The following is an 88,506-nucleotide window of genomic DNA, read 5'->3' on the forward strand; positions in this document are numbered from 1 at the left end:
ACTCTACCAGAAGGCGTAGAAATGGTAATGCCAGGTGACAACGTTCAAATGACTGTTGAGCTAATCGCTCCAATCGCAATGGACGAAGGTCTACGTTTCGCAATCCGCGAAGGTGGCCGTACAGTTGGTGCTGGTGTTGTAGCTAAAATCTTCGCTTAATAGCATTTAGATTTTTGCACACTCTTCATTAGAAGAGCACGCATCTGAAAAAGGGGAGCTTCGGCTCCCTTTTGTTTTCTCTAAAGAAATATTACCTTCCATCTATCTTTTTCCCTCTTGATACAAAACCAACTTCCAATAAATTCCGATTATTTTTCCAACACTACTTGCATACTAAAGTGTGATCTGTATAATGCATCGCACTGGCTAACGCTGGTTGTGAACCAATGAGCACTGAGGAGTAGGTCTTACCTAGTAATGTATACTCAGCTTATGTTCGCGGTTAATAAAAATAGTAAACTTTTTGTTTGCTTCAAAAGTTAACTGACAATGCGTCCTAATTTTGGATGCTACGGTTTCACATAAATCAATCGGCATTCTCTCGTTTTATCGGGTTTGAGTGGCGATATTGTTTGTGTAATTTTTAATAATTGGAGCTCTGTCTCATGCAGAACCAACGTATTCGTATCCGCCTTAAAGCGTTTGATTACAAGCTAATCGATGCTTCAACTGCGGAAATCGTTGAAACAGCAAAACGTACTGGCGCACAGGTTCGTGGTCCTATTCCACTTCCTACTCGTAAAGAGCGTTTCACTGTTCTTACCTCTCCACACGTCAACAAAGATGCACGTGATCAGTACGAAATCCGTACTCACAAGCGTTTGATCGACATCGTTGAGCCAACAGATAAAACTGTTGATGCTCTAATGCGTCTTGATCTTGCAGCTGGCGTTGATGTTCAAATCAGCCTAGGTTAAGGGAGATAAGAATAATGATTGGTCTAGTCGGACGTAAAGTGGGTATGACCCGCGTATTTACTGAAGAAGGCGTTTCTATCCCAGTAACTGTTGTTGAGGTTGAAGCGAACCGTATTTCTCAAGTTAAAACTCTTGAGACAGACGGCTACGCAGCAATCCAAGTAACTACTGGTGCTAAGAAAGCTAACCGTGTAACTAAACCTGAAGCTGGTCACTTCGCGAAAGCGGGTGTAGAAGCAGGTCGCGGTCTTTGGGAATTCCGTTTAGAAAACGGCGAAGAGTTTGAAGTTGGCGCTGAGCTAAACGTAGAACTTTTCAACGAAATTAAAAAAGTAGACGTTACTGGTACATCTAAAGGTAAAGGCTTCCAAGGCGCTATCAAGCGTTGGAACTTCTCTACTCAAGATATGACTCACGGTAACTCTTTGTCTCACCGCGCACCGGGTTCAATTGGCCAATGTCAAACTCCAGGCCGCGTGTTTAAAGGCAAGAAAATGGCAGGTCACATGGGTGCTGAGCGTGTAACGACTCAAAACCTAGAGATCGTACGTGTTGACGCTGAGCGCAATCTACTCCTTATTAAAGGTGCAGTACCGGGCTCAACAGGCGGAAACGTGATCGTAAAACCTGCTGTTAAAGCATAACGTCTAGGAGTAAGTAATGGAATTGATGGTTAAAGGTGCTGATGCACTAACTGTTTCCGAGACTACTTTCGGACGTGACTTCAACGAAGCTCTTGTACACCAAGTAGTTGTTGCATATGCAGCAGGTGCTCGTCAAGGTACTCGTGCTCAAAAGACTCGTTCTGAAGTATCTGGCGGTGGCGCTAAGCCATGGCGTCAAAAAGGTACTGGCCGCGCACGTGCTGGTACAATTCGTAGCCCAATCTGGCGTACAGGTGGTGTTACTTTTGCTGCGAAACCACAAGATCACAGCCAAAAAGTAAACAAAAAAATGTACCGCGGTGCTATGAAGAGCATTCTTTCTGAGCTAGTTCGTCAAGAGCGTTTAATCGTTGTTGATAACTTCTCTGTAGAAGCACCAAAAACAAAAGAACTTGTAGCTAAGCTTAAAGAGCTTGAGCTAAGCGACGTTCTGATTGTGACTGGCGAAGTAGATGAAAATCTATTCTTAGCTGCTCGTAACCTATACAAAGTAGATGCACGTGATGTTGCTGGTGTTGATCCAGTATCACTAATCGCTTTCGACAAGGTTCTAATGACTGCTGACGCAGTTAAGCAAGTTGAGGAGATGCTAGCATGATCACTGAAGAGCGTATCTTAAAAGTTCTACGTGCTCCGCACATCTCTGAAAAAGCAACTATGGCAGCTGAGAAAGCGAACACTATCGTTTTCAAAGTAGCTAAAGATGCAACTAAGAAAGAGATCAAAGCAGCTGTAGAAAAGCTATTTGAAGTTGAAGTTAAGTCTGTAAATACTCTTGTATTAAAGGGTAAGACCAAACGTCAAGGTATGCGTGAAGGCCGTCGTTCAGACGTGAAAAAAGCCTACGTTACTTTGAAAGAAGGTCAAGATCTTGACTTCGTTGGCGGCGCGGAATAACAGGAGTAGTAAAAATGGCTATTGTTAAATGTAAGCCGACTTCCCCTGGTCGTCGTCACGTCGTTAAAGTTGTTAACGCTGACCTACACAAGGGTAAGCCATACGCACCACTTCTAGAGAAAAACTCTAAGAACGGTGGTCGTAACAACAACGGTCGTATTACAGTACGTCACATCGGTGGTGGTCATAAGCACCATTACCGTGTAATTGACTTCAAACGTACTAAAGATGGCATCCCAGCGAAAGTTGAGCGTCTAGAATACGATCCAAACCGTAGTGCTAACATCGCTCTAGTTCTGTACGCAGACGGTGAGCGTCGTTACATCATTGCACCTAAAGGTGTTAACGCAGGCGACCAGATTCAATCTGGCGTAGATGCTGCAATCAAAGCAGGTAACACTCTGCCGATGCGCAACATCCCAGTAGGTTCTACTGTACACTGTGTTGAACTTAAGCCTGGTAAAGGTGCTCAACTAGCTCGTTCGGCTGGTGCTTATGCTCAAATCATCGCTCGCGATGGTGCATACGTAACTATCCGTCTACGTTCTGGTGAGATGCGCAAAGTACTTTCTGAAGGTCGTGCAACGATCGGTGAAGTTGGTAACTCTGAGCATATGCTACGTGAACTTGGTAAAGCTGGTGCTTCACGCTGGCGCGGCGTACGTCCAACCGTACGTGGTGTAGTAATGAACCCGGTGGATCACCCACATGGTGGTGGTGAAGGCCGCACATCTGGTGGTCGTCACCCAGTTTCTCCTTGGGGCGTTCCTACTAAGGGCTTCAAGACTCGTAAGAACAAGCGCACTGACAAGTACATCGTACGTCGTCGCACTAAATAATTTATAAAGAGGAATCGCCATGCCACGTTCTCTCAAGAAAGGTCCTTTTATTGACCTACACTTGCTGAAGAAGGTAGAGAAAGCGGTGGAAAGCGGAGACAAAAAGCCTATTAAGACTTGGTCCCGTCGCTCAATGATCATCCCAACAATGATTGGTTTGACCATCGCTGTCCATAATGGTCGTCAGCACGTTCCAGTTTTCGTTACCGAAGAAATGATCGGTCACAAACTGGGCGAATTTGCACCAACTCGTACTTATCGCGGTCATGCTGCAGATAAGAAAGCTAAGAAGAAATAAGGAGTAGATGATGGAAGCTTTAGCTAAACATAACTTTGCTCGTATTTCTCCACAGAAAGCTCGCTTAGTTGCAGACCAAATTCGCGGTAAGTCGGTAGACCAAGCTCTAGAAATTCTAACTTTCAGCAACAAAAAAGCTGCTGTATTAGTTAAGAAGGTTCTTGAGTCAGCTATCGCTAACGCGGAACATAACGAAGGTGCAGATATCGACGATCTAAATGTCGCTAAAATCTTCGTAGATGAGGGCCCTATCATGAAGCGTATTATGCCTCGTGCTAAAGGTCGTGCGGATCGTATCTTGAAGCGTTCAAGCCACATCACTATTGTTGTAGCAGATCGCTAAAGACTAGGAGAGTAAGCAATGGGTCAGAAAGTACATCCTAATGGTATTCGTCTTGGCATCGTTAAGCCTTGGAATGCTACATGGTTTGCTAATACCAACGAATTCGCTGACAACCTAGACGGCGACTTCAAGGTACGTCAGTTCCTTACAAAGGAACTACAAAAAGCATCATTATCTCGTATCGTTATCGAGCGTCCAGCTAAGAGCATCCGTGTGACTATTCACACTGCTCGTCCTGGCGTTGTTATCGGTAAGAAAGGTGAAGACGTAGAGAAGCTACGCGCAGCTGTAGCTAAAATCGCAGGTGTACCAGCGCAAATTAACATCGCTGAAGTACGTAAGCCTGAGCTAGATGGTCAGCTTGTAGCTGATAGCATCGCGTCTCAACTAGAGCGTCGTGTTATGTTCCGTCGTGCAATGAAGCGTGCGGTACAAAATGCTATGCGTCTAGGCGCTAAAGGCATCAAAGTACAAGTAGGCGGCCGTCTTGGCGGTGCTGAAATCGCACGTTCTGAGTGGTACCGTGAAGGCCGTGTGCCTCTACACACTCTACGTGCAGACATTGATTACGCAACTTCTTCGGCTCACACTCAATACGGTGTGATCGGCATTAAAGTTTGGATCTTCAAAGGTGAGATTCTAGGCGGTATGCCAGCTGCTAACGCAGTAGAGCCAAAAGGCGATAAGCCTAAGAAGCAGCGTAAAGGCCGTAAGTAAGGAGTCGAACGATGCTACAACCAAAACGTACTAAGTTCCGCAAGGTTATGACTGGTCGTAACCGTGGTCTAGCTAAAGGTACTGAAGTAAGCTTCGGCGAATTCGGTCTTAAAGCTGTTGGCCGTGGTCGTCTGACTGCACGTCAAATCGAAGCGGCACGTCGTGCTATGACACGTCACATTAAGCGTCAAGGTCAAATCTGGATCCGTGTATTCCCAGACAAGCCGATTACTGAAAAGCCTCTTGAAGTTCGTCAAGGTAAAGGTAAAGGTTCAGTTGCGTACTGGGTTGCTCAAATCCAACCAGGCAAAGTTATGTACGAGATGAATGGCGTACCTGAAGAGTTGGCACGTGAAGCGTTCCGCCTAGCGGCACGTAAACTGCCTGTTAAAACTACTTTTGTAACTAAGCAGGTGATGTGATGAAAGCACAAGATCTACGCGAAAAGAACGTTGAAGAGCTTAACGCTGAGCTATTGAATTTGCTACGTGAACAGTTCAACTTGCGCATGCAAGCTGCAACTGGTCAACTACAGCAAACTCATACTCTAAAAGCTGTACGCCGTGACATCGCACGTGTGAAAACTGTTTTGACTGAAAAGGCAGGCGCATAATGAGCGAAACTAACCGCATCCAGCAAGGCCGTGTAGTAAGCGACAAGATGGACAAGTCTATCGTTGTTGCTATTGAACGCACTGTAAAACACCCAATTTACGGTAAGTTCATCAAACGCACGACTAAAGTACACGCACACGACGAAGACAACACTTGTGGCCTAGGCGACAAAGTTGAAATCGCTGAGTGTCGTCCTCTGTCTAAGACTAAGTCTTGGACATTGGTTAAAGTTCTAGAAAAAGCGAAGATTTAATCTTTGTAATTCTATAACTTATAAGCGGCTCCAAATAATTTTTTGGAGCCGCTTGTTTTTTGTCTACCCAATTTAAAAAAAGGGTGGTACAATTCGCGTCCCTTTTAAAGAGGCAGCCCGACCCGAGAGGGTCTAGTTTTAATATTTAGCGGAGCACTAACAATGATCCAGATGCAAAGTACACTTGACGCAGCAGATAACTCTGGCGCGCGCAAGGTAATGTGTATTAAGGTTCTGGGTGGCTCTCACCGCCGTTATGCACATATCGGTGACGTCATCAAGGTTACAGTGAAGGAAGCGATTCCTCGCGGTAAAGTAAAAAAAGGTGATGTTCTGAAGGCGGTAGTAGTGCGCACCCGTAAAGGCGTTCGTCGCCCAGACGGTTCTGTCATTCGCTTCGACAGTAATGCTTGTGTATTGTTAAATGACACTACTGAGCAACCAGTCGGCACACGTATCTTTGGTCCTGTGACTCGTGAACTTCGTAACGCGAAATTCATGAAGATTGTATCACTAGCACCTGAAGTTCTGTAAGGAGCGGCAATATGGCAGCTAAAATCCGTCGTAATGACGAAGTAATCATTCTTGCTGGTAAAGATAAAGGCAAGAAAGGTAAAGTAACTAAGGTTCTGACAACTGGTAAAGTTATCGTTGAAGGCATCAACCTTGTTAAGAAACACCAAAAGCCGGTTCCGGCTCTAGGTCAACAAGGTGGCATCGTTGAACAAGAAGCAGCTATTGATGCTTCTAACGTTGCTGTTTTTAACGCGGCTACTGGTAAAGCAGACCGTATCGGTTTCCGTATCGAAGATGGCAAGAAAGTTCGTTTCTTCAAATCTAACGGCGAAACTGTTTCTAACTAATTAGAAGTAATTTGGAGTTCTACTATGGCGAAACTGCATGATTACTACAAGTCGTCTGTAGTCGCTGAGCTTACCAAAGAGTTCAGCTACACAAGCGTCATGCAAGTCCCTAGGATTGAGAAAATCACCCTAAACATGGGCGTTGGTGAAGCAATCAACGATAAGAAACTGCTAGAAAACGCAGCAGCTGATATGGCAACGATCTCTGGTCAAAAGCCACTTATCACTAAAGCGCGTAAATCTGTAGCTGGTTTCAAAATTCGTGAAGGCTACCCAATTGGTTGTAAAGTAACCTTGCGTGGTGAGCGCATGTGGGAATTTTTAGAGCGTTTAATCTCTATCGCACTTCCACGTGTACGTGATTTCCGTGGTGTTAGCGCTAAGTCTTTTGACGGTCGCGGTAACTACAGCATGGGCGTTCGCGAGCAAATCATCTTTCCGGAAATCGACTACGATAAAGTCGATCGTGTCCGCGGTCTTGATATTACTATCACGACTTCTGCGGGTTCCGATGAGGAAGGCCGAGCTCTGCTGGCTGCCTTTAACTTCCCATTCCGTAAGTAAGGGTAGGGTTACTGTTATGGCTAAACAATCAATGAAAGCACGTGAAGCTAAACGTGCAAAACTAGTAGCTAAGTTCGCTGAAAAGCGTTCTGCGCTAAAAGTTATCATTAGCGATGTAAACGCATCTGAAGAAGATCGTTGGAATGCGGTTCTTAAACTGCAATCTCTTCCACGTGATTCAAGTGCATCACGTCAGCGCAACCGTTGCAACCAAACTGGTCGTCCACACGGTTACCTACGTAAATTCGGTCTAAGCCGCATTAAGGTTCGTGAAGCTTGCATGAAAGGCGAGATTCCGGGTCTTCGTAAGGCTAGCTGGTAATTGCCACTTAATCATTTGGAGTAAATCTTATGAGCATGCAAGATCCGATTTCGGATATGCTGACCCGAGTTCGTAACGGTCAGGCAGCAAACAAAGTTGCTGTAAAAATGCCTTCTTCAAAGCTTAAAGTTGCAATTGCTGCATTACTTAAAGCTGAAGGTTACATCGTAGACTTCGCTGTTAACAGCGAAGCAAAACCTGAGCTAGAAGTTACTCTTAAGTACTTCCAAGCTAAACCTGTAATCGAGCAAATCAAGCGTGTATCACGTCCTGGTCTAAGAGTTTATAAAAATAAAGACTCTTTACCTACAGTGATGGGTGGTCTTGGTATTGCAGTTGTTTCTACTTCCAAGGGTCTGATGTCTGACCGTGCTGCTCGTAAAGCAGGTCTTGGCGGTGAAATCATCTGTTACGTAGCTTAAGGAGTAGATTATGTCTCGTGTTGCTAAAGCACCTGTCGCTATTCCAGCTGGCGTAGAGGTGAAACTAAACGGCCAAGAAGTTACTGTAAAAGGTAGCAAAGGTGAGCTTACTCGCGTTCTTAACAGCGCCGTAGTTATTGCACAGGAAGAAACCAACCTAACTTTCGGTCCGAAAGAAGGTGTTACTAACGCATGGGCACAAGCTGGTACAGCTCGCGCTCTAGTTAATAACATGGTTGTGGGTGTTACTGAGGGCTTCACTAAGAAGCTAACTCTTAAGGGTGTTGGTTACCGTGCTGCTATGAAAGGCAACTCTGTAGCTCTAACTCTTGGTTTTTCTCACCCAGTAGAGCACGCTCTACCTGAAGGTATTAAAGCTGAGTGCCCTAGCCAAACTGAGATCATCATTACTGGTTGCGATAAGCAAGTAGTAGGTCAAGTTGCGGCTGACATTCGTTCTTACCGTGCTCCTGAGCCTTACAAAGGCAAAGGTGTTCGTTACGCAGATGAAAATGTGCGTACTAAAGAAGCTAAGAAGAAGTAAGGTATCACTATGGATAAGAAAGCATCTCGCATCCGTCGTGCTACACGTGCACGTCGTAAGATTGCAGAACTTGGTGCAACTCGCCTGGTAGTACACCGTACTCCTCGCCATGTTTACGCACAAGTTATCGCGGCAAACGGCTCTGAGGTTATCGCAGCTGCTTCTACTGTAGAAAAAGCGATCCGTGAGCAAGTTAAGAACACTGGTAACGTTGATGCAGCTAAAGCAGTTGGTAAAGCTGTTGCTGAGCGCGCTCTTGAAAAAGGCGTAGCTTCAGTTGCATTTGATCGTTCTGGTTTCCAATACCACGGTCGAGTAGCGGCGCTAGCAGAATCTGCTCGCGAAGCTGGTCTGAAATTCTAAGGTAGGGTTGGAAGATGGCTAAAGAACAACAACAAGCTAATGATTTGCAAGAAAAGCTGATCGCAGTTAACCGTGTATCTAAGACGGTTAAAGGTGGTCGAATCATGAGCTTTACTGCACTAACAGTAGTTGGTGACGGTAACGGTCGCGTAGGTTTCGGTTACGGCAAAGCTCGTGAAGTACCTGCTGCGATTCAAAAAGCAATGGAAAAAGCGCGCCGTAACATGGTTACAGTATCGCTTAACGAAGGCACTCTTCACCACCCGGTGAAAGGTCGTCATTCGGGCTCTAAAGTTTACATGCAGCCAGCTGCAGAAGGTACAGGTGTTATTGCCGGTGGTGCAATGCGTGCTGTACTTGAAGTTGCGGGCGTACATAACGTACTTTCTAAAGCATACGGTTCAACGAACCCGATCAACATCGTTCGTGCAACGATTGGTGCTCTAGTAGACGTTAAGTCACCAGAAATGGTTGCTGCTAAACGTGGTCTAACTGTTGAATCTATTTCGGAGTAAGCACACGATGGCAACTATTAAAGTAACTCAAACTAAAAGCTCAATTGGTCGCCTACCTAAGCACAAAGCGTGTCTTAAAGGTCTAGGTCTTCGTCGCATCAACCATACAGTAGAACTTGAAGATACTCCGTGCGTACGCGGTATGATCAACAAGGTTTACTACATGGTTAAGATTGAGGAGTAATCAGAATGCGTTTGAATACTCTATCACCGGCTGCTGGCTCTAAACCTTCTAAGAAGCGTGTAGGTCGTGGTATCGGTTCTGGCCTTGGTAAAACAGGTGGCCGCGGTCACAAAGGTCAAAAGTCACGTTCTGGCGGCTCTGTTCGTCCAGGTTTTGAAGGCGGTCAAATGCCTCTAAAACAACGTCTACCTAAATTCGGTTTCACTTCTCGTAAGAGCCTAGTGTCTGCTGAAGTTCGTCTAGCTGAGCTAGCGAAAGTAACAGGTGACGTAGTTGATCTTAACAGCCTTAAAGCTGCTAACGTTATCACTAAGAACATCGAATTTGTTAAGATCGTTCTTTCTGGTGACCTAAGCAAAGCTGTGACTGTTAAAGGTCTACGCGTGACTAAAGGCGCTAAAGCTGCAATCGAAGCTGCAGGCGGTAAAATCGAGGAATAATCTCGAGGAACGAGGTACAGATGGCTAAGAAACCAGGACAAGATTTTCGTAGTGCTCAGAGCGGCTTAAGTGAACTAAAGTCGCGCTTATTATTCGTAATTGGTGCACTTTTAGTATTCCGAGCCGGCTCTTTTGTGCCGATCCCTGGTATTGACGCAGCTGTACTTGCCGATTTGTTCGATCAGCAAAAAGGTACCATCGTTGAAATGTTTAACATGTTCTCCGGTGGTGCTCTTGAGCGTGCATCTATATTAGCATTGGGTATCATGCCGTACATTTCGGCATCGATCGTAGTCCAATTGCTAACTGTAGTTCATCCAGCGTTAGCGGAACTCAAGAAAGAGGGTGAAGCAGGCCGTCGTAAGATAAGCCAATATACACGCTACGGCACGCTTGTACTTGCAACATTCCAAGCTATTGGTATCGCAACAGGCTTACCAAACATGGTCGACAATCTGGTTGTTATCAACCAAACCATGTTTACGCTTATTGCTACCGTGAGTTTAGTAACTGGTACCATGTTCTTAATGTGGTTAGGTGAACAAATCACTGAGCGAGGAATCGGTAATGGTATTTCCATTCTGATTTTTGCAGGTATTGTTGCTGGATTGCCTTCTGCAATCGGTCAAACAATCGAGCAAGCGCGTCAAGGTGAATTGCATGTGCTTCTTCTGCTGTTGATTGCTGTATTGTCTTTTGCTGTTATTTACTTCGTAGTTTTCATGGAGCGTGGTCAACGTCGTATCGTCGTTAACTATGCGAAACGTCAACAAGGTCGTAAAGTTTTTGCAGCACAAAGCTCTCACTTGCCTCTTAAGATTAATATGGCAGGTGTTATTCCAGCGATTTTTGCATCGAGTATTATTTTGTTCCCAGGAACATTAGCACAGTGGTTTGGTCAAAATGGTGAAAGCAGCGCGTTCGGTTGGTTAACTGACGTGTCATTAGCTCTTAGCCCAGGTCAACCTTTGTATGTAATGCTTTATGCAGCAGCTATAATCTTCTTCTGTTTCTTCTATACAGCGTTGGTGTTTAACCCACGTGAAACAGCTGATAACTTGAAGAAGTCTGGTGCATTCGTACCCGGTATCCGCCCAGGTGAGCAGACAGCGAAATATATCGATAAAGTGATGACTAGACTAACCCTTGCGGGCGCTCTATACATTACTTTTATATGTCTGATTCCTGAGTTCATGATGGTCGCGTGGAACGTTCGTTTCTACTTCGGCGGCACATCACTACTAATCGTAGTGGTAGTTATCATGGATTTCATGGCACAGGTACAGACTCATCTGATGTCACAACAGTATGATTCTGTGTTAAAGAAAGCGAATCTGAAAGGTTACGGCCGTTAATTCGGTGGTAATTATTTCGATTCCATTTACGGAGTTTAGCAATGAAAGTTCGTGCTTCCGTTAAAAAAATCTGCCGTAACTGTAAAGTTATCAAGCGTAACGGTGTCGTTCGCGTGATTTGCAGTGAGCCAAAGCATAAGCAACGCCAAGGCTAATTAGCAGAAATTTTTACTTGAAATACAAGGTAGAGTCGAGTATATTCCTCGGCCTACCTTTTGCGTGCAAAAGAAGTAGTATGCCGCAGCGTATCCATAACGGGCTTTGCTGCGGATAATTCTTTTATGAACCCCTTAGGAGTGAATAATGGCCCGTATAGCCGGCATTAACATTCCTGATCATAAGCATTCTGTAATTGCACTTACTGCAATCTACGGTATCGGTAAAACTCGCTCTCAAGCTATTCTAGCTGAAGTGGGTATTGCTGAAGATGCTAAGATCAGTGAACTAACTGAAGAGCAGATCGATCAACTGCGTGATGGTGTAGCTAAGTACACTGTAGAAGGTGATCTACGTCGTGAAGTATCGATGAACATCAAGCGTCTTATGGACCTTGGCTGTTACCGCGGTCTTCGTCATCGTCGCAGTCTACCACTACGTGGACAGCGTACTAAAACCAACGCTCGCACCCGTAAGGGTCCGCGCAAGCCGATCAAGAAATAGTCGGATAAGGTAGAGTACAATGGCAAAACAACCAACTCGCGCGCGTAAGCGCGTACGCAAGCAAGTAGCTGATGGCGTAGCGCACATTCATGCTTCTTTCAACAACACAATCGTAACTATCACTGACCGTCAAGGCAACGCTCTTGCATGGGCTACAGCAGGTGGTTCAGGTTTCCGTGGTTCTCGTAAATCTACTCCGTTCGCAGCACAAGTTGCAGCTGAGCGTTGTGGTGAAATGGCTAAAGAATATGGCCTAAAGAACTTGGAAGTTATGGTTAAGGGTCCAGGTCCAGGTCGCGAATCTACTGTTCGTGCACTGAACGCTGCTGGTTTCCGTATCACTAACATTGTTGATGCGACACCAATCCCTCATAACGGTTGTCGTCCACCTAAGAAACGTCGCGTTTAAGTTTCGTTTCTAGGAATATTGGAGAAAGATCATGGCAAGATATTTGGGTCCTAAGCTGAAGCTTAGCCGTCGCGAAGGTACTGACTTATTCCTTAAGTCTGGTGTCCGTGCGATCGATACCAAGTGTAAAATTGATAACGCACCAGGTGTACACGGCGCTCGTCGCGGTCGTCTATCTGAGTATGGCGTTCAGCTTCGTGAGAAGCAAAAAGTTCGTCGTATCTACGGCGTTCTAGAAAAACAATTCCGCAACTACTACAAAGAAGCTGCACGTCTTAAAGGCAACACAGGTGCAAACCTGCTTCAGCTTCTTGAAGGTCGTCTTGATAACGTAGTTTACCGTATGGGCTTTGGCGCTACTCGTGCTGAATCTCGTCAACTAGTTAGCCACAAGTCTATCCTAGTTAACGGTAAAGTTGTAAACGTTCCTTCTTTCAAAGTAGCGGCAAACGACGTTGTTTCTATCCGCGAGAAAGCTAAACAGCAATCTCGTATTAAAGCGGCTCTAGAAGTTGCTGAACAACGTGAAAAGCCAACTTGGATTGAAGTAGATGCTGGCAAAATGGAAGGTACATTCAAGCGTATGCCTGAGCGTTCTGACCTATCAGCTGACATCAATGAACACTTGATCGTCGAACTTTACTCTAAGTAAGGTTAAAAAAAGAGAGGACACAATGCAGGGTTCTGTAACAGAATTTCTTAAGCCGCGTCTTGTTGACATTGAACAGATCAATACGACACACGCGAAAGTAACTCTTGAGCCATTAGAGCGCGGTTTCGGCCACACTCTAGGTAATGCTCTTCGCCGCATTCTTCTATCTTCTATGCCGGGTTGTGCCGTAACAGAAGTTGAAATTGAAGGTGTGCTACACGAATACAGCACTAAAGAAGGCGTTCAGGAAGATATCCTGGAAATCCTTCTAAACCTTAAAGGTTTGGCTGTACGCGTTGCTGAAGGCAAAGATGAAGTGTTTATTACACTGAACAAATCAGGCTCAGGCCCTGTTGTTGCAGGTGACATCACCCACGATGGTGATGTAGAGATCGCTAACCCTGAGCACGTAATTTGTCACCTAACGGATGACAATGCTGAGATCGCTATGCGTATCAAAGTAGAACGTGGTCGTGGTTACGTTCCAGCTTCAGCTCGTATCCATACTGAAGAAGATGAGCGTCCTATCGGTCGTCTACTAGTTGACGCTACTTACAGCCCGGTTGATAAAATCGCTTACGCTGTAGAAGCGGCACGTGTAGAGCAACGTACTGATCTAGACAAGCTTGTTATCGATATGGAAACGAACGGTACTCTAGAACCTGAGGAAGCAATCCGTCGTGCAGCTACTATTTTAGCTGAACAACTGGATGCGTTCGTAGATCTTCGTGATGTACGTGTACCTGAGGAGAAGGAAGAGAAGCCAGAATTCGATCCTATCCTACTACGTCCTGTAGACGATCTTGAACTAACAGTTCGCTCTGCTAACTGTTTGAAAGCAGAAGCGATTCACTACATCGGTGATCTTGTACAGCGCACTGAGGTTGAGCTACTTAAAACGCCAAACCTTGGTAAGAAATCTCTTACAGAGATTAAAGATGTGCTTGCTTCACGTGGTCTTTCTCTAGGCATGCGTCTAGAAAACTGGCCACCAGCGTCAATCGCTGAAGATTAATCGAAAAGTTAGAAGGATTAGGTCATGCGCCATCGTAAAAGTGGTCGTCAACTCAACCGCAACAGCAGTCATCGCAAAGCGATGTTCAGCAACATGGCTAGCTCTCTTGTTCGTCACGAAGTTATTAAAACTACCGTGCCTAAAGCAAAAGAACTACGTCGCGTAATTGAGCCATTGATTACCCTAGCTAAGACAGACAGTGTTGCTAACCGTCGTCTTGCATTTGCTCGCACTCGTGATAACGAAGTTGTAGCAAAACTATTTAATGAACTAGGCCCGCGTTTCGCGGCTCGCCAAGGTGGTTACACTCGCATTCTTAAATGTGGTTTCCGTACTGGTGATAAAGCTCCAATGGCTTACATTGAGCTTGTAGACCGCCCAGCTGCTGAAGAAGCTGCTGAGTAATCTATACTAGATTCTTAATACAAAAGCCGAGCATTAGCTCGGCTTTTTTGTATCTGTCGAATAAGGAATAGATAATAGAAATTGCACCATGATGTTTGGCATTTTTGCTTGTCTTATCTGCTCCATTTTTCAACAATATCTCATCTCATCTCATCTCATCTCATCTCATCTCATCTCATCTCATCTCAAATATCTTTTCTTCCACGCATAAAAAAGAGCACCGAAGTGCCCTTATCAAATTCTTAAGCTAGTTATTAATAACTAACGGTTATTGCCATATAGCTGCAAGTGAATCCATCAAGCCGCTTGTTGCGCCTTGAGATTGCAGTGTTTGCAGAATGATTGGTGCAAACGTTGATACCATCGATGGATCCATACCTAAACTAGAAAAGGCACTTTCAACTCCGCCTTGTGAGTTTAGTAGTGTTGATAGCCCCGTAGACTCAAGAGTCGACATGCCAGGAATCAGCGTTGTAAGTTCTTTGTTGTCAGCAGTGCCAAGAGAGTTTTGAGCAAGAGCCAACATTGAACCGATACCGCCAATAGCTTGATCGCTGGTAACAGAAGCTTGGTCGGCAACGGTATCTGCAAGCGGCGTTGTTTCGTTTTGTTGAGACCACATATTCACTGCTGCCATTAGTGCAGTTTGGGATAGTTGGGAATAGTTAGTATCTGATGATGAACTGGTTTGTTCAGAGTCACTAGTGCTAGCGCAAGAGACAACAGCAAGGCTGCTTAAAACTGTGATGAGTACTTTCTTCATTATTCGTCCTTAAGTAATAAAGTAATTTACTCTTTCACTATAAACGAAAAACGGCGATGTAGTCACATCGCCGTTGGATTATTTCAATTTTATTTGCCTATAGTATTTTGTTTTACTATAGGTTTTTATAAAAATTAAAGAATTGCTAGAAGTTCTACTTCAAATACTAGAGCAGCAAATGGTGGGATTGCAGCACCTGCGCCACGCTCACCGTATGCTAGATCTTGAGGGATGTATAGCTTCCACTTAGAACCAACAGGCATCATTTGTAGAGCTTGTACCCAACCTTGAATTACGCCAGTTACTGGGAACTCAGCAGGTTGACCGCGAGATACAGAGCTGTCGAAAACAGTACCGTCAGTTAGTTCGCCGTGGTAGTGAACACGTACTTGCTTGTCTGCAGTTGGGATTTCGCCAGTACCTTCAGTTAGTACTTCGTACTGAAGACCAGACTCAAGAACCGTTACTTCTGAACGAAGAGCGTTGTCAGCTAGGAAAGCTTCGCCGTCAGCAGCAGCAGCTTTAGCTAGTTCTTGACGTGCAGCTTCACCACGAGTGTGTAGCTCTTGTAGTGCGTTGTTGATTTCGTCAACTTCGATAGCTGGCATGTCGCCAACTAGAGCTGTTGCGATACCAGCAGCGATTGCGTCAACGTTTAGGCCTTCAAGACCAGAACCAGCAAGTTGTTGGCCCATTTGTAGACCGATACCGTAGCTAGCTTTTTGCTCTACAGTTTCAAATTTTACTTCAGACATGAAAAGTCACTCTTTTTGTCAGTACGAAAAGGGTAAGAATACCAGTATTAGCAGCGTGAAGAAACGGCTAGCCTCTGATCACTTGCGCTTTACCGTGCCCAAATCACAGCCATGTCAATTTTCTCGCTTTGAGCCTTGTTGTGACGGAAAGATCTATACTGTTGGTACTTTGGTTTTTATACTGTAGTTATTCAATGTATAGGACGCAGTGGTATGAATCGTCGTCAAAAGAAAAAACAGAAAGTTGACCACTTAGCAGAATTCAAGGATCGACTGAATCAGGTCAAAGAGAAATTGAGTTCGATCGATGTGAAGAAAATGAAAACCTCGACAGCGCAAACTTGGGGCTCATTGCCGAAGTTACACCAAAGACTGTTGATGGTTATTTCTCCGATCGTACTGATATTACTTTTTGTGCCGCTACCAGAACCTAAAGTAGACGTTGCACCAACAACATCGCGCGTTGAGCTAGAGATAAACACCGTTGGCTTAAGCGAACAGCAAAATGCCAAGAGCAGTTCATCAGAAACGAGCAACAACAACTGGCAGGAGTACCTCGTAAAGCAAGGGGATACGTTAGCACAGGTTTTTCGAAACAACGACTTACCGTTGTCAGACTTGAATGCGCTAGTGCGTATTGAAGGCTCAGACAAACCACTAAGTCAGATTCGTAAAGGCCAGTTAGTTCGATTCAAACTGGCCGAGACCGGGCAGCTAGACATTCTTCAGTTAGAAAAAGGCAACACTTCGGTGATGTTCTTCCGCTTGTCTGATGGCGGCTTTGGCCGTAGTAAATAAGTGCCTGCTTGAGTTATGAACTCAACAGCATGATAGAAAAGAGCTAAGCATTGGCTCTTTTTTTTGGTCGCTTGAAAGGGGCGAGTGGCAAGATGATCAGCATAATACCGATAAAGGTTAATGTATCTGGAATCTCATCGAACCAAATGGCGCCAATTAGCGCGACAAACACCAAGCCTGAATATTCTGCCAAGGCGATTTGGCTTGAGTGTGCTTTTTGGTAGGCAGAAACCGCAAGGCCGTTATAGCTTAAGATTAACGTTGCACTTAGTGCTATGTACCCCAAGTGCTCGACAGACACAGGTTGCCAGTATAAGAAGCACAGTATAAATGATGCAGGAATAGAGAATAAGGTTGTCCACCACAGTGTCGTGACTACAGATTGCTCACTAGGGAGTTTTCGTACCAATACATTGAATAGTGCGAGTGTCAGCGCTGTACCCAAAGCAAACAGTGCTGCCCAATGAAATTGTGATGGCCTTAAGACAATAAGGGCACCGATGAAACCTATGGTCGTGGCGATGACCTTGCCGAGTGCTGGTTGCTCTTTCAATAACAACATAGAGAGCGGCAACATCAATAAAGGCGCGACATAAAATACAGCGTTGGCGGTTGCCAAAGACAAGTGAGTGATCGCGACCAGCATACACCCACTACCAATTAGAATTAATTGACCTCGAATGAAGGTTACTTTGGCTTGCTGTAAGCGTCGTTGTTCTTTTTTCTGCTGTAACCACAGTGGGGTGATGATCAGAAGAGATATCAACTGTCGGAAAAAAATATATTGAAGAGGCGGTACCTCGCCATTCAATAGCTTTACTGCTACATCGGAAAGCGAGGCAAACAAATTACCTGCAACCAACAATAGAATACCGGCAGTGATATTCGTCATTATTTTTCTAATCTCATATCTACATGAGGAATGTCATCTTCGAGGTACATATGCGAGATGGTCTTGAAGCCGTGGCTCGCATAGAACTTCTCTAGGTGCTGCTGCGCCCCAATATCAATAGTCGTACTCGGCCAAAGAGACTCACAGTGTGCTAACGCCTCTTTGATCAATTGATGCCCTAAACCATCGCCTCTTGCTGATTGCTTAGTTGCCACTCGGCCGATGCTGGTGTTGTCATAACTCGTGCCTGGCGGCAACAATCGCGCACACGCCACTAACTCCTCATCTGCGTAACCAAGAAGGTGGTGAACACCAGCGAGTGTGTCTTTACCGTCAAGTTCTGGATAAGGGCAGGTTTGCTCAACCACAAATACATCTACTCGCAGTTTAAGTAGTTGATAAAGCTGATGTGTTGAAAGTTCAGAGAAAGGAATTGAGTGCCAAGTGATCATGTTTACGTCCAGAGATTATCGATGCTCTGAATGTACTATGCGCGATGAATGTTGGCATTAACTATTGTTAATTCGACCTTTAATTCTGCTCAAGCTTATCGCGGTTATTCCTAAATAAGCGGCAATTTGATTGTCGTTGAGGCGCTGTTCAAGGTCTGGATAGTGTTCGCAGAAAAGCTGGTAACGTTGCTCAGGGGTATAAAGCAGCATGAAGCGTTCTTTGTTTTCCTTATGCATCAGTTGTGTTTCTAACAGCTTTAAATACAAAGGGTTATTCGATGCACGCCACTCGATTACCGCATTCATTGGCAGTTCTAACATTGTGATGGGTGTTAGTGTTTCAAGCAGATACGGGGAAGCTTGGTTTTTTATCAGACTCTCAAAACCGATGATCCAATCTTGTTCCCAGTAGAACTCTTTGCTGTATTGCTTACCATCATCAGTGAGGTAGCAAGCATGGCACAAGCCTTCAAGTACGAAGTAGATTGAGCCAGCCATCTCACCTTGGTTAATAAGGATGTGTCTGGTCGGTAGCTCAAGTGGCTTGGCGACAGCGACTAGAGATTCAATCTGACTTTCTGAGAAGTCGAAGCTTTGCAGTTGTTCGATAAAAGAGGTGTGCATGAAAATAACCTAACCCAAATAAGTGCCGAAATCATCGCACTTATTTGAGTGTAGGTACAGTTCGGGCTAAATCAGCGTCGAGCGTGTTGCTCTAGGTAGTTTTGAGCGAGTTCTCTACCCATGTATTTACCTAAGGTCTTCAAAGGTACCTTCTTAAGGTTCACGACAATCAAACCATCTAAGGCATCATTAAATGATGGGTCGACGTTAAAGCAAACCAGTTTCCCGTTCATCCCTAGGTATTGGCGCAATAATACCGGTAAGCCTTTTCCTTGTTCCATCCGTGCTAATACTTTTGAAAGTAGGGGCACACTCGCCAGTGACGACAATAGATGATTTTGCCAGAACACATGACTACTGGTATTGAGTGGTGAAGAAGGGGAAACCAGATTCGCTTTTTCTTCATCGTAGTGGTGAATTGATAAAGTGGTCGCGATCAACAGGCGTGCATTGTGGCTGTAATCATTACTGATACTGACCGGGCCAAATAGGTGGGTGTATTGAGGATGACGAGACACAAAGGTTGCGATACCTTTCCATAGCAATAACAGTGAGTTAAGGCTCTTTTGGTAAGGCTTGCTCACGACAGAACGGCCAAGTTCAATGCTGTTGTCTAACGTATCGATAAACTCTTGGTTATAGTTAAACAGACTGCGGGAATAGAGTTGGTCCAACCCGTGCTCTGCGATTAACTTGTCGACCATACCCAGTCGATAAGCGCCGACCAATTCTGCCTTAGTTTTGTTCCACACAAACAGTTGGTGGTAGTAAAGGTCGTACTCATCTAAATCACAAGCAAGCCCACTGCCTTCTCCAACTTCACGGAAGCTCTCTTCTCTGACTCGACCAATCTCACGCATTAAGTTTGGAATAGATTGGCTTGGCGTGCAGTAGACCTCGAAGTCGCCTTGTTCGAGCAGCTTCATCTCTTCAGGGAGTGAGCCTACCTCTATTGCCAATACTTCTGGTGATATTGGCGCTATCACTTGAGTATCGAAAGAGGGCGCGTGGATTGGTGTATTCGTACTATCTTGTTGACTCATTAGGTAGGTATTAAGTCGTAGGTAGTTGACGATATCCATCTCTTTTTCAAATGATTTTATCTCTGAATACGGAATCGATGAGCCAATCGAGATAGAGATAGTTGTCGCTTGTTTATTAAGAAGTTCACGCCCGAGTAGAGCGGTTCTCAACAGTGGATGTACACGACCCGCTTGGTAGAAAAGCTCACTGTTTTTTCCATTGATAAAGATAGGAACCGTAGTGGCTTGATGACGTTTAACGAACTTCGCGACTGATTTGCTCCATTCGATATCAGTTAGTGTTTTAGCCCCTTTGCGGTAACTTGAGACTTCCCCTGCAGGGAACACGATCAATAGCCCGCCGTCGGCTAGGTGACGATTGGCATCACGAATGGCTTTGGCATTGGTGCGCTTCGATTCTTTACTATTAAAGACATCAACACCTATGAAAAGGTCATCCAGTTCAGGCAGTCGCTTGAGTAACTCATTCGCTAATACTTTCACATCCTTTCTTACCGATCCTACGAGATCAGCAAGGATCACACCTTCAATGGCGCCAAGTGGGTGGTTCGCCACAATCACGACTGGTCCTTCTTCCGGGATGTATTCCGTGCTTCCCGATGCAACCGAGTAGTCGATATTGAGCGCCGATAGGGTGTAATTCATGAATTCAAAGCTAGATAACTCGTTTTTTCGATCTTGGTAGAGTCGATCTAGCTTAGATAGCCCAGTTGCCCACTCGACAACAGACTCACCTAAACCAAAAGGCGTGTAACGTGGTAAACGAAAAGGACTATCAATCATAATGAAGCTACCTTATTGACTAAAGTTGTTTAGGAAACCGTCTTGATTCTTGAAATCTTTCACACTTAAAAACGCACCGCATAACCAAACTAGGCATGCCATGCCAAACAATAACCCGCCGTCGTAACCGACAATTTCACCCGCTGCATTGAACTCAGGCATTTGAATACCTAATGGCGTAAATAGGTGGAAGAATATTGCGCCACTCATGATCCCCACACTCATAATGGCGCCAAGGCCATGCCAACGAGTGAATAGTAGAATGGCCGCTATTAATTCAGCGAATCCAATCAAGTAGCCGCCAAACGAACCGAACCAGCTTAAGCCTGACCATGTTGCTAGCGTGCCAAAGATATGCTCTGTCTCGTACGAGCCGGTGAACTTAAAGAACAGCGACTGAATAAACACAAAAGCGATAAATGCTGCTGGGAGATGTTTAGCAGGAGTGAATGTCATGGTTATTCCCTTACTTAATCAGCTGCGGCCAAGCTTTATCGGCTTGTTGAATATGCTGTGCACGGTCTTGCTCCCAAGTGGCTTGAATCTCTTGGTCGTAGTTAAGATAAAGTTTGTCATCAACTATGGTCCAGTACTGTGGATCGCCTGGTGCGAAGTCGTTTTTGGCAGAAACGGCCCATGCGCAATAACCACCATATTGAGGGGCATATTTTTCAGGATTATTAACAAATAAAGTCAGATTCTTTTCAGAAGAGAAATACCAGTCCGCGCCTTTGTACTCTGTGCTGAACTTCTTGCTCCCTTCAACAGGCTTTCCAGAAGTGAAGTATGCGACGGTATCGTAGCCATCGAGTGCCTTACTGCTAAAGAAGCCGGTATAGATTTCATCGGCAGCAAATACGTACGGGCTAACAAGTAGCATGACCATGGTGATTAGTTTTCTCATGATGGACTCCATCTATAGATTGATTGCGGGTGACAAATCGAAGGTAAAGCGCTGTTGATTTATCTGGCATGGGTTTATTGGTTCGCAAGGTGAGCCGGGTGCATAAAATATAGAGGCTTGACCGTGCAGATTACGTAAATGGGTAAAGCTGACTGTGTGTGCATCTTCACGATGCATACAGGTTGCTAAATGGGGCTGTTCACTGTGATGGTGAGAATGAAACTTGAGTAAGCTCTGTTGATTCTTACCTGTTGCCATAAGCTGATCGTATTTTGCTTGTCGGTAAGCTTGCACTCGCTCTAAATCAACCCCGGATGAGAACAGTGGTGAGTCGGTTTCCACTATTTTCTGTTGAATGCCATCCCACATGTAGGCAATCACCAAACCATTGTGTTGAGTTAGGTTCGGTGCGAAAGCCAGCAAGGTAAACGGGGCAAAAGAGTGGAGGTCGAGCTTATGAAACGCTTCAGAGAGCTGACTGATATTACGACTTGAGGATAGGTTCTTAAGTAACAAACCACGGCTGACCAAAGGACCAACTGGAACAAGGCCTTGATAGTTATTGAGTAGGCATAGCGAAAGCCCGAACTCATTAATGCTTATCCAGCTACCACCGCCAGTTGGGTCGAGTGGCATGATGATATCGACACCGTTAACTCGGTACTGCTTAGGTGGCATTGCTAATGCTCGGGTCTTTTGCTCATCACGATTAAAAAAGACCTGATAGCCATTTTCTTCAAGCAACCAAGATACTGAACACATAGTTATTGCTCCCTCAGATAGCTACTGGTGGTTGGGGCATAACCAAAGGTGTTGCAGGTTTCAATGTCTAGGAAGGTGGTGATCACCTTGATCATCGCGTAATGATGATTGGCATGCAGCGCCGCAAAAGTCACTTCTCTTTCTAGCGTAGAAGGTAGGCTTGCAAATACTTGAACATCCATCGAAACCTCGGTTTGGATCATGATAGGCGCTTCGAGATCGTTGCGGTCTAATCGTTCAAGCCAGTTGATCACATAGTGGATCTCTTTTACTGCGATTGAACGATCGTATTCGACCGGATGACCACGGCGACGAGTGTTGTAATCAACGGTCGCGTTCTCTTTTAAAATCAGCGCATGAAAAAGATCGAGCGTGTGGCGAGTGTGCTCACCAATAGAGCTTGTGACGTGCGGCTTCGCTCGTGTCAGATAGTCGCTGTCAGAAATCGCTAATAGAAACTCTAAACCCTGATTCAATATTTCTACCGCTCCCTTGATACTAGGAGAGAAAGAAGTGAGGGCGCTCGGTTGGGCTGTGGGGTTCATTCATGATCCTCGTACAAAGTTAATCGGTGGTCGGATATTGTTGAACAAGACGTCGCTCTTCTTGCCACGCGTTAAACAGGCTCTTAAAAGAAGGAGGTTGATGGCCTCTTTGTTTCTGTTGAGCGCCAATATCAAAAAGAATGCGGTATTGAAGAAGTAGTGTGGAAAATATCTCTCGCAGTGGTGTGTTGCGATCCCAGATGTGCCCAGCTTCACTGCTTGCACCATTGACCTCAAGGATCGTGAAATCCTCACCTCTCATTAGGCTGTGCATGTCCTTAAACTTGACGTCGAGTCGACCAAAATGAAAACCGTCGAAGTCGTCGAATATCTCATCTAAACGTTCGGTTAAAGCTTGAGTAATGTATTGATTGCCGTCTCGGAAGATACAGCCACGGCTATGGCTACCCGCGAACGCAAGTTGGAACTCTTCGCCCTCTGCGAGCACTTGAGCCAACTTATCTTCATGCCTCGGCAGGTATAGGTGACTGAGCTGTCCTGCACGCGGACTGTTCTCGATTAACTGTTTGAGTGTCGAGGTTCCATCTCCAATCACCATTGGCGAATATTTGAGAGTGATCGAGATGATCTCGCCTTGTTTTCTGTTCGGGTAACGAATATAGAAAACACCAGCCTCGGCTTGATAAGGCGCCTTTTCTTGCAGAAGAAAGCGAGCATGATTTGGGAAAGATTCAATATATTGCTCAAGTTGATCTTGGTTGTTGATCAGCTTTACGCCAACACCTCGACAGCCAAGATCCGGCTTTGCCACGATAGGGAAATCAAGATCTGATTGTATGAGTGCGCTGCGTGCATCTTCAGCTTGTTTCTTACTACTAAGATCGGTTTTGGTTAAAGTGATAAATGGAGAGATCCAACGCTTGCTCGACGATCCGGCAAGGCTCAGTATCTCGTGTTTCGATTCGCCGACCATACCACTGAGTTTAATGCTCGGGTTGGCGATGAGTGGTAGCGCCCAATCACAGTGCCGTAACCCTTGCATCAGGCTTTGAATCACTACTGGAGTGTAGAAGAACCACGTCGGAAGAAATTCATAAGGAGAGACACTGCGCACGGTATCTTTTTCAAGCAGGGGCATGCCGGCATTAATTTGATGTGCTGGAATGATGTGAATATCTTGCGGTGAACTCATGATAATCCTCTAGAGTAGGTTTTATTCATTAATCGATTGCCGATTAGCAGCAAAGCGATGGCACACGGGATGACGATCCATTGATATTCAGAGGCTTGCAGCCACGCTGATGTCCCTAAATAGTAGATGGTAGAGAAGACAGCGCCAGTCCAGATCGCTGTTGCGCTAATAACGGCAAACAAGAAAGTAGGCAGTGGTATGGCGAAAAAACCACTTAAGGTAAAACCAACGGTACGAAGCCCCGGTATAAAGCGGATGACAAAAAGACTGCTGAATGCGTTTTGACGTAATTTGGTGCGAAGCGCTAGAAAGTATCGGTTGGTGAGGGCTTTGTAACGAACGCCTCGGAAATAACGGCCTGATTTCCCAAGGTAATAGAGGCCAAGATCACCTGTGGCAATGCCGATAAAAATCGCAAGTAACGCATATTGAGGTGGGATGAGCCCTTGAGTCGCTAAACCTGCCGCAGTAACGATGGCCAGATCTTCAAGTAGGTAAGAAAGCGCGACAATGCCAAGCATCAGCCATAGCAGCGACTCCTCCCCTGAATTTAACCATGCTTGAATGCTCTCGACGGTGCCCATCAAATGTCCTTATCTATCCTATAGATGAATGGCTTATTGGCCATTCATTGAGTGTAGTAAATTAAATAGACAGGAGGAGCTCAGAAAAACTTACAGTGAATTGCTTCTTTTTTACGTTGATTTGATTTAATAGATGATTTGAGGTGTGCGATTTAGATGAAGAATGAGCAGGTGTTTAAGGTTCGAAAGTTAAGGCTTTAGACTGTGAATTTAGATAAGAAAAGAAAAAGGCTGAGTTGTTAAACTCAGCCTTTTAAAAGGTTACCTATTGATTACTAGAGTAATCTATTTAGTTAGGTCAATTTGGTAAACGCCGAAACCAACATCGTCAGTCGCTACACGTTTCATTGGGTATTGACCCTTCTCTTTGATGAACTGTGCCGCTTTCTCACTTGGCGACGTTTCAAAGCGGATATCTAGCTTTTTATCTGTTTTGATTGGTGCGAATGACCAGTTGTTGTCAGCCGTTGGGCTTACTTGGCCTTGCTCTTTACTTACGCGAGAGATGTAGTTTGCAAGCACAGTACGGTTCTCATCTGGTGCATCAAATGCGATGAAATCTTCACCTGTACCTGGGAACTTAGCACTGTATGCACGGTAGTTGTTGGTCGCGATCAAGAAGTCTTGCTTCATGTCGATTGGCTTACCTTGGTAAGTTAGGCCAACAATACGCTGTGAGTCAGGGTTAACGACTTTACAGTTTGCATCGTATTTCGCAGGTTGAGTTACGTCGATTTGGTAATCAACACCGTCGATAACATCGAAGTTGTAAGTACGGAAGTTATCCCACTCGATCAGTTGTTGTGGTGCTGTTGAGTTCACGTCGATCTGGTTGAATTGACCAGCAGAACACTCAAGCCACTCTTTTACTTCGTGACCGGTTACCTTCATCGCAACTAGCGTGTTCGGGTAAAGGTACAAGTCAGCTGCGTTACGGAATGTCAGTTGACCAGATTCAACTTCAGTGAAGTTTGCTGGGTCATTCTTACGGCCGCCCGCTTTGAACGGTGCAGCTGCTGAAAGTACTGGCGTGCCATCTAGGTCTGGGTCACCTTGGATGAATTGCTCAACGTAATTTTTCTGTGCAAGGTTAACAATCTGTACTGTTGGATCGTCTTGTACTAGAGACAGGAAGCTGTACATCACATCGTCTGCTTTACCAATTGGCTGGTTAACAAACTCACGAGTACCTGCGTGGTCTTTTTCTAGTGCTGTTACGATGCCTTCATCTGCAGCAGCAAGCGACTTCTTCTCGATCTTGTCGTAGATAGGGCGTGCTTCTGATTGGCCTTTAACCACTTCCCACTTACCGTCTTTTTGTGCCAGTGTTAGGTCCATAACACCTACGTGGCTACCCCAACGGCCTGGCATGACTGCCGCAACACCGTTCATGGTGCCGTTTTCGTTATCAACACCTTGGATGTTGTCGAAGCCTTTACCAGGGAATACCGCGTGAGAGTGACCGAATGCGATAGCATCAATGCCTTCTACTTCAGAAAGGTAAAGCGTAGAGTTTTCTTCGCCTGCTTTGTATGGGTCTTGAGATACGCCAGAGTGAGGGATCGCAACGATAACGTCTGCACCTTCAGCCTTCATTTGAGGCACTAACTCGTTAGCAGTTTCAATGATGTCGCGAGCAGTAACTTTACCTTCAAGGTTCTTCTTATCCCACGTCATGATTTGTGGTGGAACGAAACCGATGTAACCCACTTTGATCTCATGCACTACGCCAGCTGTATCTTCAAACGTGTGTGTCTTGATGATGTAAGGCGTGAAGTAGTGCTCTTTCGTTTCTGCGTCGTAAACGTTAGCACTGATGTATGGGAAATCAGCGTCGTTGATAGACTCTTCTAGGAACTCAAGACCGTAGTTGAATTCGTGATTACCGATGTTTGCTGCATCGTAGCTTAGTTGGTTCATTGCTTTGTATGCAGGGTGAACTTCACCTGCAACGATGCCTTTGTCTGCCATGTAATCACCCATTGGGCTACCTTGCAGCAAGTCACCGTTATCAACTAATACGCTGTTGGTTACTTCGTTTTGAGCTTCTTTTACTAAAGTTGCAGTACGTGCTAAGCCGATTTTTTTCGATGGCTTGTCTTTGTAGTAATCGTAATCCATTAGGTTGGTATGGATGTCCGTTGTCTCTACGACACGTAGTTTAATCACTTCATCGGTATCTGGTGTTGTTGTACAGCCTGCTAGAGTCAAACCAAGACCCGCAAGTACAGCCAATGACAAAGGTTTCATTGCAACTTTCATTTTGTAGCTCCAAAGTGGATAGTAGAAAATTCGTTGCGTAATGTAACAAAATGGAATGAAACAATGATTACAACGAATGTTAATTCGTGACTTAGATCGATTACTTTATGGTGTTCTGCAAGACGCCTCCCAAAGCTGTTCAATCGATGCGCAATTGGTATCAATTATATTAGTCCATTCATTTCACTTGCTTATCGATAAATTCAATCCCTTATCAGCTTTTCGAATAAAAAATGAAATTTTAGAATTTCCAGTAATATGAGAGGCTCGTCATAATGCCTATATCAAGGACGTATCAGGCAGATGAATAGCAAGGATAGCTCAACACGAAGCTTCTGTTTTCTTCTAGTGCCAATACTCCCATTCACTTAAGTGGATGAGTTAAATCCCTTGCTTGGCAAGACCAAGTAATGAATTGCTCGTAACGCGAGCCTTAAAGGAAGCACTGAAATGGACCAAGAACGTTTAACCCACCTAAAACAGCTAGAAGCGGAAAGTATTCATATTATCCGTGAAGTAGCGGCTGAGTTTGATAACCCAGTAATGATGTACTCCATCGGTAAAGATTCTTCTGTGATGCTTCATTTAGCTCGCAAAGCGTTTTACCCAGGCAAGATTCCATTCCCACTGCTACACGTTGATACGGATTGGAAATTCCGCGAGATGATTGAGTTTCGTGATCGTACGGCTAAAAAGTACGGCTTCGACCTTTTAGTACATAAGAACCCAGAAGGTATTGAGATGGGATGTAGCCCGTTCGTACATGGTTCTTCTAAGCACACTGACATCATGAAAACTCAAGGCCTTAAGCAGGCGTTAAACAAGTACGGGTTCGATGCCGCTTTTGGTGGTGCGCGTCGTGACGAAGAAAAATCTCGAGCGAAAGAGCGTGTTTATTCTTTCCGCGACAAGAACCATACATGGGATCCAAAAAACCAGCGTCCTGAGCTTTGGCACACCTATAACGGTCAGGTGAATAAGGGCGAAAGCATTCGTGTATTTCCATTATCAAACTGGACTGAACTGGATATTTGGCAATACATCTATCTAGAGAGCATCGATATTGTTCCACTTTACCTTTCAGACAAGCGCCCGGTTGTTGAGCGTGATGGCATGCTTATCATGGTTGATGATGACCGCATGGAGCTGCAAGAAGGTGAAGTGATTGAAGAGAAAAGCGTTCGTTTTCGTACTTTAGGCTGTTACCCACTAACCGGAGCGGTTGAATCTGAGGCGAATACGCTAACAGGCATTATTGAAGAGATGCTGGTGGCTACGTCTAGTGAGCGTCAAGGTCGAGCGATTGACCATGATCAGTCAGGCTCTATGGAGCTGAAAAAGCGCCAAGGTTATTTCTAAGAATCTAAGGAAAGAAAAATGAATAGTGCAGTAGAAGCCGAATTGGCTGAACTAGGGATTGAAGGTTATCTAAGTCAGCATCAGCATAAATCTATGCTTAGATTTTTAACTTGTGGCTCAGTAGATGACGGTAAAAGTACGCTAATTGGTCGCTTGCTCCATGATACAAAACAGATTTATGAAGATCAGTTAGCCGCAGTTCACTCGGATAGCCAACGAGTGGGTACTACAGGTGAGAAGCCTGACTTGGCACTGCTTGTTGATGGCTTGCAGGCTGAACGTGAGCAAGGCATCACGATCGATGTCGCTTACCGCTACTTCTCGACGCAAAAACGTAAATTCATTATTGCTGATACCCCTGGGCATGAGCAGTACACGCGCAACATGGCTACAGGCGCTTCAACGTGTGATCTGGCGGTGATCTTGATTGATGCTCGTAAGGGCGTACTGGATCAAACGCGTCGTCACTCGTTTATTTCTAACTTGCTTGGTTTGAAGCATTTCATCGTTGCAGTCAACAAGATGGATCTCGTGGAATATTCACAAGATCGTTTTGAAGAGATTCGCGATGAATACCTAGAGTTTGCTGAAAACCTAGAAGGCGAAACTAACATTCAGATCCTGCCAGTTTCGGCGCTTGAAGGCATCAACGTTGCTGCACCAAGTAAAGAGCTAGCATGGTTCGAAGGTCCATCTCTACTGGAAGTGTTAGAGAACGTCGATATTGATCAAAAGCGTTCTGCGGGAGAATTCCGTTTCCCTGTGCAGTATGTGAATCGTCCGAACTTAGATTTCCGTGGCTTTGCAGGCACAGTGGCCTCTGGCCGTGTAAGTGTTGGTGACGAAATCAAAGCACTGCCGTCAGGCAAAACGTCTAAGGTTGCACGTATCGTGACCTTTGATGGTGATTTGGAATCTGCACAAGCGGGCTTGGCGGTAACGCTGACCCTTGAAGATGAGATCGACATCAGCCGTGGTGATTTGATTGTGTTGGAAAACGCTCAGATTGAATCTACTAACCACGTATTGGCTGACATCGTGTGGATGACAGAGCAACCACTACAACCGGGCAAAGCTTATGACATCAAGATCGCAGGCAAGAAAACCGTCGGTCAGGTTGAAACCGTTCGTCACCAATACGACATCAACAACCTGTCGACTCACGCCGTTGATGAGTTGCCACTGAATGGCATTGGCTTGTGTGAATGGTCATTGAACGAGACAGTTGCGCTGGATAAATACCGTGAAAGTGCCGATACCGGTGGCTTCATCGTTATCGACCGTCTAACTAACGTGACGGTTGGCGCAGGTTTGATTCGAGACCGTTTGGACTCTGTTGAACAGCAAGTGGGTAACTTCTCTGCATTTGAACTTGAGTTCAACGCATTGGTTCGCAAGCATTTCCCTCATTGGGATGCCAAAGATTTAAGCCAACTACTGAAGTCATAAACGACTAAGTAACAGCTTATTGAATCAGGCGGAAACCGATCGTTTCCGCCATAAAGGACGGGTATATGTGGCAACAAGGATTTGTATTAGCGATTTTGCTCGGCATTATTACTTGCCTGCTCGTTACCCGTATTAAGCCAAGCTTTATTTTTGCTGGTGCGGCGTTTATTGCTTTTATGGCTGGTATGATCGACTTGTCGAGCTTAGCCAATAATTTCACTAACTCCTCATTACTGACTTTAATTCTTCTGATCCTCGCATCAAGTGCGTTGGAGAAAACTCGCTTAATCAGCTGGGTTAGCCGCAATATCTCTGAAGGTAGGCTAGGTACTGTGGTTGCGAAGTTAGGTATTTCCACAGCGTTACTTTCTTCTTTTACTAATAATACGGCAGTAGTTGTCTCTTTGATCGGAGCGATCAAACGTAATCAACAGCATGCGCCATCTAAGTTACTTATTCCTTTGTCATACGCTGCTATTCTTGGTGGAACACTGACATTGATCGGTACCTCAACCAACTTGATCATCAATAGCTTTGTTGAAGATGCCGGACTGCCAAGCTTAAACTTTTTTACACCCACTTTGATCGGTTTAGCGGTTTTAGTCGGCGGTGTGTTGATCCTTATCCCTCTGAGTTACTTCTTACCAAGCTACGATGATGGTTCCCAAGATGATCTGCCTTACTTTCTAGAAGCGAGAGTTGAGCCCGGCTCACCGTTAGTCGGCCGCAGCGTAAGTGAAAATAACCTCCGAGCATTGAGAAAACTGTTCTTAGCGGAAGTGATTCGCGACGGTAAAACCACGGCTTCGATTGACCCTGATTTTATTCTTCAAGCTCGTGACCGATTGCTGTTTTGTGGTGATGTCGAGAGCGTGGCGACACTGCAAGAAATCCAAGGACTGACTCTGTTTGGTCAGCACCATTTGAACGGTCAGAGCTTCGTTGAAGTTGTGGTGAGTTCATCGGCAAGCTTTTGTAACAAAACACTGAAAACCAGCCAGTTTAGAGACCGTTTCGATGCAGTTGTGGTTGCTATTCGTCGTGGTCATGAACGCCTTGAAGGTGGGTTAGGGAATATCACATTGACCGCTGGTGATACCTTGATTTTGGTTCCCGGTAAACGCTTTGAAGAACAGCGCCAACAACACAACAAAGAGTTTGTGTTGATGAATGACTTAGATTCGAGTGCCAAGCTTGATGCCGATAAATCGACGTTTGTGTTGCTCGGCTTTGCTAGCGTAATTGGCCTTGCTCTTGTTGATGTAGTACCTATTATCAAAGGCTTAGCTGGTTTCTTACTATTGCTGGTGGCATTTGGCGTGGTACAACTTGGTGAACTTCGTCGCCGTTTTCCGGTTGATATTGTGGTGATCGTGGGCTCTGCGCTGTCTATTGCTCAACTGATGATTTCATCAGGACTATCTGAGCGCATGGGGTTGATGTTCATGGAGGCCTTTAATGGTTGGGGAGTGTTCGGCGCGTTAGTTGCGACTTACTTTATGACTTTGGTTCTGACTGAGCTTGTTACCAATAATGCGGCTGCAGCACTCTCATTTCCTATTGGTTACAGCATGGCGGTAGGCTATGGCGTCGATCCCATGCCGTTTATCATGGCGGTACTATTTGGTGCCAGTGCTAGTTTCATTTCTCCATACGGCTACCAAACCAACTTACTAGTTTATAGCGTAGGTAATTACCATCTTACGGATTACCTACGTATTGGTATTCCAATCTCGATTGTTTACTCGGGCTTGGTACTGACCCTAATTCCTTACTTTTTCCCATTTTAATGCTGTTTATTTAAAGGACTATTTATGACCGCAGTACTCAAACACAAAGATGAGAATGTTGTGTGGCATCAACACTCGATTGATAAAGGATTCCGCGCGGATCTGAAATCACAAAAGCCAGCTGTGCTCTGGTTCACGGGGTTGTCTGGTTCTGGTAAATCGACAGTCGCTGGCGCATTAGAAAATCGCTTGGCACAGCTTGGTTACCATACTTACTTATTGGATGGCGACAATGTGCGTCATGGATTATGTAGTGACCTTGGCTTCTCTGAGCAGGATCGTAGAGAGAACATCCGTCGTATTGGTGAGCTCGCTAAATTGATGGCGGATGCAGGCTTGATCGTGTTGTCAGCCTTTATTTCTCCGCACCAAGCAGAAAGACAATTGGTACGTGACTTACTGCCGGAAGGTGAGTTTCTGGAGGTGTTCGTCAATACGCCATTAGAGGTTTGCGAACAGCGTGATCCTAAAGGTCTGTATAAGAAAGCACGTGCCGGAGAGATCCCGAACTTTACAGGTATTAGTTCAGTGTACGAAGCGCCTCAGAACCCTGAGATTGATCTACCTGCAGGTGAGAAGACGCTCGATGAATTGGTTGAACTGTGTATTGATGCGTTGGAGAAGCGAAATATTTTAGCCAATTGAGATCGTTGGTATGATTAAGGCTGTCCACTTGCTTATCGGTTTGTTCATAACTGACAAGTAATACAGTCTTGGTTTACCGAGACAAGAAACCTATCCTCTATATTCTCTTTATTCTTCTCAATCCACTTCACTTTTTACACCGTCTATTTCTTAAACTCTATTATCTAGACGGTGTAATTCACGCTGCTTTTCACTTCTGTCTGAACCGTGAATTTCTGGCTCAATAGTGCAATCAGCTGGTCGTAATACTGTGTGTTTGGCTTGTTGCCAAGCAAGGTACAAAGCTCATTACCTGTTGGGCTGAATCGGTAGTAAACCAGCTTCACCCCTTTTGATAACGGTGCCAGTGACATACTTTTACCTTGATAGGTTAGGTGCAGAGCTGGATCGAAATCAATTTCTCCAGACTCTAACTCAGTGCCGAGAATAATCCCGAGTTCAATCAAATGGAGCAGGCTAGAGTAGGGAAGGTTATGCCCACCAAGGTTGATGGTGTTGGTGGTGTCTCTTTTACCAAAGCTGAACAGCCCTGCATGAGATTTGAAGCCGAGTAAGAGCTTTCTGCTGTTATCGCTACCAAAGCTACAACCCAGTGATGCCGCTCTTTGTAGGGTCAGTGCTTCCTTTGGCGTCATGTCTTTTAAGATCTGAAGCGCCTTCATCGACGTCGAGCCTGGGTTAGTGACTTCTCGTTTCAGTACTTGAGCCCATAGCCTTTGCATCGATGTATTGTGGATCTCTTGTGCCATATCGAAAAAGCGGTACAGCCAGTCCTGATCCGGGTCGCCCGCCGCTTCATCCTTACATGAAGAGTGCGCCAACTTTAGAATCTGTTCTAGGTTCTTTTGGCGAAGCTCTCTACGTTTTTTCTCTCGCAATAGTGCCCGTTCGATAAGGGTACTCTCACCTTTATCGTTTGGCTTTGCATTGTGACTAATTAAGGAATCGAGGCCGAAGCTTTGTGCGATGTGCAGCATTCTGCTGGCACTGTCGGCAATATGAGGCTTTTTCTCATGCTTGTGCTGTGTATCGCTAGCATGCTCGATGATCACTGGCTGTTTGGTTTCTGACATAAGAGTATCCTAAGGAAACGACTTAACTGTCTAAAATGTAACTCTTTATCTGATTGGTGGCTAGATTTTGCGTGCAGAGTTGAAGGTTTCAACAAAATTTTACTTTTGCTAATGATAATAAAATGTTAAATTTGTTGTAATTCTCAAGGAGGAGTTATGAATCAAGTCAATGATAACAAGCTGAAGAAACAGCTCAGTATAGGGTTATTGCTCGCGACTTATGTTGCTGTTCTAGCTTACTTATCTAATTACATCGCGTAATTCAGAAGAAAATTATCGTTATTAAACTGTTATTGAATGATCTCACTCGTTCAGTGACGGCAGCTCATCCTTGAACCACCCTTCTAATGACTACATGTCGTCATATTCTTCAATCGCAGTACCTTCAATAAGATAACCTGTTTGCGCTAAGTCATGGCTGATCGACTCAGTTTTTAGCGTACCGACTAAATAAATCACATCCCATAACTGCTGTATTGGCGCACCTTTCGGGAACTTCACGTAGATGATTTGGTTCGGTGGCGGCGGTGGCACGTGGATACATGCGCCAAAGTACGGTACCAGCAGAAACTCAGTGATCATATTCTCATCACCTTCCAATGGAATCACAAAGCCTGGAATCTTCACTGTGCTGCCATTCAGCTCTGGGCGAACAGCACCAAGTGTCGATTGTTGAGGTTTGTCCATACTATTGTGGTCAACCATTGGCATACCAAATGAATCTAGTTGAGCGCGCTCTGATTCTGGAATCAAATCAATCCATTCAAGTGTTAATACCGATTCGTCATTCTGAGTGGTTTCAGCGTGAGCTGTACTGATAAATGGGAACAGAAGTAGCCCAAGTATCAGTAGGAATTTGCGTTGCATCGTAGGTTCCTATTTTAGATTCGAATCGTCATGCCATCAGACAATGACTGGCGGTAAGCCCTGAAAGCGGGAATAAAGCCGATAATGATTCCGGCAACTTGGACCAGCATAAGCAGTTTCCACTCATGAGGTGTGATTGCGGATATCGATATGTTGATACCATAACTTTGTTGCACAATAGGAGCAACCACTGCGATCAGCGCAAATAACACCGCAACACCTAATGTAATGCCAAGGAAGGTCAGCGCACTGGCTTCACTGATCAGTAAACCAAACACATGGCGAGGTCTTGCGCCCATTGCACGCAGGATGGCCATCTCGCGACGCCTTTCTTGCAAACTAGTGAGTAGGCTACTGAGCATGCCCAATAAACCGGCGACAACAACAAATCCTGAAACAATTAACAATGCTTGTTCTGCTACAGCCATCATTCCCCACAATTCGTGAAGGGCAATGCCCGGCATAATGGCGCTCAAAGGTTCTTGACGGTAGTTATTGATTTCTCTTTGCAGTGCGAAGGTTTGGATCTTCGAATTCAGCCCGAGCATCATTGCGGTAATCTGCTTCGGTTGGAAATCAAAAGTCTTTAAGGTTTCGGCATCCGGTGTGTGTCCTAGGTTAGCACCTGACTCCCAGCCAACATGAATCGCTTCAATAGCCTCTAACGAAACATGCACGGTCTTGTCTACCGGCGTTCCTGTTGGTGCAAGTATTCCTACAATCTTGAAGGGCAGATTATCGTGACGGCTGAACGCCACATCGCTGATACCGTGTGCAAGAATGATCTGGTCACCGATTTTGTAATCCAGTTTCTTAGCGACATCGGCACCAATCACTACATCGAATAGCTGTTCAAATTCTTTACCTTGTTGGAAAGTAAGTAACTGCTTACTTCCATAGCGATAGTTTTCAAAGTAACTATGATTTGTACCCATCACGCGGAAGCCTTTGTGTGAATCGCCCAATGAGATTGGGATCGCCCACTTTACTGCGTTGTGCTGGCTAAATTCTTGGTAGCTTTTCCAGTCGATGTTGTTGGTCGCATTACCGATTCTGAATACTGAGTAAAGCAGTAGGTTTACCTGACCAGAACGGCCACCGACGATAAGGTCTGTACCTGAAATGGTATTCGCAAAGCTGCTCTTGGCTTCGGTTCTTACGCGCTCTACACCGAGCAAGAGAATGACAGACACCGCCACGGTAAGAATAGTCAGAATAGCCGTGGCTTTACGATTGAGTACGCTTTTTAAGGCTAAGTGAGTAATTACTTTCATACGACAACCTTAGCTTGGTTAACGGTTTTTAAATCTATGGTTCGAGTGAACAACTTTTCGAGTGTTGGATCGTGACTCACAAAGATAAGCGTCGAGCCCGCTTGATTGGCCTGTTCTAGCAACAGTTCGATAAAAGCTTCTCGGTTGTCATGATCTAAAGCCGAGGTTGGTTCGTCGGCAATAATGATTTTGGGTTGGCCGATCAAAGCACGAGCGGCAGCAACACGTTGTTGTTGGCCAATACTCAGCTCAGTAACAGGTTTATCCATTAAGGCTTGAGGTAGCTTTAGTCGTAATAATAAATCTTGAGCGGTTGCTTGCAGGCTGTTCTTACTTTCCGTTACTTGTTGCTTGCGAATAGCTGAGAACTGGCAAGGAAGCGTCACGTTGTCGATTACTGATAAGTAAGGGAGCAGGTTAAATTGTTGGAAGATATAACCTATATGGTCGGCTCTGAATTTGTCTCTTTGACGAGGTGTAAGCTGAGTCAGGTCTTGGCCTAAGATAGAGACTTCACCTTGTTCGGCTTGGTTGATTCCAGTCAGCAGGCCTAACAATGTTGATTTCCCACAACCACTTGGCCCTTTTATGAAAAGGTGCTCTTGAGCTTGGATGTGCAGAGAAGGGATCTCCAGCGTTGGCGGTAATTCAGGCTTCCAACGAAAGCTAATATTTTCGAGTTTGACCACAAGTGATGAACTGTCAGAGGGCATGCGAGCTCCAATAATTAAAGCGGTGTATCTACTGGACAGCAATTAGAAGCATAAATTCCCTAGAGCACACCGATTTGAACAGCCAAGTAAGTAGGTACTTACTTGGCTGCTTATTTACGTTTAATCCGATCTGGGAGTGATTAGAATCGGAAACTAATACGCTCTGCGTTAAGTACTTCTTGTACTTGAGCTGTGTCTGTTAGTAGGTTCACCGTCATTTTTTCAGTGTTGCTGAACTTAGAGAACCACTGAGTGCTAACTGTGTCTAGCTTAGCAACATCTGAACATTCATAGTGGTACTCAACAGTGAACTCACCGTGGCCACCTTGTGAGTGATCATGGCCTTCATGGTCGTGGTGCTCGTGACCTTCATGGTCTTTGTGGTCATCATGATCATGTTCAGCATGGTCATGGTCATGGTCATGGTCTTTGTGGTCATCATGATCGTGTTCAGCATGGTCATGGTCTTTGTGGTCGTCATGATCGTGCTCAGCGTGGTCTTTGTGGTCGTCATGATCGTGCTCAGCGTGGTCTTTGTGGTCCTCATGACCGTGTTCAGCGTGATCATGGCCTTCATGCTCATCATGATCGCCTTCTAGCGTGTTAGTCACTGATTTAAACTTCAGAGTACAGCTCGCATTGTTAAAGCTAAACAGTTCGTCTGGCTTGTTCAGTTGTGCGATAGCTTGTTCAAACACTTTCTTTTGCTCAGCGCTTTCTGGTGCATGTTCAAAGCCAACCACATCGGCGCCTGGTGCTGTTACTTCAACAAGCAGTTCTTGCCCATCTTGCGCGATGTTTACTTCAACTTGACCATGTACGTGTGCATCATGAGAGCGGAATTCTTCGTTAGCTAGAACATTTGTAGAGACAGTCATGCCGATAACAACGGCTAAAATAGAAGGTTTCATGTTTTGTTTCCTGAATAAAGGTTAATTAAAAAGTAGTGGTAATTAAGCGATATTTACAGGAGGTGAGCGTGCCAAGTAAGCGAAGTATAGCCGCTGTAGTGAAGTTACTGATTCTGTGATAACGGCAGTAAACTCTGAATGAAACTCTGGAACTTGTGGCAGCGAGTGTGCCGTAGTGAACTGATTTATTGAAAACAGCTCACAGTGATGCGAAGTGTGGTGCTCTGGGTCAATGTCCACCATGTGTGTTGCTGCTAACACGCTTAGCATGAGCATCAGCCCAAGCAACAAGCCTGTTTTGCGTTTCACATTGTTGGGTGTGTCTTGCCACATCAGGATGATTAACCACAGAATAAAAAAAGGATACTGTTATAATATAACAATATCCTTTGATAAGATCTCGAAAAAGAGGTGAATATCTGATTAAAGACTCGCTTTAATCAATTCAATGACTTGCGTGACCTCTGATTCGTTAAGTGCGCCTTCTTTCACAAACAAGATTTTCCCTTGTTTATCTTGAACGATAATCGCTGAGCTCTCTTCTTTCAGAGCCCAAGATGAAGCGACGGTGCCATCTTCGTCTAACACCATAGAAGACCATGGAAACTCTTCTTTGCTGCTTTCTGCTGACGATTTAACAAAAGAACCCGTACCCCAGATAGCATCATCTTGGTTGATGATGGTGGTGGTTTGGTAGCTGTCTTCTGAGAACTTCGAGGCGGTAATGGCTGCCATCAATGGTGCGTTTAGCTCTTTAGAGCTGCTACGGCCAGCGATAGCTTGAACGACGCGAACTTTACCTAGGAGGTTGCTGGTTGCCCAAGTTTGATATCCGGTATTACCGTCGTTTAGAACGATTTCACCATAGTTGCTAACATCAACAGCAGGCAGAGTTGAACCTACAGATAGATTGTGAGCATTGGCGAAGAGTGGAGAGGCTGCGGCTAAAAAAGCCAGTAGAGTTTTGTTTTTCATTATATTTTTGTTCCGCTTATTGGTTTGCACTGGAAGTATAATATGAAATTTGAAAAATGCCTCTTTAACTTTTTTATCGTACGATGTAGAAATAAGTTGCAGGCTTGTTACCAAAAGGTATAATGCATCAATATCAAGATGAACAATAGATTATCTTGCTGTTTGCTAAAGGAATTAGCGATTAAATGTGCTTCGAATACGGTGGTGTTCAGGTGTGTGACTGTAGTACTCAAATGGAATTGAGGTTGTATTATGTTAAGAAAATTTTCTACTTACCGTCCACATCAGGTGGCGCGTTTCGTTAAAGTCCTGTTCAAGGGCCAATTTGCTATCGAAGGTGTCGGAGAGTTTCGCTTCGACCAAGGCAAGGTGCTTCTTCCTGAAGTTTCAGACAAACAAAAGCTCACTATTTTTAAAGAAGTTAACGGCACGATTGCTGCGTTGCCGGTGTAACTGCGCTTTATCGATTTGTTTGCACCGAATAGATTAACAATGAAGAGGGCTTCCTAATGGAAGCCCTTTTTTAATGCGTGTCGTTCTCGCTGGTATGTCGAACGGCACTTTATTGTGGAGGGAAGCAGACACCGGTTCCACCCAACCCGCAATAACCATTCGGGTTTTTAGCTAGGTATTGCTGGTGGTAGGTTTCTGCGAAAAAATATTTTCCAGCAGGCAGAACTTCCGTCGTGATCTCGTTGCCTAATGATTCAGTCATTGCTCGTTGATATTCACGTTTAGAGTGCTCAGCGATAGATTGTTGTTCTTCACTGAAGGTGTAAATCGCGGAACGGTATTGAGTCCCTAAATCGTTGCCTTGGCGCATCCCTTGAGTTGGGTCATGACGCTCCCAAAAGGTTTCAAGTATTCGAGCTAGAGAGGTTTGTTCGCTATCGAAAATGACACGAACGACTTCGGTATGGCCAGTTTGTCCAGTACATACTTGTTCATAAGTGGGGTTAACAGTGTATCCGCCAGCGTAACCAACGGATGTTGAAATAACGCCATCCAATTGCCAAAACAAGCGCTCAGCTCCCCAGAAGCATCCCATACCAAGTAGGACTTCTTGTTGAGAACTCGTAGGCGCATCGAGCAGGTCAGTTTGATTGACGAAATGGCGCTCAGTAATTCGAATTGGGTCAGCATTTCCCGGTAATGCGGTTGCTGCAGAAACCAGTTGTTGTTTGTTTAGCATGTTATATTCCTTTTCGCATACGTTTACCGCGCTGGCTTTTATTTAACATGGGTTCATATTAACTGTTGGTCAATATTGAATAAGTCTTTAAATTAGACCGTGTTATTCCAGGATTTATTACAGACTCAATGCCTATTTAGCGGTATTATTTCTTTTCACTTATTAACGTATTGATAACTTCTTCACCAATTAAACATGATAAGAAAAACTTTACCAGTTCTGATTGGCACTCTACTGTCATCGACGCTCGCTTTCGCTGACGTTTCCCTTGAAATCAAAGGGCTGGATGGAGCGCTTGAGGATAATGTTGATGCTTATCTGAGTGCGATCCCTGAAGAAGAGTATTCGATCTCACTAAGATTCCAATCTCGCTTGGAATCTATGATTAAAGAAGCCCTGAATGCGTTAGGCTACTACCAACCTGTTATCACATTTACTCACTCCGAAGATGATACCGAGTTGACCGTTACGGTTGAGTCGGGAGAGCCTGTTATTATTTATGCTTCCGATATCGTTCTGACGGGTGAAGCCAAAGATGACCCAGACTTTCTAGCGTTGATCGCTAAGAGTAAGCTGTCTAAAGGTTCAATCTTGAACCATGGTAATTATGACTCTTTGAAATCGTCGATACGTAATCTTGGATTAGCGAAAGGCTATTTTGATGGGGCATATGACCTCAGTAAGCTAGAAGTCGCCCCTGAATTAAACCGCGCTTATGTTCGTCTTCATTATAACAGTGGTATTCGCTATCACTTTGGTACCACTCAGGTTACTGGTAGCCAAATAGAAGAGGATAAGGTGCAGTCACTCAAACCATTTAAAGATGGCGAACCTTACTCCATTACCAAAGTTGGTGAGTACAACCAAAATCTATCTAATACTGATTGGTTCTCGTCGGTATTTGTTGAGCCTGATTTAAGCCAGTTGGGTGAGGGCAGAGAGATTCCGATGAAGGTTAGCCTTGCTCCACAAGCTCGTAACCAAATCGAAACGGGTATCGGTGTCTCAACAGACCTTGGTGTGAAAGGCACTCTTAAATGGAAAAAACCTTGGGTTAACGAAAAAGGCCATAGCTTCAATAGTAGCTTGTCGATTTCTAAGCCTGAACAGACGATTACGGCGGCGTATAAAATCCCATTGGATGACGTACTTAATGACTACTATCAAGTTAAGTACGGTATGAAGAACTTAGATAACCGAGATACCAAAAGTTTGGAATCAAATTTAGCCTTAGAAAGGTATTGGCGTCTGGATAATGGTTGGCAGCGCACGGTATTCATTCGGTACTTGGTCGAAAACTATGAGCAAGGTTTACAAGACGATTTAGCACAATTTGTATTGCCGGGGATCTCGTTCTCACGAACTCGAACACGAGGCGGTTCGATGCCGATGTGGGGCGATAAACAAACCATTATGTTTGAGGCGGCTGATGACACATTGTTATCTGAAACCAAGGTGGTACGTTTTCAAGGGCGAACGGCATGGATACGAAGTATTGGCAATAACCATCGTGGTTTAACTCGCCTTCAATTCGGCGGTAACTTTGCAGACGAGTTTGAGAAGCTGTCTCCCTCGCTAAGGTTCTTTGCCGGTGGTGACAACAGTATCCGTGGTTATGGTTATGAGTCTATCTCTCCTCGCGATGAAAGTGGCGCACTAACGGGTGCAAAATTCATGGCAACCAGTTCGTTTGAATACCAATACCGTTTGGTTGGAAACTGGTGGGGGGCGGCATTCTACGACATTGGTGATGCATTCAATGACAAACCTGATTGGAAGCACGGTACCGGAGTCGGGGTGCGGTGGGCCTCTCCTGTTGGTCCAGTGAGTTTAGATTTTGCTTGGGGTCTAGATGCAGCAAAAGGTGATGAGTTCCAACTGCACTTTAGTTTAGGGCCAGAATTATGATCAAAGTGATGGGAAAATTCATTAAGTGGACGTCGATTTCATTGACGTCTATTTTGCTGTTGTTGATAGCCCTACTAGGTTTTGTTTTGTTCACCAATCCAGGGTTGAACACTGTGCTATGGGGTGCTGAGAAAGCGTTGCCACAACTTAAAGTGGAAAGTACCAAAGGGGCGCTTTTCCCAAGCTTTACGCTTAATAACGTTCAGTTTAAAGATGACAGCCTGCATATCGATACCAAGGTTCAAAAGCTGAACTTGGCTATTAATCCTCGCTGTCTGCTCGATCCTAAGCTGTGTGTCGACCGCTTAGCTATTCAAGGGTTGGACTTCGCATTTACTGAATTGCCGCCAGCTTCTACAGAAGAAGCAGAGCCTACTCCGCCCGTAACATCGGTAAAAACACCGCTGCCAATCGTAATCAATCGAATCGCTTTATCTGATATCAAGCTGAATATCCTAGGCCATGAAATTGAATGGAGTCTGTTCTCTACGGCTTTGAGTATGCAGGGCGAAAAGCTGACGGTATCGCCAACCTTATTCAATGATCTGAAAGTTAAACTCGCGGAATCGACAGAAGAACCGCAAGCAGAAGCTGTCGAGCCAGGGACTGCTACTAAAACTGCTATCGAATTGCCGGAAGTCTGGATTCCTTTACAGATTATGTTGGAGCGTTTTGATCTCAACCGTTTTACCTTAGAGCAAGAAACGCCAATTGTGGTGAACCATCTTGGACTCGAGGCGCAAGCTGGTGGGCACTCTGTGAACGTTTCATCTCTCGAGCTCGACATGCCACAAGCAAGCGCGAATCTAACGACTAAGGTTGAGCTCAAAGGTGGCTACCCGCTAGACCTTTCTTTAGATGCTTTGGTGAAAGAAACCGACCTTGCTGGGCAGAAGTTGTCTCTGAAAGCGCAAGGTAGCGTGGCTAAACTAAACCTAGATTCCCAATTTTCTGATCTGATTGAGGCAAAGTTGTCTGGGGAGATTCAACCGCTAGAGCCAACTCTACCGTTTGACCTTCTTTTAGAGGGCGGCCAAGCGCAATGGCCTCTTACAGGCAAAAGCGATTACCAAGCGACAATTGATCAATTCAAAGCTGATGGCTCACTAGATCGTTTCAATGTTCTACTTAAAGGTGAAGCGGATGGTAAGGAGATTCCTGCCCTAGCCATCGACCTAAAGGGTAAAGGTACCACTGAACAAATAGAGCTTGAGCGACTGAAACTGAAGACCTTGGGCGGTGAACTCAATGGTGTCGTTAAAGCGAACTGGAAAAAGCTTGTGAATTGGCAAGCGGATGTGACCCTAAAAGACATTCAGCCTGGTCTGCAATGGCCAGAAGCGGAAGGTAACATCAGCGGTAGTTTAGTGACTTCGGGGGAGTTGACCGAAGCTGGTGGCTGGGCGATTGAGCTACCTAAGCTTGATATCGAGGGTATCTTGCGTGATTACCCGTTGGACATCGAAGGTCAGTTGTCAGCGTCGGATCGTAGTGCAAGTGGTGAGCCTAAACTGCAAACCAGCGGCTTGAGCTTGGCTCATGGTGTTAACTCGATTAAGGCACAGGGACAGCTTGATAAGCAATGGGACATGGGCGTTGATATTTACTTCCCTGAGCTGGTGAAAAGTGTTCCAGACTTGAAAGGACAAGTGATTGGTAACATCCAACTTAGCGGCCCTACGAAAGAGCCTGAAGTCGATCTTGCACTTAATGTTGATAAGGTCGATTGGAATAACGAAGCAACACTAGAATCCCTATCGCTTAATGGTTCGGTGGTTCCCCTACCATTGCCTGAAGCTCAAGCCGATCTTGTATTAAAAGCTAAGAACCTAACCTATCAAGATCAAAGTGTGGAAAGCATTGATCTTACGGTGAGTGGTGGCGAAAAGAAACACACAGTGACACTTGATGTGATATCCGACATCGTGTCGACCAGCTTGGCTATCTCTGGAAAATTGATTCAGAAGCCTTCTCTTATTTGGGATGGTTCGTTAGACAGAGTCAAAATCACCACTCAGCAGGGGCCTTGGGTATTAGACCAGCCTGTCGCGATAAAGGCGGACGTCGATAAGCAGTTTGCCGACGTTCAAGCGCACTGCTGGAAGCAATCTAGTTCGAGTGTCTGTCTGGATGAGGATATCCGCGCCGGAAAATCAGGTGAGGCTAAGATTGCAATCAATCAGTTCGACTTCGATCAGATCAAAGCCTTTGTTCCTAAAGAGACGGAACTGCAAGGTTTAGTGAATGTTAAAGCTCATGCCAAGTGGTCTGAACAAGGTGAGCCTGAGGTTACGGTAAGCGTTGATATGCCGAAAGGTCAGGTTGTTCAACAAGTTGGCGAGCCCATCACACTGGGGTGGGAAAGCGTTGCATTGAATGCCCAGCTAAAAGACAACAAACTGGATGCCGACTTTAAGTTGGATGTTTCCGACAATGGTGATCTGTCTGGCACGGTGTCGCTACCGGATATTCTTGTCGAAGACAAAATGGTCGATGCTGCAATTAAGCTGACCACGTTCCACCTTGATTTCTTACAGCCACTCCTAGGTGAATATAGTTTATTAAAAGCCGACCTTGAGAGTGAGCTTCAAGTTAAAGGCTCTTTGATGCACCCTCAAGTATTTGGTCAATTCTTTGTTGATGGCATTCAAGTCAAAGGTGATGTTACGCCTGTTGATGTGAAAGATGGCCGTATCGCTCTCGACTTTGATGGTTATAGTGCAAAGTTGGATGCGAATATTGAAACGCCCGATGGTCACCTTGATATCGAGGGAGGCGGGGTTTGGCAAGATCTTAAAGCATGGCACTCTAACGTCAGAGTGTTTGCTGATGAGTTGATGGTTGATATTCCGCCGATGGTCAAGGTGAAGGTCGTGCCTGATATGACCATTGATGTCACACCAGAATTGGCGAAAATCACCGGTGATATTGCATTACCATGGGGACGAATTGTTGTAGAAGACTTACCACCGTCAGCGGTAGGTGTCTCTTCTGATCAAGTTATCTTGAATAAAGATCTAGAGCCAGAAAACGAAGATGCGATTCCATTCAATGTGATGACTAATATTAATATTTCTATTGGTGATGACTTTAAATTGTCTGCCTTTGGTCTTGAAGGTGATTTGGTCGGTAAGCTTAACGTGGCTCAAAAAGATCAAGGTCCTTTTATTACAGGCGAAGTAAACATCGTCGATGGTACTTACCAATCATTCGGGCAAGACCTGTTGATCGAAGAAGGTAAGATTCTAATGAACGGACCTCCGGACCAGCCATACGTCGCGATAAATGCGGTACGTAACCCTGATAATACTCAGGACGATGTGACAGCAGGTATTCGAGTGACTGGCCCAGCGACAGAGCCGACGATAGAGATTTATTCTGACCCTGCAATGCCGCAAGCCAATGCGCTGTCTTATATTTTGCGTGGCCAAGATATCGACGGTGAGTCGAGCGGTTCGATGACAACCACCTTAATTGGTTTGAGTTTAGCGAAGAGCGGTAAGGTTGTTGGCGAAATCGGTGAGGCATTTGGTGTACAGGATTTACAACTGGATACCGCAGGTTCTGGTGATGACTCACAAGTAACGGTAAGTGGTTACATTTTGCCAGGCTTACAGGTGAAGTATGGTGTGGGTATCTTCAACTCGTTGGGTGAGTTTACCGTTCGTTATCGATTGATGCAGGATCTCTATGTCGAAGCTGTATCTGGCCTAGACAGTGCAGTAGACCTTCTTTATCAATTTGAGTTCGAGTAACACTTTGAGCGGGATTGACTAGCGGATGACGAATACTAGGGAGTGGGTATGCAGCACCTCGTTTTTGTTTATGGGACATTGAGAAAAGATCAATCGAACCACTACTATTTAAAACAGTGTGAGTGTTTAGGAAGGTTTGACACACCAGAGGAATACGCACTTTTTGATTTAGGTGCCTATCCGGCGATGATTCTTGGAAAGAAAAGTGTCGCTGGTGAGGTCTATATCATTAACGACGAAATTTTAGAGTCGCTCGATCGGCTAGAAGATGTTCCTGTTGAGTATCGTCGCGAGCAAATAGAGACTATATTTGGATTAGCATGGGTATATTTGTATCAGCTTGATCTAACAGCTAATAAAGAAATACTTTCGGGTAACTGGTGTAAGCGGAACAACCCGCTATAGTGAATGAACTACTGGAAGCATTCTGACGCAATAGCTAAAAGTCTCAATGTACAGGCTAGTCTTTTCCACTAGGAGGAAATTATGAAATATCTATTATTGGTGCTATCAGTAATGTTATTTGGTTGTGCGCAAACTCCGCCACCAACGTCAATGAACACAGCCGATTGGCAGAGCTTTGGCGAAGAAATGGCGCTAAAAGGAAAAACCAAGCAGACTGAAGCAAGCTTGGCTGAAGCCGCGTCTTCACCATCCATTGATGCAGACTTATATGCCGCTTATGGTCAAGGTTATGAAATGGGTAAAACTCAGTATTGTTCTCAAAACCCGAGAGCGCTAGGTCGCCGTGGTGAGACTTACCTTGGGATTTGTGACGACGTCGATAAATGGTTCCGTTTTAACTACGAACGTGGTGCTGAATCAAAGTATAGCGTTCAATAATTCGGTGATTGTTTAACGCAGCGAACAACAAAAAGCCAGCATGTGAATGCTGGCTTTTTTAATGACGTTAATTTAATAAATAAACGAATGGCTTAGTCTGGGTTAAGCTCAAGAAATTCTTCTACTTTTTTCACCATGTTCTTCGAACCGACAAAGAAAGGTACGCGTTGGTGTAGCTCTGTTGGTTTGATATCCATGATGCGTTGGGCACCATCGGATGCGATGCCACCCGCCTGCTCCATGATGAAGGCTATTGGGTTACATTCATACAATAAACGTAGCTTACCTTGAGGGTGGCTTTCTGTACTTGGGTACAGGTAGATGCCGCCTTTAAGCAGGTTACGGTGAAAATCAGATACAAGAGAACCAATGTAGCGAGAAGTGTAAGGGCGATTATCACTTGGTTCGCTTTCCTGACAGTATTTTATGTACTTCTTAACACCTGTAGGGAAACGAATGTAGTTACCTTCGTTGATTGAGTAAATTTTACCTTCGTCAGGGATCATCATATTTTCATGAGACAGACAGAAGGTACCCAATGATGGGTCGTAGGTGAAGCCATTTACGCCTGCACCAGTTGTGTATACAAGCATGGTTGAAGAACCGTAAATTACGTAACCTGCGGCCACCTGCTTATGTCCAGGTTGTAGGAAGTCTTCTTGCGTTGGTGGAGTTCCAATCGGTGATACTCGACGGTAGATAGAGAAAATGGTACCAACCGATACATTCACATCGATGTTTGAAGAACCATCAAGTGGATCCATCAGTACAACGTATTTTGCGTTTTTGTTGAGCTCTTTATTGAAGGCAACGGCTTCGTCTTCTTCTTCACTCGCGACGCCACAAACTTGATCTCGAGCTTCAAGTGCGGCTTTAAATTTGTCGTTAGCATACAGGTCTAGCTTTTGTTGCTCTTCACCTTGCACGTTGTCTGTACCAACAGCGCCAGTAATGTCGACAAGACCTGCTTTGTTAATTTCGCGGTTAACAATTTTTGCAGCAAGGCGAATTGATGACAAAAGGGATGATAGATCACCGCTTGCATGGGGGAAGTCATTTTGTTTTGCAACAATGAACTCACCAAGGGTGCGCATCTCAGACATGTTATTTCCTTAAACTTCTCTGAATATTAGGGGGGATTTGAGCACTATTGAATTTGCCTCTTGTACGGGCTTTATTCATCTAGACGCTTACCTAAATTCTAAAGGCTAGATCTTTTTAATGGTAATGAACTAAGCGACGCAGATCTCACTTACTATGTCGACTAAATTTGTTTTGCATTGTCACTCGCTTTTAATCGTCATTTAATGATAATGAGTGCTAGCCGTTTTAATTAGGCATCGTTTATTTAGCCAAGCGTTTGGAAGCAATTTATGCATATTCATATCTTAGGAATTTGTGGCACCTTCATGGGAGGTGCTGCGGTATTGGCTCGTCAATTAGGTCACAAGGTTACCGGTAGTGACGCGAATGTGTACCCACCAATGAGCACTTTGTTGGAATCTCAAGGGATTGAAATTATTGAAGGGTTCGACCCAAGCCAATTAGAACCAAGGCCGGATCTCGTGGTGATTGGCAATGCGATGAGTCGTGGCAACCCGTGTGTTGAGTATGTATTGGATAACAACCTTAGATACACCTCAGGCCCGCAATGGTTGCAAGAGTTCTTACTGCATGACCGTTGGGTATTGGCGGTATCGGGTACGCATGGCAAGACAACAACATCGAGCATGCTGGCTTGGGTCTTAGAGGACTGTGGCTATGCACCAGGCTTTTTAGTTGGTGGTGTGTTGGGTAACTTTGGTATTTCTGCTCGTCTTGGTGAAAGCATGTTCTTCGTGGTAGAAGCCGACGAATACGACAGTGCTTTTTTTGATAAACGATCTAAGTTCGTCCATTACCACCCAAGAACCTTGGTGATGAATAACCTAGAGTTCGATCATGCGGACATCTTCGATGATCTTGAGGCAATTAAACGTCAGTTTCATCACTTAGTGCGCACTGTGCCAAGCAATGGCCGTATTTTCTCACCTAAGCAAGATACGGCTATTCAAGACGTTCTATCTCGTGGCTGTTGGAGTGAGACTGAATCGAGTGGTGAACTCGGTGATTGGGATGCGAAGAAGCTGGTTAAAGACGGCTCTAAATTTGAGGTTTACTTCCAAGGCGAATGCGTTGGAACTGTCGACTGGGATTTGGTTGGCGACCATAACGTCAATAATGCTTTGATGGCGATTGCAGCTGCGCGACATGTAGGGGTGACACCTGATTTAGCGTGTGAATCGTTGGCGAAGTTCATCAACACCAAACGTCGTCTAGAGTTTAAAGGCGAAGTGGCAGGCGTTTCTGTCTATGACGATTTTGCACATCACCCAACGGCAATTGAACTTACGCTGGGCGGCTTACGTAATAAGGTCGACACGAAGAAAATCATTGCCGTGCTAGAGCCTCGTTCTGCCACCATGAAACGTGGTGTGCATAAAGAAACCCTGGCTGATTCGTTGAAGCAAGCGGATTCTACCTACTTATTCCAACCGGAAAACATTGGTTGGTCGGTACAAGATGTTGCGGACGCTTGTCACCAACCGGCACACGTGAGTGGTGACATGGATGCATTCGTTGCTAAAATTGTCTCAGAGGCACAAGCGGGCGACCAAATCTTGGTAATGAGTAATGGCGGTTTTGGTGGTATTCACCAAAAACTGTTGGATGGGTTGGCACTCAAAGGCTAATGGCGTTCACGACCTTATAATTTGAAGTAATTGAGAACATGACAAAACACGATAAAGCGATAACTCTTGCTTTTACTGGCGCATCCGGTGCGCCTTATGGCTTGCGTTTACTTGAATGCCTTTTGGCGGCCGATTATCAGGTCTACTTGCTGATTTCATCGGCAGCACGAGTGGTATTGGCGGCCGAGCATGAACTCAAGCTACCTGCTGGGCCGGATGCGGCGAAACAAGCTTTGGTTAAACATCTTGGGTGTGACCCCGAAAAGCTGGTGGTGTGTGGCAAAGATGACTGGTTCTCGCCGGTTGCCTCTGGATCAGCAGCGCCGAAGCAGATGGTGGTGTGTCCATGTTCTGCAGGAAGCTTGGCTTCAATTGCACATGGCTTGTCGGATAACTTGATTGAGCGAGCGGCAGATGTGGTCATGAAAGAGCGAGGCCAATTGTTGTTGGTGGTTCGTGAGACGCCATTTTCGACGCTTCATTTAGAGAACATGCACAAACTCTCAACCATGGGCGTGACGATCATGCCTGCTGCTCCGGGTTTTTATCACCAACCTAAGTCGATCGAAGATCTGGTCGATTTTATGGTGGCGCGCATTCTGGACCATCTTGGTATCGAGCAAGGTTTAGTGCCACGTTGGGGTTACGATCAACGTAATTGATCCAAACTTGATAGCTTATTGTTAAAATTCGAATTACAATTCTGAACACTCATCGGGGAGCGAACCATTCAAATAATGAATGCGAGCTGAGATCAAGCATACGCTTGGGACCCGTAAACCTGAACCAGATAATGCTGGCGTAGGAATTGAGTTAGGAACAACCTCTACCGTTCTCCTCCCTCAAACCTGTGCCGCTCAGACCATGGAGAGCGTCCAGTGAAAATCACATTAACTACCCTTGCTGTAACTACAGCGATCTCTTTTTCTGCCTTCGCTGCAGACAACACTTTGACTGTATATACCTATGACTCTTTTGCTGCGGATTGGGGCCCTCGTCCTGCCGTTGAAAAAGCATTTGAAGAGAAGTGTGGTTGTGATGTGAACTTTGTCGCGCTTGAAGATGGCGTGTCTATTCTTAACCGTTTGCGTCTTGAAGGCGGTAACAGCAAAGCTGACATCGTGTTAGGTCTAGACAACAACCTAATGGCTGAAGCGAAAGCAACGGGTTTATTGGCTGAGCACAACGTTGATACTTCATCAGTAACACTGCCTAATGGTTGGGATGACAGCACCTTTGTACCTTATGACTTTGGTTACTTTGCCTTTGTATATAACACAGAGAAACTCGCAAACCCGCCTAAAAGCCTAAAAGAGTTGGTTGAGCAGCGTGATGATCTGAAGGTTATCTACCAAGATCCACGTACTTCAACACCTGGACAAGGCATGATGTTATGGATGAAATCTGTTTACGGTGATGAAGCAACGGCAGCTTGGAAGAAGCTAGCTCAGAAAACCGTTACGGTAACCAAAGGTTGGTCTGAAGCTTACTCTATGTTCCTAGAAGGTGAGTCTGACTTGGTTCTGTCTTACACAACGTCTCCGGCTTACCATATCATTGCAGAGAGCGATTCTAAGTACGCAGCAGCGAGCTTCGAAGAAGGGCATTACACTCAAGTTGAAGTGGCCGCTAAGGTTAAAGGCAGTAACAACGAAAAGCTTGCTGATGAGTTTATGGCCTTTATCCTAAGTGATGAATTCCAATCGGCGATGCCTACAGGTAACTGGATGTATCCAGTAACGGGTGTCGAGCTACCAAAAGGTTTTGAGCAGTTAACTGTACCGCAGAAGGCGCTGAGCTTTAGCTCTGAAGAGATCGCCGAGAAGCGCAAGCCTTGGATTCGTGAATGGCAGAGTGCACTTACTTTCTAACGTACTTTTAAAAATTAGCTTTCTGTATTTAAAGATTCATTCGACATCAATTGAGTGAGCCATTTACGGTAAAAATCAATCTATGATAAAGAAAACACCTAAGGTCGGGATCTGGGTTGCGATACTCATTACCGCCTTCGTGGTTTCAGCAGTTGGGGCATTGCTTAGCAATGCCCCTTCTCTTGATATCAGCCAAGTATGGTCAGATCCTTACTATTGGCATGTAACGAAATTCAGCTTTTATCAAGCGACATTCTCAACAGTGCTGAGTGTTGGTTTTGCTATACCTATTGCGCATGCTTTGTGTCGTAGACAATTTTTTGGACGAGCCTTGTTATTAAGGTTGTTCGCGTCGACCTTGGTTCTGCCTGTGTTGGTCGGAGTATTTGGCTTGCTGGCGATTTACGGCAACAGTGGTTGGTTAGCTAAGTTCTTGGCGAACTTCGACATTGAGCTACCATTCTCGATTTATGGCTTGAATGGTATTTTGTTGGCGCACGTTTTCTTCAACCTGCCTTATGCCAGCCGTTTACTTCTGCAAGCGTTAGATACCGTGCCTGCCGAGCAGCATAAACTCTGTGCTCACTTAGGCATGAGCCATTGGAATAAATTTAAATGGGTTGAATGGCCGAGGCTAAGACAGCAATTGCCTCATGTGTGTGGCTTAGTCTTCATGTTGTGTTTCACCAGCTTTGCTACCGTGATGGCGTTGGGTGGTGGTCCGAAATCAACCACCATTGAGCTAGCCATCTATCAAGCAATCAAATTCGACTTTGACCTGCAAGCTGGCGCGTTGCTCGCGATATGGCAAATGCTGTTGTGTGGCGTATTAGCTGTGAGTATTCAGCGTTTGTCTAAGCCTATATCTGTGACGGCTAGTCAGCTGTCGGAAGAGAAGTATTTGGTCAAGGACAGCTGGTGGTCAAAAGCTTGGGATAGCTTTTGGATCATCATAGTCTCAATGCTGGTATTGCCGCCCTTAGCGATGGTTATTTTAAGTGGTATTAACTCTCAGGCGCTCACTGTACTGAGCAGCGAGCCATTTTGGGCTGCGTTAATGACCTCGGTTCGTGTTGCTGCCCTCGCAAGTATCATCGCTGTTGGTATTGGTATCACGATCCTTCTAACCAGTCGCGCATGGCGTTTGCAGAACAAGAACTTTAGAGCGGATAAGATTGAGCTGATTGGCACTATTATTTTGGTGACACCGGGCTTGGTGATTAGTACTGGCCTCTTCTTATTGCTACGTTCATTTACCGATGTGTTCAGCTTAGCTTTCTTTATTGTGATTGCCGTAAACAGTTTGATGGCGCTGCCTTACGTAATTAAAACCTTAGCTCAACCTATGCTGCATTTGTCTCAGCAGTACCAGTATGTGTGTGCAAGCTTAGGAATGACAGGGTTCACTCGCTTTAGGTTGGTGGAGTGGCGCGCATTACGTAAACCTATGGCACAAGCATTCTCAATCAGCTTTATGCTGGCGATGGGCGACTTAAGTGCGATTGCCTTGTTTGGTAGCCAAGATTTTAGAACTCTGCCTTTGTATCTATTCCAATTGTTAGGCAGCTATCAAATGGAAGCGGCGGCTGTGGTGTCAGTGAGTTTACTGTTGTTGAGTGTGGGCAGTTTTAGCCTGATTGAATTTTTGTTTACTCGAAGCTCAAAGCTAAAGAGTTAAGGAACCGATGATGTTAGTGATGAAAGATGTGGATTACCACTATCACCAAGAGTTGTTTAGTTTTGATTTCCAAGCCGAGCAGGGTGATATTGTTGCTCTGATGGGGCCAAGTGGTGCGGGTAAATCAACGCTACTCGCATTGGTTGCTGGGTTTATCGAGCCTACATCGGGTGAGATCTCAGTGGCTGGCCAGTCGCTTATTGGCAAAGAAGCACATCAGCGCCCATTGGCGATGTTGTTCCAAGAACACAACCTATTTTCTCACCTCACGGTGCGTGAAAATATTGGATTAGGCTTACATCCAGGGTTAAAGCTTACCGTAACCCAAAAGCAATCTGTGGAACAAGCCGCAGCACAAGTGGGTGTTGCTGAGTATTTGGATAGATTGCCTGAGCACTTATCAGGCGGTCAACGCCAGCGTGTCGCACTAGCGCGTTGTTTTGTTCAACCACACGACATTTGGCTGCTTGATGAACCTTTTTCTGCGCTTGACCCTGTGCTGCGGGAAGAGATGCTGAGCTTGGTAAAGCGATTAGCGGCAGAGCGCAATATTACCGTCTTGATGGTGACACACCATTTAGGAGATGCACGCAGCATTGCAAATAAGTTTGTTTTTGTGGCGCTAGGTAAGGTTTTGGTTGAAGACTCGATAGAGGTACTGACGGCGGAGCATCCACAGCCAGAATTAAGCTCATTTGTTAAAGCGGGTGAGTGACGATTTATCACTTTTGTTGGATATCTTTAATATTGAGTACGTAGAAAACAAAAAGACCTAGCATGCGCTAGGTCTTTTATTCACTCTATAAGTAAAGCGAGATAACGATTAGTCTTCTAGCTTTAGCTCTTTTAAGATTTGGAAGATCTCACGAGAAGACTTCGCAGGTTTGTTCGCAGATTTCTCTTTGTTAGCTTGGCGAGCTAGCTGACGAAGACGCTGGCGGTCTGCTTCAGGGTACATTTCCATGACTTCTGAAATAGCCGCATCACCTTCAGCAACAACACGGTCACGCAGTTGCTCAAGCTTATGTAGCTCAGCTGTTGCTTGTGAGTGTTTGTTGCGTACTTTATCCAAAGCCGCTTGAATTGGCTCAGGATCGACATTGCGCATTACTTTACCAATGTATTGAAGTTGACGACGCTTCGCTTCATTTTTAAAGCGTTGTGCATCTTTAATCGCTTGTGCCAAATCTTCAGACAGCGGAAATTTGTCTAATACAGAAGGCTTTAGACCAACAAGCTCTTCTCCCAGCTTTTGCAGGGCATCCATGTCCGTTTTCATTTCTGTCTTACTTACCCAGATGATTTCTTCTTCTGGTTCCCATGGGGCTTTTTGGTTTTTGCGAGCCATCTTTTCTGCCTATGTCACTATCTCAAACGAATATATTGCCTATTTTAGCAAGAATCTTGGGGAGAAAGCGAAATTCTTGTTATCCTACGTAATATTGACCTAAAAAATTAGAATAGATATGGATGTAAAACAGCAAGTCGCCCAGCAAAGAGTTGAGCTAGAAGCCGCAGTAGCTAAAGCGTTGGATATGGCATCAGTGAGTGCAGACGCAGCTGAGGTCGCTATTACTAAGTCAACGGGTTTAAGTGTTTCAACACGTATGTGTGAAGTGGAAAACGTTGAATTTAATAGTGATGGTGCGCTAGGTATTACTGTTTATCGCGGCCAGAAAAAAGGCAGCGCATCTACATCTGATCTGAGTGAAAAGGCCATTGCTCAAACAGTAGCGGCTGCGCTTGATATCGCTCAGTACACTTCTGAAGACCCATTTGCAGGTCCTGCAGCAAAAGAATACATGGTAAGAGAAATTCCAGATTTGGATCTTTTCCACCCTGATGAACCAAACCCTGATTATGCTGCTGAGATTGCGATTGCTGCTGAGAAGCAAGCGTTAGCTTATAGCGACAAGATTAAGCAGAGTGATGGCGCAAGCTACGACAGCCATTATGGCGTTAAGGTTTATGGTAACAGCCATGGCTTACTAGCAAGCTACGCTTCAAGTCGCCATAGCACGAGCTGCTGTGTGATTGGAGAAGGCGCTAACGGTGAAATGGAACGAGACTACAGCTACACCGTTGCACGTCACCGTGATGAGCTATGGACGCCTGAGCGCGTAGGTCAAGAAGCAGCAGAAAAGACCATTAGCCGTTTGGATGCGAAAAAGCTACCAACAGGCCAATACCCAATTATGTTTGCTAACGATGTAGCTACTGGCCTGATCGGTCACCTTGTGATGGCGATCAGTGGCGGTAACCTTTACCGCAAGTCGTCATTCCTATTGGATCATCTAGGTCAGAAAATCCTACCGGACTGGTTTAATATTTCTGAGCGACCACATATCCTGCGAGGTTTGGCTTCAAGCCCGTTTGATAGCGAAGGTGTGTTCACTCAAGATCGTGAAATCATCACTGACGGTGTGCTAGCTACTTACTTACTAACGAGCTATGCCGCACGTAAAATGGACATGACACCAACAGGCCATGCGGGTGGTATTCATAACTGGTTTGTTAAATCGACCGGCCAAAACTTTGAGCAGATGCTAAAAGAGTTAGGGACTGGCTTCCTAGTCACTGAAGTGATGGGCCAAGGCGTAAACACCGTAACGGGTGATTATTCACGTGGCGCTGCAGGTTTCTGGGTTGAGAACGGAGAGATCCAATACCCAGTATCGGAAGTGACGATTGCGGGTAACCTAAAAGACATGTTTACTCAGATTGTTGCAGTCGGCAACGACGTAGAAACACGTTCTCAGATTCAAACGGGTTCTATCTTGCTTGAGTCAATGAAAGTCGCAGGTGAGTAATTCAATTAACACTAATTGATGAATTAAAAAAGGGAGCCAATGGCTCCCTTTTTGTTTTCTGTATGTCGCCAAAAATTGGCTAGCTGCTTCTGCTAACTAGATCAGTATGGTGGCTAAGCCTAAGAACACAGATAGGCCAATAACATCGGTTACGGTGGTCAGTGCCATACCGCCAGCAAGGGCTGGATCGATATTCATTTTCTTCAGCATCACCGGGATGGTTACACCGGCAATACCAGCCACTATCAAGTTGGTCATCATCGCTGCTGAGATGATGCCTCCCAGTATCCAGTTACCTTTCCAAGCGACCACGATACCGCCAATGATAACGGCCCATAGAACGCCGTTTAGGAAGCCGATTGCCGCCTCTTTGAGTAACAGTTCGCGTTTGTTACTGTCACCGATATGACCGAGTGCCAAACCACGAATCACTAAAGCAACGGTTTGGTTACCGGCAACACCACCCATTGAAGGTACGATAGTCATCAGTACTGCTATCGCTGCCATTTGGTCGAGCGTTGCTTCAAACATATTCGATACCGATGCTGCAGCAAGTGCCGCGAGTACGTTAGCACCAAGCCACACACTACGACGACGAGCGGATTTTACGACTGGTGCGAAGGTATCTTCGTCATCGTCCATACCCGCCATACTCATCATTGAGTGTTCAGCATCTTCACGGATAACATCAACCACGTCATCGATGGTGATACGACCAACAAGGTGTTGATTGCTATCGACTACTGGCGCTGAAACCCAATTACGACGTTCGAACAGGCTCGCAATATCTGAAGCGCTGGTTTCAACCGCGATCGCTTCGTCGGCATCCTCCATCACTTCGGAAACTGCCACATCAGGCTGAGTCGTTACTAGTGTGGTAAGCGATAGGTTACCGATAAGACGTTCTTCTTCATCAATAACATACAGAGCGTCAGTTGCATCGGGCAGTTCGCCACGCATACGCATGTAACGCAATACAACGTCAACATCGACATCACCACGAATCGTGATTACGTCGGTATTCATGATCGCACCCGCTGAATCTTCAGGGTACGACAGGGCGGTTTCAACTAATGCACGATCAACAGAGTCCATTTGAGAAAGGACTTCGCGAGAAACATCGTCGGGTAGGCTTCGAAGTACGTACGCGACGTCATCGGTTTCCATACCTTCGGTTGCTTCTGCTAAGGTCTCCGGTGCCATTTTTGACACAAGAGCATCTTTGACGTCTTCGTTTAGTTCATCAAGAATTTCACCGTAGTCTTCAGGGTCGGTGAGTTGCCAGAGTACGTCACGACTTTTGCGAGGGGAGGCTTCTAAAAGGTGTGCAATATCCTCAGGTTCCATGTCCTGAAGTTGTCGGCGTACGTGAACAAATCGGCCGTTTTCTAGGGCTTCGCTGACTTCTTGGAGGGTTTGGTGAGCTTGGTCGAATTCTAATTGCTCTGCCATATTTTCCTCCTATCTCATTATTCTAACAATGTTTGGAATAGTAACTTAATTCTGGGGCTTATTTAAATCATAAACTTAGATAGAACTAAGATTTAATATTGGTTGGTTCACTGTTTGAGTCTTATGTGTTGTAAGTGAAGCGTTTTCGCTACTCACCCTCATCAAACTTGTCTTCAATGAGATGACAGACGGCATCAAGCGCTTGCTGTGAATCGGTGCCTGCAGCTTGAATAGTAATATGTTGCCCTTGCGCTGATTCCAGCATAAGTAGCCCCATCACACTGTCTGCAGTTGCGATTTTATCTTCTTCGCTATGGATAGTGATGGTTGCATCAAAGCTTTGGGCAAGCTCAACCAATTTTACGGCTGCTCTAGCGTGAAGACCCAAGCGATTTTGGATCAGTACAGTTCGAGTTAATTCCATGGTTAGCCCTGTTGGTGCTTCTCTAGGGAGGCGTGTCTGATTTGAACTTGATGACCTAGTTGATCGAAGTACTCACCAATTTTTTGAGTTAGATAAACCGAGCGGTGTTTACCGCCAGTACAACCAATCGCGACCGTTAGGTAACTGCGATTATTCTTCTCCAACATTGGCAACCACTGTTCAACAAAGCCTTGGATCTGTTGCTTGAGCTCAAGAACTTCTGCGTGTTTTTCTAGAAAAGAGTGAATTGGAGCATCAAGACCTGTTAAAGGCCGTAGTGCTGGTTCCCAGTGAGGGTTCGGCAAAAAGCGAACGTCGAACACATAGTCGGCATCACTTGGTAGGCCGTATTTAAAACCGAAAGATTGAAAGACAATGATTAGCTCTTGCTTCTCTTTGCCTTCAACTTTAAATCGAACCTTTTCGCTCAATTCGTAGAGGTTGCAGTCACTACTATCAATCACAATGCAGGCTTGCTCTGCGAGAGGTGTTAGGAGTGTCTTTTCCAAATCAATCGCTTGCTCAAGAGATAATTTTTCTTGGCCGATCGATAACGGGTGGATTCTGCGTGTTTCGCTGTAGCGCTTGAGTAACGTCTGCTTGCTTGCATCGAGGAACAAGACGTTCACATCAATGTTGGTTGCAGACTCTAGCTGCTCTAGCATTTCTGTTACTAGCTGAGGCTCTTTCGGTAGGTTACGAATATCAATGCTAACCGCGACGTTTTGATTGATCTCACGTACCGATTCGACAAAGTCGTTGAGCAGGTTTACTGGCAGGTTATCGACGCAGTAATACCCCAAGTCTTCAAGGACTCGTAGCGCAACACTTTTACCGGCCCCAGATTGGCCACTAACAACGATTAACCGCATGTTATTGCTCGCAAGTTGGCACTTGAATCATGATGTCGTAAAGCTCTTGATCGCTTTGAGCGTTACGCAACTGTTTCAGAGTCTGCTTATCGTTTAGTCGCTCTGCCATACAAGAAAGGGTTTTTAGATGCTCCTTACATTGTTCACTTGGAACAAGCAGGGCAAATAGTAGGTCGACAGGACGATTATCAATCGCATCAAATTCGATGGGATCTTGGCATTGCAGTAATACAGCAATCGCTTTATCACTGACATTCATACGAGCGTGGGGAATAGCAATGCCATTACCAATGCCTGTACTGCCCATTTTTTCACGGCTCAACATGCACTCAAACAGTTCTGTTGAATCTTGACCACAGCTTTCTGCTGCGATCTGACTGATGAGCTCAAGGGCTCTTTTTTTGCTTGTGCATTGGACTGCACTTTTGGTGCAGTCCAATGAAAGTACTTCGCTTAATTGCATGTTAGTGACTACTTAGCTTTTCTTTGTGCTTGTTGAGTTGGCGGACGAGTTTATCAACCAATGAATCAATCGCGGCATACATGCTTTCATCTGTTGCTGTCGCATGGATTTCCCCCTGATTTATATGCAGGGTAGCTTCTGCGATTTGATTGATTTTCTCAACTTTTAAAACAACCTGAACGCTATTGATATGATCAAAGAAGCGCTCAAGTTTGTCGAATTTGGTGTGAACATAGTCTTGCATTGAATCGGTAAGATCAACGTGATGGCCTTGAATATTGATTTGCATAGACTTTCCTTTTCAGTTGGTTGCCTGATCATAGTTGCTAAGTAACTAGCGACTAAATGAGCTTATAGCAGGCGTTTACGCTGACTCGATGGGGCAATGCCCAGAGACTCACGGTATTTCGCTATGGTACGTCTAGCTACCTGAATTCCTTGGTCAGCCAGTAAAGCAGCAATCTTACTATCACTTAGAGGCTTCGCGGTATTTTCCGCTGCGACAAGCTTCTTAATGAGTGCGCGAATTGCTGTAGATGAACATTCACCGCCATTGTCAGTGCTGACATGGCTTGAGAAAAAGTATTTGAGTTCGAAGATGCCACGTGGCGTATGCATGAATTTTTGAGTCGTCACACGAGAGATCGTGGATTCGTGCATATCAACAGCTAACGCAACATCATTAAGGACCATTGGCTTCATCGCTTCTTCGCCATGTTCGAAGAAATCACGCTGATGTTCAACAATGCATCGCGCAACTTTGAGTAGCGTCTCATTTCGGCTCTCTAGGCTTTTAATTAACCACTTTGCTTCTTGCAAATTTGAGCGTATGTATTGATTGTCGGCGCTGTTGCCTTTACTTCCAAGATCAGCGTACTGCTGATTTACTTTCAACTTAGGCACGCTATCAGGGTTAATGGTCACTAACCATTTGCCAAGGTCTTTGAAGACAGATACATCCGGAACCACATACTCAGTTTCATCTGGAGTAATCTTACTGCCAGGGCGAGGGTCCAGCTGTTGAATAAGCTGCAAAACTTCACGTAGTTCTGCTTCTTTCAACTTGGTCTCTTTGATAACCAGTTTGTAATCGCGATTGCCGAGTTGGTCGATATGGCTAGTAAGTACTAACTTAGCTTCGTTGAGCCAAGGCGTATCTTGAGGGAAGGTTGCCAGTTGCAGTAACAAGCAATCTTGCAGGTTGACTGAACCGACACCTAGCGGGTCAAACTGCTGAATTCGTTTACGTACGGCTTCAATTTCATCAAGCTCGATCTCTTCATTGTCGAAGTTTTCAAGGATGTCTTCACAAGTTACAGTGAGGTAGCCATAGTCGTCGATGGCATCTATCAATGCAAAAGCGATGCTTCGGTCGGTGTCAGTGAATGGTGTTAAATCGAGTTGCCAAAGCAGGTAATCGTGCAGGCTTTGAGTGGTTTCACCTTGATAAACAGGCATGTCGTCATCAATCGCAATACCCGTATTACCGGTGTTTGCGCTGTAGACGTCTTCCCAAGTTGTGTCGATTTCTAGTTCGTTGCCAATCTCTGATTTTTCGATTAAGTCTGAGCTATCAGGTAAGTCTTGCTCTGTGGCTTCAACGGTTTCTTTTTCGTCACTGCTAGGTTTTTCTTCCGATGTTGGCGTATCTTCATTGCCTTCTTCGACATCGAGTAGCGGGTTAGATTCAAGTGCTTCTTGAATCTCTTGCTGCAAATCTAAAGTAGACAATTGCAACAAACGAATCGCTTGCTGCAATTGAGGAGTCATTGCTAACTGTTGGCCTAGCTTAAGTTGTAATGAGGGTTTCATTCAGTGTGACTTACCTAGTTATTATTCTTAGAACTCTCGATACTCTCTATATAATCATAGACGGAATTGTTCGCCTAGATAAACTTGTTTAACTTGTTCGTTATTGAGAACATCTTCAGGAGTACCTTCAGCGATTAGGTGTCCTTGGCTTACGATGTAAGCTTTTTCACATACGTCTAGTGTTTCACGAACGTTGTGGTCGGTAATCAAAACGCCCAAGCCACGATCGCGTAGGTGAACAATGATTTTTTTGATATCGATAACCGAGATCGGGTCAACACCAGCGAACGGTTCATCCAGAAGAATGAACTGCGGGTTTGCTGCCAATGCGCGAGCAATCTCAACACGACGACGCTCACCACCCGACAGAGCCATACCATTACTGGTGCGGATATGTTGGATGTGGAATTCTTCAAGCAGGTCTTCCAATTTATCTTGACGCTGTTCATTGGTCATCTCATCACGGGTTTGTAATACCGCCATGATGTTGTTCTCAACTGACAACTTACGGAAAATCGATGCTTCTTGTGGCAGATAACCGATACCAAGACGAGAGCGACTGTGCATTGGCAAGATACTGATGTCTCGGTCATCAATGCTGATGGTGCCCTCATCACGCGCAACTAAACCAACAATCATATAGAAAGACGTGGTTTTACCTGCACCGTTAGGCCCAAGCAGACCAACGATCTGGCCTGACTCTACCTGCAAGCTTACATCGGTAACAACTTTGCGCTTGCTGTAGGTTTTCGCTAGGTTTTTTGCTTTAAGAACAGCCATCGTTACTTATTCACTTCCGTTGGTTGTAAAACCGTTGACACTCGTTTGTTTTCACCACTGTCAGCGACTAATTTCTGAGAACCGATCTGGTAAGTGATCTTAGAGCCGCGAATGATACTGCCGTCTTGAGATAGCATCGCATTCTTGGTCATGATCAGTTTGTCGGCAACAAGCTGGTAATGCAGGTCGTCAGCTTCACCGTAGAGTGTCTTACCATCGTCAGTAAGCTGAGAGAAGGTTGCTGGCTTACCGAAGCCTTGAATTTCTTCAATCTCGCCGTTTACGGCGTTGCGGGTAACAATAACCTTATCGGCATTGATATTGATGCTGCCTTGTTTAAGGTTTACATCACCAAGAAAGGTTACTTGATTACTTTTCATATCCAATTGCTGGCTGTCTGAGTCAATGTAGACAGGTTGCTCGCTATCCGAAGAAAGGGCATAGACATTTGGTGCCGCAAGGGTCAAAGCGAATAAACTAAGGTGTAAGAGTTTCATATCTACCTTGAACAGAATTAAAGAGGGTTGCATTGTTGGTACCGAAGTTACCTTTCATTGCTTGTCCCTCAGTTTCAAAAAATGTACCGATCATATGGACCGGAGTCTCTGAATAAAAATCTCGGCTAGGCAGCTCAACAACCATTTTATCTGTAGTCATTGTATCGAAGCTGGCTTCTGGCAATAGGTTCTTTGCCACGACGTTGTCATAAAAAGTGACAACTTGATTCTCATCCATAATCGCGCGATCAGCGGTGACTTGCCATTCAATCGTGTGTCCTTCTCGGAATACCGAAAGAACCGGGTTTTGAAAGTGCGTATCGCCAACCACTGAGTAATGTTCTAAATACGTCGATTCAACCTGATAGCTACGAATACCGCTTTCGTCATAGCTAATGTTGTTTAGGCTTTTGCCACTAAACGCGGGCAGCTCCAAATTTGGAGCTACTTGTATCGTTGATGTTTGCTCTTTGTCGTACAGATAATAGGTCGACCAAGAGGCAATAAATATTAGTATTAAATAGATAATACGAGTAAAACTCATATGCTTAAACCTTTATGCACGTCGAGTTCATTTCTTGCTTGTAAAATAAGGTCGCAAACTTCACGTACCGCACCATGACCACCGTTAATGGTTGTCACGTAGTTTGCTCGCTTTGCAAGTAGCGGGTGACCATCTGCTACACAGACCTTCAAGCCAACTTTTTCCATCACAGGCCAGTCGATCAGATCGTCGCCGATGTAACCTGTGTTTTCAGGATTTACAGAAAGCTTATCGCAAATATCCTGGTATGCCTTAACTTTATCGTCTTGGCCTTGATAAATCAGCTTGATGCCTAGAGCAGTCATTCGATTCTCAACAATTTGAGATTTACGACCAGTGATGATCGCGATTTCAATACCCGCGTTCATCAGTGATTTAATGCCGTAACCGTCACGAGTGTGAAAGGTCTTCAGCTCTTCACCGTTGTTGCCCATGTAGATGCGACCATCAGAGAATACACCATCGACATCGCAAATTAGTAGTTTGATCTCTTTTGCTACTGCGAATACATCAGCATCTACTGTGCCGTATAAGGTTTCGACTGTCTGTGTCATTACATTACTCCTGCTTTCAGTAAGTCATGCATGTTTAAGGCTCCAACCAGCTTACCTTCATGGCACAACATCAGGCCATTGATGCTTTTAGCTTGCATCAAGTTTAATCCCTCTACTGCGAGCATGTTTGGTTCTGCTACAGTTGGGTTAAGTGTCATTACGTCGCCGATCTGCGTGTTATGAATATCAACGCGCTTGTCTAGGATTCGGCGTAAATCACCATCGGTAAAAATACCGGCCATTTGGCCATCTTCACCAACGATGGCTGTCATGCCCAAGCCTTTTTGAGATATCTCTAACAGAGCATCTCGTACTAGCGCATTTGGTGCAACAACAGGGAGTGCATCTCCTGTGTGCATGATGTCGTCTAGTTTTAACAGCAGTTGACGACCTAAAGCGCCACCTGGATGAGACAATGCAAAGTCTTGAGCGGTAAAGCCTCGAGCCTGCAAAAGTGCAACGGCTAATGCATCACCCATAACCAAAGTCGCCGTGGTACTGGTTGTTGGTGCTAAGCCCAGTGGACACGCTTCTTCCGGTACTGAAATTTGTAAATGGATATCAGACAAGGTCGCCATGTTTGATGCTGGCTTACCTGTCATGCTGATGATCTTGATGTTCAGACGCTTTAATACAGGGAATAGGCTGAGGATTTCTCCCGATTCGCCTGAGTTGGATATTGCGATCACAATATCGCCAGGTTCGATCATGCCTAAGTCGCCATGCGCTGCTTCTCCTGGGTGCACAAAGAAAGCAGATGTCCCGGTACTTGCTAACGTTGCTGCTATTTTGTTGCCAATGTGGCCTGATTTCCCCATGCCCATCACAACGACTTTGCCTTTGTTGTTCAGGATAAGGTCGCAAGCTTTACAAAAATCATCATTAAAATATTGGTCTAATTGAGTGAGACCTGCAACTTCGGTTTCCAAAACTTGTTTTGCAACGCTGCGGTAATCAAATGGCTGAGACATCAAATACTCCAAGTACGGGAAGTTAAATCAACAATTAAGCCGACATGTTCATTAGTAGGTAACTTTGGTAGGCCACAAACGTGATAATTAACACGCCGCCTTCAATACGATTCACGCTACGAGATTTTCCTAGTGCCATAACAACAAGCAGTAGCGATACGCCTAGCATTACCCAGAAGTCTCGACCCATAGCGAACTCGCTCAAGATCGAAGGGTTTAGGATGCCCGGGATACCCATAACAGCAAGGATGTTGAATACGTTTGAGCCAATGATATTACCCACGGCCATATCATCTTCACCCTTCATAACACCAGCAAGTGATGCGGCAAGCTCAGGCAGACTAGTACCTACGGCAATGATAGTTAGACCTATGACAAGATCGCTCATGCCAAAATATTTCGCGATGATTACCGCATTATCTACCAGCATATCAGCAGCCAAAGGCAGGATGATCAGGCCAATCACGACCCACATTGCGGCTTTAGGGTTGCTTACACCCTCTGGGATTTCTGATTCTTGTTCATCAAGGAAAGCATCGCCGTTCTTTTTCTCGCTGCGGCTGATTTGCAACATAGCAAACAAAAACGCGGCAAAAAGAACAAACAACAACACGCCTTCATAGAAGCCTAAATGGTTATCCCACAGTAGGGCGCCCGCTAGTAGAGTAACACCGATCATTAATGGTAGTTCACGACGAATCACGCCTGAGCTAATAGATAATGGCTTAATTAGTGCTGTAATACCTAAAATCAGCGCGATGTTGGCGATGTTTGAACCTAAAACGTTACCAACGGCTGTATCTGTTTTGCCATCAAGGGCTGCTGTTGCAGAAACCATCATTTCAGGAGCCGAAGACCCCATTGCTAAGATCGTCATACCGATAACTAGTGGTGAAATACCGAAGTTGCGAGCAAGAGCTGCGGCACCGTAAACCAGCTTATCTGCACTCCACACCAAAAAAACTAGACCGATAATAAGAAACGCAATCGCTTCAAGCATGATGATTCCTAAAAAATTAATAAAAACGGAGAATTAACCGCTAATTTTGACCTGTTGCTAGATAAAAGGGAAGTCACTCGGCAAATTAATTACCAGTTAGCTGGCAAGAAAGAGAGCTCAATAGATAATTTTCTAATGCTTTCAAATTCCTGCATAGATTCCTGTTTAATATGAATTAATTGAACAGTGCTTTTAATTCTAAAGTAGACTCATTATTATTGCAGCCATAATTGGCGTTTTTTAAAGCAAGGAAACAACAAAAATATGTTGAACACTGAGCTTGTGAAAGTTAAGAACCTCAGCTTTTCACGCGGTGATCGCGTTATCTTTGATGATATAAGTTTAGAGGTTCCTCAAGGTAAGATAACCGCAATTATGGGGCCGTCAGGGATTGGTAAAACGACCTTGTTGCGTTTGATTGGCGGACAGTTGCCGCCAGATGGAGGCGAAGTCTGGTTTGATGGCGACAACATCCCTGCATTATCACGTCGAAAGCTTTATCAAGCACGTAAGAAAATGAGCATGCTATTCCAATCGGGTGCGCTTTTTACGGATCTCAATGTGTTTGATAATGTGGCGTTTCCTCTGCGAGAGCACACTGAACTGAATGAAAAATTCATTCGTACCATCGTATTACTTAAGCTTGAGGCGGTAGGGTTACGAGGGGCAGCACAGTTAATGCCAAGTGAATTGTCTGGCGGTATGGCGAGACGAGCGGCGTTGGCACGTGCGATTGCCTTAGATCCAGAGCTCATCATGTACGATGAACCGTTTGTTGGCCAAGACCCAATCACCATGGGTGTTTTGGTTGAGCTTATTCGTAACCTCAATCAAGCGTTGGGCTTAACCTCGATTGTCGTTTCTCACGATGTTCCAGAAGTAATGAGTATTGCGGATTGGGTTTACCTCATGGCAGATAGCAAAATCATTGCTGCGGGAACGCCTGAAGAGTTGTACAACAACGACGATCCGAGAGTGCAGCAATTCTTACAAGGTGAAGCGGATGGTCCGGTGCCGTTTAGATTCCCTGCGCAAAGTCTAGAAAAGGATTTGTTTTAATATGATAGCTAAAACTATTGCGGGTGTCGGTAGACGTACACTTGCGATTTGCGAGTCATTTGGTCGAGCAAGCCTGATGTTATTCGGGGCGTTGTTTGGCATCCCGAGACTAAAAAACTTCCCTTTATTAGTAAAACAACTTTATAGCGTTGGCGTTCAGTCATTGGCTATTATTTTAGTTTCGGGTCTGTTCATTGGCATGGTACTCAGCCTGCAAGGTTATGTCGTGTTAATCGACTACGGCGCAGAGGGGAACCTTGGTCAGATGGTCGCTCTTTCTCTGTTACGAGAGCTCGGTCCTGTAGTGACAGCGCTGCTGTTTGCAGGTCGCGCAGGTTCTGCGTTAACGGCTGAGATTGGCTTGATGAAGGCTACAGAGCAGATCTCCAGCCTTGAGATGATGGCCGTTGACCCTCTTAAACGCATTATTGCACCACGACTTTGGGCCGGGCTTATCTCAATGCCATTGCTTGCTATGATCTTTATGGCGGTAGGCATTTGGGGCGGTCAGTTAGTGGGTGTTGATTGGAAAGGCATTGACCACGGTAGTTTCTGGTCTGCGATGCAGTCTTCTGTTGAGCTAGGTCGAGATATTGGTAACAGCATGATCAAGTGTATGGTCTTCGCTATCACCGTAACTTGGATCGCACTTTTCAATGGTTACGATGCGGTACCGACCTCAGAAGGTATCAGTCAGGCAACCACACGCACAGTAGTGCACTCTTCTCTAGCGGTATTAGGGCTAGATTTTGTTCTTACCGCATTGATGTTTGGGAATTAATCATGCAACAAACTCGAAAATTAGAATTATGGGTCGGCACCTTTGTTATTGCCGGAATTTGCGCAATCTTAATCATGATCTTTCAAGTCGCTGACGTAAAAGGCATAGGTTCGAACCATACTTACAATCTCAAAGCGACCTTTGACAACATTGGTAGCCTAAAGGTTCGTTCTCCGGTGAAAGTGGGGGGCGTGGTTGTTGGCCGAGTTCAAAGTATTGAGCTTGATACCGAGAGCTACCTGCCGGTGGTTAAATTGTCTATTGATTCGAAGTACTCACAATTTCCTGATACCTCTAGTGCTCAAATTTTAACGTCAGGTTTAATCGGTGAGCAGTACATCAGTTTGGTTCCAGGCTTCATTTTTGACGATGAAGAGATGCTGGTCGATGGGGATTCTATAGAAGATACTAAATCGGCATTGGTACTCGAAGATTTGATTGGCCAAGTGCTGTATAGCGTTGGCGGCTCTGATGACAATAAAGCTGAGGAATAAGAGGATGTTGAAAACGATGAGTCACTTAAAAACATGGTTTTTCGCTGTAATGGCCTTGTTGATTTCTACTCAAGCTTTTGCGGATACGACTATTGATAAAACGCAGCCTTACCAAATGATGACGCAAGTCGCTGAGGTGGCATTTGAGCGCTTAAAGAGCGAACAAGACAACATTCACCAAGATCCAGAACTCCTTAAGGTGATCGTGGAAGAAGAGTTGATGCCTTATGTGAATGCACAATACGCGGCACTTAAGTTATTAGGGCCAAATCTGAAAGGCGCGGATAGAAAAGATGTCCATGTATTTATCGACTCATTCCGTAAATACTTGGTTTCTTCTTACGCGCAAGTACTGACTCAATATTCAGACCAAACCATCGAGTTTGGCCCTGAACCAAAAATCAAAGCGGACAGCCGTATTACCAGTATCAAGGTAGATATCATTGATTCGCCGCGACCTAACATCAAGCTTGAATTTAAACTTCGTAAAGACAAAAAATCTGGCGAGTGGAAGGCATTTGATATGGTTGCGGAAGGGATTAGCCTGTTGTCGAGCAAGCAATCGGAGTGGAATACTAAGATTCGTCAAGAAGGCATCTTACAGGTTGCTGACGAGCTAGAGAAATTAGCAGCACAACCGATTCGTTTTGAGAGTAATAAATAATGAGCCATTCTCAATGGCAAGCACTAAGCTCTAAAGAATATCAGCTGCTCGGCGATATCGACCGAGACAGTGTCCCTGCAATCTGGCGTATATTGGAAAAGTGGCAAACGACGGAATCGAGCGTTGAAATTGACCTTAGCCATATAAATCGAGTCGATTCAGCAGGAATGGTGATGCTAATTCACTTATTAGAGCATGCAAAAAATCAAAACTGTCATATAATGCTCAGTTTCGTGCCAGAACAATTACGAACGTTGTTCCAATTGAGCAATATCCAGCCAATGATGGCAGAACACATAAAAAATTAGGCAGGAGCTATTTGTGGACAGCACAAAAGTACAAGAATTATTAGCAGAGGCACTGAACCTTCAGGAAATTTTCGTGAAGGGTGAAGGCAGTCATTACGAAGTTGTTGCGGTTGATCCATGTTTTGACGGCATGAATCGAGTTAAGAAGCAGCAACTAATCTACGGCCCACTAATGGAATACATTCAACGTAATGACATCCATGCTCTTTCTATTAAGGCTTTCACGCCAGAAGAGTGGGAACGTGATAAGAAACTGATGTCACTTTAAGGTTTATGATGGAAAAGTTTCGAGTTATTGGATCGGACAAGCCGCTAAGCGGTGAAGTGACGATCTCAGGCGCAAAAAATGCAGCGCTACCTATCTTATTTGCTTCAATTCTTGCTGAAGAGCCAGTTGAAGTGAGTAATGTTCCTCACCTACGTGACATCGATACTACGATGGAGCTACTAAAGCGTCTCGGCGCAAAAGTATCACGTAACGGTAGTGTTCATGTTGATGGCAGTGAAATTAATGAGTTTTGTGCGCCTTACGATTTAGTAAAAACAATGCGTGCATCTATCTGGGCTTTAGGTCCTCTAGTCGCTCGTTTTGGTGAAGGCCAAGTATCACTTCCTGGTGGTTGTGCAATTGGTGCTCGCCCTGTTGATTTGCATATCCATGGCCTAGAGCAACTAGGTGCGACCATTAAGTTGGAAGATGGTTATGTGAAAGCAAGTGTTGATGGCCGTTTGAAAGGCGCGCACATCGTGATGGATAAAGTAAGCGTTGGCGCTACGATTACTATCATGTGTGCAGCAACACTAGCGGAAGGTACAACAGTACTCGATAACTCAGCGCGTGAGCCTGAGATTGTTGATACGGCTGACTTCCTAAACAAACTAGGTGCTAAAATTTCTGGCGCAGGTACAGATACGATTACTATCGAAGGCGTTGAGCGTCTTGGTGGTGGCCAACACTCTGTGGTTGCTGACCGTATTGAAACGGGCACTTTCCTGGTTGCTGCTGCTGTTTCTGGCGGTAAAGTGGTTTGTCGCAACACCAACGCTCATCTTCTTGAAGCTGCCTTAGCGAAGCTTGAAGAAGCGGGTGCGAAGGTTGAAACGGGTGAAGACTGGATCAGCCTTGATATGACGGGTCGTGAACTGAAAGCGGTGAAAATCGTAACGGCACCTCACCCTGGCTTCCCAACCGATATGCAAGCACAGTTTACTCTGCTTAACATGATGGCGAAGGGCAGTGGTGTTATCACTGAGACTATCTTTGAAAACCGCTTTATGCACATTCCTGAGTTACAGCGAATGGGCGCAAAAGCGGAAATCGAAGGCAACACGGCTATCTGTGGTGAGACGGAAAAACTGAGCGGCGCTCAAGTAATGGCTACGGACCTTCGCGCATCTGCGAGCCTTGTGATTGCTGGCTGTATTGCTCAAGGCGAAACCATCGTTGACCGTATTTATCACATCGATCGTGGCTACGATAAGATTGAAGATAAACTGTCAGCCTTAGGCGCAAACATTACACGATTTAGTGAGTCGAACTAACCTAGGTTAGTGGATTCATGAATCAGTAAGATGAAAACATAAAAGTCGGAACCTTGGTTTCGGCTTTTTTATAGTTGTATTTACCGCAAGTGAACCTATTGCTCATTTTTGCGCGAATAGATGAATCAACTTGGCGGTCGGTGAGGAACAAAATGATAGCAATATTACGTATTTTCGCAGTGGCGATATTTGCGATTCTTATGTTTGTATTTGGGTGTGGTTACTGTTTACTAAGCCCGCGCAACCCAAAACACGTATTTACCTTTGGCCGCTATTTCGGTCGCATGTCGAAGATCTTCGGCATGAAGTTAGAGCTTCGCATCCCAGAAGATGCCTACTCTCGCGGCCAACATGTTTATGTGGCGAACCACCAAAACAGCTGGGATCTATTCACGATTTCATCAGCGGTAACGCCTAAAGTGGTGACGGTTGGTAAGAAAAGCCTAGTGTGGATGCCTCTATTTGGTCAGCTTTACTGGCTGACGGGTAACATCCTAATCGACCGTGCTAACCGCAGCAAAGCGGTGGGTACCATTGATCAGGTAGTGACAAGCCTAAAAGAGAGCGACGTTTCAGTATGGATGTTCCCTGAAGGGACTCGTTCTCGTGGCCGTGGTTTATTGCCATTCAAAACGGGTGCTTTCCATGCTGCAATCGGCGCAGGCTTACCGATTATCCCTATCGTGTGTAGCTCAACAGGTGGCGTGAAGCTAAACCGTTGGAACAACGGCCATGTGATTGTTGATATGCTGCCACCTATCAGCACAGAAGGTTACGACAAGTCTAATGTTCGTGAACTAGCGAACTTAGCTCGTGAGCAGATGGCTGCTAAGCTTGAAGAATTAGATAAAGAAGTGGTTGAGCTTAATAAGAAATAATCATCTAAGCGAAACGATGAACAATAAAAAAGGTTGCCAATTGGGCAACCTTTTTTGTATCTGATAAACGCTCAGCATTATGCCTTATTCGTTTACTAGAAACCGTTTATTCTAGATATTAAAACCTATTTGCGAACCGCAATAGCTTCGATCTCAATACCTACATCTTTTGGCAGACGTGCTACTTCAACACATGAACGTGCAGGGTAGTTTGCAACACCGTGCTCATCAAAGAACTTGCCGTAAACTTCGTTTACTGTACCGAAGTCGTTTAGGTCTTTAACGAATACTGTTAGCTTTACGATGTCTTTTACAGTTAGGCCTGAAGCTTCTACAACCGCTTTAACGTTGTCTAGAGATTGGCGAGCTTGCTCTGCGATATCAGCAGATACTTCACCAGTTGCTGGGTTTACTGGGATTTGACCAGAAGTCAGTACCATGTTGCCAAGGTCAACACCTTGTACGTATGGGCCGATTGCAGCTGGAGCAGATTCTGTGTGAAGTACTTTAGTCATTGGTTTATTCCATCAGTTATTAGATAAAAATCAATTTTCAGTGTGCCTTCAAACTTTGGATAGGTAAAGAGCAAAATACCCCGCATAGGCGAGGTATTTGATAGTTTTTACATTCGGTCAGCGTTGCCGTATGGCGTTATCTTTCTGTCACGATCTCGCGAGAGAATACCTTTTCGCAATACTTACACTTTAATCGAATATCTTCTTTCTTTTCAAAGATCTTAAAGCTGCTTTCAACCGGTTCATTGTGAGTAATACAGTTGGTATTTGGGCACTCGAACACATCGTTGATTTGCTCAGGAAGTTCTAATGCTAACTTCTTAACCACTTCGTAATCTTCGATTTGGTTAACGGTCGCGTGAGGTGCGTAAAGTGCCAGCTTGCTCGCCTGTTCTTCGGTGATAAACACATTCTCAATCTTGAGTAGGTCTTTTCCGCCTAGTGCAGAAGACGGCAGATTTAGGCCAATCGTCACACGCTGATGAGAGTTGTGCATGTCGAACAGTTTTAGCACTTTGATCCCGATGTTAGCTGGGATGTGGTCGATAACAGTACCGTTTCTGATTGCTTCAACTTTTAATTGAGTCTCTTTAGACATGATATCTCTCCTCTACAGCGTTTCGTTAAGAACAAGGGCTAGTAATGCTTCACGCGCGTAAACACCATTCTCTGCTTGCTGGAAGTAGTAAGCGTAAGGTGTTTTATCGACATCGATAGTAATTTCATCAACGCGAGGAAGAGGGTGTAGAACCTTCAGGTTATCGCGTGCATTTTCCAGCATTGAAGCGGTCAGGATGTACGCTGATTTGATGTGCGCGTATTCTGACTCATCGAAGCGCTCTTTTTGAACTCGAGTCATGTACAAGACATCAAGCTCAGGAATCACATCTTCCATGTCCGTCAATAGTTGGTACTTGATGCCCGCTTCATCAAGCTCTTCGCAAATGTAGTCTGGCATCGCTAGTGCTTCTGGTGCCACGAAATAGAAACAGATGTTGTCGAACTTCGCTAGCGCTTGCGTCAACGAGTGAACTGTACGGCCGTACTTAAGGTCACCAACAAATGCCACGTTAAGGTTATCTAGGCGGCCTTGTGTCTCGGCGATAGAGAATAGGTCTAATAACGTTTGTGTTGGATGTTGATTTGCGCCGTCACCTGCGTTAATAACTGGTACACCGTTTGAGAACTCAGAAGCCAGACGCGCTGCGCCTTCTTGAGGGTGACGCATTACGTAAGCGTCAACGTATGAAGAGATAACCTGTACCGAGTCCGCTAGCGTTTCGCCTTTCTTTGCCAAAGAAGTGTTACCACCACTGTCGAAGCCAATCACGTCACCACCGATGCGTTGAATCGCAGTTTCAAAAGAGAGGCGAGTTCGCGTAGAAGGTTCGAAGAAGCAGCTGGCAACAACTTTGTTCTTGATGAGTTCTGGGTTTGGTTCAGCCTTTAGCTGACCTGCCGTTTGAACAATTAATTCTAGCTCTTCACGAGAAAGCTCTGGAATTGAGATGATGTGCTTTTGATAGAGCGAATTCGCCATGATCTTCTTCCCCACAATAATGTATTGGCCATAAAAAAGCCCCCCATAATGGGAGGCTTTAAAAAAGTGCTGAAAAGCAGAATAGACGGCCTGGTAAGCATCTTAGCTTACGAGCAATATTTGGTGTTTTCACAATATTGGTTGGCGTCATTTTCACTACTCTCAGACAAATTGCCGAGAATTATACGCTTTCAATTTGTGAGCGCAAGCGATTACATCAAGCTTTTGTTTACTTTCAATATTCGCTATTGGCCCAGTGTCGCAACCATTACCGCTTTGATGGTGTGCATGCGATTCTCAGCTTCATCAAACACAATTGAGTAATCCGATTCAAAGACTTCGTCAGTGACTTCTAAACCGTTCATTCCATACTTGTCTGCGACTTGCTGGCCGATTACGGTTTCATTGTTGTGGAAAGCAGGTAAGCAGTGCATGAATTTCACTTGAGAGTTACCAGTGAGCTTAATAACTTCCATATTCACTTGGTAAGGCGTCATAACAGCAACACGTTCGTCCCAAGCTTCTGGCGCCTCGCCCATCGAGACCCAAACATCGGTGTAAAGGAAATCACAACCTTTAACACCTTCAGCAACGTCTTCGGTTAACGTGATTTTAGCACCTGTACTTTGCGCGATAGCTTGGCACTCTTCAACGAGCTGTTCTTCTGGCCAAAAGGCTTTTGGCGCGACAAGGCGAATATCCATACCCATTTTCGCAGCACCGACTAAAAGTGAGTTGCCCATGTTATTACGAGCGTCACCTAGGTAGGCAAAGCTGATTTGATGTAGATGTTTACCGCGACCATGCTCAAGCATAGTGAGGAAATCAGCCAAGATCTGAGTCGGATGGAATTCATCGGTTAGGCCGTTCCAAACCGGCACACCAGCGTATGCGCCAAGATCTTCGACAGTGCTTTGACCAAAGCCACGGTATTCAATGCCGTCGTACATACGACCTAATACACGAGCCGTATCTTTCATTGATTCTTTCTGACCAATCTGAGAACCAGAAGGGCCTAGATAAGAGACTTGAGCACCTTGATCAAAGGCCGCTACCTCAAAAGCACATCGAGTTCGTGTTGATGCTTTTTCAAAGATCAAAGCGATGTTTTTACCGTTAAGCTTTTTCTGCTCTGTTCCTGCATACTTAGCTTTTTTTAGATCAGCAGACAGATCGAGTAAAAACTGAATCTCTTTAGGAGTAAAGTCGAGAAGTTTTAGAAAGTTACGATTGCGAAGATTAAAGGCCATCTCTCGCTCCTTGCGAATATAGAATCAATGAAGAACTCAGTTAAACATAAAGATGCTATATTTGTGAATATTTATTTTATTAATTTAATAAAAAAGGCCAGTAAATGAATACTGGCCTAGATAAGTTATTGAGTTCGTTTAACTGAGCTCTTTGACTTAGATACCGTCTCTTTCGATAGGGCAGCTCATACAGCGTGCGCCGCCACGACCACGGCCTAACTCGTTGCCAGGAATCGTTAGAACTTCGATACCCGCTTTGTCGTATTTCTCATTGGTGTAAACATTACGCTCATAGCCAATCACGGTACCTGGCTTCACTGTTAGTACGTTGTTAGCGTCATTCCACTGTTCACGTTCAGCTTCATAGTTGTCACCGCCAGTCGTGATGATCTTCAGCTGATCAAGGCCTAGAGCCCCTTCAATTGCTGACAGGTAGTTTTCCGATTTCTCTACACGCATCTCACCATTTTCTTTTGGTGTTAGGCGCCAAGTATCTAGATCTTTGCGAACAATCTCAGGGTAGACAGAGAAAGTGTCGATATCCATGTGCGTCATCACCGTATCAAGGTGCATACAAGAGCGGTGTTTTGGTAAATCGATAGCAATTACTTCGGTTGCTTGACCCGAACGGAACAAGCTAGCCGCTAGGTTTTCGACACCTTGTGGCTTGGTACGCTCAGAGATACCAACCAGTACCGCGCCTTTACCGATAACCAGTACGTCACCGCCTTCAATATTGGCGTTGTCGTAGTGAAGGTCTTCATCACCAAAGTACTTAATGAAATCTTGACCGGCGAACACTGGATGCCAGCGGTAGATAGCACGCAGGTGGTTCGTTTCACGTTGACGTGCAGGCTTCATCATTGGGTTCAGCGATACACCGCCGTAAACCCAGCATGAGGTATCTCGCGTAAACAGGTGGTTAGGCAGAGGTTCGATAACGAAATCGAGTGGTCGATGCATTTTAGGCAGCATCGATGATGATTTGATAGGAAGCTCAGAATAAGCCAAGCCACCGAGTAAGATCGTTGCTAGATGCTCATTATCCATTTGAGCAAGGTAGTTTCTTAAGTCACGGGCAAAAGTAGGCCCATAACGGAAATCTGAGATTTGAGTATTCAGCAACCACTCACGAGCCTGAGGTACGGCAAGCGTCTCTACTAGCAGGTCGTGCAGCAGTAGCACTTCTACGTCTTGACTGCGCAGCGTTTCTGCAAAGGCATCATGTTCTTCACCAGCTGCTTCAACGGCAAGTACATCATCAAATAAAAGATCATGACAGTTTGAAGGGGTGAGGTGGGTGAGTGCTCTTTCAGGTCTATTTAGGAGAACTCGTCTCAATTGACCGACTTCGGAGCCAACGTACAGCTTACTCATTTTGCATCCTTACTATTAATCCAGCGTCTATTTATGACAAGCTTGTCCGTAATATGCAAGTTTTACAGATTGAGTTAATGCAAGGTATTTGGCTAATTATTGGTCATAAAATCTGCCATTTTAAACTTTACGCAGATTAAATTCCAATTTACTGGCTATCGCACGGAACAACGTTTTTGAGGATCTATGCTCAATTCATGGCTTGTTAGAATTGAATTTTGCTTATTAATCGTGATTTTTTATTCACTATTATGCACTTTTTGATAACAAGCTGAGGATTTATGCACCCTAAAAGCGGTTGGGTGTATGCAGCCAATGTGACTAATCACGCAAGTTTTATTCAATAAGCCCTAAAGTGGCCACAAAAACGAAATGCTAAAATACGTGGCGGTTAATAAAATGTTGGAAATTTGTTTCTGTGATTTTGATTTCACTTTTGAATTGATATTGGCTCTGCGATCTCGCGATAAACTTACCTTTCTAGGCCTGATCTGGGTGGCTTTTCTGGACGATCCGTGCCATATTTCGTGGCAATCAAATTTGATCTTTTCATAGTCAACACTCTGGAGCAGACACATGTCTCACGAAGATGAATATCTATCAGTAGCGGAATTAATTGAATTTCAAAAGGAAGAGACTCGCGACATCATTACAGCATTAATTGAAGATGGTAGCGATCCTGAAGCTCTATACGATATCGAGCATCACCTATTTGCTGAAGATTTCGATGTGCTTGAGAAAGCGGTTGTTGAAGCATTCAAAATGGGCTTTGAAGTGCTTGAAGCTGAAGAGACTGAAGACGAAGATGGCAATAAGCTACTTTGTTGTGATGCAACGATGCAATGTACTCTGAATGCAGAAGCGATCGATGAGCAAGTTGAGAAGCTTGTGAACCTTGCAGAGAAGTTCGACATTATCTACGACGGTTGGGGCACTTACTACGAAGGTGAAGATGCTATCTACCCGGACGAAGATGATGAAGGCGAAGAGTAATTCTTTCCTAATTTTAAAAAATGCCAGCCTCGAGCTGGCATTTTTTTACCCTCAGAAAAATAAATGTCTTTATATGCATTCATTCATTATAATGCGGTCAAAATTGATCTAGCTCAAGGAATGATATGCGGTTGCTTCTCGATGGTCTTTGGCAAATTTCGCCACTGACGGATCTCTCTATCCCACAAGATGACATCACTTTTCCGGCTCCGTTAAGCTCAAAGCTCCCTGGTAGCTTGAGTGAAAATGAAATTGCAGAGCAAGAGTGGCACCTGATGCATGACATTGAAGTGGATGACGCTATGTTGGCGTGTCCATTCGTTGAGTTGGTCGTAGCGGGTGTCGATTACTTTGCAGAAGTGCGACTGAATGGCGTTGCCGTGTTTGATTGCGATGGTAGCCAAGCTGAATATCGCAAAGACATCCGCCCTTATATGCAGTCTGGCCGAAACCGTTTTGAGATCCTTTTCCTTGAAGAAGAAGAGAGCCTGCTGCTTGAAGAGGATATGGATGATTCTGTATCTTCACAGGTTGTCGTTAAATCTGATTCGCGCATCGGGATTTGGCAAGCGCCATACCTGCAGTTCGTTCGAAACGTCAAACTAGAGCAAGTTGTCACAGAGCAGATCTGGCACCATGGCGGTGGCTGTGAGTTCAAAGTAGATGTTATCTATCAAACGCTAAAGCCGGGGTTAATATCGGCATCCATCAAGTTTAATGGCATGACACTCGTAATGCCGATAGATGTGCGCGCAGAGCATACCGGCGTTGTGTTTCAGGTGGAAGCTCCCATGGTATTTAACCTTGAGAAGCCCAACCCTAAGCATCTATATCAATTAGAAGTGGTACTTGATGGGCAAGAAGAGAGTTCTTTTGTTGCCTTGAACCCAACTTCTTGCGTCAGTAACTTTTTACGCTAACTCCGTATATTTTAGCACTATCTTCTTTCGCTATAGCGGCACATTCTGCTTATAACGATTTGGCCATGACAACCTCACAAGCGTCGTGGCCTGTCTCTCCCCAAGCTGAGTCAAGGTGCTCAAACCCAAGTTTCTCATAGAGTTTGACCGCAGCACCTAAGCATTCCGTCGTTTCTAAATACATGTGATGATACCCAAGTTGTTTGGCTTGCTTTAAGCTCAAAGCGACAATTCGCTTGGCTAGGCCATGCCCTCGAGTTTGCGGTAAGAAGTACATCTTTTGTAGCTCACACACATTGGGTTTGCCTGCTAGAGGGGCAAAGCCACCGCCTCCGACAACCTTTCCGTTATGTTCGATAACCCAATACATTGCGTTTGCTTGGCTATAGACAGAGTACATATCATCGAGTGTTGGATCGGCCACGCCATAGCCTTTATCTTCTGTGAGCCCATGCTCAGCCGAAACTTGGCGAATGACTTCGGCTAATTGTTGGTTGTCTGACTCTGTGAGTGGACGTAATACAAACTCATCCGCTTGGCATACTTTCGTTAGCCCTTTTAAATAGCTCTCAAGTCCTTGCTTAAGCAGTTGTTGTTCGTTGTTATTGAGTGTCGAGAGTACTTTTTCAAAGAAGATGCTTTGCTGCTGGTCGAGTTGAGATAACGCATCAACGCCTTGAGCGGTTAGGGCGACTAATTGGCTACGCTTGTCTGTTGGGTTCTCTAGGCTTTCAACTAAACCAAGCTTGAGCAGACCCGTGACAGTGCGGCTAGCATTCGATTTATCTACGTTAAGTTGCTGTGCTAATTGGTTGATGGTGATTGGCTGCAACTGGATTTCACCAAGAGTATGAGCCTGGACTGGAGTGAGGTCGACATCACCACATTGCTTATCAAGCATGCCAAGTAAACGAACCGTTTGACGAGAATAGTCTCTTAACTGTTGAGAATTCATAACCACCTACCTTTGGATTAAGAAATGAAGTTGCGCACCGCAATCAATTTAATTGCGGTGCGCAACTTTGTCAATGGTGAGCTGAATTTTGTTATTCGAAACTGGTTGCTTCAATCGCTCAGTGAGCTTTAGATTAAGCGTGTTGATGTAAGCAAAACTGAGCTTGTACTGTTTGGCTTTCAGCTTTTCGTAACCAGACTTTCTCGTGGAAGTAGTAAGCAACTGTATTTAAAGCTGGCTCTAGCAAAGCCATCACACCGCCGATGAAGGCATCGCCAGTCAACAAGTAGACAACGGTAAAGGCAACACTAAAGTGGATGCTAGCAAAGCTTGCTGTTTTTAATTTGGTCATCCACTGACGAGCTTTAAGCGCTGGTACTTGAGCCCACGCCTTTTCATGAAAATAGAAGGCAACAGTATTCACAGAGGGCTCAATCATGGCGATTAAGCTACCAATTAAGATGTCGCCTGTGAGTACATAAGCGACACTAAATGCGATAGTAAAATGTAATGCAGCAAAGGTTAGTGTCTTTTTCATGATAATTACTCGGTCGTTGTGTTGTTTCGATAGAGCTATTATTGAGAATTATTATCACTAAATCCAATGGGCAGTTAAGATTGTTTTGATAGGCAAAAGCTATCAATAAACTGGAGTGAGGCTGATTGGATTGGAACTTGGTGCATAAAAAAAGGCTGACCATGAAGGCCAACCTTTTTATCTAGAGCGAGAGGTTCGAAACCTCCTCGTTCATTCAGTTTTAAAGAGCAGCAATTGTTGCTTTTTGCTCTTCAAGCTTCACAAGAGTCTCTTGGTAGCCTTCAAGCTTTTCACGCTCTTTCGCGATAACCGCTTCTGGCGCTTTAGCAACGAAACCCTCGTTACCTAGCTTACCTTCGATACGCTTAATCTCGCCGTGAGTTTTAGCTACTTCTTTATCTAGACGAGCAAGCTCAGCATCTTTGTCGATAAGACCCGCCATTGGGATCATTAGCTCAGACTTACCAACCAGTTTAGTTGCACAAGCAGGAGTCTCTTCACAATCAGCTAGAACTTTAATGTCGTCTAGTTTAGCTAGAGAGTTAAGAACGATCTTGTTCGCTTCGATACGAGCTGCATCTTTCTCATCAGCGACTTTGATCATTACTTCTAAGCCTTGGCTCGGTGCAATGTCGTATTCCGCACGTAGGTTACGGATAGCTGTGATGAAAGTCTTAACCCATTCGATGTCTTCTACGATCTCAGCATTGAAGTTATCTTCGTTAAACTGAGGAAGCGCTTGAGTCATGATTGTCTCGCCTTCAACGCCGTCTACTAGAGGCTTAACGCTCTGCCAGATAGATTCGGTGATGTAAGGAAGAACTGGGTGAGCAAGACGCAGAGTCTTCTCTAGAACCGTGATAAGCGTGTAACGAGTCGCTTGTTGTTGAGCTTCAGTGCCTTTCCAAAGAACCGGTTTAGTTAGTTCTAAGTACCAGTCACAGAATTGGTTCCAGATGAATTCGTAAAGCGTGTTTGCTGCCATGTCTAGACGGTAGTTGTCTAGGTGAGCATTAAACTCTTTCGCTGCAACTTCAAACTGAGATTCAATCCACTTATCCGCTAGAGAGAATTCCATGTTTGCACGGTCTTCAACAGACAGTGACATGCCACAATCGTGCTCTTCTGTGTTCATCAGTACGTAACGGCTCGCGTTCCATAACTTGTTACAGAAGTTACGGTAACCTTCAAGGCGCTTCATGTCCCAGTTGATGTCACGGCCAGTTGAAGCCATAGCAGCAAGAGTGAAACGCAGTGCGTCAGTACCGTATGGTTCGATACCGTTTTCGAAAGTTTTACGTGTTGCTTTTTCGATCTTAGCAGCCAGTTTAGGTTGCATCATGTTGCCACAACGCTTTTCTACTAGCTCTTCAAGGCCGATGCCGTCAATCATGTCGATTGGGTCAAGTACGTTACCTTTCGACTTAGACATCTTGTCGCCGTTTTCATCACGGATAAGACCTGTCATGTAAACCGTTTTGAAAGGTACTTGAGCCTTGCCATCTTCGTCTTTCACGAAGTGCATGGTCATCATGATCATACGAGCAACCCAGAAGAAGATAATATCAAAACCAGATACTAGTACTTCTGATGGGTGGAATGTTTTCATTGCTTCAGTATCTTCAGGCCAGCCTTGCGTGCCGAACGTCCAAAGTGCAGAAGAGAACCATGTATCAAGTACATCGTTGTCTTGCTTAAGCACAACAACAGGCGCTAGGTTGTTCTTTTCACGAACTTCTTCTTCAGTACGACCTACGTAAACTTTACCATCGTTGTCGTACCATGCTGGGATTCGGTGGCCCCACCAAAGTTGACGAGAGATACACCAGTCTTGCACGTCACGCATCCACGCGAAGTACATGTTTTCGTACTGCTTAGGCACGAACTGGATTTCGCCATCTTCAACGGCTTTGACTGCAGGTGCTGCAAGAGGTGCTGTGCGCACGTACCATTGGTCAGTCAGCATTGGTTCGATAACTACGCCACCACGGTCACCGTAAGGGACAGTTAGGTCGTGATCTTTTATCTCTTCAAGAAGACCAAGTTCATCGAATTCAGCAACGATAGCTTTACGTGCAGCAAAACGCTCCATGCCTTGGTACTTAGCAGGGATATCTGTTGAGTAAACATCGCTTTCTTCGCCGTTGGTTGTGAAGACTTCAGCAGCATCACGGATATCAGCGTTGAACGTTAGGATGTTGATCATCGGTAGGTTGTTGCGCTTACCCACTTCGTAATCGTTAAAGTCATGAGCTGGAGTGACTTTCACACACCCCGTGCCTTTTTCCATGTCTGCGTGCTCATCGCCTACGATAGGGATAAGACGGTTAACAACAGGAAGTAGGATTTCTTTACCGATAAGATCTTTGTAACGAGGATCTTCTGGGTTAACCGCTACGCCAGTATCACCAAACATGGTTTCTGGACGAGTAGTAGCAACAACGATGTAGTCTTTACCATCAGCCGTTTTAACACCGTTCGCTAGCGGGTAGCGGAAGTGCCACATGAAACCTTTTTTGTCTTTGTTTTCAACTTCAAGATCTGAAATTGCAGTGTGCAGTTTAGGATCCCAGTTTACTAGACGCTTACCACGGTAGATTAGGTCTTCTTCGTATAGACGAACAAACACTTCTTGAGTCGCAGCCGATAGGCCGTCATCCATAGTGAATCGCTCACGATCCCAATCTACAGATGCTCCAAGACGACGAAGCTGTTTAGTGATCGTGCCACCTGATTCGCCTTTCCATTCCCAGATCTTGTCGATGAAAGCTTCACGACCGTAGTCGTGTTTTGTTTTACCTTCTTCAGCAGCAATCTTACGCTCAACAACCATTTGAGTTGCGATACCAGCGTGGTCAGTACCCACTTGCCAAAGCGTGTTTTTGCCTTTCATACGTTGAGCACGGATAAGCGTATCCATGATCGTATCTTGGAACGCGTGACCCATGTGTAGGCTGCCAGTGACGTTCGGTGGCGGGATCATGATGCTGTAAGCTTCTTTTGATGTGTCACCGTGTGGCTTAAAGTAGCCTTTCTCTTCCCAAGTCTGATACAGAGCTTGTTCGATTGATGTTGGGTTGTATGTCTTTTCCATAGTGCTCTTAAACGGATACTGTGAATGGTTAATCGTGGTCAAACTTCATAAGTGAAGCTTCTTGAATCTAAATCCAAAGATAGCTTTAACTATGAGGTTTGACTATGGATGTTGAATCTCGATCGTCTGTAGCTGATATCCAGCCTGACGGTAAATTTTATACCTTTCTCGAGCGAGTTGCTTAGCTTTTTCTTCGCAAGGGACGAAGTCTATCACCTGAGCAAAGGCGTTCGCAAAGGTTGTATGATTATCGGCCAGATTAATTACTAGCTGACGATTCCAATTATGTTTTACGCCTTGATAGCCAATTTCGATGTTGGTTGAATACTTTGGGCCTTCGCCAACCAAGTTGTGCGCAATAAACTCACTGGGTTCGACTTGCCACAAAACTTCAGCAATACGCTCGGCATGTTCTTTGTCATTACAATTGAGATAAAGCTTAGCGCCTTGTTTCGCAAAGTGCTGAGCAAGAAACAGCACATAGTGAGCAAAACCATCTTCGTTGGCTTGCGGACTGTCTGAAGGCACAATGTAAAATGTAGCAGTCTGCATACTTAATACTCGAACTGAAAATCGTGGATATCAATGTTACTTGGTTAACAGGATCTAACAAATAGCGCTTATTAAAAAAGGGCCCGTAGGCCCTTTTTATTATTTTGAAGATTGCTCTTCAGTCTCTTGGCCGCTGCGGTTCAATAAGAATTGGACTAGCATTGAGACAGGACGACCTGTCGAGCCTTTCGCTGCGCCTGACTTCCAAGCTGTACCAGCACTATCGATGTGTGCCCAGTGGTACTTCTTAGTGAATTTAGACAGGAAGCAACCAGCAGTAATTGTGCCGCCAGGACGGCCGCCGATGTTCGCCATATCAGCGAACGGGCTGTTTAGCTGCTCATGGTACTCGTCTGCCATAGGTAGACGCCATGCTCGGTCACTTGCTTGCTCAGAAGCATTAACAAGTTCGTGAGAAAGCGGGTTGTGGTTCGATAGAACGCCACTGATGTGGTGACCTAGAGCGATAACACATGCGCCAGTTAGCGTAGCAACATCGACAACACAATCTGGTTCAAAACGCTCAACGTAAGTTAGAGCATCACATAGAACCAAGCGACCTTCAGCATCAGTGTTTAGTACTTCAACCGTTTGGCCTGACATTGTCGTTAGGATATCACCTGGACGGTAAGCATTGCTGCCTGGCATGTTTTCACAACCTGCTAGGATACCAACCACGTTAATAGGTAAGTTCAGTTTAGCCAATGCTTTCATTGTACCGAATACTGACGCCGCACCACACATGTCGTACTTCATCTCATCCATACCTTCACCAGGCTTAAGCGAGATGCCGCCTGAATCGAAAGTCAGACCTTTACCGACTAATACAATCGGCTTCGCATCTGGATCCGGAGCGCCTTTGTATTCCATGATAGACATCATAGATTCATTTTTAGAGCCACGGCCTACAGCTAGGTATGATGTCATACCCAGTTTTTCCATCTCTTCTTCGCCAATGATCTTAGTCTTCACTGTCTCGTAATCGTCAGCTAAGCGACGAGCTTGAGAAGCAAGATAAGCAGGGTTTGCGATGTTTGGTGGCATGTTGCCTAAATCTTTAGACGCTTTTACACCTGAAGCAATAGCAAGGCCGTGAGAAATAGCTTTCTCACCCAGGCTCAATTCGCGGCGTGTTGGTACGTTGAATACCAATTTACGTAGTGGGCGACGAGTCTCTGGTTTGTTGCTCTTGAATTGGTCGAATGTGTAAAGGCCATCTTTAGTCGCTTCTACTGCTTGGCGAACTTTCCAATAAGTGTCGCGACCTTTAACGTGAAGTTCTGTAAGGAAACATACTGCTTCCATAGAACCTGTTTCGTTTAGTGTGCTGATGGTTTTTTGGATAATTTCTTTGTATTGACGCTCGCCTAGCTCACGTTCTTTACCACAGCCTACCAGTAGAACACGTTCTGAAAGTACACCAGGTACTTGATGCAGTAGTAGCATCTGGCCAGGTTTACCCTCTAGATCACCGCGACGAAGCAGTGAACTAATGTAGCCATCGCTAATCTTATCTAATTGCTCGGCTACTGGAGAAAGGCGGCGCGGTTCGAATACACCGACAACGATACATGCGCTGCGCTGTTTCTCTGGGCTGCCACTTTTTACACTGAACTCCATGCGTACTCCTACATCCTGAAGACAAATCGAACTAAATGTTAGATAATGGGTTCTTACTTGTTGGATCCTATAATGGAACTAACCTTAAAGAAGAACGCTAACACTTAGCTAAAAATTTAAAAAAATAAAAGGTTCAACGGGAAATTATAGTGATTCAATCAAAAAAACAAGTTTTGTATAGGTAATTTGAGCGTGATTATTGTTAGATATTTGATCCGCGAGACAATCAAGAGCCAATTTGCGATCTTTTTTGTTCTCTTTCTCGTGTTTCTCAGCCAAAAATTCATCAGTGTTTTAGCGGACGCCTCTGATGGTGATATCCCCGCGAGTCTTATATTGTCGATTGTTGGCTTAAATATGCCAGCGATGGGCCTATTGATGCTTCCTCTCAGTATTTATATTGGTATTTTGCTGACTTTTGGCCGCCTTTACGCCGAAAGTGAAATTGTGGTGATGAACGCCACCGGTATTGGTAATAAATTCCTGATTCAATCTGCACTTTACTTAGCTTTAATTACCGCAACGGTTGCCGCTTTTAACTCATTTTGGTTGTCTCCTTGGTCACAAGACAAAGTTGAACAAATGTATGAAGAAGTAGCCGCAGAGAACAGCGTTGATTTGCTACCAAAAGGTAAGTTTGAAGGCACGCCGGATGGTTCTTCTGTGGTGTTTATCGATGATATTGACGGCAATAAATTAGAAAATGTGTTCGTTGCTCAAATGCGCCCACGTGACTCAGTACTGCCAAGTGTGATGTTCTCGAAGTCGGGAGATGTAAAAGAACTCAGCGATGGTCGCCAAGTTATCGTGATGTACGATGGCACTCGTCATGAAGGTGTGCCTACACGCCTTGATTATATGGTGACACACTTTGAAGAATACGAAGGCCTGATCGGTCAACGTGAAGTTGAGAAGAAAGGTCGAGACTGGGAAGCTATCCCGACACTTGACCTTATCGGTAACCCGAATAATAGCGCGAAAGCTGAATTGCAATGGCGTATTTCTTTGGTACTTTGTATTCCATTGTTGACCATGCTTGTCGTGCCGCTGTCTGCGGTAAACCCTCGCCAAGGTCGTTTTGCGAAAATCGGCCCAGCAATACTGATTTATCTCACCTATTTCTTAGCAATCAGTGCAACTAAATCTTCAATTGAAGAGGGAAGCATTCCTGCGGTAATCGGCATGTGGCCAATCAATGCGTTGTTGTTATTTGTCGCGATTGGTGCAAACTTTATGGATAGCGTGCCAGTAAGGCGTTTGAAAGAAAAATTCAAGAATAAGAGGTTGGCTTAAGCCGTGTTTAAGATTCTCGATTTATATATAGGCAGAACCATCATCGCAACGACGTCACTGGTATTGGTGACGTTTGTTGGTCTCTCTGGGATCATCAAGTATGTAGAACAGCTGAGAAAAGTTGGCCGTGGTACATACGATCTATTACAAGCGCTGTACTTTGTTTTACTGAGTATCCCTCGTGATATCGAAATGTTCTTTCCAATGGCTGCATTGCTTGGCGCCTTGATTGGGCTTGGTATGCTTGCTGCGAGTTCTGAGCTGGTAGTTATGCAGGCCGCTGGTTTCTCTAAGTTAGATATCGGCCTATCGGTACTTAAAACCGCTATTCCACTGATGATCGTGGTGACACTACTTGGTCAGTGGGGCGCACCGCAAGCGCAGAAAATGGCTCGTGATTTAAGAACTATTTCCATTGCTGGTGGTAATATTATCTCGACGCAAAGTGGTGTGTGGGCTCGTGATGCGAATGACTTCATCTTCATTGTCAAAATCGATGATCAGAAGCTATATGGAATGAACATGTGGCGCTTTGATGAAAATAAGGCACTTAAGACCGCTATTTACTCTGACGAAGTTGATTACGTTGGAGATAACGTGTGGACGATGAAGGATGTCGAGATAACGTCTTTTGAAAACGAACTTCAAATTACCAAAGAAAGTCTACCGACATACTCATGGAAGACATCACTTGCTCCAGATAAGCTTGCGATTGTAACGGTTAAGCCAGAAGAGCTCTCTTTAAGTGGTTTGTATGATTATGTTTCCTACCTTAAAGCGTCGGAGCAAGATGCATCACGTTATGAACTGGCATTGTGGAGGAAGATAACTCAGCCAATTTCGATCGCGGTTATGATGCTGATGGCACTGTCGTTTATCTTTGGTCCTTTGCGTAGTGTGACCATGGGGGCGAGAATACTGTCAGGTGTTATTGCTGGCTTTACCTTCTATATATCCAGTGAGTTTTTTGGCCCTGTGAGTTTGGTTTATCAGATACCGCCCGCCTTTGGCGCAATCGCCCCGAGCGTGGTGTTCCTTGGAATTGCCATCATGCTCTTGAGGCGAAAACTGTAAATAGAAAAAAGGAAGGCATAACGCCTTCCTTTTTTGATCTTGATTGGAGCTAACTTAAATCACGCTATCTTGCTTGTGGTAACACAACGACTTCGGTCTTTGCCCAGATATCGTGAAAGCCACGTTTTTGAGGATCGAATGGCACACATAGGTTTGCCAATCCAAAACCTGAAGTACCTAAGCGAATTAGCGCCTGAGTTACTGTGATAGCTGAGCCATCTTTGTTTTGAACGCGCAGTTTCCAAGCTCTCATACCGAGAGTTTGACCAGCTCTAGTCCAGAAAAATACAAAGAAATAGACCCAAACGGCCACTAAGTAAAAGGTGTATGCAGGGCTCCAAATCGGATGGTTGGTTAAGAAGTCACTAACATCGGCATAACCGCTGTGGTTAAATATGCCGAGAGCCATGAGCGCGTGCAGTAGAGCGACAATGACGCCAGCCGCCAACATTTCAATAGCGATTACGATCAGAGCGTCATAGAACAAGGCACCAAATCGGCGCATGACTCCTGCTGGTGGCAGAGTGTTTGTTGATGTCATGTGTTATTACTTCTTTAAAAATTGAGGCGTCAGAATATAGTTTAAGGCTTAGCCTGAAAAGAGACATGACGCACAGCTTATGACTTAGTGGCGAAATTATCGGCAAACACACATGAATTCAAGTTTTTATACTTGCCACATCAGTTCGCATACGTATAATGCCAAACATCGAAAGGGCAATGCCCCAAGATAATGCCGGTATGGTGAAATTGGTATACACGACGGATTCAAAATCCGTTGCCTTCGGGCGTGGCGGTTCAAGTCCGCCTACCGGTACCATATTTAGATAAAGCCCTGATCAGAAATGGTCGGGGCTTTGTTGTATCTTGAGTATGGAAAACGTTGCCTCGCGGTAGCGGGAGGAATGCCTGTCCAATCGGTCCGCCTAAACCGGTACCATATTTTAAGATAGAGCCTCAACGAAAGTTGGGGGTTTGTTGTATCTGGAGTCTGGAAAGCGTTGCCTTCGCGGTAGCGGCAGGAATGCTTGTCCAATCAGTCAGATCTTGCTGTTTCATTCCTAAATCTCGCAGTTTCACTTCGTAATTTCATTTCCTAATAAATTAATCATCTTAAATCATACTGTTACCTGTCATTCCTTCTTCTATTGTCTATGTTTAAGTAAATAACAGAGGAGAGAGATATGCTGACAGTAACCCCTTACTTGTTTTTTGACGGTCGTTGTAGTGAAGCGTTGGATTTTTATCATAAGTGTTTCGGCGGTGTGGTTTTATCGAAGCAACTTTTTAGTGATGCACCACAAGTAATAGAGGGAGCTCAACCTGATTGGGTCATGCATGCTGAGTTCGAAGCATTTGGTATGAAGCTGATGATGTCTGATGGTGTTAAGGCAAAAGAGCTAGAAGGGAACAACCTAGCACTTTCTCTTGTTACAGATGATACCGCGACCCAAGAACAGATCTTTGAAAAGCTAAAGCAAGATGGACGAGTAATGACGCCGTTAGCGGATACTTTTTGGGGCGCTCGGTTTGGTAAGGTTGAAGATAAGTTTGGAATACGCTGGATGGTGCATTGCGATTCTTTAAATTGAACCTGTGAAATTGGATAGTGAAATTGCTGCTTGGTTTTATTAGAATTATAAATAGAGATTATTAATCAATATTATATATAAAAATGGGCAGCATAAAGATTACCGTAGATCGCATTCAGCCCGGTCTGCATATACGACTCCCCGTAAAATGGAATGAACACCCATTTTTATTCAACAGTTTTAAAATCAAAGATGACGCCCAAGTAAAGGTAATTCGACATCTTGGGATTAAGCACGTCTATATAAACTTGAATCAAAGCGATACATCCCCTCTACCTGCTAACCATGTGATTGAGCAAGAAGCCGATACTGATTTACAAGTAAGCCTTGAAGCGGAAAGAATGTGGAAAGATAAGCATGAACGTATCGAAACTTTAAGCTCTTATCGTCGCAGAGTGAGTCATTGCGAGAAAGAGTTCGAACGTTCGCTGGCCCGAATGCGCTCTGTGATGACCAAGATCCGTAACCGACCTTTAGATGCAGTAGGGGAGGTAAAAGCTCTGGTTGATGACATTGTCGAAACATTAGTAAGCGATGATAACGTCACATTACACCTTATGAATGCTAAAGCTGATTTTGAAGACATCTACTTTCATACATTGAATGTTTCTGTTGTCGCGCTGATGATAGGTAAAGCTAAAGGTTACAATACGCAGCAATTAAAAGATCTTTCCTTCGCAGCGTTGTTCCACGATGTAGGCAAAATCAAAATACCAGTCGCTATATTAAGAAAGCAGAGTGCGCTTACGGTACCAGAAGAGAACTACTTAAAGCTTCACACTAAATATGGTGCAGATATTGTTTCAACAATTGATGACTTTCCTGAAAGGGCCAAAAAGGTGATTGCTCAACATCATGAGATGAATGATGGTTCTGGTTATCCCGAAGGCTTAAAAGAAGATGAGATAGATGAATTTGCCAAGATAGTCGCAGTGGCTAATGCATTTGATAACCTTTGCCATGGTAAAACGCAATATCAACAAATGATCCCGTATCTGGCACTGTCCCATTTATATAAAAGCTGCAAGCATTTATATAGCCAAGATAACTTGGGGCTATTAGTTAAGTTCATGGGAGTCTACCCACCAGGAACCGTAGTACAGCTTTCAAATGATTCGATTGGGGTTGTGATATCCGTTAACGCGAAACATATGCTTTATCCAAATGTACTTATCTATGATCCTAGCGTGCCAAGAACCCAAGCCCCGATTATTGACCTCTTTATTAAAGAGATAAAAATCGTCAATGCCGTTCATCCAAGTAAATTACCGGAACAAGTGAGAGAGTATCTAAACCCAAGAGCTCGTTTATCTTATTTTTTTGATAACGGGGAGTAGTTATCCACAAGGTGTTGTGGGTAATTTGTTCGAAACTTGGGGTGAAAATGGTATAAATAAGCCCTTGGTTGAAATATCTCCGCTTAACCTCTTTTTTCAATAAAAAACACATTTAATGCTTGCCAATAAGAGCGGCATCTCTATAATGCCGCCTCACTGACACGGTAGACGCCACAAGGCTTCAGCGCAGAATGTTAGTAAAGGCAACTAGCTTTGAGTGATTATTCGCTCCTACTTTTAGAAAGTAGAAATTAATTCCAAATAAGTGTTTGACACTGAGAATTAAGTCGCTAGAATGGCCGCCTCTTCCGAAGTGATGCAAGTCACAACGAAGAGAAGC

Annotated in this window: 104 protein-coding genes, 1 tRNA gene, 1 pseudogene and 1 riboswitch; of the genes and pseudogenes, 60 read left to right on the forward strand and 46 right to left on the reverse strand. The window is 44.8% G+C overall.

Annotated elements, in window-relative coordinates:
- From tuf to rplQ, 29 genes and pseudogenes are all read left to right on the forward strand, one after another.
- Positions 1-159, forward strand: a pseudogene (gene tuf / locus BCV39_RS08270) (elongation factor Tu); the annotation flags it as partial.
- 446 nt (positions 160-605) lie between these two features.
- Positions 606-917: a 30S ribosomal protein S10 gene (gene rpsJ, locus BCV39_RS08275; RefSeq protein ID WP_004736761.1), complete on the forward strand. Its 312-nt coding sequence runs from the start codon at positions 606-608 to the stop codon at positions 915-917.
- A 14-nt stretch (positions 918-931) separates the two neighbouring features.
- Entirely contained in the window at positions 932-1,561 is a 630-nt protein-coding gene (rplC, locus tag BCV39_RS08280; RefSeq protein ID WP_004736763.1) for a 50S ribosomal protein L3, read from the forward strand.
- A gap of 16 nt (positions 1,562-1,577) precedes the next feature.
- Entirely contained in the window at positions 1,578-2,180 is a 603-nt protein-coding gene (gene rplD / locus BCV39_RS08285) for a 50S ribosomal protein L4 (RefSeq protein WP_004738803.1), read from the forward strand.
- Positions 2,177-2,479, forward strand: a complete 303-nt coding sequence (gene rplW, locus BCV39_RS08290) for a 50S ribosomal protein L23 (protein ID WP_004736765.1) — start codon at positions 2,177-2,179, stop codon at positions 2,477-2,479. Before rplD ends, rplW begins: the two co-directional genes overlap by 4 nt.
- 14 nt (positions 2,480-2,493) lie before the next feature.
- On the forward strand, positions 2,494-3,318 hold the full coding sequence (gene rplB / locus BCV39_RS08295; protein WP_010435149.1) for a 50S ribosomal protein L2: 825 nt from the start codon (positions 2,494-2,496) through the stop codon (positions 3,316-3,318).
- Positions 3,319-3,337: 19 nt separating this feature from the next.
- Positions 3,338-3,616: a 30S ribosomal protein S19 gene (gene rpsS, locus BCV39_RS08300; protein ID WP_004736729.1), complete on the forward strand. Its 279-nt coding sequence runs from the start codon at positions 3,338-3,340 to the stop codon at positions 3,614-3,616.
- 10 nt (positions 3,617-3,626) lie between these two features.
- The gene (gene rplV / locus BCV39_RS08305; RefSeq protein WP_004736732.1) at positions 3,627-3,959 is read left to right on the forward strand and encodes a 50S ribosomal protein L22; all 333 of its coding nucleotides are present in this window, start codon (positions 3,627-3,629) and stop codon (positions 3,957-3,959) included.
- An 18-nt stretch (positions 3,960-3,977) separates the two neighbouring features.
- Positions 3,978-4,676 carry a 30S ribosomal protein S3 gene (gene rpsC, locus BCV39_RS08310; RefSeq protein ID WP_004736734.1) on the forward strand — a complete coding sequence of 233 codons (699 nt, stop codon included), beginning with the start codon at positions 3,978-3,980 and terminating at the stop codon, positions 4,674-4,676.
- 11 nt (positions 4,677-4,687) lie between these two features.
- Positions 4,688-5,098 (forward strand): 50S ribosomal protein L16, encoded by a 411-nt coding sequence (gene rplP, locus BCV39_RS08315; RefSeq protein ID WP_004736736.1) that lies wholly within the window; start codon positions 4,688-4,690, stop codon positions 5,096-5,098.
- Positions 5,098-5,289: a 50S ribosomal protein L29 gene (gene rpmC, locus BCV39_RS08320; RefSeq protein WP_004736737.1), complete on the forward strand. Its 192-nt coding sequence runs from the start codon at positions 5,098-5,100 to the stop codon at positions 5,287-5,289. The genes rplP and rpmC overlap by 1 nt, the downstream gene beginning before the upstream one ends.
- Positions 5,289-5,543: a 30S ribosomal protein S17 gene (rpsQ, locus tag BCV39_RS08325; RefSeq protein ID WP_004736739.1), complete on the forward strand. Its 255-nt coding sequence runs from the start codon at positions 5,289-5,291 to the stop codon at positions 5,541-5,543. The genes rpmC and rpsQ overlap by 1 nt, the downstream gene beginning before the upstream one ends.
- Before the next feature lie 162 nt (positions 5,544-5,705).
- On the forward strand, positions 5,706-6,077 hold the full coding sequence (gene rplN, locus BCV39_RS08330) for a 50S ribosomal protein L14 (RefSeq protein ID WP_004736740.1): 372 nt from the start codon (positions 5,706-5,708) through the stop codon (positions 6,075-6,077).
- An 11-nt stretch (positions 6,078-6,088) separates the two neighbouring features.
- Complete coding sequence (gene rplX, locus BCV39_RS08335) at positions 6,089-6,406, forward strand: 50S ribosomal protein L24 (RefSeq protein WP_004738792.1); 318 nt, start codon at positions 6,089-6,091, stop codon at positions 6,404-6,406.
- Between the two features lie 24 nt (positions 6,407-6,430).
- The gene (gene rplE / locus BCV39_RS08340; protein WP_004738790.1) at positions 6,431-6,970 is read left to right on the forward strand and encodes a 50S ribosomal protein L5; all 540 of its coding nucleotides are present in this window, start codon (positions 6,431-6,433) and stop codon (positions 6,968-6,970) included.
- A 16-nt stretch (positions 6,971-6,986) separates the two neighbouring features.
- On the forward strand, positions 6,987-7,292 hold the full coding sequence (rpsN, locus tag BCV39_RS08345; RefSeq protein ID WP_004738789.1) for a 30S ribosomal protein S14: 306 nt from the start codon (positions 6,987-6,989) through the stop codon (positions 7,290-7,292).
- 29 nt (positions 7,293-7,321) lie between these two features.
- Positions 7,322-7,714 carry a 30S ribosomal protein S8 gene (gene rpsH, locus BCV39_RS08350; protein WP_017061309.1) on the forward strand — a complete coding sequence of 131 codons (393 nt, stop codon included), beginning with the start codon at positions 7,322-7,324 and terminating at the stop codon, positions 7,712-7,714.
- 10 nt (positions 7,715-7,724) lie between these two features.
- Positions 7,725-8,258, forward strand: coding sequence for a 50S ribosomal protein L6 (rplF, locus tag BCV39_RS08355; RefSeq protein ID WP_017063712.1), 534 nt, complete (start codon positions 7,725-7,727; stop codon positions 8,256-8,258).
- A gap of 9 nt (positions 8,259-8,267) precedes the next feature.
- The gene (gene rplR / locus BCV39_RS08360; protein ID WP_004738784.1) at positions 8,268-8,621 is read left to right on the forward strand and encodes a 50S ribosomal protein L18; all 354 of its coding nucleotides are present in this window, start codon (positions 8,268-8,270) and stop codon (positions 8,619-8,621) included.
- Between the two features lie 14 nt (positions 8,622-8,635).
- A complete protein-coding gene (gene rpsE / locus BCV39_RS08365; protein WP_017061307.1) occupies positions 8,636-9,136 on the forward strand; it encodes a 30S ribosomal protein S5 in 501 nt (166 codons plus the stop codon).
- A gap of 7 nt (positions 9,137-9,143) precedes the next feature.
- Positions 9,144-9,320 (forward strand): 50S ribosomal protein L30, encoded by a 177-nt coding sequence (rpmD, locus tag BCV39_RS08370; protein WP_004736756.1) that lies wholly within the window; start codon positions 9,144-9,146, stop codon positions 9,318-9,320.
- A gap of 5 nt (positions 9,321-9,325) precedes the next feature.
- Entirely contained in the window at positions 9,326-9,760 is a 435-nt protein-coding gene (gene rplO / locus BCV39_RS08375) for a 50S ribosomal protein L15 (protein ID WP_004736758.1), read from the forward strand.
- Between the two features lie 20 nt (positions 9,761-9,780).
- Positions 9,781-11,115 carry a preprotein translocase subunit SecY gene (gene secY / locus BCV39_RS08380; protein WP_004738781.1) on the forward strand — a complete coding sequence of 445 codons (1,335 nt, stop codon included), beginning with the start codon at positions 9,781-9,783 and terminating at the stop codon, positions 11,113-11,115.
- Positions 11,116-11,156: 41 nt separating this feature from the next.
- A complete protein-coding gene (gene rpmJ, locus BCV39_RS08385) occupies positions 11,157-11,270 on the forward strand; it encodes a 50S ribosomal protein L36 (RefSeq protein WP_000868186.1) in 114 nt (37 codons plus the stop codon).
- 148 nt (positions 11,271-11,418) lie between these two features.
- Positions 11,419-11,775, forward strand: a complete 357-nt coding sequence (rpsM, locus tag BCV39_RS08390) for a 30S ribosomal protein S13 (RefSeq protein WP_004738779.1) — start codon at positions 11,419-11,421, stop codon at positions 11,773-11,775.
- Between the two features lie 19 nt (positions 11,776-11,794).
- On the forward strand, positions 11,795-12,184 hold the full coding sequence (gene rpsK / locus BCV39_RS08395) for a 30S ribosomal protein S11 (protein WP_004738778.1): 390 nt from the start codon (positions 11,795-11,797) through the stop codon (positions 12,182-12,184).
- Between the two features lie 31 nt (positions 12,185-12,215).
- Positions 12,216-12,836 carry a 30S ribosomal protein S4 gene (gene rpsD / locus BCV39_RS08400; protein ID WP_004738777.1) on the forward strand — a complete coding sequence of 207 codons (621 nt, stop codon included), beginning with the start codon at positions 12,216-12,218 and terminating at the stop codon, positions 12,834-12,836.
- A 22-nt stretch (positions 12,837-12,858) separates the two neighbouring features.
- Complete coding sequence (gene rpoA, locus BCV39_RS08405; RefSeq protein WP_004729813.1) at positions 12,859-13,851, forward strand: DNA-directed RNA polymerase subunit alpha; 993 nt, start codon at positions 12,859-12,861, stop codon at positions 13,849-13,851.
- A 24-nt stretch (positions 13,852-13,875) separates the two neighbouring features.
- Complete coding sequence (rplQ, locus tag BCV39_RS08410) at positions 13,876-14,256, forward strand: 50S ribosomal protein L17 (protein WP_004729812.1); 381 nt, start codon at positions 13,876-13,878, stop codon at positions 14,254-14,256.
- 268 nt (positions 14,257-14,524) lie between these two features.
- On the opposite strand, the gene BCV39_RS08415 is transcribed toward rplQ, so the two are convergent.
- The gene (locus BCV39_RS08415) at positions 14,525-15,019 is read right to left on the reverse strand and encodes a DUF2780 domain-containing protein (protein WP_102433634.1); all 495 of its coding nucleotides are present in this window, start codon (positions 15,017-15,019) and stop codon (positions 14,525-14,527) included.
- 134 nt (positions 15,020-15,153) lie between these two features.
- Entirely contained in the window at positions 15,154-15,774 is a 621-nt protein-coding gene (locus tag BCV39_RS08420; RefSeq protein ID WP_008220519.1) for an FKBP-type peptidyl-prolyl cis-trans isomerase, read from the reverse strand.
- Positions 15,775-15,987: 213 nt separating this feature from the next.
- On the opposite strand from BCV39_RS08420, the gene BCV39_RS08425 reads away from it, so the two are divergent.
- Positions 15,988-16,572, forward strand: coding sequence for a LysM-like peptidoglycan-binding domain-containing protein (locus BCV39_RS08425; RefSeq protein WP_102433635.1), 585 nt, complete (start codon positions 15,988-15,990; stop codon positions 16,570-16,572).
- A gap of 43 nt (positions 16,573-16,615) precedes the next feature.
- Here the strand turns inward: BCV39_RS08425 and BCV39_RS08430 are convergent, their stop codons facing one another.
- The 11 genes from BCV39_RS08430 to BCV39_RS08480 all read right to left on the reverse strand — a co-directional run bounded on the left by BCV39_RS08430 (position 16,616) and on the right by BCV39_RS08480 (position 26,576).
- The gene (locus BCV39_RS08430; RefSeq protein ID WP_102433636.1) at positions 16,616-17,464 is read right to left on the reverse strand and encodes a DMT family transporter; all 849 of its coding nucleotides are present in this window, start codon (positions 17,462-17,464) and stop codon (positions 16,616-16,618) included.
- Positions 17,464-17,916 carry a GNAT family N-acetyltransferase gene (locus BCV39_RS08435; protein ID WP_048659301.1) on the reverse strand — a complete coding sequence of 151 codons (453 nt, stop codon included), beginning with the start codon at positions 17,914-17,916 and terminating at the stop codon, positions 17,464-17,466. The genes BCV39_RS08430 and BCV39_RS08435 overlap by 1 nt, the downstream gene beginning before the upstream one ends.
- Positions 17,917-17,973: 57 nt before the next feature.
- The gene (locus BCV39_RS08440) at positions 17,974-18,540 is read right to left on the reverse strand and encodes a Crp/Fnr family transcriptional regulator (protein WP_048659300.1); all 567 of its coding nucleotides are present in this window, start codon (positions 18,538-18,540) and stop codon (positions 17,974-17,976) included.
- Positions 18,541-18,611: 71 nt separating this feature from the next.
- Positions 18,612-20,366 (reverse strand): lysophospholipid acyltransferase family protein, encoded by a 1,755-nt coding sequence (locus BCV39_RS08445; RefSeq protein WP_102433637.1) that lies wholly within the window; start codon positions 20,364-20,366, stop codon positions 18,612-18,614.
- Between the two features lie 12 nt (positions 20,367-20,378).
- Complete coding sequence (locus tag BCV39_RS08450) at positions 20,379-20,822, reverse strand: hypothetical protein (RefSeq protein ID WP_055319933.1); 444 nt, start codon at positions 20,820-20,822, stop codon at positions 20,379-20,381.
- A 10-nt stretch (positions 20,823-20,832) separates the two neighbouring features.
- Positions 20,833-21,270: a YHS domain-containing (seleno)protein gene (locus tag BCV39_RS08455; RefSeq protein ID WP_102433638.1), complete on the reverse strand. Its 438-nt coding sequence runs from the start codon at positions 21,268-21,270 to the stop codon at positions 20,833-20,835.
- A gap of 12 nt (positions 21,271-21,282) precedes the next feature.
- Positions 21,283-22,032 (reverse strand): NRDE family protein, encoded by a 750-nt coding sequence (locus BCV39_RS08460; protein WP_102433639.1) that lies wholly within the window; start codon positions 22,030-22,032, stop codon positions 21,283-21,285.
- Between the two features lie 2 nt (positions 22,033-22,034).
- On the reverse strand, positions 22,035-22,577 hold the full coding sequence (locus BCV39_RS08465; RefSeq protein ID WP_102433640.1) for a hypothetical protein: 543 nt from the start codon (positions 22,575-22,577) through the stop codon (positions 22,035-22,037).
- Positions 22,578-22,596: 19 nt separating this feature from the next.
- Positions 22,597-23,730, reverse strand: coding sequence for an ATP-grasp domain-containing protein (locus BCV39_RS08470; protein ID WP_102433641.1), 1,134 nt, complete (start codon positions 23,728-23,730; stop codon positions 22,597-22,599).
- Positions 23,727-24,314 (reverse strand): DedA family protein, encoded by a 588-nt coding sequence (locus BCV39_RS08475; RefSeq protein ID WP_102433642.1) that lies wholly within the window; start codon positions 24,312-24,314, stop codon positions 23,727-23,729. Before BCV39_RS08475 ends, BCV39_RS08470 begins: the two co-directional genes overlap by 4 nt.
- A 285-nt stretch (positions 24,315-24,599) precedes the next feature.
- Positions 24,600-26,576: a bifunctional 2',3'-cyclic-nucleotide 2'-phosphodiesterase/3'-nucleotidase gene (locus BCV39_RS08480; protein ID WP_102433643.1), complete on the reverse strand. Its 1,977-nt coding sequence runs from the start codon at positions 26,574-26,576 to the stop codon at positions 24,600-24,602.
- 414 nt (positions 26,577-26,990) lie between these two features.
- Here BCV39_RS08480 and cysD point away from each other — a divergent pair, with 414 nt between their 5' ends.
- The 4 genes from cysD (at position 26,991) to cysC (ending at position 31,819) form a co-directional block, all read left to right on the forward strand.
- A complete protein-coding gene (cysD, locus tag BCV39_RS08485) occupies positions 26,991-27,935 on the forward strand; it encodes a sulfate adenylyltransferase subunit CysD (protein WP_226088532.1) in 945 nt (314 codons plus the stop codon).
- A gap of 18 nt (positions 27,936-27,953) precedes the next feature.
- Positions 27,954-29,384 (forward strand): sulfate adenylyltransferase subunit CysN, encoded by a 1,431-nt coding sequence (gene cysN, locus BCV39_RS08490; protein WP_048662155.1) that lies wholly within the window; start codon positions 27,954-27,956, stop codon positions 29,382-29,384.
- Between the two features lie 65 nt (positions 29,385-29,449).
- Positions 29,450-31,174 (forward strand): SLC13 family permease, encoded by a 1,725-nt coding sequence (locus tag BCV39_RS08495; protein WP_048659290.1) that lies wholly within the window; start codon positions 29,450-29,452, stop codon positions 31,172-31,174.
- Between the two features lie 24 nt (positions 31,175-31,198).
- Positions 31,199-31,819: an adenylyl-sulfate kinase gene (cysC, locus tag BCV39_RS08500; RefSeq protein WP_102433644.1), complete on the forward strand. Its 621-nt coding sequence runs from the start codon at positions 31,199-31,201 to the stop codon at positions 31,817-31,819.
- Positions 31,820-31,983: 164 nt separating this feature from the next.
- On the opposite strand, the gene BCV39_RS08505 is transcribed toward cysC, so the two are convergent.
- The 7 genes from BCV39_RS08505 to BCV39_RS08535 all read right to left on the reverse strand — a co-directional run bounded on the left by BCV39_RS08505 (position 31,984) and on the right by BCV39_RS08535 (position 37,632).
- Positions 31,984-32,892: a TIGR03899 family protein gene (locus BCV39_RS08505; RefSeq protein ID WP_048659288.1), complete on the reverse strand. Its 909-nt coding sequence runs from the start codon at positions 32,890-32,892 to the stop codon at positions 31,984-31,986.
- Positions 32,893-33,243: 351 nt separating this feature from the next.
- Entirely contained in the window at positions 33,244-33,759 is a 516-nt protein-coding gene (locus BCV39_RS08510) for a DUF3299 domain-containing protein (protein ID WP_017058892.1), read from the reverse strand.
- Between the two features lie 14 nt (positions 33,760-33,773).
- Complete coding sequence (locus BCV39_RS08515) at positions 33,774-35,033, reverse strand: FtsX-like permease family protein (protein ID WP_048659286.1); 1,260 nt, start codon at positions 35,031-35,033, stop codon at positions 33,774-33,776.
- On the reverse strand, positions 35,030-35,746 hold the full coding sequence (locus BCV39_RS08520; RefSeq protein ID WP_048659285.1) for an ABC transporter ATP-binding protein: 717 nt from the start codon (positions 35,744-35,746) through the stop codon (positions 35,030-35,032). The genes BCV39_RS08515 and BCV39_RS08520 overlap by 4 nt, the downstream gene beginning before the upstream one ends.
- Positions 35,747-35,886: 140 nt before the next feature.
- Positions 35,887-36,657, reverse strand: coding sequence for a DUF2796 domain-containing protein (locus BCV39_RS08525; RefSeq protein ID WP_102460921.1), 771 nt, complete (start codon positions 36,655-36,657; stop codon positions 35,887-35,889).
- A 42-nt stretch (positions 36,658-36,699) separates the two neighbouring features.
- Positions 36,700-36,990 (reverse strand): DUF2607 family protein, encoded by a 291-nt coding sequence (locus BCV39_RS08530; protein WP_102432487.1) that lies wholly within the window; start codon positions 36,988-36,990, stop codon positions 36,700-36,702.
- A gap of 90 nt (positions 36,991-37,080) precedes the next feature.
- Entirely contained in the window at positions 37,081-37,632 is a 552-nt protein-coding gene (locus BCV39_RS08535) for a YtfJ family protein (protein WP_048659282.1), read from the reverse strand.
- Between the two features lie 252 nt (positions 37,633-37,884).
- Here BCV39_RS08535 and BCV39_RS08540 point away from each other — a divergent pair, with 252 nt between their 5' ends.
- Positions 37,885-38,085, forward strand: a complete 201-nt coding sequence (locus BCV39_RS08540; protein WP_019821424.1) for a DUF1107 family protein — start codon at positions 37,885-37,887, stop codon at positions 38,083-38,085.
- Positions 38,086-38,194: 109 nt separating this feature from the next.
- Here BCV39_RS08540 and msrA read toward each other — a convergent pair whose 3' ends face one another.
- Positions 38,195-38,824 carry a peptide-methionine (S)-S-oxide reductase MsrA gene (gene msrA, locus BCV39_RS08545; protein WP_048662151.1) on the reverse strand — a complete coding sequence of 210 codons (630 nt, stop codon included), beginning with the start codon at positions 38,822-38,824 and terminating at the stop codon, positions 38,195-38,197.
- A 195-nt stretch (positions 38,825-39,019) separates the two neighbouring features.
- Between msrA and BCV39_RS08550 the strand changes: the two genes are divergently transcribed.
- From BCV39_RS08550 to BCV39_RS08565, 4 genes are all read left to right on the forward strand, one after another.
- Positions 39,020-40,732: an autotransporter assembly complex family protein gene (locus BCV39_RS08550; protein WP_102432488.1), complete on the forward strand. Its 1,713-nt coding sequence runs from the start codon at positions 39,020-39,022 to the stop codon at positions 40,730-40,732.
- Positions 40,729-44,487, forward strand: coding sequence for a translocation/assembly module TamB domain-containing protein (locus BCV39_RS08555; RefSeq protein ID WP_102432489.1), 3,759 nt, complete (start codon positions 40,729-40,731; stop codon positions 44,485-44,487). The genes BCV39_RS08550 and BCV39_RS08555 overlap by 4 nt, the downstream gene beginning before the upstream one ends.
- Positions 44,488-44,535: 48 nt before the next feature.
- Positions 44,536-44,892, forward strand: coding sequence for a gamma-glutamylcyclotransferase (locus BCV39_RS08560; protein WP_048659278.1), 357 nt, complete (start codon positions 44,536-44,538; stop codon positions 44,890-44,892).
- A gap of 81 nt (positions 44,893-44,973) precedes the next feature.
- On the forward strand, positions 44,974-45,330 hold the full coding sequence (locus BCV39_RS08565) for a DUF2799 domain-containing protein (protein WP_048659277.1): 357 nt from the start codon (positions 44,974-44,976) through the stop codon (positions 45,328-45,330).
- A gap of 92 nt (positions 45,331-45,422) precedes the next feature.
- Here BCV39_RS08565 and fbp read toward each other — a convergent pair whose 3' ends face one another.
- A complete protein-coding gene (gene fbp, locus BCV39_RS08570; RefSeq protein WP_048659276.1) occupies positions 45,423-46,433 on the reverse strand; it encodes a class 1 fructose-bisphosphatase in 1,011 nt (336 codons plus the stop codon).
- Between the two features lie 270 nt (positions 46,434-46,703).
- On the opposite strand from fbp, the gene mpl reads away from it, so the two are divergent.
- The 5 genes from mpl to thiQ all read left to right on the forward strand — a co-directional run bounded on the left by mpl (position 46,704) and on the right by thiQ (position 52,326).
- Complete coding sequence (mpl, locus tag BCV39_RS08575) at positions 46,704-48,062, forward strand: UDP-N-acetylmuramate:L-alanyl-gamma-D-glutamyl-meso-diaminopimelate ligase (protein ID WP_102432490.1); 1,359 nt, start codon at positions 46,704-46,706, stop codon at positions 48,060-48,062.
- Between the two features lie 38 nt (positions 48,063-48,100).
- Positions 48,101-48,724: a flavin prenyltransferase UbiX gene (locus BCV39_RS08580; RefSeq protein WP_102432491.1), complete on the forward strand. Its 624-nt coding sequence runs from the start codon at positions 48,101-48,103 to the stop codon at positions 48,722-48,724.
- A 43-nt stretch (positions 48,725-48,767) separates the two neighbouring features.
- Positions 48,768-48,887, forward strand: a riboswitch (TPP riboswitch).
- 53 nt (positions 48,888-48,940) lie between these two features.
- A complete protein-coding gene (gene thiB, locus BCV39_RS08585; protein ID WP_102432492.1) occupies positions 48,941-49,933 on the forward strand; it encodes a thiamine ABC transporter substrate binding subunit in 993 nt (330 codons plus the stop codon).
- An 82-nt stretch (positions 49,934-50,015) separates the two neighbouring features.
- Positions 50,016-51,611: a thiamine/thiamine pyrophosphate ABC transporter permease ThiP gene (thiP, locus tag BCV39_RS08590; RefSeq protein WP_170960880.1), complete on the forward strand. Its 1,596-nt coding sequence runs from the start codon at positions 50,016-50,018 to the stop codon at positions 51,609-51,611.
- Between the two features lie 10 nt (positions 51,612-51,621).
- Positions 51,622-52,326 carry a thiamine ABC transporter ATP-binding protein gene (thiQ, locus tag BCV39_RS08595; protein ID WP_102432493.1) on the forward strand — a complete coding sequence of 235 codons (705 nt, stop codon included), beginning with the start codon at positions 51,622-51,624 and terminating at the stop codon, positions 52,324-52,326.
- A gap of 108 nt (positions 52,327-52,434) precedes the next feature.
- Here the strand turns inward: thiQ and yjgA are convergent, their stop codons facing one another.
- Positions 52,435-52,959: a ribosome biogenesis factor YjgA gene (gene yjgA / locus BCV39_RS08600; RefSeq protein ID WP_017058909.1), complete on the reverse strand. Its 525-nt coding sequence runs from the start codon at positions 52,957-52,959 to the stop codon at positions 52,435-52,437.
- 118 nt (positions 52,960-53,077) lie between these two features.
- Here yjgA and pmbA point away from each other — a divergent pair, with 118 nt between their 5' ends.
- Positions 53,078-54,421 (forward strand): metalloprotease PmbA, encoded by a 1,344-nt coding sequence (gene pmbA, locus BCV39_RS08605; protein WP_102432494.1) that lies wholly within the window; start codon positions 53,078-53,080, stop codon positions 54,419-54,421.
- 96 nt (positions 54,422-54,517) lie between these two features.
- On the opposite strand, the gene mgtE is transcribed toward pmbA, so the two are convergent.
- From mgtE to BCV39_RS08665, 12 genes are all read right to left on the reverse strand, one after another.
- Entirely contained in the window at positions 54,518-55,873 is a 1,356-nt protein-coding gene (mgtE, locus tag BCV39_RS08610) for a magnesium transporter (protein WP_048605905.1), read from the reverse strand.
- 148 nt (positions 55,874-56,021) lie between these two features.
- On the reverse strand, positions 56,022-56,297 hold the full coding sequence (locus tag BCV39_RS08615) for an HPr family phosphocarrier protein (RefSeq protein ID WP_048659270.1): 276 nt from the start codon (positions 56,295-56,297) through the stop codon (positions 56,022-56,024).
- Between the two features lie 2 nt (positions 56,298-56,299).
- Positions 56,300-57,169: an RNase adapter RapZ gene (gene rapZ, locus BCV39_RS08620; protein ID WP_048659269.1), complete on the reverse strand. Its 870-nt coding sequence runs from the start codon at positions 57,167-57,169 to the stop codon at positions 56,300-56,302.
- A gap of 1 nt (position 57,170) precedes the next feature.
- Entirely contained in the window at positions 57,171-57,632 is a 462-nt protein-coding gene (gene ptsN / locus BCV39_RS08625) for a PTS IIA-like nitrogen regulatory protein PtsN (protein ID WP_004738707.1), read from the reverse strand.
- Position 57,633: 1 nt separating this feature from the next.
- Positions 57,634-57,921, reverse strand: a complete 288-nt coding sequence (hpf, locus tag BCV39_RS08630; RefSeq protein WP_009847742.1) for a ribosome hibernation promoting factor — start codon at positions 57,919-57,921, stop codon at positions 57,634-57,636.
- A 62-nt stretch (positions 57,922-57,983) separates the two neighbouring features.
- Positions 57,984-59,444, reverse strand: a complete 1,461-nt coding sequence (locus BCV39_RS08635) for an RNA polymerase factor sigma-54 (RefSeq protein ID WP_017058913.1) — start codon at positions 59,442-59,444, stop codon at positions 57,984-57,986.
- Positions 59,445-59,498: 54 nt separating this feature from the next.
- Positions 59,499-60,224, reverse strand: coding sequence for an LPS export ABC transporter ATP-binding protein (gene lptB / locus BCV39_RS08640; RefSeq protein ID WP_004735304.1), 726 nt, complete (start codon positions 60,222-60,224; stop codon positions 59,499-59,501).
- Between the two features lie 2 nt (positions 60,225-60,226).
- Positions 60,227-60,721 (reverse strand): lipopolysaccharide transport periplasmic protein LptA, encoded by a 495-nt coding sequence (lptA, locus tag BCV39_RS08645; RefSeq protein ID WP_004735305.1) that lies wholly within the window; start codon positions 60,719-60,721, stop codon positions 60,227-60,229.
- Positions 60,702-61,265 (reverse strand): LPS export ABC transporter periplasmic protein LptC, encoded by a 564-nt coding sequence (gene lptC / locus BCV39_RS08650; RefSeq protein WP_004735306.1) that lies wholly within the window; start codon positions 61,263-61,265, stop codon positions 60,702-60,704. Before lptC ends, lptA begins: the two co-directional genes overlap by 20 nt.
- A complete protein-coding gene (gene kdsC, locus BCV39_RS08655; RefSeq protein WP_048659268.1) occupies positions 61,262-61,819 on the reverse strand; it encodes a 3-deoxy-manno-octulosonate-8-phosphatase KdsC in 558 nt (185 codons plus the stop codon). Before kdsC ends, lptC begins: the two co-directional genes overlap by 4 nt.
- Complete coding sequence (gene kdsD, locus BCV39_RS08660) at positions 61,819-62,790, reverse strand: arabinose-5-phosphate isomerase KdsD (RefSeq protein ID WP_102432495.1); 972 nt, start codon at positions 62,788-62,790, stop codon at positions 61,819-61,821. The genes kdsC and kdsD overlap by 1 nt, the downstream gene beginning before the upstream one ends.
- A 34-nt stretch (positions 62,791-62,824) precedes the next feature.
- The gene (locus BCV39_RS08665; protein WP_102432496.1) at positions 62,825-63,790 is read right to left on the reverse strand and encodes a calcium/sodium antiporter; all 966 of its coding nucleotides are present in this window, start codon (positions 63,788-63,790) and stop codon (positions 62,825-62,827) included.
- Between the two features lie 264 nt (positions 63,791-64,054).
- On the opposite strand from BCV39_RS08665, the gene mlaF reads away from it, so the two are divergent.
- The 8 genes from mlaF to BCV39_RS08705 all read left to right on the forward strand — a co-directional run bounded on the left by mlaF (position 64,055) and on the right by BCV39_RS08705 (position 69,516).
- Entirely contained in the window at positions 64,055-64,849 is a 795-nt protein-coding gene (gene mlaF / locus BCV39_RS08670; protein ID WP_048659265.1) for a phospholipid ABC transporter ATP-binding protein MlaF, read from the forward strand.
- A gap of 1 nt (position 64,850) precedes the next feature.
- Positions 64,851-65,630 carry a lipid asymmetry maintenance ABC transporter permease subunit MlaE gene (gene mlaE / locus BCV39_RS08675; RefSeq protein ID WP_017632286.1) on the forward strand — a complete coding sequence of 260 codons (780 nt, stop codon included), beginning with the start codon at positions 64,851-64,853 and terminating at the stop codon, positions 65,628-65,630.
- A gap of 2 nt (positions 65,631-65,632) precedes the next feature.
- On the forward strand, positions 65,633-66,124 hold the full coding sequence (gene mlaD, locus BCV39_RS08680; protein WP_048662139.1) for an outer membrane lipid asymmetry maintenance protein MlaD: 492 nt from the start codon (positions 65,633-65,635) through the stop codon (positions 66,122-66,124).
- Positions 66,125-66,173: 49 nt separating this feature from the next.
- On the forward strand, positions 66,174-66,788 hold the full coding sequence (locus BCV39_RS08685; protein ID WP_240699569.1) for a phospholipid-binding protein MlaC: 615 nt from the start codon (positions 66,174-66,176) through the stop codon (positions 66,786-66,788).
- A complete protein-coding gene (locus BCV39_RS08690; RefSeq protein ID WP_004735315.1) occupies positions 66,788-67,096 on the forward strand; it encodes a lipid asymmetry maintenance protein MlaB in 309 nt (102 codons plus the stop codon). The genes BCV39_RS08685 and BCV39_RS08690 overlap by 1 nt, the downstream gene beginning before the upstream one ends.
- 13 nt (positions 67,097-67,109) lie before the next feature.
- On the forward strand, positions 67,110-67,364 hold the full coding sequence (gene ibaG / locus BCV39_RS08695; protein ID WP_017058924.1) for a BolA family iron metabolism protein IbaG: 255 nt from the start codon (positions 67,110-67,112) through the stop codon (positions 67,362-67,364).
- 8 nt (positions 67,365-67,372) lie between these two features.
- Positions 67,373-68,638 carry a UDP-N-acetylglucosamine 1-carboxyvinyltransferase gene (murA, locus tag BCV39_RS08700; protein ID WP_017058925.1) on the forward strand — a complete coding sequence of 422 codons (1,266 nt, stop codon included), beginning with the start codon at positions 67,373-67,375 and terminating at the stop codon, positions 68,636-68,638.
- A gap of 152 nt (positions 68,639-68,790) precedes the next feature.
- Positions 68,791-69,516, forward strand: a complete 726-nt coding sequence (locus tag BCV39_RS08705; protein WP_102432498.1) for a 1-acylglycerol-3-phosphate O-acyltransferase — start codon at positions 68,791-68,793, stop codon at positions 69,514-69,516.
- A gap of 125 nt (positions 69,517-69,641) precedes the next feature.
- Here BCV39_RS08705 and BCV39_RS08710 read toward each other — a convergent pair whose 3' ends face one another.
- From BCV39_RS08710 to arcA, 5 genes are all read right to left on the reverse strand, one after another.
- A complete protein-coding gene (locus BCV39_RS08710; RefSeq protein ID WP_004738682.1) occupies positions 69,642-70,031 on the reverse strand; it encodes a RidA family protein in 390 nt (129 codons plus the stop codon).
- Positions 70,032-70,167: 136 nt separating this feature from the next.
- Complete coding sequence (gene pyrI / locus BCV39_RS08715) at positions 70,168-70,629, reverse strand: aspartate carbamoyltransferase regulatory subunit (protein ID WP_017632290.1); 462 nt, start codon at positions 70,627-70,629, stop codon at positions 70,168-70,170.
- A gap of 12 nt (positions 70,630-70,641) precedes the next feature.
- Positions 70,642-71,571: an aspartate carbamoyltransferase gene (pyrB, locus tag BCV39_RS08720; RefSeq protein WP_048659262.1), complete on the reverse strand. Its 930-nt coding sequence runs from the start codon at positions 71,569-71,571 to the stop codon at positions 70,642-70,644.
- A 245-nt stretch (positions 71,572-71,816) separates the two neighbouring features.
- Positions 71,817-72,821 carry an ornithine carbamoyltransferase gene (locus BCV39_RS08725; RefSeq protein ID WP_102432499.1) on the reverse strand — a complete coding sequence of 335 codons (1,005 nt, stop codon included), beginning with the start codon at positions 72,819-72,821 and terminating at the stop codon, positions 71,817-71,819.
- 156 nt (positions 72,822-72,977) lie between these two features.
- Entirely contained in the window at positions 72,978-74,198 is a 1,221-nt protein-coding gene (arcA, locus tag BCV39_RS08730) for an arginine deiminase (RefSeq protein ID WP_048659260.1), read from the reverse strand.
- A 576-nt stretch (positions 74,199-74,774) separates the two neighbouring features.
- On the opposite strand from arcA, the gene rraB reads away from it, so the two are divergent.
- Together rraB and BCV39_RS08740 are read left to right on the forward strand one after the other, a co-directional pair.
- The gene (gene rraB / locus BCV39_RS08735; RefSeq protein ID WP_017058930.1) at positions 74,775-75,191 is read left to right on the forward strand and encodes a ribonuclease E inhibitor RraB; all 417 of its coding nucleotides are present in this window, start codon (positions 74,775-74,777) and stop codon (positions 75,189-75,191) included.
- Positions 75,192-75,316: 125 nt separating this feature from the next.
- The gene (locus BCV39_RS08740; protein WP_102431399.1) at positions 75,317-76,111 is read left to right on the forward strand and encodes a hypothetical protein; all 795 of its coding nucleotides are present in this window, start codon (positions 75,317-75,319) and stop codon (positions 76,109-76,111) included.
- 49 nt (positions 76,112-76,160) lie between these two features.
- Here the strand turns inward: BCV39_RS08740 and BCV39_RS08745 are convergent, their stop codons facing one another.
- The 5 genes from BCV39_RS08745 to pepA form a co-directional block, all read right to left on the reverse strand.
- Positions 76,161-77,066 (reverse strand): bifunctional helix-turn-helix transcriptional regulator/GNAT family N-acetyltransferase, encoded by a 906-nt coding sequence (locus tag BCV39_RS08745; protein ID WP_102431398.1) that lies wholly within the window; start codon positions 77,064-77,066, stop codon positions 76,161-76,163.
- Between the two features lie 133 nt (positions 77,067-77,199).
- Positions 77,200-77,604: a DUF2061 domain-containing protein gene (locus BCV39_RS08750; RefSeq protein ID WP_048662132.1), complete on the reverse strand. Its 405-nt coding sequence runs from the start codon at positions 77,602-77,604 to the stop codon at positions 77,200-77,202.
- A gap of 220 nt (positions 77,605-77,824) precedes the next feature.
- Positions 77,825-80,698 carry a valine--tRNA ligase gene (locus BCV39_RS08755; protein WP_102431397.1) on the reverse strand — a complete coding sequence of 958 codons (2,874 nt, stop codon included), beginning with the start codon at positions 80,696-80,698 and terminating at the stop codon, positions 77,825-77,827.
- Positions 80,699-80,800: 102 nt separating this feature from the next.
- Positions 80,801-81,250 (reverse strand): DNA polymerase III subunit chi, encoded by a 450-nt coding sequence (locus BCV39_RS08760; protein WP_102431396.1) that lies wholly within the window; start codon positions 81,248-81,250, stop codon positions 80,801-80,803.
- Between the two features lie 99 nt (positions 81,251-81,349).
- Positions 81,350-82,870, reverse strand: a complete 1,521-nt coding sequence (pepA, locus tag BCV39_RS08765; RefSeq protein WP_017058936.1) for a leucyl aminopeptidase — start codon at positions 82,868-82,870, stop codon at positions 81,350-81,352.
- Positions 82,871-83,062: 192 nt separating this feature from the next.
- Here pepA and lptF point away from each other — a divergent pair, with 192 nt between their 5' ends.
- Together lptF and lptG are read left to right on the forward strand one after the other, a co-directional pair.
- Positions 83,063-84,163, forward strand: a complete 1,101-nt coding sequence (gene lptF / locus BCV39_RS08770) for an LPS export ABC transporter permease LptF (protein WP_048659253.1) — start codon at positions 83,063-83,065, stop codon at positions 84,161-84,163.
- A 3-nt stretch (positions 84,164-84,166) separates the two neighbouring features.
- On the forward strand, positions 84,167-85,237 hold the full coding sequence (gene lptG / locus BCV39_RS08775) for an LPS export ABC transporter permease LptG (RefSeq protein WP_048659252.1): 1,071 nt from the start codon (positions 84,167-84,169) through the stop codon (positions 85,235-85,237).
- 64 nt (positions 85,238-85,301) lie between these two features.
- Here the strand turns inward: lptG and BCV39_RS08780 are convergent, their stop codons facing one another.
- Positions 85,302-85,778 carry an RDD family protein gene (locus tag BCV39_RS08780; protein WP_048659251.1) on the reverse strand — a complete coding sequence of 159 codons (477 nt, stop codon included), beginning with the start codon at positions 85,776-85,778 and terminating at the stop codon, positions 85,302-85,304.
- 194 nt (positions 85,779-85,972) lie between these two features.
- Between BCV39_RS08780 and BCV39_RS08785 the strand changes: the two genes are divergently transcribed.
- The 3 genes from BCV39_RS08785 (at position 85,973) to BCV39_RS08795 (ending at position 88,166) form a co-directional block, all read left to right on the forward strand.
- Positions 85,973-86,057: transfer RNA gene (locus tag BCV39_RS08785), tRNA-Leu, on the forward strand.
- A gap of 364 nt (positions 86,058-86,421) precedes the next feature.
- Positions 86,422-86,829 (forward strand): VOC family protein, encoded by a 408-nt coding sequence (locus tag BCV39_RS08790; RefSeq protein WP_102431395.1) that lies wholly within the window; start codon positions 86,422-86,424, stop codon positions 86,827-86,829.
- A gap of 83 nt (positions 86,830-86,912) precedes the next feature.
- Complete coding sequence (locus tag BCV39_RS08795; protein WP_102431394.1) at positions 86,913-88,166, forward strand: HD-GYP domain-containing protein; 1,254 nt, start codon at positions 86,913-86,915, stop codon at positions 88,164-88,166.
- Positions 88,167-88,506: the final 340 nt, after the last annotated feature.

Source organism: Vibrio sp. 10N.286.55.E10 (genome assembly GCF_002872555.1).
Lineage (GTDB): Bacteria > Pseudomonadota > Gammaproteobacteria > Enterobacterales > Vibrionaceae > Vibrio > Vibrio crassostreae.

What these genes read in the sequence shown, in the direction of transcription:
- rpsJ (WP_004736761.1), top strand. Translation starts at nt 606, where the DNA reads ATGCAGAACCAACGTATTCGTATCCGCCTTAAAGCGTTTGATTACAAG.
- rplC (WP_004736763.1), top strand. Translation starts at nt 932, where the DNA reads ATGATTGGTCTAGTCGGACGTAAAGTGGGTATGACCCGCGTATTTACT.
- rplD (WP_004738803.1), top strand. Translation starts at nt 1,578, where the DNA reads ATGGAATTGATGGTTAAAGGTGCTGATGCACTAACTGTTTCCGAGACT.
- rplW (WP_004736765.1), top strand. Translation starts at nt 2,177, where the DNA reads ATGATCACTGAAGAGCGTATCTTAAAAGTTCTACGTGCTCCGCACATC.
- rplB (WP_010435149.1), top strand. Translation starts at nt 2,494, where the DNA reads ATGGCTATTGTTAAATGTAAGCCGACTTCCCCTGGTCGTCGTCACGTC.
- rpsS (WP_004736729.1), top strand. Translation starts at nt 3,338, where the DNA reads ATGCCACGTTCTCTCAAGAAAGGTCCTTTTATTGACCTACACTTGCTG.
- rplV (WP_004736732.1), top strand. Translation starts at nt 3,627, where the DNA reads ATGGAAGCTTTAGCTAAACATAACTTTGCTCGTATTTCTCCACAGAAA.
- rpsC (WP_004736734.1), top strand. Translation starts at nt 3,978, where the DNA reads ATGGGTCAGAAAGTACATCCTAATGGTATTCGTCTTGGCATCGTTAAG.
- rplP (WP_004736736.1), top strand. Translation starts at nt 4,688, where the DNA reads ATGCTACAACCAAAACGTACTAAGTTCCGCAAGGTTATGACTGGTCGT.
- rpmC (WP_004736737.1), top strand. Translation starts at nt 5,098, where the DNA reads ATGAAAGCACAAGATCTACGCGAAAAGAACGTTGAAGAGCTTAACGCT.
- rpsQ (WP_004736739.1), top strand. Translation starts at nt 5,289, where the DNA reads ATGAGCGAAACTAACCGCATCCAGCAAGGCCGTGTAGTAAGCGACAAG.
- rplN (WP_004736740.1), top strand. Translation starts at nt 5,706, where the DNA reads ATGATCCAGATGCAAAGTACACTTGACGCAGCAGATAACTCTGGCGCG.
- rplX (WP_004738792.1), top strand. Translation starts at nt 6,089, where the DNA reads ATGGCAGCTAAAATCCGTCGTAATGACGAAGTAATCATTCTTGCTGGT.
- rplE (WP_004738790.1), top strand. Translation starts at nt 6,431, where the DNA reads ATGGCGAAACTGCATGATTACTACAAGTCGTCTGTAGTCGCTGAGCTT.
- rpsN (WP_004738789.1), top strand. Translation starts at nt 6,987, where the DNA reads ATGGCTAAACAATCAATGAAAGCACGTGAAGCTAAACGTGCAAAACTA.
- rpsH (WP_017061309.1), top strand. Translation starts at nt 7,322, where the DNA reads ATGAGCATGCAAGATCCGATTTCGGATATGCTGACCCGAGTTCGTAAC.
- rplF (WP_017063712.1), top strand. Translation starts at nt 7,725, where the DNA reads ATGTCTCGTGTTGCTAAAGCACCTGTCGCTATTCCAGCTGGCGTAGAG.
- rplR (WP_004738784.1), top strand. Translation starts at nt 8,268, where the DNA reads ATGGATAAGAAAGCATCTCGCATCCGTCGTGCTACACGTGCACGTCGT.
- rpsE (WP_017061307.1), top strand. Translation starts at nt 8,636, where the DNA reads ATGGCTAAAGAACAACAACAAGCTAATGATTTGCAAGAAAAGCTGATC.
- rpmD (WP_004736756.1), top strand. Translation starts at nt 9,144, where the DNA reads ATGGCAACTATTAAAGTAACTCAAACTAAAAGCTCAATTGGTCGCCTA.
- rplO (WP_004736758.1), top strand. Translation starts at nt 9,326, where the DNA reads ATGCGTTTGAATACTCTATCACCGGCTGCTGGCTCTAAACCTTCTAAG.
- secY (WP_004738781.1), top strand. Translation starts at nt 9,781, where the DNA reads ATGGCTAAGAAACCAGGACAAGATTTTCGTAGTGCTCAGAGCGGCTTA.
- rpmJ (WP_000868186.1), top strand. Translation starts at nt 11,157, where the DNA reads ATGAAAGTTCGTGCTTCCGTTAAAAAAATCTGCCGTAACTGTAAAGTT.
- rpsM (WP_004738779.1), top strand. Translation starts at nt 11,419, where the DNA reads ATGGCCCGTATAGCCGGCATTAACATTCCTGATCATAAGCATTCTGTA.
- rpsK (WP_004738778.1), top strand. Translation starts at nt 11,795, where the DNA reads ATGGCAAAACAACCAACTCGCGCGCGTAAGCGCGTACGCAAGCAAGTA.
- rpsD (WP_004738777.1), top strand. Translation starts at nt 12,216, where the DNA reads ATGGCAAGATATTTGGGTCCTAAGCTGAAGCTTAGCCGTCGCGAAGGT.
- rpoA (WP_004729813.1), top strand. Translation starts at nt 12,859, where the DNA reads ATGCAGGGTTCTGTAACAGAATTTCTTAAGCCGCGTCTTGTTGACATT.
- rplQ (WP_004729812.1), top strand. Translation starts at nt 13,876, where the DNA reads ATGCGCCATCGTAAAAGTGGTCGTCAACTCAACCGCAACAGCAGTCAT.
- BCV39_RS08415 (WP_102433634.1), bottom strand. Translation starts at nt 15,019, where the DNA reads ATGAAGAAAGTACTCATCACAGTTTTAAGCAGCCTTGCTGTTGTCTCT.
- BCV39_RS08420 (WP_008220519.1), bottom strand. Translation starts at nt 15,774, where the DNA reads ATGTCTGAAGTAAAATTTGAAACTGTAGAGCAAAAAGCTAGCTACGGT.
- BCV39_RS08425 (WP_102433635.1), top strand. Translation starts at nt 15,988, where the DNA reads ATGAATCGTCGTCAAAAGAAAAAACAGAAAGTTGACCACTTAGCAGAA.
- BCV39_RS08430 (WP_102433636.1), bottom strand. Translation starts at nt 17,464, where the DNA reads ATGACGAATATCACTGCCGGTATTCTATTGTTGGTTGCAGGTAATTTG.
- BCV39_RS08435 (WP_048659301.1), bottom strand. Translation starts at nt 17,916, where the DNA reads ATGATCACTTGGCACTCAATTCCTTTCTCTGAACTTTCAACACATCAG.
- BCV39_RS08440 (WP_048659300.1), bottom strand. Translation starts at nt 18,540, where the DNA reads ATGCACACCTCTTTTATCGAACAACTGCAAAGCTTCGACTTCTCAGAA.
- BCV39_RS08445 (WP_102433637.1), bottom strand. Translation starts at nt 20,366, where the DNA reads ATGATTGATAGTCCTTTTCGTTTACCACGTTACACGCCTTTTGGTTTA.
- BCV39_RS08450 (WP_055319933.1), bottom strand. Translation starts at nt 20,822, where the DNA reads ATGACATTCACTCCTGCTAAACATCTCCCAGCAGCATTTATCGCTTTT.
- BCV39_RS08455 (WP_102433638.1), bottom strand. Translation starts at nt 21,270, where the DNA reads ATGAGAAAACTAATCACCATGGTCATGCTACTTGTTAGCCCGTACGTA.
- BCV39_RS08460 (WP_102433639.1), bottom strand. Translation starts at nt 22,032, where the DNA reads ATGTGTTCAGTATCTTGGTTGCTTGAAGAAAATGGCTATCAGGTCTTT.
- BCV39_RS08465 (WP_102433640.1), bottom strand. Translation starts at nt 22,577, where the DNA reads ATGAACCCCACAGCCCAACCGAGCGCCCTCACTTCTTTCTCTCCTAGT.
- BCV39_RS08470 (WP_102433641.1), bottom strand. Translation starts at nt 23,730, where the DNA reads ATGAGTTCACCGCAAGATATTCACATCATTCCAGCACATCAAATTAAT.
- BCV39_RS08475 (WP_102433642.1), bottom strand. Translation starts at nt 24,314, where the DNA reads ATGGGCACCGTCGAGAGCATTCAAGCATGGTTAAATTCAGGGGAGGAG.
- BCV39_RS08480 (WP_102433643.1), bottom strand. Translation starts at nt 26,576, where the DNA reads ATGAAAGTTGCAATGAAACCTTTGTCATTGGCTGTACTTGCGGGTCTT.
- cysN (WP_048662155.1), top strand. Translation starts at nt 27,954, where the DNA reads ATGAATAGTGCAGTAGAAGCCGAATTGGCTGAACTAGGGATTGAAGGT.
- BCV39_RS08495 (WP_048659290.1), top strand. Translation starts at nt 29,450, where the DNA reads ATGTGGCAACAAGGATTTGTATTAGCGATTTTGCTCGGCATTATTACT.
- cysC (WP_102433644.1), top strand. Translation starts at nt 31,199, where the DNA reads ATGACCGCAGTACTCAAACACAAAGATGAGAATGTTGTGTGGCATCAA.
- BCV39_RS08505 (WP_048659288.1), bottom strand. Translation starts at nt 32,892, where the DNA reads ATGTCAGAAACCAAACAGCCAGTGATCATCGAGCATGCTAGCGATACA.
- BCV39_RS08510 (WP_017058892.1), bottom strand. Translation starts at nt 33,759, where the DNA reads ATGCAACGCAAATTCCTACTGATACTTGGGCTACTTCTGTTCCCATTT.
- BCV39_RS08515 (WP_048659286.1), bottom strand. Translation starts at nt 35,033, where the DNA reads ATGAAAGTAATTACTCACTTAGCCTTAAAAAGCGTACTCAATCGTAAA.
- BCV39_RS08520 (WP_048659285.1), bottom strand. Translation starts at nt 35,746, where the DNA reads ATGCCCTCTGACAGTTCATCACTTGTGGTCAAACTCGAAAATATTAGC.
- BCV39_RS08525 (WP_102460921.1), bottom strand. Translation starts at nt 36,657, where the DNA reads ATGAAACCTTCTATTTTAGCCGTTGTTATCGGCATGACTGTCTCTACA.
- BCV39_RS08530 (WP_102432487.1), bottom strand. Translation starts at nt 36,990, where the DNA reads ATGTGGCAAGACACACCCAACAATGTGAAACGCAAAACAGGCTTGTTG.
- BCV39_RS08535 (WP_048659282.1), bottom strand. Translation starts at nt 37,632, where the DNA reads ATGAAAAACAAAACTCTACTGGCTTTTTTAGCCGCAGCCTCTCCACTC.
- BCV39_RS08540 (WP_019821424.1), top strand. Translation starts at nt 37,885, where the DNA reads ATGTTAAGAAAATTTTCTACTTACCGTCCACATCAGGTGGCGCGTTTC.
- msrA (WP_048662151.1), bottom strand. Translation starts at nt 38,824, where the DNA reads ATGCTAAACAAACAACAACTGGTTTCTGCAGCAACCGCATTACCGGGA.
- BCV39_RS08550 (WP_102432488.1), top strand. Translation starts at nt 39,020, where the DNA reads ATGATAAGAAAAACTTTACCAGTTCTGATTGGCACTCTACTGTCATCG.
- BCV39_RS08555 (WP_102432489.1), top strand. Translation starts at nt 40,729, where the DNA reads ATGATCAAAGTGATGGGAAAATTCATTAAGTGGACGTCGATTTCATTG.
- BCV39_RS08560 (WP_048659278.1), top strand. Translation starts at nt 44,536, where the DNA reads ATGCAGCACCTCGTTTTTGTTTATGGGACATTGAGAAAAGATCAATCG.
- BCV39_RS08565 (WP_048659277.1), top strand. Translation starts at nt 44,974, where the DNA reads ATGAAATATCTATTATTGGTGCTATCAGTAATGTTATTTGGTTGTGCG.
- fbp (WP_048659276.1), bottom strand. Translation starts at nt 46,433, where the DNA reads ATGTCTGAGATGCGCACCCTTGGTGAGTTCATTGTTGCAAAACAAAAT.
- mpl (WP_102432490.1), top strand. Translation starts at nt 46,704, where the DNA reads ATGCATATTCATATCTTAGGAATTTGTGGCACCTTCATGGGAGGTGCT.
- BCV39_RS08580 (WP_102432491.1), top strand. Translation starts at nt 48,101, where the DNA reads ATGACAAAACACGATAAAGCGATAACTCTTGCTTTTACTGGCGCATCC.
- thiP (WP_170960880.1), top strand. Translation starts at nt 50,016, where the DNA reads ATGATAAAGAAAACACCTAAGGTCGGGATCTGGGTTGCGATACTCATT.
- thiQ (WP_102432493.1), top strand. Translation starts at nt 51,622, where the DNA reads ATGTTAGTGATGAAAGATGTGGATTACCACTATCACCAAGAGTTGTTT.
- yjgA (WP_017058909.1), bottom strand. Translation starts at nt 52,959, where the DNA reads ATGGCTCGCAAAAACCAAAAAGCCCCATGGGAACCAGAAGAAGAAATC.
- pmbA (WP_102432494.1), top strand. Translation starts at nt 53,078, where the DNA reads ATGGATGTAAAACAGCAAGTCGCCCAGCAAAGAGTTGAGCTAGAAGCC.
- mgtE (WP_048605905.1), bottom strand. Translation starts at nt 55,873, where the DNA reads ATGGCAGAGCAATTAGAATTCGACCAAGCTCACCAAACCCTCCAAGAA.
- BCV39_RS08615 (WP_048659270.1), bottom strand. Translation starts at nt 56,297, where the DNA reads ATGGAATTAACTCGAACTGTACTGATCCAAAATCGCTTGGGTCTTCAC.
- rapZ (WP_048659269.1), bottom strand. Translation starts at nt 57,169, where the DNA reads ATGCGGTTAATCGTTGTTAGTGGCCAATCTGGGGCCGGTAAAAGTGTT.
- ptsN (WP_004738707.1), bottom strand. Translation starts at nt 57,632, where the DNA reads ATGCAATTAAGCGAAGTACTTTCATTGGACTGCACCAAAAGTGCAGTC.
- hpf (WP_009847742.1), bottom strand. Translation starts at nt 57,921, where the DNA reads ATGCAAATCAATATTCAAGGCCATCACGTTGATCTTACCGATTCAATG.
- BCV39_RS08635 (WP_017058913.1), bottom strand. Translation starts at nt 59,444, where the DNA reads ATGAAACCCTCATTACAACTTAAGCTAGGCCAACAGTTAGCAATGACT.
- lptB (WP_004735304.1), bottom strand. Translation starts at nt 60,224, where the DNA reads ATGGCTGTTCTTAAAGCAAAAAACCTAGCGAAAACCTACAGCAAGCGC.
- lptA (WP_004735305.1), bottom strand. Translation starts at nt 60,721, where the DNA reads ATGAAACTCTTACACCTTAGTTTATTCGCTTTGACCCTTGCGGCACCA.
- lptC (WP_004735306.1), bottom strand. Translation starts at nt 61,265, where the DNA reads ATGAGTTTTACTCGTATTATCTATTTAATACTAATATTTATTGCCTCT.
- kdsC (WP_048659268.1), bottom strand. Translation starts at nt 61,819, where the DNA reads ATGACACAGACAGTCGAAACCTTATACGGCACAGTAGATGCTGATGTA.
- kdsD (WP_102432495.1), bottom strand. Translation starts at nt 62,790, where the DNA reads ATGTCTCAGCCATTTGATTACCGCAGCGTTGCAAAACAAGTTTTGGAA.
- BCV39_RS08665 (WP_102432496.1), bottom strand. Translation starts at nt 63,790, where the DNA reads ATGCTTGAAGCGATTGCGTTTCTTATTATCGGTCTAGTTTTTTTGGTG.
- mlaF (WP_048659265.1), top strand. Translation starts at nt 64,055, where the DNA reads ATGTTGAACACTGAGCTTGTGAAAGTTAAGAACCTCAGCTTTTCACGC.
- mlaE (WP_017632286.1), top strand. Translation starts at nt 64,851, where the DNA reads ATGATAGCTAAAACTATTGCGGGTGTCGGTAGACGTACACTTGCGATT.
- mlaD (WP_048662139.1), top strand. Translation starts at nt 65,633, where the DNA reads ATGCAACAAACTCGAAAATTAGAATTATGGGTCGGCACCTTTGTTATT.
- BCV39_RS08685 (WP_240699569.1), top strand. Translation starts at nt 66,174, where the DNA reads ATGGCCTTGTTGATTTCTACTCAAGCTTTTGCGGATACGACTATTGAT.
- BCV39_RS08690 (WP_004735315.1), top strand. Translation starts at nt 66,788, where the DNA reads ATGAGCCATTCTCAATGGCAAGCACTAAGCTCTAAAGAATATCAGCTG.
- murA (WP_017058925.1), top strand. Translation starts at nt 67,373, where the DNA reads ATGGAAAAGTTTCGAGTTATTGGATCGGACAAGCCGCTAAGCGGTGAA.
- BCV39_RS08705 (WP_102432498.1), top strand. Translation starts at nt 68,791, where the DNA reads ATGATAGCAATATTACGTATTTTCGCAGTGGCGATATTTGCGATTCTT.
- BCV39_RS08710 (WP_004738682.1), bottom strand. Translation starts at nt 70,031, where the DNA reads ATGACTAAAGTACTTCACACAGAATCTGCTCCAGCTGCAATCGGCCCA.
- pyrI (WP_017632290.1), bottom strand. Translation starts at nt 70,629, where the DNA reads ATGTCTAAAGAGACTCAATTAAAAGTTGAAGCAATCAGAAACGGTACT.
- pyrB (WP_048659262.1), bottom strand. Translation starts at nt 71,571, where the DNA reads ATGGCGAATTCGCTCTATCAAAAGCACATCATCTCAATTCCAGAGCTT.
- BCV39_RS08725 (WP_102432499.1), bottom strand. Translation starts at nt 72,821, where the DNA reads ATGGCCTTTAATCTTCGCAATCGTAACTTTCTAAAACTTCTCGACTTT.
- arcA (WP_048659260.1), bottom strand. Translation starts at nt 74,198, where the DNA reads ATGAGTAAGCTGTACGTTGGCTCCGAAGTCGGTCAATTGAGACGAGTT.
- rraB (WP_017058930.1), top strand. Translation starts at nt 74,775, where the DNA reads ATGTCTCACGAAGATGAATATCTATCAGTAGCGGAATTAATTGAATTT.
- BCV39_RS08740 (WP_102431399.1), top strand. Translation starts at nt 75,317, where the DNA reads ATGCGGTTGCTTCTCGATGGTCTTTGGCAAATTTCGCCACTGACGGAT.
- BCV39_RS08745 (WP_102431398.1), bottom strand. Translation starts at nt 77,066, where the DNA reads ATGAATTCTCAACAGTTAAGAGACTATTCTCGTCAAACGGTTCGTTTA.
- BCV39_RS08750 (WP_048662132.1), bottom strand. Translation starts at nt 77,604, where the DNA reads ATGAAAAAGACACTAACCTTTGCTGCATTACATTTTACTATCGCATTT.
- BCV39_RS08755 (WP_102431397.1), bottom strand. Translation starts at nt 80,698, where the DNA reads ATGGAAAAGACATACAACCCAACATCAATCGAACAAGCTCTGTATCAG.
- BCV39_RS08760 (WP_102431396.1), bottom strand. Translation starts at nt 81,250, where the DNA reads ATGCAGACTGCTACATTTTACATTGTGCCTTCAGACAGTCCGCAAGCC.
- pepA (WP_017058936.1), bottom strand. Translation starts at nt 82,870, where the DNA reads ATGGAGTTCAGTGTAAAAAGTGGCAGCCCAGAGAAACAGCGCAGCGCA.
- BCV39_RS08780 (WP_048659251.1), bottom strand. Translation starts at nt 85,778, where the DNA reads ATGACATCAACAAACACTCTGCCACCAGCAGGAGTCATGCGCCGATTT.
- BCV39_RS08790 (WP_102431395.1), top strand. Translation starts at nt 86,422, where the DNA reads ATGCTGACAGTAACCCCTTACTTGTTTTTTGACGGTCGTTGTAGTGAA.
- BCV39_RS08795 (WP_102431394.1), top strand. Translation starts at nt 86,913, where the DNA reads ATGGGCAGCATAAAGATTACCGTAGATCGCATTCAGCCCGGTCTGCAT.